This window comes from Methanolobus profundi (genome assembly GCF_900114835.1).
In the GTDB taxonomy this organism is placed as follows: domain Archaea; phylum Halobacteriota; class Methanosarcinia; order Methanosarcinales; family Methanosarcinaceae; genus Methanolobus; species Methanolobus profundi.
Genome location: NZ_FOUJ01000003.1, coordinates 230686 through 346028 on the forward strand (window position 1 = coordinate 230686; position 115343 = coordinate 346028).

Consider the following 115343-nt stretch of genomic DNA (forward strand, 5'->3'; position numbering starts at 1 on the left):
TAATGATTTCAACATGAAAAATGCTCTAAAAACAACAGGAGGCTACCTTCTTCTAGGTTCATCTAAAACGACTATCTTGGAAGGGCATATGTACAGAGACTACCAGCATTTAGTTGTTGTAGGGATTGATAATGATTTAAATGAATTGTGGAGAGAAAAATATTCAAATATAACAGCTTCAGGAACTCCCAAAGCAGTCCATATAGAAAACTCCACGTATTTAGTTGTTGGAGATAATAATGGTATTCCTATTGAAACTGAGCTAAGTGCAGGAAACGTAACTGATAAAGTAATTATTGATGAAAATCTCCTTAATGATACCATAAAAGAAAACAATGCTTTTGTAATTAATGATAAATATGTTTCCAAAACTCAGGATTATTATACTACTACTCTAAACATAGTTGACGTAGACACTAATGAAAAAATAAGTTATACTAATCATAATTACAATACTTTTGATGGACCTTATTGTATCAAAGAAGCGTACAATGGTTATACGTTAATCGAGGCAGTTGGAACTGATTTGTACTTTTTACCTGTAAATGAAAGTGGTGCAATAAACAAAAATAACATTATAACAAAATATACGGATTTGTCTCAAAAAATGGAGTATATGTTCATACAATTTAATAGTCCAATGAGGCTAAATCTAGGTGATGATGTAGGTAAGTTATTTGGAAGATATGGTATTTTACCTCAGTATTTCTATAATGAGGCGTATATCCCAACAAACACAAGTTATCGTATTATGACTGTTAAGGCTCCAATAAATATTGATATAACAACTTTGCCGAAAGAACTGAATATTCATTATATAGGGCAAGTATCTGAAGAGCACAAAAATGGAGTTCCTGAAAATACAACATTGGATAGTTTACCATCTAATTATAAAAGTAGTGATGGAAATTTTATGTATTTCGAATTAAGCACGTGGGATGATGCAGAATTCGAAGAAATTGAAACCTTCTTTTTAAAACATGGTTTCATTGAAACAAGTGTAGAAGAATCAGATTATGATGGTGTATATAATAAAATAGAACTTGTGTTTCCTGCAAATGAAAGTTACTTTAAAGGATATTATGGTAAATCATGGGATAGTGCTATATTTGCCTATCCAGATACTAGTTTAATTCCTTATTTACTTGAATTTGATGAAATATGGTATGTTGGGTTATACGAAGTAAAACTTATTGGAAAAACAGTTCCTGAAAAACCTGCTGTTTACTTATATCCTGAGCAAAATCAGAGCATATCCGTAAAACTCAATATTAACGGTGAGATTACAGAAGATATTCCTGAGTATAATTCTGGGTGGAATGTGTATGCCACCTCAGATGGCATAATATATGAGCGAGGGCAAGCGTATGATTATCTTTTTTATGAATGCACTTTAAACTCTCTGGAGTTGCCTTCTGAAGGTTGGTGTGTTTCATATGATGACCTTCCTGAATGGTTTGATGAAAACCTTATCAAACTCGGCCTCAATGATAAAGAAAAAAGGCAATTTGAAGAATATTGGTTAAACAGGCTTCCAGAAGAGGAATATTACACCATAAAGATTCTTGATGACGAATTTTTGAATACAAATATGGGTTTGGATGTCTCACCGAAACCAGACACAGTTATAAGAATAGAATTTGTCTTCAAGTCAAGTAATATTTATGTGGAATTAGAAGAACCAGAGATTACAGTACCACAAAGAAATGGTTTTGTAGTAGTAGAATGGGGAGGTATTGTTACATAAGGATGAATTATTATTCATCCTTAATGGCAACAATGAAGAAGATATTATCCAAATTTCCCCCATGCCTCTTCCTCGACCCGCCTGATGATCTCTTTCAGCGGCAGACCTACCTTATCGGCAACCTTGCGGCAGTCCTCATATTCAGCAGACATGTGTAATATCTCACCGGCTTTGTCCTGAGCGATCTTCACAGCAACAGTGAACTCCTCGCCTTTGAGCATGATTGTGACCTTATCCATCCTGCGGTCTGCAACAAAACGGTGAGCTGTTGGGATCACGCGTATTCCAAGGGTTCCGGTTTCCTTCATCATCTCCCTGGCAACACTTTCGCTGTTCTCGGCCTTTGTAATGACCTTGATGATATGACCTGACCTGCCTTTCTTCATGATGGTAGGTGTGATCGCAACATCCCTTGCTCCGGCTGCAAGCAGCTTATCGAAAAGATTTCCGAGAACCTCACCTGTTACATCGTCAACATTGGTCTCAAGCACTTCGATGCGGTCCTTTGTGAGCACATCTGCCGTTTCCATGAGAACTGTACGTAATACATTGGGATCTTCAGTGTCGGCATCCCCGGCACCATAGCCTACTGAAAGTACCCTGCCCTTAGGGAGGTTCTCCAGAGGTTTTGCAAAATATGATAACAAAGCAGCACCCGTTGGCGTGAGCAATTCCCTGTTACCCATACCGTAAGAAAGGAGACTTCCTGACCTGAGTATCTCAAGTGTCGCAGGTGCCGGTACTGCCATTGTACCGTGTGCAGCTTTTACCCTGCCACCACCAACATTGACCGGAGTACAGAATACAGAATCTGCACCTATCTCATGGATAGCTGCGCATGAGCCTATAACGTCAGCAAGGGCATCGTTCTGTCCCACCTCATGGAAATGGATCGTTTCCAGTGACTCGCCGTGGACCTTTGACTCTGCCTTTGCCATGATCTCAAAGACATCAAGTGCACTCTTCTCCACCTGAGAAGGAAGTCCGGCAGCCTTGATGATATCCACAAGTTCATGATAATGTCTGGAATGTTCCTCATGTGGTACATGGACCTTAACATCTGTGGCGGATATGCCTCTTTTATTGGCCCTGTCAACAGATACTTCCACATCAACTGCGGATTCGATGATCCCACATATCTTTTCAGCATCCGCTCCAAGATCGATAAGGCTTCCAAGTATCATATCACCGGCAGCGCCGGAGAATGGATCGAATATAAGTGATCTCATTTTATTCATTCCAGATTATTATTTTAAGTTTAAAACTTCAAATATAGGGTTTTCTGATGACGGGTCACAATTCTGCCTATTTGTGTTTCCTCGCCTCTGCAACCCTGTTGGCTATCCTTGCTGCGAATGAGCCGGCAACAAATCCCGCATCGATGTTCACCACAGAGAGTACAGAACATGATTGCAACATGGAAAGCAATGCAGCCTCACCCTTTGCACCAGCTCCATAACCTGTGGATACAGGAAGTCCTATTACAGGAACATCAACAAGGCCCGAAACAACTGTCGGGAGAGTACCTTCCCTTCCTGCTGCCACAACAATGGAATCAGGTTTCTTTTCCTTAAGTATCTGCATTTCATTGATAAGCCTGTGGAATCCGGCAACACCTACATCATAGATCGCAATAGTATCACAGCCCATCTCATGAGCTACCATCCTTGCCTCTTCTGCAGCATCTATGTCAGCGGTTCCGGCAGTGATTATAGCAACAACTCCACCTGTTCTGGGTGCAGGAGTTCCATCATGGACCACAACACCTTTTGAATGAAGGTCCCACTCAAGCTCTTCTGAGGAGAAACTTTTCTGGATAATTTCCCTGTGAGCATCATTAAGTCTTGTTATAAGCACCCTTCTGCTTGCAGCAACCTGAGCCTTTGCTATTTTCACTACATCTGCAGGATCCTTGCCCTCTGCAAGGATAGCTTCCATTATCCCTGTGCGATGCTTGCGGAAAATGTCTATTTTAGCAATGTCTGTGACTGGTACATAACCCATTGAACGGATATCGGATTCTGCAGTTTCAATATCAAGTTCATTATTTTTGAGCTGATCCAATATAGTTTTAAGATCCATTTGTTTCACTTCTGAGTTGGATTACTAATATAATTAACTGAACCTGGATATTCTGATATCCACATTCTTTCTTGCAAATGATCTTCTATTCCAATGCTTTTTCAGCGAATCTGACTCCCATCTCAAAGGCTTTAGCACGATCCTTCGAGAATTCCTCTTCTCGTTTCCTGGCTTTTTCTTCCAGGTCAAAAGCACTTGAAACGTATTTGGAGTAATCATCGAACTGATACGTATCGAATGAGCATAGTGATTCCGTATATCCGAAAAATCTCTGTAGCTGCATTTCCATGTTATTGAAAATAGAAGAATCATAACCCAGCATTTTCATCTGCTGTTCGTTAACATTCATTGTGTAGATAAAAGCAGTAGCTGTCTTTTTCTGACAATTCACAGAGTAGTTCTCATCATATACAAGATACTGGAAAAACAATCTTTCCAGAAAAGACCTCATCTCTCCAGTCACATCACCAAAGTAAATAGGGGAACCAAAAATAAGAACATCAGCTTCTTCTATCTTCTCAAGGACATTTTTCAGGTCATCCTTCATGGTACAAATGCCATCCTGGAACCCTACCCTCTTGCAAGCAAAACAGCTGATGCATCCTTTATAATCCAGATCATAAAGGTGGAAGAGTTCTGTTTCCGCACCCCTGGACTCTGCTCCTTTAAGCGCATGCTCAAGAAGATCTGCAGTGTTCCAGTTCTTTCTTGGACTTCCGTTTATTGCTATAACTTTCATGTGACCATCTCATTTCGATTTGTAATGGGATCCTTTCAGTTAACAGAGTTGTTAGCGATCCTTTTGTTTTTTAATTCACTTATTTAGGGAATGGCAGAAGAAAGGCTTACTAGAAACCCTTCTGCCGAGTAAAGCATTTTACTCATTCTTGTTTAGAATTATACCTGCTTGAACATCTCCCTTGCCATGGCAGCTCTTTGCTCAAGATCGGATCCTTCAAGTTCGTTGACTACAGAATCAAGGACATTTGGGATGTCAATATGCTGTGGGCATTTCTCAAGACACTGTCCGCATTGGACACACAGGGATGCAAACTCTTCTCCACCTGTACCAACAGCACCACCCACACGTGCAGCATACATGAATCTTACTGTGTCTGGATCACCCTCCAGGTAAAGGTTGTTGTACATCTCAAAACAAAGTGGAATATTTACACCTGCCGGACAGGGCATGCAGTACTGACAACCGGTACATTCTACCTTCATCAATTCACGGTACTTATTTTCCACTCTCTTCACAAGCTGCATTTCTTCTTTTGTGAGTGAATCCGGATGTGCTTCTCCTGCAATCCTGAGATTTTCTTCAACATGAGCTTCCTCGCTCATACCGGAAAGAACCACTGTGACTTCCGGATGGTTCCATACCCAGCGCAGAGCCCATTCTGCTGGTGTTCTCTTTATTGGTGCCTCGTCCCATATCTCTTCCACTGCCTGTGGTACAGTCTTTGTAAGACTTCCTCCGCGGAGAGGTTCCATAATGATCACTCCAAGGTCTTTTGAGGCTGCATATTCCAGACCGGCTTTACCTGCCTGGTTCTTTTCATCCAGATAGTTGTATTGTATCTGGCAGAAATCCCAGTCGTAAGCATCTACTATACGATTGAAATCCTCTGATGCTCCGTGAAAAGAAAAACCTGCATTGATTATGCGACCGTCAGCTTTTGCTTTGTCAAGGAAATCAGCTACACCTAATTTTTCAACAGTATCCCACAAATCACCAACAAGGGCGTGTATGAGGTAATAATCTATATGGTCGGTGTTCAGCTTTTCAAGTTGGGCGTTAAGATAATGATCCATATCCTCACGTTTCTCTATAAGCCATGATGGAAGTTTTGTTGCTATCTTTACTTTTTCACGGTATCCATCTGCAAGAGCACGACCAAGGAAAGGCTCGCTTGCTCCCATATGATATGGCCATGCAGTGTCAACATAGTTCACGCCCTGGTCGATCGCATCGCGTACCTGTCTGGTGGCCCTTTCTTCATCAATACTGCCATCCTCTTTTGAAGCAAGGCGCATACATCCGAATCCGAGTATAGAAAGCTCGTCTCCGTTCATTGGCATTTTTCTGTATAACATTTTAGTTCTCCTGAATATGAATTGTTTATCTATATTATGATCGACCGATCACTCACTATGCAGTGAAAAATTAATTTTTATTCGATAAGTTGAACACCTTTTCATTGATCTTACTCGCAATATCATGGATGCCACTGGAATGCGAAAAAGTACCTATACGAATTTTGTTTGTGTCTTCACCATTACTCGTAAATTCTTCTTTTGTCACAAAGATCATCCTCTCTGTCACTATATTATTGATCATTGATCATGGTCATTTTCAGACCACGATGTTCTCTATATCTACACTTTTTCTATGAGTATCGTGCCTGACATATTTTTGATATGCTCACCACCTGATACGACATTACCTAACTCGTACAGACCACCTGCAGAGCCAAAACTAGCATAGAACATCACAACATCTCCCCATGGTGCATAATATGCAAGCGTTCCGGCTTTTGCATTTGCCATAGGTGTGTTAGTTGTATCGAGCTTTTTTGGTGGATAGAATATCTTTTCATTATTGCTGAAATCTTCAACATCGATCGTTAAGGGTAATTGTTCATAGAGATCTTTTGCAGCTTTCCCATCATTAAGCTCAAAGATCGTTGTTTTTCCATTTGATTGCACACTTATCTGCATTTTTGTTTCCTCCTCTTCATGGATGATCTCATCCTGTTCTGACCGAACGCTGATGTTTCCTTGTTCCATATTATTTTGTTCAGCACATCCGATCGCTAAAAATACCAGTAAAAATACTCCCAAACAAATTAGCATCCTTTTTGTACTATCATTATGTTCCGGAGTAATTTCCATTGGTGATCCCTCAATTCGTTATATGTTCTGAACAGGCGCATCTGCATTGTTTGATATATGTTTCATCACAGTTATCTGAATTTTGGATTTCTTCTTTATTCAGTTCGTCCCTGACCTCGATCACACATGTATCATCTGCCAGCTGATTATCATCCAGTATTATTTCTCCAATGGAATCAGCACTGATGCATCCGCTGCGTGGATTCTTTACACTTGTGATCGAACCTGTGATCGTAGCATGAACATCACTGTATTCAAATGAAAGATCACAATCGATCATCTCGCAATCTTCAAGGACCAGACCTTTTGCATAACAAAGTGGCTGGGTTCCGATTATTGTACAACGGACAAGTTTGAGATCTTCAGAGTACCAGCCAAGATATTCGCCTTTTACGATACTGTCTGAAACGGTGACATTTTTGCTATGCCAGAAAGCATCTTTTGTATCCAGCCGGGAATTTCTGATCTCGACATTTTCCACATACTGAAATGAGTATTTACCCTTCAACACGAAGTTATCAAGAAGGATATCTGTGCTGTAGAAGAATGGGTATTCAGACTCAAGCTCTGAATTCTTCATGGTTAGCCTGTGTGATAACCATCCAAACTCGGGTGATACAATGTTAGAGTTTTCAATAATGATATCCCCACATTCCCGTACAGCTTTGATGCCTCCCATATGACTATCTTTTATTGTTATCTGTTCGCTGTACCATAATGCAGCACGGCATGTATCTGTCATTCGAATATTTTCGATTTGAGCGTTACTTACATGCCAGAAAGGATAACGGAGTCTGAAGTCACAATCTGAAACGTGTATGTCTGAACTTTCCTTCAAAGCAGACTCCCCATCTGCAGGACCATCAAAGGTACATTGAGAGATCGTGGCGTTCTGTATGGCATACAGAGCACGCTCTTCATCCAATATCAAGTCCTTAAATTCATTGTTTTTTTGACTCATATGTTTACCTTTTTTCCTGCCATTGATCAGAGTTATTTTTAACATCAAAGTATGTGACTGACTGAACAGTCAATTGAGGATAGTGGCACATTGTATATATCCATTGTGATTGACTGCTCACTCATCATAATTTATGAAAATAAAGAGTACTATAGTCTATTGTACTCCTCATCACTAACAGTCTCTAACCATTCATTCTGGGTGTTTTCTCCAGGTATTTCAAAAGCAATATGAGAGAACCAGCTGTCAGCCTTTGCACCGTGCCAATGCTTCACTCCTGCAGGGATATATATCACAGAACCTTCCTGCAAACTAACTGCTTCTTTTCCTTCTTCCTGGTACCAGCCTTCTCCTGCAGTGCAAATAAGCATCTGTCCGCCACCACTCTCAGCATGATGTATATGCCAGTTGTTACGACATCCTGGCTCGAAGGTTACATTTGCTAAGAACACAGGAGTTTCTCCGGGTTTTGTCAACGGGTTCAGGAAAGAATCCCCTATAAAATATTGTGCAAACATCTCATTAGGCACACCAGTTCCAAACATATTTGCCTTTTCAAATTCTTCTTTGTCCATGTATTTCATTTCTTTATCCTCACTTTGTTTTAATTATAGTAATATGTCTAATTAATTCTATCAAACAGGATCATCCACGACCATCTGCAGTCTAAAAGTTATCTTGTCAGGCTAGTTCTATCAAAATATCAAAGCTACCTTTCAGTGAGGCCATCGTGGATGGGTCACAGTCAATAACACCAAGATTTACAAATTCACCATAACAATTTTCTTCGTTGTCGAACAGAATGGTAAAATAATCTCCCTGAGTGGTGAAGTCAATATCACCGTTTTTCCATCCTGGGACCAGGTCTTCATCACCGAATGACAATGGTTCGTCCATTACACCACAAACATCAAACTCATATCTGCTGGCCTGGACTGTATAAGGTAGTCTGCTGATGAGTTCCCTGGAAGGTTCACTATCATTTAGTATTCCAGGAATTACCTTGCTTCCAAAATGCATTTTGATCTTTGTTCCATTCTTAATTTTACGAGTTGCCATATCCGAATCCTCATTTCATTACGTTTTTTGTAGTGGACGATACTTATTGTTGAAAAATTACGTTTTTATCTCGATCGAGAGAACTAAAAATAAAAATGGAAAATAGAAAAATAAGCATCTATTTTCCCGTTGTACTTATTCGTTCAGGTTCTCTTTGAAGAATGATTCCAGTTTGTCAAATGGAATATAGTCATTATCTCCGCCATCGTACAGATCGATGTGTCTTGCACCAGGGACAATTACCAGCTCTTTAGGTTCAGCTGCTCTTTCGTATGCTTCTTCAGTATAATACCTGGAGTGAGCATTCTCTCCCATGATGAACAGAATTGGTCTTGGGGAAATTGTCTCAATGTAGTTCATCAGTGGGAAATTCATGAATGACATACCGCTTGTTGCAGTAAATGATGCTCCTGCATTTGGATGGAATCCTCTTTCCATAGCATAGTATTCAAAGAATTCACTTGTAATTGGATCCATTCCTTCTGGAATTTCTGTTGCTGGTTCACGAGGGAATCCCTCAGGCACCAATGGACTTCCATTCTCGAAGTCTACCCATCTCTGCTCAGCCATCTGGGCTAAAGCTGCAGCACGCTGCTCATCGGTCAATGAATATCCGAATCCATCTCTGAACATGCTGCTTATATCATACATACTTGCAGTAGCAACTGCTTTTATACGTGGATCGACCTGGGCTGCAGTAATTGCAAATCCTCCACTACCACAAATTCCAATTACTCCGATCTTCTCCCTGTCTACAAAGTCCCTTGTGCCGATGAAATCGACTGCTGCACTGAAATCTTCAACAAACATATCAGGGGATGAGATATGTCTTGGCTCTCCACCACTGTCTCCATTATAGGATTCATCGAATGCTAAAGCAACAAAACCTCTTTGTGCCAGTTCCTGAGCATAGAGTCCTGCTCCCTGTTCCTTTACTCCACCGTAAGGTGTTCCAATAATAATTGCAGGGTATTTTTGGGACCTGTTTATGTTTTCAGGCACGTATAAGTGTCCTGAAACCTCGACTCCGAATTTATTCTTGAATCTGACTTCTTCTAAAATTACGTTCTCACTTAGTTCGAATGTAAGATCTCCAAGATCAAATCTTCCCTGTTCGTTATTTTCTACCATGTTATCTTCCTCTGAATTTTGTTCTGTATTAATGACTAAATTAGTGTATTGTTCATCTGTAACATCTCCAAACCATTCTGCAGCACCTGAATCTGGATTGGTGGTTACTCCGACATGCTCAAATGTACTATCTGCTGTTGCACCATGCCAGTGTACGACATCTGGTGCAATTTCCACAACATCACCGGCTTTCAGTGATCTTGCTGGCTCACCTTCTTCCTGATAATAACCTTCTCCACTGGTTACGAACAGAAGCTGTCCTCCCGGGTGGGAATGCCAGTCGGTCCTTGCTCCTTTTGAAAATATTACGTTATATGATGGGGAGTTGTAAGTATCGTCAGTCACAAGCATTTCGACCCATACGTCTCCTGTAAAACTGTCTTCAAGTGGACTTCCGGCAACATTATTTCCTCTTGGAAATATTGTGTCATCTTCGAGTTCACCATCAGGCTCACTAATGCATCCTGCTGCAAAAATGAAGATCAAAGAAAAACACAGCATCAGTAACCTGGTTTTATTATTGTTTGACATTTTTATCTCTCTCGTTCAATTTGTATTGTTAAGTTCCCTTTTCTGAAAGGCATTATATGCCCGGCACATCATCATGATCGAGTAATCAGTCACTAGTTTTCGTAAACTGCAGGCTGATCAGCATAGTTATGAGTGACTAATCAGTCATTGCCATATATTATATACTACTATATAAAGCTAAGCATTACAATGTTCTTATCACCCTTGCAGGCACACCAGCCACGACAGTGTTAGGTGGAACATCCTGAGTAACAACAGCCGCGGCTGCTACTACAGAGTTCTCTCCAACAGTTACTCCGGGTAAAATAGTTGCTGCAGCACCGACCCATACATTCTTTTTGATCCATATAGGAGTAGATACCAATTCCTTTCTATGGGCTGGATCCAATGGATGATTGGATGTGAGAAGATTAGCTTTTGGCCCTATCTTGGTGTCATCATCGATAGTTATACCTCCTCTGTCCATGAAGGTGCATGCGTGGTTGATAAACACATTTTTGCCGAGCTTGATATTCCGTCCGAAGTCTGTGTAGAATGGAGGAGTTACCCTGGTGGATTCGTCAACCTCTGAACCTGTCAACTCACTTATCAGACTTCTAGCTTCATCCTCATCATGATATGAAGTGTTCAATCTGGTAATCAGTTCCGCAGTACGAAGCATCACTTCCTTTAATTTCGGAAATTCAGGGTCATCTATAGAAACTGCTTCACCTGATCTGTCACGTTCAAAAATATCTCTATGCAACACTTTTTTGCTCATTGGAATTATCTCTCTGATCAATCACAAAATCTATTCCGGGATCAATTCGTTCAAACAAGTGATCGCATTCAATGTTCTTGGATATCCGATATATGGCAATAGCTGTGTTACCGTACTAAGCAGTGTTTCTTTATCGGTCCCTACATTCAGATTACCCATAATATGTCCCTTTAACTGAGGTTCACAACCGCCCAGTGACAGGATAATAGAAAACGTAAGGAGCTCTCTTATTTTTACATCGAGACCTTTTCTGGTATAGTAATCGCCAAAACAGTTTGCAGACAGATATTTCTGAATATGGATCTGGTTTTCTGGCGATACTTCATACATTTGATCGATTATTTCGCCGAATATCCCTTTCTGCACTTCCAGTCCCTTTTCAAATCGTGTTTCTGGTGAAGTTGTAGACTGGCCTTCCAGTGGCAGTTCAATTCCTCTGCTTTCCAGTATTTCATTGGTTGCGTGAATAAAGTCAACTACTTTTGCAAATCCTACATATGGAATGGATTGGTATACGATTTCCTTTACTTCGATTGGAGTTACACCAACATTGAGTGCACCTTCAAGCATTACATCATATTCACTTAAGCTCTGGCTAGCTATCAGGGAACTCAGAATTACCATCATTCTGGTCTTTTTGTCTAAATTTCCATAGCTGACCACTTCATCAAAAGCAAAATTATTGAAAACTTCCATAAGTTCCGGATCTGTTACATTCAGATCCGACATATTTTCGGAGAATAGATCTTCCAGATTCTTTTTTGCTGTTTCACTTATACTCATTATTAAACCTCACTTTCATAATTAGATCATTCAGGACAATCTTGCCACTGAAATTTTCTTCGTTTATTATGATAAAAAAGTAAGGACCTGATAAGGTCTTATTTTAAAGCTGACATGTCAATTACATATCGATAGCGAGCTTCCTTATTCACGACCTTTTCCCAAGTCTCATTGATCATTTCAGGTTCGATCATCTGAATTTCAGGATAGATCTTGTTTTCCGCACAGTAATCAACAACTTCCTGAGTTTCCGGGATCCCACCAATAAGTGATCCGTTGAAGTTCACTCTGTTGAAGATCATATTGAAGTTATTAATTGTGAGCTCTCCGCCAATTGGCTGTCCTACCTGTGTGAAATAACCGTATGGTTTTACACAATCAATGTATGATGACATGTCGTATGCGTATGGAACTGTGGAGATCATGAAATCCAGTTTTCCCCTCATTGGCTGCAGATCCTCTGCTGAGTTTACAACAATAACCTCTGTTGCTCCGAATGCAAGACAATCTTCTTTTTTGCTCTCAGTTGTTGTAAAAGCATAAACTTCAGCACCTTTGGATACAGCTAATTTGATAGCAATGTGTCCCAATCCACCAATTCCTACAACACCGACCTTATCTCCCTTTTCGATCTCAACTTTCATTAAAGGTGAATATGTGGTAATACCTGCACATAGTAATGGAGCAGCATCCTGAAGCTCAATGGAATCTGGTATCTTTATTGCAAAATGCTCGGTGACAACGATGTTCTGGGAATATCCTCCCTGGCTTATGCCAGTTGGTGATGACTCTTCAGGATAACCGTATGTCATTATAGTTGCACCGTTGTCACAATGGTGTTCTTCGCCATTGTTACAGCTTTCACACTCCATACAACTGCTGACCATGCATCCGACTCCTGCACGGTCACCGACTTTGAACTTTGTTACGTTCTTTCCAACAGCAGCGACAATACCTACAATTTCATGACCTGGTACCTGTGGATATTGTTGTGGTCCCCAGTGACCTTTGATCTGGTGGATGTCTGAATGACAAACACCACAGTATTTTATGTCGATCAGGACATCATTATCGCCTACCGGTCTTCTTTCAAATGACCATGAAGATAACTTTCCTGAATCATCTTTTCCAGCATAACCCTTTGATCGAATATTTTCTGTCATATTTTTACTCCTCTTACTTATGTTATAATTTTGAACCGTATTTTAATTCACACTTTTTCAGAAAGTGCTATATGCTTACAATTGTTATGAGTGAGCAATCAGTCACCCATGGAAACATAACGCTGTTTGAAACAACAATAATTACGAGTGACTAATCAGTCAATTGTATAGTATCATTACTAGCATATAAAGATGAGTACATCGGAGAATAATTGACTGTGAATCTTAATTACAGTTCATCTTTTTTCGTGAATGATACGAGACTTTTTATAACTCTCAGCTTATCGCTACATCCAGAAAACTTGTATTTCCTTATCAGAAATCCCACCATGGAGTAATAGATATATCCATATCAGGATCTAACAAAACAGTCTCGCCGATCATTGGAGCAATTATATTCACTTCTCTTTCATTTGCTTCATCAAGTGCCCTTTCTATTGGTTCATTCCATGCATGGTTAGCCAGTGTGAACGCTCCCCAATGCATCAGCATCATGGTCTCACCATTTACATCCAGATTGGCTTGTACTGCCTGTTCCGGAACCATGTGGATCTCAGCCCACCTCTGGTCATATTGGGCACCTTCCATCAATGTAATGTCAAAAGGTCCGTATCGATCTCCGATCTCCTCAAAGTGTGGACCGTATCCACCATCTCCGCTGGTATATACACGGGTTTTACTTCCCAGGATGACCCATCCACCCCATAGAGTGGTATCGATACTGAACAGATCCCTTCCGGAACCATGTCTGGATGGTGTCAGAGCAACGGTCAAACCCTCATACTCTGCTTCTTCCCACCAGTTAAGTTCCGTGACCCTCTCTTCAGGAATGCCCCATCGAATGAGATGAGCACCACAGCCAAGAGGTACAAAGAAATGTGATACTCTGCTGTTCAGTTTAACAATAGATTGGTAGTCCATGTGATCGTAATGGTCATGTGTGATGAGAACTGCATCAATTGTTGGCATTTCATCTATAATATGAAGCATGATATCTTCACTGTACTCATATCTGTTGATCCCAACAAATGAGACAGGTGATGCAACAGGACCTAGCATGGGATCAAGCAATAATTTTTTGTCATCAATACTAAGCAGATAAGCAGAGTGTCCCAACCATGTCAAACTGTCGTTCTTACTGTTGATCATGTCCCAGTCTATCGTAGAAACAGGGATCGGACTTGCAGGATCACGATCTGCAACCTCGGAACCAGAAGGATCATTTGCCGATAGGGTCTCTGATGGATCGATGAATGTGCTTGTAGGTATTTCATTTACAAAGTGCCCATCAACATAGTTACTTAATTGTTGATATGCCTCTTTTTGTTCTGTTGTAGGATCCCCGCCGAAAGCTGGCGCTACATTCATGAACAATATGATCCCTGCAAAAAATAGTATCAAAAGCAGGAACGAGTGTAATACGAGCTTTTTTAGTTTGATCTGTTTTAGTTTTTGAATCACAGGAACACCAATTTTTCTAAACACCTTGCTTGCATAACTCCACTATAAGATATTACAGGGAGATATCTATAAAAATACCTGTTACGATGGCAAACAAAATTGTATATGCCAGATAGATACTGAATTGTTTTTTGCCAAGGACAATTTTCACAGCACCAAGATTCGTAATTTTAGTTGCAGGTCCGGTTATCATAAATGCAGCAGCAGCACCCAGGCTCATACCATGCCTCAACCATTCCAGCAGCAAAGGGATGGTACCTCCGCCACACACGTATAAGGGTACACCAATGGTTGCTGCCAGTAGTACACCAACTCCTTGCTGGCTCCCGAAAAGACTGGCAAATGCATCAGGAGATACATAGCGTTGGAACATTGCTGAGAGCACGATACCAAGAAGAAAATACTTACCAGTTGCCCTGATATTTCGCCATATATTCTTTAACAGGCGCATTAGCATATTAGGGTCAGTATCCCTGCTTTCCGGTAGTACGAGAGTTGAAAAATTAAAGAAGCCTTTGTCCCGGAAAAATAACCTGACACAGAGGCCGGCAAGAATTCCACATATGATGGCTAAAACCAAACGTATGGAAAAAACGGTTTTCCCAAGAGCAGCGCTGTAAATGAGCAGTTGCGGATTCAGTAAAATAGAGCTCATCATGAACGCAGCAAGCCAGTCATCTCTCATTCCTTTTTCAGAGAATGAAGCTGCAATAGGAATGGTACCAAACATACAAAGAGGGGAGGCGATCCCCAGCAGACTTGCAGGGATCACTCCAAATATACCAAGACGTTTGCTCTGTATCGAGACAAACAACCTGTGGATCTTATCTTTGCCAAATACGGAAATTACTGAGCCCAGGAAAATACCAAAGACCCAGTATATAGCGATCTGGTTGAACAGAACGCTGGAATAATACCAGAGGTATATGAACTCTCTCTGAAGTATATCAAGCATCCAGATCCACCAATTCATATTCCTGGCTGCCCAGACCAAGCCCGGCACCATGATCAAGGATATGTGTAGCATTTCTTGATTCCATGCGCTCGATGAGATCCTGTCCGTCAGGAGCTGCATAGATCAGATCAACACTTGCCTGATCCAGTGCAATAGGGTCTAAAGAAGCCATTATTCCAATATCAGCCATAGTAGGCTCAGCAGGACTGGAATCACAATCACAATCTACAGATAATCTGTTCAGAACATTGATGTAGACCACATTGTCTCCGACCTCATTCATAAAGGCTCCATTAGCTTCTGCCATAGATTCTAGGAAATCATCCTGAGGAGTATTACCGAATGCTTCCCATATCTGACTAACATCGTCATAATTTCCTGCACCATGAACGCCTGTCTTTCCATTAGCTGATGCAATACCAATTGCCACATTCTTCAGAGCACCACCAAAGCCGCCCATTGCATGACCTTTGAAATGAGATAGAATCAGCCAGGAATCATAATTTTCGAAATGAGAGCCAACTATAAACTCATCAAGATGTTGTCCAGCTGGAACAGGAAGAGACATCTCACCTTCTTCATCCATAATATCTGTTGGAGCGATAGCAGCGAAACCATGATCGATCATAACCTGTTTATGCATCAATGTTTCAGCGCGGCCGCCACCATATGCGGTATTGCATTCAACAATAGTCCCATTAACTGACTGAACGAGGTCTTTGATAAGTTCAGGCTTAAGATAATTCTCTCCACCGGGCTCACCACTACTGATCTTTACTGCTACATTTCCGGTAAGATCACGGCCCATTGCTTCGTAAACGGCCATTAAGCCTTCCGGACCTATGTCAGTGGTCATGTAGACTTTAGGAATTTCAGTTACCATGTTGTCTGGGACAGCTGCCTGAGATTGCTCTGCAGAATTGTTATCTACTCCCAGTGTTTCAGGATCAGTTCCTGATATGCTGTTATCTGTGATGCATCCTGCTATCAGAGTGAACATCATGATCGAAACCAGCAATATAATAATGTGCTTTTTCATTTCCATTTCCTCTCCTTTATATCTTACTTTAAAATTGCAAACAATAATGATTATCCAGTGATGCCTCTATGTGGTCTTCGTCCTTTGTCATCCTCGAAACAGACGCAACATAAAAAAACATCTGAGTGACTGCTCACTCAGCAATTTGATTAAAAAAATATTATTTTTTGACCAGCCCACCCCATACGATCTTAAATCCATTTTCAATAGCTTCATTCTTGTCCTGTGGTCCTGAATAAAGAATATAGTCAACTATTGTCCTGCTTGACTGATAGAACATTGAAGTTATCATTTCTGATGGATAGTCTCCGAGCTCACCATTTTCCAATCCTTCCGTCACAAGATCGTGGAAGAAAACATACTCTTCCATAACTACTTCACGGGTATGACTTGTTATGTAAGGAGATGAACAGAACTGTCCGACAAAAAGGAATTTATCCTGATTCTCTGTTCCCCATTCGACCAGATTATACCACATTTTCCTTAACTTCTCTTCGTAAGTTTTCTGTGTCTGGACGTCTTTTCCCATTTTACGGCTTAATTCCCCTTTTACTTCAAAATATAGGCCATTGATGAGATCCTCTTTTGTAGGGAAATAATTGAATAAAGTGCCTGTGGCTACACCTGCCTCTTTTGAGATATGGGCAGTTGATGTGCCATGGAAGCCTCTTTCAGTGAAGAGCTTCAGGGCAGCTTCTAAAAGGGCTGTTTTCTTATCTTCAACCTGTTTTTTCATGGATGATCTCTTGGGTTGACTACTTAGTCATTTTATATTAATAAAAATGATTCGTCCTATAAATAACTTGTGTGTATTTTTCCAGTTACCACATCATGTTCAGTTCACTCGTACCTCAGTGCATCCACTGGCTTCATTTTTGATGCATTGTACGCAGGTATGATACCTGACAGTACACCTATGAACATTGCGATCCCAATTCCCAGCAGCATCAGGTCAGGAGCAACTGCCAGCCCTGTGGATGAGCGTACCATAGGAAGCCCAAGATACGGGAAGAAAGATGTCAGTACCAGACTTAGCAATATGCCGAGCACTCCTCCAACAAAGCCTACCAGCGCTGAGTTGAACAGGAAGATCATGAGAATGTCACTATTTTTGGCCCCAATGGCCTTCATAGTACCGATCTCCTTTGTCCTTTCCAATACTGATGTGAACATTGTATTTGCGATACCCACAGAACCCACAACAAGTGAAACACCTGCTATTGCTCCAAGGAATATTGTAAATGATGACATCATCTCGCTGAAGGATTCTGCCATGGATAGTGAATTCGAGACACTGAAATCACGGTCATCGTCATTCATGACATGCCTTGATATCTTGAGCTTCTCTTCGATATCATCTACGACCGTTTCAACATTATCGACACTATCGGCTTTTACTATTATACTGTCAAATACATCCGGCTCAGCATCGTCAATGATATCTACTGCCGAATCAATGGGCATGATAATAGCACTGTCACTTTCGCCTTCTGCAAGTATACCCACTACTCTGTATGATCTGCCCTCGATGGCAAGTAAACGGTTAAGACCGATCTCCTGGTCATACATTTCATTAGCTATCCTGTAACCAATGACCACAACATTATTGTCAGTGGCTTCAAGCAATCTTCCGGATTCCACTTCATAAGTCACAGTGTACTGCCACACCTGCGGATCGACCCCGGTCACAGAAAGATCTGCTGTCTCACCCATAAAGTAGACCTCCAGACCACTACCAGATATCTGGCCATAGATGTAATCGATGTTCTCCACCAGTTTTATTGCCATTATATCCTTATCTGTAAGTTCTGCATCAGAGGATGAGGTACTACTACTACCAAAGCCACCGCCTCCTCCCCCTCTAAATCCTGACATTGCCTGTGTGTAGCCAGGAGTTACTGTGATAAGGGTGAGGTCCAGATCAGCTAGCCTCTCTTCCATGTCCGCTTCCATGCTATCACTAAGTGCCATGATAGTGACAACAGATCCTACACCAATAACGATCCCTATTATGGTTAGCCAGCTTCTGATCTTACTGTGGATCAGGATATTTGTAGCAAGTTTAAAGTAGGTACTTTTCCTCATTTCTTTTGCTTCCCTACGGATGTTTAATAAAGAATATTGGATAAATGATTAATTTTATTATGACAATTGGAACCTTTTCCTAAAAGGCATTTGCTATTCAAACGGGTATTACTATATCTGCATGTTGACTGATTAGTCACTTTTAAGCTGATTAAAATTATAAATATAAATACTTATGCTAAAAACATTAAGATCCCCCTGATCATGCGAAATTACAAGGATAAAAAAATGGCAATAAATAGAAAACTATAATATGGATAAAATGATGTTGAACTCTATGGAAGGACCACTTGGTAAAATATACAGCATGCCAACAGCCATTTTGCTGATAGTGGGCATGGGGTTGAGCGCTTTCCTGTTCTACAGCCTTATGAAGGCAGCAGAGAATGGGAACGTGTTAATGGTAGTATTATTAGCAGTAGCAATATCGATCGTAGCATTCGTAATAAGCAGAGCTATAAAGTTCCAGAAAATGAAGGAATTCTGATAATACAGAATTCAATGGAGAGAATTGTTCCTTATGACCGATGTCACAGGAACATATCGGCCATTGAGTTTCTGCTCTTTCTTTTAAGATAGCGGTCGCATTGCTGGACCCTGTCATACCCGAGCATTATTCCAAGTATGAAATCCTCTTCATCCGTATAATCAGAAAGGCTTTTATCACCGATATTCTTCAGGATACTAATACATTTCTCATCCCCGAAGAACACATTTATCTTCTTCTCAGAAGCCTTCTGGACAAGATAGTTAACTTTCTTTCTCTCAAGGACATCAATGATCTCATCTTCCAGAAAAGCACTTGCAGTATGAAGGATCAGATCTCTAATACCTTTCTGGTACTCATAGATGTGATGTCTCAATATCTGCATGCTGCCATGGAGATATGTCTTTAACATTTCCTCGGTTACTTCATTCAATTGAACAGTAGCTTTGTTTTTCAGGTCGTTCATCGTTCTGTTCACCTTTTTTATCAATTGTATCCGTTCAGCAGTCAACGGTCCACTTTAGTTCAGCAGCTTCATGCCATACTCTGAAATGTCTGAAGCGTTGCTGTGTTCTTCTTGGTAGTTTCCATTCCATACTTAAAAACTCCATTTTTCAGTTCTCTTTAGCATTTATCATTTGATGATCGAAAGCTACCATGCAACACCTTCGGAGAAGAGTGTTTGGCTATAGGAAGCGACCTATGTAGCGACAATAGGAGCTATTTTGTTTATCAGGCATTTGTGTTGCATAGTAGCATACCCTATAAGGAGTAATAGCTATTTAATATTGTTGGTGTACCTAACAAATATAGAACCACATACAACACAGGTCCAATAGCAAATATCATCTAAAACTTAAACATCAAAATACCTACCAGTAAACGAAATATTAGATCAAATAGTTCAGAGTTGGAACTAAAAGCATACTATGGATAAAAGGAGAAGAAAAAGGACAGAGACAGAAATATCAACGGTCAAAATGAAGTATTTGTCTAAAATATTGAAGTACATGACCACAGCTGGCCAATATATAAATGTCAGCCAGCTAATACCCATATACGAATAAACTGGTCAGCATTACTTCATCTTTTTGACGGACTCTTCTACTTCATCGATAATACCCGGATACTCCTTGAACATTGAAAGAATATCGAGAGCTGCTACAAGATCTACAACACCTATAGCACCGATAGCCTCACCCTTCGAGGTACGGATAGGTGCAACTACAACGGATTTGCCCCTGTACACACCATCTGAGGGAACGGTTCTTATTGTGTTGTTTGTCCTGATGACCTCTTCAAGGACCGGACCTGTATAATCTCTGTCAATGATGACACCCCTTTCCATCCTGATACCCTTGCAATTAAGACTCCTTATAGTAATAGGGATCCCAAGGAGGGTGTGTATTGCTATTGCTATTGGCTCCAGGTCATCAGCTGTGGAGTCTGAGCAGATCTTCAGGCAGACTGCACCATCTAATTCATCATCGCACATCATTTTTGACTCACCTTTTCGTTTAATGGAGGAACTTTACTTGGAGGAGATCAATTAACAGACCTGGCTGCCAGAATGTATTCATGTGCAGATATTGCTGCTACTGCTCCATCGGAGACAGCCGTCACAACCTGCCACATGGAAGTTCGCCTGCAATCTCCTGCAGCGAATATACCACTGACCGAACTTTCCATCTTTTCATCGGTTACAATGAATCCCACATCTGTCTTCTCAACATCCACCATAGATGTATTCGGATCGATACCAACGTAAATGAATATACCATCTATATTCATCTCTGTGATCTCATCCGTCTTTGTATTTTTCAGGACGACCTGCTCAACAAGTTCGTCGCCCTTTATCTCCTGCACTACCGTATCCCATATGAAACTGATATTCTCTTTATCAAATGCCCTTTTCTGAAGCAGAGAACATGCCCTTAGTTCATCACGCCTGTGCACTACATAGACCTTACTGGCAATGTCCGAAAGGATCAGAGCATCCGTTACTGCAGATTCGCCACCACCTACTACGATGACCTCCAGACCACCATAGAATGGACCGTCACATGTGGCACAGTATGATACACCTTTTGTCAGCAGTTTGTCCTCACCAGGTACACCCAGACGTCTTGGATTTGCACCTGTAGCGACTATTATTGCAAGCGCTTCAAACTCACCGTCATCGGTGACCACAACTTTCCTGTCACCTTCATCCTTTACGGTCTTTACACCGGTGACCTGGATCTTAACTCCTGCATGCTCTGCATGGTCCTTGAAATTCTGCATCAGTTCCATTCCTGATATAGAGGAGAAACCAGGATAGTTCTCCACCTTGTCAGCAGTTGAGATCTGACCAGGGATAACATTCTTTTCGAGCACAAGGGTGTCAAGACCATAGCGGACCGCATAGATGGCCGCAGTAAGTCCTGCAGGACCTCCGCCTATTATGATAAGATCGTGCATGTTGATCAGTTAGCATCACAGACATTGCTTGCCTGTTCTTTGTCCGGAACTCCAACAAAGGCAACCTTATCATCAATGATCGTTGTAGGTATTGAACGGATCTTGAACTTCTTTGCAAGTTCTTTCCCTTCAGGAGTGTCCAGTTCTACTTCCTCATACTCAAAATCACACTGTTCATTTAATTCCCGCCACATTTTCTTTGCAGTTGGACAGAAATGACACCATTCAGAATGAACTAAAGTAACCTTTACCATAATTTTCCACACTCCTTTTATTGGTCAATATTCTATTAGTTAGGAGAGTAAATAAAAGTAACCTGTGAGTATGGGGGTACTTTATAAATAGTTCATCTAAATCCCCATGTATAACTTTCTTCATCAAGACCGAGATTGCAGTGATAAACACCATATTCATTGTGATGTTGATAGCTAGACTTTCATTTATGTTCTTATTTCTTGCATACCATAGAGGTTTGCTTAAATACTTAGATTTTTCTAAGTGATTTGAACCTATTCGAATAGTTTCTAGTAAGACGTGAAAAGGTATTGATCTATCCTACTATTCCAAAAGCTTCAGCTTTCAGAAAGAGCCACAAGATATAATATGCAAACAACAGTTATCATATTATTAAATAAGGAGTAAATTTATCATGGATTCTCGCAAAGTACTCATTGCAGCGTTATTGGCCATTGTTCTTTTGTCCAGTGCATTTCTCATTTACATATCGCCACTATATTCTGGACAGATTGCCCCATTATACTCCGTTCACAACTCTGATGCAAACGAGCACACAGTAACGGTTGAGGTCCTAAATTCACATAACAAGTCGATAATTGAAGAAACGTATACCTTGAACTACACGGAATACGCACGGGAAGAAAGACCATTTTTGTCAACAATGCCACTATCAAGCAACAAATTCACCTTCAACGTCACTTTGGACGGCGAAAATATGGGATCGTATCCCATAGAAGTCGAACTCCAAAATACAATGGGCGTAGTAGCTCTGTATGATGACTATCCGACAGGGAATGTAACACCAGTATCTGTTTATTGGATAAGGGAAGATTAAAAGAAACAACAACACTTTTTCGGTAAAACTTCAATTAGCTCCCGGTTTTCCTCAATCACAATAGGGGATATATGCCCAAATTCGGCCCTCGTTGGCAGGCCAACCATAGGACAAATCAGAAAGCAATAACGGTCTACAAGCTTCTGATCGAGCCATTCAAGCTCTGAGCATCGAATATCACTTCCTGTAACAGACAACTACACTTAGTGTCAAGAACACGAGTGTCATCACTGATGAGAATGAAGGTGATTTTTTGATTTCAGAATCTACGCCATTTTTTGTATCTGAAACATTAATTTCTTGTTCATTCGTCAGCGTAGAATCGTTTTCGATGTCTTCTTCAATAATTTCTTCATAGTCTGCAAAATCACTATCATAAGTAGGAACTGTTTCATAACCATAATATCCTACATGCTTTACAGCATCTTCATTTGCTATCAGACTAATATTACTTTCTGCAGTTATAATCTCATATTCCAGAATATCAATCATTGGAGTTGAAAAATTATCAGTGTATTTTTGTATTATGTTAATTGAATCTTGTGATGTTACATCTTCATAAAAAACAACAGCTAATTTTACATTCCCATCTTCCATCTTTGCATAATATGGCACGTTCAATCCGTAACTTTTGTCATACTTGTTTTCTACAGGTATTTCACCCATCCATCGAAGACCTACATCACCCGGCAAGTCCGCAGCAGTATAATCAGCAGGCATTGAAAAAATAGACGTGTATTTTGCAGCAACAGCTACACGCCTCACCTCATACTCTTTTAATGCTCCCAGTTGTTCATCATTAGGAGTTTCATAGAACTGAAGCAGTACATGTTTCCTTTCAGTTTGATTTTCCAGAGTGGCACTTGTAGTCATAACACTAATCTGTTCAGTGCCATCAAGGTTTGCACCAAACTCCATTGCTTCAGGAGTGTAAACCTCGCCGCCGTAATTTGTAAAAGTGTATTTGTCAGAATCGTTCGTTTGGTCTGCACTTGCAATGAGAGTGCATAATGCTATCACCAAGAATAATTTAACTACTAACCCTATATTTTTTTTGACCATTTATATCCCATTTTCAACTATTATACTATCCCCAGATCACCAAATTTAGATTTCTATATCGTATATAAAAAAATGTATATAGATATTTTGTAAGTGTATTTAAACTTACATTATTACCTTAGTTAGGAGAGCATGTCAAATTAATGACTGTAATATCAGGTTTTTCGCTGTTAACGATCGGACAGACCAATTGCTGTTTCAGAAACTATATCACAAATGAACAATATTTATGATGAAGGAGGAATAGATATAGCAAGATATTCTTTAGATGAATTTGTAAGGACCACAGGCCAAAAGGACCTTGGTCAGGGTAAGTTCGAACTTGAGCGCGACAGGATGCTGGAAGTGAACCTGAACGGAAGGGTTTGGATCAAAAGAGGAGGAATGGTCGCATACCTTGGAGATGTAAAATTCACAAGGGAAGGCATGCTTGAACACGGAATCGGTAAGCTCATGAAGAAAGCTGTCACCGGAGAAGGTGTATCATTAACTAAAGCAGAAGGAAATGGAAAGGTCTACCTGGCAGATGGCGGGAAGAAGATATCCATACTCCACCTGAACAATGAATCCATCTACGTTAACGGTAATGACCTTCTTGCCTTCGAGGAGAGCATCACCTGGGACATAAAGATGATGAAAAAGGTCGCCGGTATGATGGCAGGAGGACTTTTCAACGTCAAGCTGGAAGGTACCGGAATGATAGCTATTACAACACACTATGACCCACTTACACTCATGGTAACAAACGACAGACCGGTCTTCACCGACCCAAATGCAACAGTAGCATGGTCAGGAAACCTGCAACCAGACATTAAGACCGACATATCATTGAAGACCTTTGTCGGCAGGTCAAGCGGCGAAAGTGTGCAAATGGCATTCAGAGGAGAAGGTTTTGTGGTCATACAGCCATACGAAGAGATACCTTACGTCGTTCCACAGGCATGATACTTCGTGCCTCATTCTTTTTTTAAGAAATAAATAGAGATCATCCTTTCGTAATGCACTCGTACTTAACATCAGCCTTCTGGATATCAGGGACATCGCCCCAGAATCCCATGAACTCACCCTGTATCACAATAGCACCTTTGATACCTTCGACATCCTTTACAACATCAAAGGACTGCTCAACAGCTTCCCTGCCAATATCAGTACCATTGCCAAGAGCTGTAGCTGCTGCATCGGCCAGAGATACATTGTCAGAGAACACGATCGCTGCATCGGCCATCCCGAAACTTATGGAAGGGCCAACACTACCGGAAGAAGTACAGACACCTGTTATCGAATCCCGTGGGTACATTACAAAACCTATGTCCCTCAATGGGGAATTACCTGCATAGATACCCATCAGTACCGGACGGTCGTTGATGATAGCTATATCGCCACCGTTGTCAACAATAGCATAGGTTGCTCCTGCTTCTGCCATAGCTTCCACCGCAAGGGCCGAGATAGTACCTGCAACAGCACTCATAGGACCTATACCCATAGCATTTCCAGCTTCGATCATTCTTCTGACAACCTCAGGAAAATCTCCTTCGACATCATAAGGCTCCAGAGTGCTCTGGAAGAACGGATCAGAAGCGATATATGACTCAAGCTCTTTACGGTTCTCTCTTATCGCTTCCTGAGCAATGACAATATAAGAGGACTCATCCGCCTGGATCGTCACGATGGTCTCTTTCAACCTGAACTGTTCTTTCATGGATCAGTAAAAATGAAAAATGAATGTCACTTGCTGTTCTCAAGTGACAGGGCATTATGAGGACACATATCGACACATGTTCCACACTGGATACACTTTGCATCATCTACAAGCAAACTGAAATCATCATCCAGTGAGAACACCTTCGTAGGACATACGGAGATACAGGCACTGCATTCCACGCATTCATCCTCATCCCACCTGATAGGAGTATCCAGTTTTGTGACCTTTGCACCCTTGTTCATCAGTGATTTGCATATCATTTCGAACTTGTCCCTTTCCACATCTGCAACTACCTCACCATGAGAACGGTCGAAGTGTGCCTGGGAAATGTTCAGCAAAACACCAGTTTCGAGGATAGACTCTGCCATTATAGGTTTTGTGAGGATATCACTTGAGATATTGATCTTTATCTTCATTTCTATGACCTCCTGGCATATAGTTTGCTGATGTCATCACTGGTTATTATTCCGATAACATGACGGGACTTGTTGATAACAGGCATTGCAGATACAGAATCCTGATCCATCCTTCTTGCAACAACAGCTACCCTCTCATCAGCGCTGGCAGTTATGACCTTACGTGTCATAATATCCGCTACCAGATCGAACTTGTTCTTGGAAACCGCCATCGAAATATCCCACGCAGTGACAATTCCAACAATAGAACCATCCTCACCAGTAACCGGCAGATGGTTGAAATCTGTTTCCATTATCGTTTTCGCTGCATCATAGACACTGGCATCCTTATCAATAGTAACCACACTGACGGCCATTATATCAGACACAAGAGCGATACCCTCTGTCTGTTTCATCGGTTTCGCAGAAACATCCTTAGGAAGCCTTTCAGCAGGCATCGATACGAAGAAGTCACCCCTTGAGATCCAGTCCTTGAGCTCGGAAGCAATTATCCTTGACTTCTTGAAACTTGACATTGATGACGTAGGAACGTCACGTCCGTCGATATCAACATATCCACTGCGGAGTTCCTCATATGTTACCTGACGTACTGCAGCCCGGTCCCTGCTGGGAATACCATAATCCAGGATATTCGTAGTGATATCTGCATCTGTAACAGCAGTGGCCTGTGCCATCTGTTCATTAAGGATCGGTATAGGAACTCCCATTCCAATGTAGAGTGAAGTTCCATATCCTGTGAAATTAGCAGCCCTTATGTAATCAGGGCTCATGTTCTTGAGGTCACCCTGCACCATCAGAGTACCGAAGCCACCTCCTGATGAATGTTGTGTACCTGCTCCGGTAATGTATCCCTGTGTGCCACCAAGGAATATTCTGGTACCGGTACCAATGGTCATGTAATCCGGATCATTGGAAAGAGGAGAGAGCACACCTGCACCTGAGTATGTAACATTCCCATAGGAAGGCAGGAGTGAACCCATATAAGTATGAATAGTACGCTTTGTACCATTAGTTGCAGCATTGTATTTCTGATAAGCATTACGAGGATTCATCATGATAGCCTGGTTCATGTCCTCAAGGGTCAGAGTGGTATCAAGTACTTTTCTTGGATAACAGTCAGTACCATGAGATATCGCATGAAGGTTAACGGACTTTCCTCTTATTAGATCCTCTATGACATGTGCTCCACCATAATCCATTCCAAGAGTCTCTGAGACCTGGGTAGCACCTATGAAAGCATCCACAGCAGCCACACCTGTATAGGCCTCTACATCGTTCAGGAATACTTTCTGCATCTTGATAGGAGGTTCTGAATGACCGAAATTCAACCAGACACCGGACGAGCACATGGCACCGAAAGTACCGGTAGTTACCACATCGACTTCCTTTGCAGCACCCTCTGCACCCAGCTCACCAACAATGTGAACCATTTCTTCAGCGGTGACTACGTTGACACTTCCGTCCCTTATTTTACTGTTGATCTCATGAATTGATTTTTTAACCATTCGACTACCTCTAGATACAAAAAGTAATTTTTTGACACCTATATATTACTTGTGGTAATTCCCAGAATGACATTATCATTTTGTGATAATATGCACAGAAATAAATGACTGGACCAAGTCCTATGAAAGGGGTTCTTAATTAAGGTTTTCATTGGAAGTTGTCGAACTCATCAGAGACACGCACATTGAACCAGAAAGTGCTACCCTTACCACCGGCGTTGTCCTCTACATGAAGTTCCTCACCATGGCACTTCAATGCCATTCGGGATATTGCAAGTCCAAGACCTTTCCCACTTATACCGGAGTCATCTGCCCTGCTGAATCTCTCAAATATACGTGACCTGTCCTTATCAGAGATACCGGGACCATGGTCCGAGACACTGACCTTCCAGCGATCCCCATCAGGAAATATGTCCACCACTACCTCACTGCCATCTGGAGAGTATTTTATAGCATTGGACATCAGGTTGAAGAATACCTCTTCGATTATTGGGTTCATATAGGCAGGACATGGCTCAGGAGAATTCAACACCACACCTATATTGCGTCTTACAGCCCTGTCAAAAAGCCTGTCCAGTGAACTGCGGAAAACGAATCTGAGATCGATCGTCTGAAGTTCCATTTCTCTGGAACTGTTCATTCTTGCAAAAACAGAAGCTGAATGTATCGTCCTTCTCAGTTTCTCAGCAGAATCGTGGATATTACCAAGGATGTGTTTCTTTTCACTATTCTCTTCAATACTGGAAAGATAGTCCACAAATCCTTCGATCAGAGAAACAGAACCTATAAGATCATGGCTTGTGACATCCGCGAACATATCTTTGATACCATTTGAATACTCAAGCTGATCTGCATGTTCCCTGATAGCATTTTCCAATACCCTTCTCTCAGTTATATCACGACCTATGGAAAGGATCCGCTGCTTTCCGTTATAAGCGATCACCTGAGCTTTTATTTCCATGGGAAGGGTATCGCCATTATTGTTCAGAAGATCAACTTCAACAGTAACAGGTCCCTTTTCAATGATCTCAGCCATGATCTTGGGCACATCTGCCCTGAATTCAGGAGAAGTTACATCCACCATAGCTACACCTATCAGTTCATTGCTCTGATAACCCATTGTCTCGGCCATTGCCCTGTTGACCTGCAGGATAATACCATCCATATCAGAAAGACATATCAGATCACTGGCATTGTCAAAGATCGCACTTAACTTGGTCTCGGATTCACTGAGGATCTGATGGGCCTTTTTCTTCTCGGTCATATCACGACCGATAAGCACCATATAGATCTTACCTTCATTCTCCACGAATGAGAAGCTTATTTCCACCGGGAAGGAGCTACCGTTCTTTCGTACGAATTCGGAACCAACAAGAAAAGTCCCTTCATCAGCCGCTTTTCTTATTATCTCGAACATATCGAGAGTCTTCATGAAACATTCAGGATCAAAGACACTCTGTGACATCAATTCCGATTCAGAGTATCCAAGGTCCTGTATCACCCTGTCACTTACATAACTGAACTTCTTTGTGATCGTATCAAGGACCATGATATAATCATTTGACTGGTTCATGAGCTTCTTATACAGTTCCAGTGAACCGATAGTTTCCCTTAGTCCTATGCTTTCGGCAAGGATGTTGGAGACTGACTGGAGGAAATTTATATCATGATCGGAGAAATGGACCTTTTCATCCGTATGAGCACACAAAACCCCAAAAGGTTCATTATTTGTACCTATGACAACACTGGCCCCGCTCACAACACCATGCTTATGAAGGAAGTGAGGAACTTTGAAACGGGTCTCTTTTTCAATATCCTCCAGTATTACAGGTTTTCCTGAAACAGCGGTAAAGCCGGCCTGGGAAGAGGAGTTACCATCTACAATGGCAGATCCCACACACCATTCACTCAGTCCATACCCATACCTCAGAAGAAAACGATCGTCTGATATTTTCTCCATTATCATACCGAATTTCATGCCAAGGGTTTCTGCAACAAGTTTTACCGCATAGTTCATCAGTGCATCTATATCATTGCAGGAAAGAGCATGTCCCCCGAGTTTTGAAAGAGCCTTTTCCTGAAGGTTCATACTTGCCAGTTCTTTCTCGGAACTCTTCCGCTCATGTATATCAAGAACAGCGCCATGGAAATGAGTGATATTACCTACATCATCACGAACGGCATATGACCTTTCAAGCACCCATCGAGGCTCTCCTTCTGATGTCAAGAGCATATATTCATGTGAAAAATAGTTGCCATTAAATCCATCAACCATATCCATCAACGCTTCAAGGTGATCGGGATGCACTATATCAGCATAGTCAAGACCCCCGGACACGAGTTCTTCCGGAGCATAACCGAACTGCACTATATTATCAGATACATATTCCACAGACCATACATCATCACATTTCCAGAGAAAAGATACGAATGGAAGATGCGAGGCATTTGTTTTCTGATCATCGAAGATGCAGTTGTTCGAACATATCGTACTGATGGTCTCATCTTTTAGAAGGAACAAAGCACCATTAGAGGTACTGCCCTCATTATGACAGGGAATATACTCACAGGAAAGATACTTCAAAGAACCATCGTGGGCAACTATCTTAAAAGGGACGTTATTAATTTGGGTCGAGCATTGTCTTGTTCTCAGAAGATGTCGAAAAAAGGATGAAGCACTGTGACCACAGGTTGCTACCAGATCATTCAGTTCCTTACCGATGACCTCTGTCTCTTCGATCCCGGTGACATTCCGGACCATCTCATTGAAATGAATTAACCTGTCATCTTTATCCAGACTGATCAGGCCAATGTCAAGCCTTGAGAGAACGTTATGATGAACTGATGCTGATGTTTCAGGGAAAATACAGTATTTACAATTCCCTTCGTCTTGATCAACAGCCATCTTGTACCCCTGTAATTATTTCACAATTGCAATTGTAGATTATATGTCCAACATATATACATTTTGGCATAATAATTAAATGAAAAAAAGAAGTAAAAGGAATTATTCTATGTGTACAGGACGAGCTACACCCAGTTCCTTTACATCCATAACCACTTCAAGGACACCATTCAGATAGGTAGCCCTGGCAGTATCCGGATCTACACTGGAAGGTAGTTCTATATCCTCGGAATAAGAGTTCTCTTCGCTCTCCGCCTTCAGTTCAAGTACAGTTTCTGTGACGTTAAGACCGATGTCCTCCTTTTCAACATCCGGGAGTTCTACTGTGACATACACCTTATCGTCCATTTCAAAAATGTCTATCAATGTTTTCCTTGCGTCTCCCCTGAACTGTTGCTGGATCACGGACTCGAACTCATCATCGTCCTCATCATCCTGAAAGACGTTACCGAACTCTCTAATTTCGGGTTCTTCTCCTGGATGGCCGGACACGGAGAAACCATAGAAGAATGGTTGCTTCTCAAAATCATCGAGACTAAAACCAAATCTTTCCATCATATGCTCTATGATGTCTTCTATATCGCTGAAACCGCCTTCGTTAAAGATATCGTCAATGAAACCTCGTTTTTTTCTTTTATCGGCCATAGATGAACACCACTTTGATAGGTAGATGGGATCCGAACTATTTATCTTTTGGGAACTATTTCTCTCTTTTAGAACAGGGTAGTATTTGGCGATAGCAGGTGAAGAGAATATCAATCAATACTTATATTAATTGAACAGTATTCTATTTGGTGGATATGGCAAGCAATGGATCAGATCAGAGAATGCAGTCATTTATCGTCGAACACCTTCTGGGACAGGATGTCACAGTATATTGCGGAGGGATCCTCACATTCAGGGGGAATGTGAAAGCCTGTAGCGACGGAGTTCTTACACTGGAGATAACTGATGGACGTTATTCACATATATCCGTCAAAGAAATAATCACCATCCAGCCCGATAATTCCTGAGCCCGCCAGCCACAACCCTGATCATTCGCTACTTTTAGGACAGGGACCCGGCCATGACGATCGAGCTTGCGGAGAAATATGACCCTAACACTCAAACCACCACAGGACCATTGAACGGAGTGGAATAAATGAAAAAGGATTATGATGCTTTTATAATAGGGACCGGCGTTGCAGGTTCAGCTCTTGCATATAAATTGAAGAAAGCAGGGATGAGAGTAGCGATTGCCGATAAAGAGAGATTCGGTGGAACCTGTGCTTTTCATGGATGTATCCCAAAAAAGATACTTAGTAGTGTTGCCGGGATCATAGATGCCGGACACCGGATGGAAGGAAAAGGAGCAGAGTGCAGTGGTCAGATCAACTGGCCAGACCTCATAAATTTCAAGGAAGAGATCATCCATTCACTGACCGACCCGAAAGAAAAGGCATTCATTAACTCAGGAATAGATACATACCACGGCACGGTCCGCTTCCATGACCAAAATACACTGGCAATAGGAGAACAGCTCATATCTGCAGAACATATTCTCATAACCGTTGGTGCAACATCAAGGACCATTGACATAACAGGAGTTGAGCATCTTACTACAAGCGATGAGTTCCTTGACCTTGAAGAGCTTCCGGATAAGATCATATTTGCAGGTGGAGGTTACATTTCATTTGAATTTGCACATATAGCTGCAAGAGCGGGAGCAGAGGTAACAATCATCCACAGGAGCGAGAACCTGCTTAAAACATTTGACAGGGACCTTGTGAAAATGCTAGTGGATGCATCCCAAAAAGCCGGGATCAACATTGTCACGAACCAGGAATTACAGAGAATAGAAAAGAAGGATCAAGGCCTTGAAGTCACTACATTTGACATCAATGGACAGGAAGATCGGACCCATAAATGTGACATGATAGTACACGGACTTGGCAGAGTACCGGCCATACAGGACCTTGAACCGGAAAAGGGAGACGTAGATATAGAACATGGCGCGATCGCTGTCAACGAGTACCTTCAAAGCATATCCAATCCGGCAGTCTATGCAGCAGGAGATTGCATCATACCCGGACCGGCACTCACACCCACTGCCAGCCTGCAGGCGAACATAGTTGCATCCAATATACTGAAAGGGAATGAGCAGACAGCAGACTACACAAAGATAGCATCTGCCGTATTCACAATACCAACACTGGCATCTGTAGGAATGATGGAAAAGGATGCCAGCGATGAACACCAGGTCATATTCACCGATATGAGCAAATATTACTCTGCCCGGAAAATGAATGTAAAGTATTCTGCATCCAAAGTTATCATCGAAAAAGATACCAGAAAGATCGTCGGAGCACACCTTATCGGACCAGACGCAGAAAACATAATCAATCTCTATACTCTTGCCATTAACACAGGACTTACAGCAGAACAGGTTAGAGAAGCCCTGTATGCATATCCCTCAGGCAGCTATGATGTTAAATATATGCTCAAATGATAATATTCTCTCATTCTTAGCCTATTCTTCAGAGAGATCGAAGTATCTCAGACGTAGGGAGAGCACAAATACAAGATATATGATCAGTGCTGAGACTATGAAAGCACCCCTGCCCAGAAGTTCATAGATGAATCCTCCACCTATGAGTCCAAGGATACTGGCAATGCTAACGAAACTGCCGGATACACCCTGAACAAGTCCCTGATCGTCCTTTCCTGCAAGTTTTGAAAGCATGGACTGTATGGATGGCCACATGAAACCATTACCTACTGCGAACAATAAAGCAGCTACGTACGTCAGGAAAGTGCTTCCAAATGCCAGAAGTACGAAATTGCTTCCCAGTATCAGGCTCCCTGAGATTATCAGGAAAGGGTCTGAATATCTTTTTGAAACATATGAGAGCACAGGACCTTCGACCATCACAAGCAGAATGCTAAGGAACGAGAAGAAGAAACCAAGTTCTGCAATGCTCCACTGAAGATCATTGGCCGCATGTACCGGGAATGCGGTATAAAAGGTATTGAAACCAAGGAATATGAGGAAATATATGAGGAACATGTATGGTATATGTTTCAGCTCCATTACGTCCCTTAATTTCTGTTTCTGCACAGGAGCAGCATCTGTACATCCTCCAGGCATATCAGATGTCATAGAAAGTCCTTCAGGGATCTGGTCCTTTAGAGCACATCTGCGGGATTCCGGGACGTAGAATGCTATCAGGATAGTACCTACAAGAGATATCAGGATAGCTGCAAGTACAGGGAGAGCTTCCCCATATATGGTCACACTGAGGATACCTGCAAGCGCAGGCCCTACTATGAAACCGAGGTTAGTTGATACCGACATCTTACCGAAGTTCTTACTTCTGTCCTTATCTTCGGTTATATCGGCAATATACGCATTTGAAACAGACACATTACCGCCCGTCAGCCCGTCAAATCCTCTTGCAATGAACAGAAGGACCAGAGGAACAGTTATCACAAAACTCCCAAGTATGCCTGAATTCACATCTGCCAGCGCAGTGACCGGTACGAACAGAGCAATGAAGAAAATGATCCATGAAAGAAGGGTACCCGCCTGACTGAGAAAAAGTACCTTTTTCCTGCCATAGATATCAGACCAGCGTCCCAGTAATGGTGATCCGATAAGCTGGAAGACGGGATACATTGAGGACATGATACCATATATCAGCGCATTGCCACCGAACCTTGCCACAAGAAAGATGAGGAAAGGAAGGACTAAACTAAGTCCCATGGTGCCGATAAAGTTCACCAGAAGTAGAGGATATATAGAAATGTCCTTTGTTCCCTTGTCAGCCATATTCCCAATATTTTTAGGGTGCAGCTATTATATGATAGTTTTGTGACCTGAAGCAGAGATCATGAAAAGAATTAATTTTGATAAGAGCTTTATCTGTACCCATGAAAGAACTATACCTTACTGACTGTTACCTGAAAGAGTTCGATGCAACGGTTGAAAGTGTCAAGGATGACAAGTTCGTAGTACTTGACAGAACAGCATTCTATCCTAAGTCCGGCGGACAGCCACATGACACCGGCATGCTTGTGAAGGAAGATGGAACGCAGTTCCCTGTTGCCTTTACAGGCAAGTTCGATGGAAGCATCAGTCATGAGGTATCTGTTGAAGGCCTTAAAGCAGGAGACAAGGTCAAAGGGATCATAGACTGGGACAGAAGACATCTTTTCATGCAATATCACACTGCATGCCACATACTAAGCGCGATCATCCACGATGAGACGGGAGCTAAGATATCAGGCAACCAGCTTGGAGAGGATAAGACACGTGTTGATTTTAATCTTGAGGATTTTGACAGGGAACTTATCAAGTCCTATGAAGCAAAAGTGAACGAGATAATCGACCGCAAGATCCCTGTGAGCATTGACATCATGCCAAGGGATGAAGCATTCCAGATACCATCCCTTGTGAAGCTCAAGGATGCTTTCCCTCCTGAGATCGAGGACATAAGGGTCATCAGTATCCCGGATGTCGATACACAGGCATGTGGCGGTACACATATCGCAAATACAGGAGATATTCCTCATATAGAGATCATCAAAGCAGAGAACAAGGGTAAGAACAACAGAAGAGTATATTTCAAGTTCAAAGAGAATTGACCTCCGATCAGAAACTATCAGCATTCAGGGTCATGGACCTCTTGGTCATAAAGAGGAATGGCAATATGTACATCCGTACCAACGCCTTCCTCACTTTCGAGCTCTATCATCCCTGAATGAAGGTCCACTATATTCTTTGCAAGATAAAGACCAAGACCGTTTCCACCATATATCCGGGTTGCTGAACCGTCAACCTGGTAGAATCTCTCGAATATCCGGTCCATACAGTTCTGAGGAATACCTATACCATTATCGCGTATTATAGCATGAAGGTACTCGTTCTCCTCGTATACTATCAATGATACTTCTGAACCTTTTGATGAGAATTTTATTGCATTATCGAGAATATAGATAAAGAGATATTTCAGGAATTCACAGTTACCGTATACCAGATGCATGTCAGAGGAATAATCTTTCTTTATCAGGACACCTTTGTCTTCCGTTTTCATTGCAAGATTATTGACCGCATTGTCCAGGACATCCTTTAGGTGCACCGGGGAGAAAACATGGTGCTTCTCAAAATTAAGGGAATTCATGTTCAGAAGGGATTCTATAAGCCGCTCCAGACGTTCTGAGTTCGAGACAATGATCTTCAGGCATTTCTTTTGTTTCTCATCAAGATCACCAAGAAGACCTTCATAGATAACCTCGCTATACCCTTTGATGGAAATAAGAGGTGTTTTCAGTTCATGTGTGATGTTCGACACGAACTCATCCTTCATCCTGTCAAGGGACTTCAGCTCCTCATAAGCATTCCTTGTTTCATCCAGAAGGCGTATATTCTCAACGGTTATCCCTATCTGACGACCTACATTACCCAGGATCTGCAGATCGGCCTTGGAAATTACAGTCTCCTTGCCAGGGAACAATAATATGATGCCTACAAGGTCATCCCTTGATATGATTGGAATGTAAACAAGCTTTCCTATGCCTTCTTCTGAAATGAGTGGTTCAAGGCACCCATGTATATCATACATCCTGCCTGTGATCCATGTATTATGGATATCAGGTATTGTCTGCAATAGAGGGTCATCTAAAGATATCTGAGCGATACCTTCTTTCAGGCCATCAGGAATACCATTTGAAGAACAGAGCCTGAAGTTCTTTTCCTTAGGAGCGAACAGATAGATAGAACCTGATACGCAATCCACATACGATCCTATTTCTTTAAGGATATCACCCAGGAAGTCCTCCATCTCCAGAGAGCTGGCTGCTATGAGAGCAGTGGACTGAAGGATCAGAAGATCACGGTTCTTTCTCTGAAGATCCTCCTCTGCAAGTGAGATCTCAGTGATGTCCTGAGTGGTTCCCTGGAATAGCAACTGATTACCATCATTATCCCACAGCACCTCACCAAGTGAACGAAGTATGCGGATCGAGCCTGTCTTCTTGATGACACGGGTCTTTATATCGAATTTATAACCAGGAGTTGACAATGCCTTATCCACAAAAGCGTTAAAACGTACTCTGTCATCAGTGTGTATAAGATCCAGATAAGTGTTCCTTCCTATGGAGATCTCACCGGGTGTGAATCCCATTATCCGATACATCTCATCAGACCAGAAGTGTTCTTTGGTACGCAGATCCACTTCCCAGCTTCCAATATGGGATATTTCCTGTGCCCTTGCCAGCCGCCCCCTGTGCTCAAATATCGAGTCTTCGGCCTTCTTCCTGTCAAGACTATCAACGAATATATCCCCGACCACCCTCATGAGCTTAATATAGTTAGGAGGCCACACTTTCTTCTGACTGAAGGAATCAAAGCCAATGAAACCTATTAGATTACCATTGGACTGAAGTGGTATAGAAAGTGCAGACATGATACCTGCCTGTTCCAGAGATTCCTTTTCTTTACTGGCCGATGCGGGCAACTTAGATACATCAGGTATATGCACGATCTCAGGAGAGGACATCTTTTCCATCCACCAGGGAAAATCCCTGTTAGGATAGTTAGTGATGTACTCATTGTCTACCTGCTCATCATGCCATTGATAAACAGCATCCTTATGGGCCCGGTCCCTGGAAAAAATGACAAGATATCCACGGTCGGCATCTGCGAACTCTGCTATCTTCTTGAGAGAAAGACGTATCCCGTCATCTATGTTCTCTGACCTGTGACCTATAAAATAGGATGATATTTCAGCAATGATATTTTCAAACCTTAACTGGGAAAGGAGCTCAACTTCTGCATACTGACATTTCTGTGCCATTCTGGATATGGTCATGCCAAAGAGTATGAACCCGATAAAGACAAAGAACTTAACATATACATCATGCAGGAATGCTTTCTGAGAAGAAGAAAGTGACAAAGCTGATAAATTGAAGACCAGCTCCACTATATATGTGTCTATAAACCAGAATGCAAGACAAAATGATAGGGAGATCAGTAGTATTCTTATGTCTTTTCTCATATAGGACCCTGCTATGAAAAAAAAACTCCTTTGTAGCGCCCATAAATGCCCAAATTGCATTCTAACGCTATTTAAGGCTAATAAGAAGGATTTTATATATATGTTTCTATTTTATCTTGCCATACAAAGTCAAATAAGTATAAAATAACTATACAATGATAGTACACTTGTAGCAAGCACTTAAGTTTTTAAAGAGACAAGTATATGTAAAATGGTGCATTTTCAAAGTAGGTTAAAATAGCTTGAATGGGACTATGGAAGCACAGGGCAATGTGCAGGAAAAATATAATTCCATTAGTCCTTAAATCTATAAGATCAAATGCGCAATTATCCATATTGCACTTATCTGCGGAGATATATAAAATGAAAGTACTAGTTAGTGATCCATTATCAGAACAGGGATTAACAATACTTCAACAGCATTTCACAGTTGACGTCCTTACAGGACTTTCCGAAGAGGAACTCGTTGAGAAGATACCAGAATACGATGCACTTGTGATAAGAAGCGGAACACAGGTCACAAGAAAGGTCATTGAAGCTGCTGACAAGATGAAGATAGTTGGAAGAGCAGGCGTTGGTGTTGACAACGTTGATGTGGAAGCAGCCACTGAGAAAGGTATCATTGTTGTCAATGCACCTGAAGGGAATATGCTCTCCGCAGCAGAGCACACCATTGCAATGATGATGTCACTTGCAAGGAACGTACCACAGGCAAACCAGTCCCTCAAATCCAAGAAATGGGAACGTGGAAAGTTCATGGGTATCGAAGTGAATGGAAAGACCCTTGGTGTTATCGGACTCGGACGTATCGGTGCTGAGGTCACAAAGAGAGCACAGGGACTTAACATGAACATCCTTGCTTATGACCCATTTGTCTCTGATGAGAGAGCAAAGGAGATGGGCGTGAAAATGATGACAGTCCATGAGATCGTCAAAGAAGCTGATTTCATCACAGTTCACACACCACTCACCAAAGATACAAGGAACATAATCGATGCTGAAGAGTTCGCAATGATGAAAAGCAACGCAAGGATCATCAATTGTGCACGTGGAGGCATAATCAATGAGGAAGCACTTGCAGAAGCACTCAACAGCAAGAAGATAGCCGGTGCTGCTATTGATGTATTCGTCAGCGAACCACCTCTTGAAAGCCCACTACTTGATTGCGAGACACTTATTGCTACACCACACCTGGGTGCATCAACAAAGGAAGCACAGGTCAATGTGGCTGTATCCGTTGCTGAGGAAGTTGTTTCCGTACTTAATGGCGGAACTGCAAAGAACGCTATCAATATACCATCTGTTAAGCCAGAGGTAATGACCATGCTGGCACCATACATCCAGCTTGCTGAAACAATGAGCAGCGCATGTGCACAGCTTCTTGGCAAGAACTACGAGAAGATCGAGATAGCATATAACGGAGATATCTCTGAAAAGGACACAAGACCGGTTACCGTTGCAGCACTTAAAGGAATGCTCCAGGTTGCACTTGGTTCTGCTGTAAATTATGTTAATGCAGGCACAATTGCAAAGTCCAGAAAGGTCGATGTGATCGAGAGCAAGTCAGAGACCACAGAAGAGTTCAGCTCTACCATCAAAGTGGAGATCACAATGGGCACTGAGAAGACATCCATCACCGGTACTGTTGTCGGCGGCAAAGGGAAGATCATCAATATCAATGGCGAGCATGTAGATGTTGTCCCTGCAGGATACCTCATTGTTGCAAACCACATCAACAAGCCTAATGTGATAGGACCTTGCTGTCTGGTACTTGGAAAGAACAACATCAATATTTCCGGCATGCAGGTAGGAAGGGCCGAGATCGGCGGAAACACCATCATGGCACTTAATGTTGATTCAGAGGTCCCTGAGGATATCCTTAAAGAGATGAGAGCGGTCGAAGGTATCATCGATGCCAAGCTCATCAAGCTTTAAATAAGGTGACCAGACAAATATTTATAGAAATAAAGGATGGTAGCTGAAAATAATGATGCGAAAGCGAATATATCATCGATTTCCTCACAGGACGGTGGAGTTTGAACAGAAATATCGCTACCATTCCGACCTGCCTTTTTTTGTAAAGGTAATGGCGAACATGGACGGGAAGTTCGGCATGTTCGTTACCGAGTCCGTTACGCAGAGAGGACATCGTATACAGGCCAAAAGAGAGATCAGTATAGAGATCGTTACCAACGGCGTCGATTTCTCATCGCTCAACTATGATACTGTAGATTCCGTACTGGACACACTGGAAAAGGAAGGGATAATGGATTTCAGGATCCATCTGAGATATAGCTACCTTGACGGAAAATACAATCGTGTCCCATTCAGGGGCGATATATATCTTGTAAGGGCTATTGTCGAGAGCGAGCTCCTTGTACTCCAGATCAATCATATCGATGGTCCGAAAAGGACGGAGTGTGGCAGGGTTGCTGACACTATCATCGATGAGCTTCGCAGAGGTTCATAATGGATGAATTGATGCTTGTAGCTGCTACCCCTTTCAAACGTAACAACAAGAATTCACTATCCATCAAGGATTTTGAATTCGTGCTTTCCTTTGATCTAAAATGGATGGCACCTGATGTCGCATCCAAGATAAGGGACAGAGCGATAGGCTCTCAGCTCCTGAAATTCCAGGGAGCGGAACTCATACCTAATTTTGATATAAGTAACATTGAGATACCTCACGGTTTCAAGCCATCTGAATCCATATTCAAAGAGAGATCGGCCATCGAGGACATAATAGCCCTGATCGTCGCAAACTGTGGAAAGAGTGCAAGGGACACTACAGCACTTATAAATAAGAAGCAGGAACAACTCGATGACCTTGTGGATATCGAGGTCGCAGGTCTTTTGACCGCACGGGAACTGGGATGTGATATCGACCTGATATACGACCGGATCCACAATAAGGTCTTCAGTAAACAGGAGATGTCCACATAATCTTTATGTACTATTAATGTTATTCAGACACCAGTCTGATTTATCAGACCATTCATGTTCTTACTTAATGACACCATAATACGGATGTTCGAACGCACTTCCGTGCGTGAGTGAGACATACTCTTGCGGAGGAACATTAATGAGCAAGACTACAAACGCAAAGATCCAAAGAAAGACAAACCCTCGCACCCCTGTGCTCATCGCAGCACTTAAGGAAGAGGCACGTCAGAACGAAGCTGCTATCTGGAGAGATGTGGCTAAAAGGTTGGAAAAGCCTGGCAAGAACTACGCACAGGTCAACCTGAGTAAGATCAACAGATATGCAAAGGACGGAGAGACTGTCCTTATAGCAGGTAAAGTACTGGGTTCAGGACTTCTCAACAAGGCAGTAACAGTTGCTGCATACAATTTCAGCGCAACTGCAATGGAGAAGATCGCTGAGGTCGGCGGCAAATGCCTGACTATCGAAGAGATGATGAAAGAGAACCCAAAGGGCTCTGGTATCAAGATCTTGCAGTAGGTGAAGAAGATGACAATTATCGATGCAGAAGGACTCATAATGGGAAGACTTGCAAGCACAGTGGCACAGAAGTTGCTTGCTGGCGAACAGATCGACATCATCAACGCTGAGAAAGCAGTCATTTCCGGTTCAAAGGCTACAACACTTAGAGAATATGATGAAACTCTGAAGAGAGGAAAGCCAGAGTTCGGACCATATTTCCCAAAGAGACCTGACAGAATCCTTAAAAGGACCGTAAGGGGAATGCTCCCATACAAACGTGCAAGAGGAAGAGACGCAATGTCCCGCCTTAAGGTGTACGTTGGTGTCCCAATGGAATTCCAGGACAAGGAAAGTATTAAGATAGAAGAGGCAAACATGGATCGCCTGAGCTCTAACAAGTACCTCAGACTTGGTGACGTAAGCAAGAAGCTCGGTGCTAAGTTCTAAGAAGGAGGAAGATCATAATGTCCACTAAATTTATAACCTCATCAGGTAAAAAGAAGACAGCTATTGCACGTGCAACAGTAAGGAAGGGAAATGGAAAGGTGCGCATCAACAAGAAGCCACTCGAGATATATGGCCCGGAGTTTGCACAGCTCAAGATACTGGAAGCAGTTTCACTCGCAGGTGAGACAGCAGAAGGACTTGACATCGATGTGGTCGTCAGCGGCGGCGGGATCATCGGTCAGGCAAGTGCTGCCAGAACTGCAATTGCAAGAGGCATTGTAGACTGGACCAACGATACAAATCTCAGAGATACATACATGGCATACGACCGTAACCTTCTTGTCAACGACTCCAGACAGAAAGAGACAAAGAAGTTTGGCGGACCAGGTGCACGTGCTAAGTATCAGAAGTCATACAGGTAGGCAATAGGATATGTTACCAGTTCGATGTTTCAGCTGTGGGAAAGTAGTATCAAGCTGCTGGGAAGAGTACAAACAGCGTGTAAGCGAAGGAGAAGACCCTGCAACAGTCCTTGATGACCTTGGTGTCACAAGATATTGCTGCAGAAGGATGATCCTTTCACATGTCGAGCTAGTAGATACACTTGCCCCATACCAGTAAGGGTTGTAGGGTAGCCTGGACCATCCATCAGCGTTCGGGACATATAAGATGTATCTTCTATGCGAAACACGCCAGGGTCTGAGTTTAGACCTCAGCAGGCACATACCCTTTACCCAACATTACAACTAAGGAAGGAAAGTATTAGAACCACGTTCGGAGGGATTCCGAATAAAATTTATTTATCATGGTTATCATTGACCGCATTAATGGCTATTCATACTCATACAGGAACACTTTTTGGAAGCAATAGGAGTAGCTATCAACAAATGGACTATTGATATTTTCGATAATGAAATTGATCAGGTGATCTATTGACTACAGAACACTATACCAGGTATGAAAAGGCGAGAATTGTTGGTGCAAGAGCGCTGCAGATCTCAATGGGAGCCCCAGTGCTTATCGATGATCCAAGCATGAACTCATTATTTCTTGCCAAACGAGAATTTGAACTCGGAGTAATTCCGATAACAGTTAAACGAGATTTTGATAATTAGGTGATATTATGGATCCAACAGAGGAAACTACAGTTAACGAAACTAACATTGAAGAGACAACTGGAGATGCAGGTGAAGAGCCTAAAACAACATCCCTTGTCCCAATAGACGAGTACCTTGCAGCAGGTGTTCACATAGGTACACAGCAGAAGACAGAGAACATGATGAAATTCGTCTACCGTGTAAGGACAGACGGTCTCTACGTACTCGACATTCAGGCAACCGATGAGAGAATAAAGCTTGCAGCAAACTTCCTTTCACAGTATGACCCACAGAGGATCCTTGTGGTCTCTGCAAGACAGTACGGTCAATTCCCTGCAAAGATGTTCGCAAAAGCAATTGGCGCAAAGTCAATGGTAGGAAGGTTCATCCCGGGAATCCTCACAAACCCTAAGATCGAGAACTTCTACGAACCTGATGTAGTTATCGTAACCGACCCAACCGGAGATGCACAGGTCATCAAGGAAACGGTCAACATCGGTGTACCTGTTGTGGCACTCTGTGACACAAACAACATGACATCAAACGTTGACCTTGTCATCCCAACAAACAACAAGGGTAGAAAGGCACTTTCCCTCGTCTACTGGTTGCTTGCAAGGGAGATCTCAAAGTCCAACGACTCAATGTTCACATACGAACTTGAGGACTTTGAAGCTGGAGTCTGAACTGGTAGCTTGTTGAAGCATACTACATATACCAAAAACCCGTATTATTAATTGGGTGAATAGTAGTATGAGACAGACAACCGTTGCCGGTCAGTTCTATCCACTAAATACAAAGAGTCTAAACAAGGAACTCAGCAAGTGCTTTAAGGATGCGGCTGCTTCAGAGAAGCCCATCCTTGGTGCTGTTGTACCTCATGCCGGATATATATATTCAGGCGAAGTGGCAGCACATGCATTTGCACAATTACCAAAGGCAGATACATATGTCCTGTTCGGACCTAACCATACAGGTTATGGTTCACCTGTGGCATTGTCACAGGACACATGGAAAACTCCCCTGGGAGTTGTCGAAACCGATAAGGACATAGGAAAGCTCCTTGCTGGGACCATCATAGACTTCGATGAGCTTGCCCACCATTATGAACATTCCATTGAAGTGCAGGTACCTTTTTTACAGTACATGTTCGGCAGTGACTTCAAGATACTACCAATATGCATGGGACTTCAGGATGAAGAAACTGCAATAGAAGTAGGAAAGGAAGTTGCAGAAGCAGCAAAGGCCACAGGAAAGAAAGTAGTGTTCATCGCATCCAGTGACTTTACACACTATCAACCTGATGATGTTGCCAGAGAGAATGACAACTATCTTATCGAACCGATCCTTAAGATGGATATTCCTGAATTCTACAGACGAAAGGATGAGAGGAACATCTCAGCATGTGGATTCGGACCGATAGCAGCAATGCTCTCAGCCACAATGGAATTTGGTGCCAGTAGCGTATCACTGTTAAAGTATGCTACCAGTGGGGATGTGACCGGAGATATGTCAGGGGTCGTGGGATACGCGGCCATTGTCGTGGAGTAAGGCTCAATATCACGAGGGAATTAAGTGATCACATGTTCTGCACCAGGAAAGGTTTACCTCTTTGGTGAACACGCCGTAGTTTACGGAGAGAGTGCGATCTGTTGTGCCGTGGAGCTTCGTACAAAGGTCCATGTAGAGAAGAGTGAGAGCATTATAATAGAATCAACACTTGGCACCACAGGGATCGATCACGAAACACACCCTTATGTATCCTATGCCATCGAAAAGATGCAGCAGTTGGCAAATATAGAAGGTGTGCGGATCAGGATAGAATCCGAACTGCCCGTAGGTTCTGGCCTCGGCTCATCTGCAGCCGTCACCGTTGCAACCATCAAGGCACTTGACATCCTTTATGAGTGTGGCCTGTCCCTGGAGGACATAGCAGGAAAGGCACACGAGATAGAAAGAATGGTACAGGGCAATGCAAGCCCAACTGACACATATGTTAGTACCATGGGCGGTGTCGTGATGATACCGCAAAGAAAGAAACTTCCGCTCATTGAATGCCCTATTGTCATAGGGAACACTAACAGATTCTCCTCTACAAAGGAACTTGTAGGGAACGTTGCAAAGCTTCGAAGCGAATTTCCCGAGATCATCGAGCCAATATTATCAGATATCGGACAGATGTCATTACTTGCCGAAAAACTGGTCCATGAAAATGATTATGAGACCATTGGAAAGCTGATGAACGTCAACCAGGGGCTCCTTGATGCCATTGGTGTGGGAAGTGCTGAGCTCTCGACACTTGTCTATGCAGCCCGTAACAATGGTGCAATAAGTGCCAAGATCACAGGCGCAGGAGGAGGAGGGTGCATGGTAGCACTTGCAGGCAAGGATTCCACCTCAGCCATTGCAAATGCCATCGAAGATGCAGGCGGAGAAGCCATTATTACCAAGAATACGGAAGAAGGCGTACGACTGGAGTCATTGAATGGATAATAGTAATATCACCATCCTGAAAATAGGTGGCAGTGTCATTACCGATAAAAGTGCTGATGACGGTGCTGCGAGAATGGATGAGATCGAACGTATCGCTGGCGAGATCGCTGGTTTTGAAGGAAAGCTTATCATCGTACATGGAGCCGGATCATTCGGCCATCCACAGGTCAAACGTTTCGGACTTACAGGAAAGTTCGACCACGAAGGTTCAATAATAACCCACATGTCAGTAAGAAAGCTTAACACCATGGTCGTTGAAGCTCTGAATTCTGCAGGGGTCAATGCATTGCCAGTCCATCCCATGGCATGTGCAGTATCCGAGAACAGCCGCATAAAGAGCATGTTCCTTGATCAGATAGAGGAGATGCTTGCAAATGGATTTGTACCCGTATTGCATGGAGACATGGTAATGGATACTGAGATGGGAACATCGGTCCTTTCAGGCGATCAGATAGTACCATACCTGGCAATCGAGATGAAGGCTGCAAGAATTGGCATCGGAAGTGCCGAGGAAGGTGTCCTTGACAATAATGGCGAAGTGATACCAAATATCAGCAACGCCAATTTTGATAAGATAAAAGAATATCTCGGCGGTTCGGCCAACACCGATGTAACAGGCGGTATGCTGGGAAAAGTACTTGAGCTTTTAAACCTTAGTGAAGGATCGAACAGTACTTCTTATATATTCAATGCAGGTAATGCAGGAAACGTATCCGGTTTCCTGAACGGGAATAATATAGGCACCGCAATATCCGGTGCAGGGACAAGATCAATTTAAGGTATTATTATGAGCACTTCCAGGAGAAAGATAGAGCATCTAGAGCTATGCGCTGCAAGTCCGGTAGAATCAAGGAAAACAGGACCAGGTTTCAATGACGTAATGCTGGTACACAGAGCCTTGCCGGAGATGAACATGGATGACATAGACCTGTCCTCACGTTTTCTGGAAAAGGATATGAATGCACCTTTTATGATCGCATCCATAACCGGCGGACACCCCGAGACAACTGCGGTCAACGCAGCACTTGCAGAAGCTGCAGAGGAACTCGGAATAGGAATAGGTGTCGGCAGTCAAAGAGCAGCAATTGAGGACCCCTCACAAGAGGAGTCTTTCAGTGTTGTCAGGGACAAGGCACCAAATGCTTTTGTCTATGGTAATATCGGAGCTGCACAGATACGAGAATATGGCGTTGAAGGCGTTGAGAAGATCATTGAGATGATCGATGCCGATGCTATTGCAGTTCACCTTAACTTCCTCCAGGAAGCCATACAACCTGAAGGTGACAGAGATGCCTCAGGAGCACTTGAAGTTATCAGTGATATATGCTCACTGGCAGTACCGGTGATCATCAAAGAGACCGGAGCAGGCATCTCACACGAAGATGCTTTCATACTGAAAGAGGCCGGAGTATCCGCCATAGACGTAGGCGGGGTCGGAGGTACAAGCTGGTCCGGTGTAGAAGTATACCGCGCCAGAGAAAGAAAGGACAGGGAATCAGAACTACTTGGAGAGTTGTTCTGGGACTTTGGCATACCTACCGCACCAAGTATAGTAGAATGTAGTGTATCACTGCCGGTCATAGCTACCGGCGGACTGAGAACCGGACTTGACATAGCAAAATCAATTGCATTGGGAGCATCAGTTGCAAGTGCAGCACTTCCTTTTGTTGAACCTGCTATGAAAGGAAAGGACAATGTAGTAGATAGTATCCAGCACATGCTTAACGAGCTTAAGGTGGCAATGTTCCTATGCGGTTGCAAGAACATAACAGACCTGCATCTGGCACCTGCAGTTGTAAGTGGCTGGACAAGGGAGTATCTGGAACTGCGTGGTTTTAATGTCAAAGATCTTGCCATGCGTTCAACGAACAATGATCTCCTTGCAGTATAACATTCATCACTCAAAGGGAATAGTTAAATAAAATATTTTTAATAATAAGCGAGTAATATATATGACCGAAATAGGAATCATTGCAGTTGGCGGCTATAACGAAATGGGCCGTAACATGACTGCTATAAGGATCAATGATGATATCATCATCGTTGATATGGGCCTCCGTCTGGACAGAGTTCAGATACACGAGGACGTAGAGACCGATAAGATGCATTCACTTGAGCTTATCGAGATGGGAGCGATCCCTGACGATACCATCATGAAAGAGGTAAATGGTAACGTACGTGCTATCGTATGTACACACGGACACCTTGACCACATCGGTGCAATTCCAAAACTTGCACACAGGTATGCAGCTCCGATCATAGGAACACCTTATACAACAACCCTCATCAAACACCAGATCGAATCTGAGAGGAAATTCGGAGTTAAGAACAACATTGTATCCATGAAGGCAGGGGAGACAATGGAGATCACAAAGGACATCTCCATCGAGTTCGTCAACACCCAGCACAGTATAATCGACACAATATTCCTTGTGATCCACACATCAAGCGGTTCACTGGTATATGCATGTGACTTCAAGCTTGACAGGACCCCTACACTTGGAGAGGCACCTGACTTTGCAAGGCTCAAGGAACTTGGAGAGGATGGCGTTATCGCACTCATCACAGAGAGTACAAATGCAGGACGTAATGGAAAAGCTCCATCTGAAATGATAGCACACTCAATGCTCAGGGACGTACTTCTTGAGACCGAGGAATCAGACGTTGGTATGATCGTCACAACCTTTGCATCACATGTAGCTCGTGTGAACTCAATTGTCAAGTTCGCACAGGAAATGGGAAGGATCCCTGTTCTTATGGGAAGTTCCATGGAGAGATACATTGCAACAGCTCACCAGATGGGATTCATCGAGCTTCCTGAGAATGTCGAGATCTACGGGAACCGCAGAGAGATCGACAAAGCACTTGGAAGGATAATGGAAGCCGGCAAGGACAAGTACCTCCCTGTGGTCACAGGACACCAGGGAGAACCTGGCGCAGTTCTTGGCAGGATCGCAAGCGGCGAGACACCATTCAAGATCGACAAGGGTGACAGGATCATATTCTCTGCTAACATTATACCAAATCCTATGACACAGGCGAACCGCTATGCACTTGAGACAAAGTTGAAGATGCGCGGAGCAAGGATATATGACAATGTACACGTTTCAGGTCACGCATACCGTGAGGACCACTGGGAACTTCTCAGAATGCTGAAACCGGAACATGTCATACCTGCACACGGAACCATCCAGATGCACAGCGAGTACATCCAGATGGCAGAGGATGCAGGCTACATACTTGGAGATACACTTCACCTTCTCAGGAATGGCGAAGAGCTCTATATTGAAGAAGAGTAATTTTAATAGGGATGATTATGGATCTGATCGAAGAGATTAAAAAACGTTCAGTGCACGTCGACAAGGGAATAGAGGAATACCTCCCTATCGACAAACCATATGAACTTTACAAGGCAGCCAGATACCTTCCTGATGCAGGAGGGAAAAGGCTTCGTCCGGCAACCGTTATCCTCGCAGCAGAGGCAGTCGGCTCTGATCTGGAGACCGCACTCCCAGCTGCAGTAGCTGTAGAACTAGTCCACAATTTCACACTGGTCCATGACGATATCATGGACAGGGATGATATCCGTCGTGGAATGCCTGCAGTCCATGTCAAATGGGGAGAAGCAGGAGCTATACTTGCAGGAGATACACTTTATTCAAAGGCTTTCGAGATTCTCACCCGTGCACCGGGCGAGCCTGAAAGGAACCTTAAATGTATCGACATACTCTCAAAGACATGCAGGGATATCTGCGAAGGACAGTGGATGGATGTGGAGTTCGAGGACCGCACAGACGTCACAAAGGAAGAATATCTCGAGATGATCGAGAAGAAGACCGGAGTGCTCTATGCAGCTTCCATGCAGATCGGCGCTATCCTTGGTGGCGCATCTGAAGAAGTATCTGATGCATTCTACGAATGTGGAAGACTCATCGGTATCGCATTCCAGATCTATGATGATGTCATTGATATGACCACCCCTGAAGAAGTTCTTGGAAAGGTCAGAGGCAGTGACCTTATGGAAGGCAAGAAGACACTCATTGCCATCCATGCTCTGAACAAAGGCGTGGAACTCAAGATATTCGGTAAGGGAGAAGCAACAACAGAAGAGATCAATGAGGCAGTTAAGCAGCTTGAAGATGCAGGCTCCATTGATTATGTAAGGGACCTTGCACTCAGCTACATAGCAAAGGGCAAAGAACTTCTCAATGTCGTTGAAGATTCCGAATCAAAGACCATACTTATGGCAATAGCAGATTATATGATCACAAGATCATACTGATCTGTTACTACCTTTTTTATTCTTTTTATTTTACTCTTTTACAGAGCCGTGGCTATGCCCGTAAAATGAATTAAGAGAGGATTTCTAAAGGTACGCTGCATTATATGAAGAAAAATTCAAGGAGATAAACCTTTCATTATGAGTAAGCATGTGAGGGAACGATCAGAAATGTGGAGAGGATGTTAAAATGGAAAGATCGGCTCTGTAGAGATCCCACCATTAAAACTTTAGGGAAGTTTGTAAACTAATTGATCATAAGTCATGAATTACCTGGTTGATCCCGAAGGGCCCGACGAATCCGGCGTTTTCCCACAATAAAAAACAAAATAATCAGTAAATACTTGTATTTTCTTCTCAGGAGTTCTGTAGAATTCTCTGTACAAATACAATCGTCGTTGTAATTATCTTCTGTGCAGCAGCATCGAAATGTGCCGCCTTCGGCGGATGGCTACTTTGTTTTTAGATTGCAGATCGCTTTTATAGATATGAAAAAGAGCAATGTTGCTGTCACTCAGATCAACATGATCTATACAGAACCAAAAAATCAGTAAAAACTAAAAAGAAAGAAAAGAAAAAGTATTGAAAATCAGGAGTTGTCCTGCTTTTCAATTACAGCCTGTGCTGCTGCCAGCCTTGCAATAGGTACACGGAACGGGGAGCAACTTACATAGTTGAGTCCGATGTTGTATCCGAACTTAACAGAGCTTGGTTCTCCACCATGTTCTCCACATATACCGATCTTAAGATCAGGCCTTGTGGAACGTCCTTTCTCAATACCTATCCTTACAAGTTCACCAACGCCTTCCTGATCAAGGACTGCGAATGGATCATCCTCAAGTATTGAGTTCTCAACATAGAATGGAAGGAACTTACCTGCATCATCCCTGCTGAAACCAAAGGTTGTCTGTGTAAGGTCGTTAGTTCCGAATGAGAAGAACTCTGCTTCCTTTGCGATCTGGTCTGCTGTGAGAGCTGCCCTTGGAAGCTCGATCATAGTACCTACAAGATAATCGAATTTGCAATCCTTCTCGGCCATTACAGACTCTGCAACCTCTACAAGGTCTTTCTTTGTAGAGCTTAGCTCGTTCACATGAGATATCAGTGGGATCATTATCTCAGGAACTATGTCCATTCCACTTGCCTTGAGCTCACATGCTGCTTCGATTATAGCGCGCACCTGCATCTCGTAGATCTCAGGATAGGTTATACCAAGACGGCAACCACGGTGTCCGAGCATCGGATTGGTCTCCACCATGGACTCAACACGTTCCATGACCTGCTTTACAGTTTCCATCTCTTCAGCACTGCCACCTTCTGCTTCAAGTGCCCTGAGCCTGTCTGCAAGTTCCTCATGCTTTGGAAGGAACTCGTGCAGTGGAGGATCAAGAAGACGGATGGTTACAGGAAGACCTTCCATGACCTTGAAGAGACCCATGAAGTCCTCTTTCTGCATTGGAAGAAGCTTTTGAAGTGCAGCTTTCCTTACTTCAGTGTCTTCTGCAAGGATCATTTCCCTTACTGCAGGGATACGGTCCTCTCCAAAGAACATGTGCTCTGTTCTGCAAAGTCCGATCCCTTCTGCACCAAATTCTCTTGCTACCTGAGCATCATGTGGTGTGTCTGCATTTGTCCTGACACCCATTTCCCTTACTTCATCAGCCCACTCAAGAAGTGTATCAAGTTCACCGCTGACACCAGGAGTTATGAGCTCGACCTTTCCGATGATAAGATTACCTGTACTTCCATCGATGGTCACAAAGTCCCCTTCACTCACAGTTACATCTGATACTGAAAAAGTACATGCATTTATATCAATGGTAACTGAGCCACAACCTGCCACACATGGTTTACCCATGCCTCTTGCGACTACGGCTGCGTGAGAGGTCATTCCACCTCTTACAGTAAGTATTCCCTGTGCCGCATCCATACCACCAATATCCTCGGGAGAGGTCTCGGTACGGACCAGGATGACCTTTTCATCCATCTTTGCCATTTCCTCTGCATGCTCTGCAGTGAAAACGACCTTACCAACGGCTGCACCCGGAGATGCGGGAAGACCAGTGGCAACAATTTCATATTCAGCTTGAGAATCAATAGTTGGATGTAAAAGACGATCGATCTGTTCAGGAGAGACACGCGTTATAGCTGTTCGTTTATCGATAAGACCTTCCTCGACCATTTCGACAGCGATCTTCAGTGCTGCCGCAGCGGTTCGTTTACCGGTCCTTGTCTGCAGCATATATAATTTACCATCCTCTATGGTGAACTCGATATCCTGCATGTCCCTGAAGTGATCCTCCAGTTTCTTGTAGATCTTCTCGAGGGTCGCATAGGATTCAGGCAATGTCTGCTGAAGCATAGAGATCGGCTGAGGTGTCCTTATACCTGCAACGACATCTTCTCCCTGTGCGTTCATAAGATACTCACCGAAGAAGCGCTTGTCACCTGTTGCCGGGTCCCTTGTAAAGGCCACACCGGTACCTGAGGTCTCGCCCATATTACCATATACCATGGACTGGACATTCACGGCCGTACCCCATTCACCAGGAATGTTGTTAAGACGCCTGTAAGTGATAGCACGCTGATTGTTCCATGAATTGAACACAGCATCGATGGCCATCTGGAGTTGCTGGCGTGGGTCCTGAGGGAAATCCTCACCAGTACTGTTCCTGATTATACTCTTGAATTCCTCGACAATTTCCTTGAGAGCAGTTGCGTCCAGGTCAGTATCGAGAGTGACACCCAGAGCCTTCTTCTTTGCACTCAGTGCAGATTCGAACTTGTGATGCTCGATGTCAAGCACGACATCTCCGAACATAGTAAGGAATCTGCGATAGCTGTCGTAAGCGAACCTTTCATTATCTGACTTCTTTGAAAGACCGACAACGGTGTCATCATTAAGACCAAGGTTAAGGACAGTGTCCATCATACCTGGCATTGATACCCTTGCGCCGGACCTGACGGAAATAAGAAGTGGGTTACTATTGTCTCCGAACTTTTTACCAGTTACCTTTTCGAGTTTTGATATCGCATTGTTTATCTGGTCAATAACCTCTGTAGGATAATCCCCTTTTTCAAGATACAATAAACAAACTTCTGTTGTTATAGTAAATCCTGGCGGAACAGGGATTCCCAGGTTGGCCATTTCTGCAAGGTTGGCGCCTTTACCACCAAGCAGATCTTTCATACTATTTTTACCTTCAGTTTCTTCGTTCCCGAAAAAATACACGAATTTATTATCTGCCACCGAATTTCCTCCATGCATAAAAATATGATGGACAATTACTGTTAATTTAATTAATGTTAAGTCGTGCCTCAATTGTTCTTTTATCTCTTTAAGGTTGTGGTCTGTGAACCGATGACATGGTCCGAAAAAGGATAGATATGTTTTTGTACTGAAAAAAACTAATATTAAAATGCTTACGATAACTATATATAGAATTAAGGCACCATATAGTACAAAAACCTAAATATAATGAACGAAGACATATGAAAAGATTAGGTCAGATCCTGCATATTTCGAAGCAAAATGAACTTGTTGTCAGAGGCGACAGGAAAGAGTTTTCCGGTTCTATGAAAGACTTACCACGAATTAACTCTTTTGCCCTGGACAGGTCCATTAAGCCGATTGGAAAGATATCCGGCATATTTGGTCCCGTTGACCAGCCCTATTTTACTCTTAAGCCTGATAAGAGAGTTATAGCTTCTGGATTGGAAAAACTTGTTAACGAGCGGGTTTACGTTCAATGATGAAGTTAATTGATTGACTTTCGCTGTGAGCTGTGGATGACTGAGGATGAACATACCAAATATATTTTATTGAGAGATTATAAAAGGTGATATGAATGGTCGAAGTTGAAAGGGTACGATATTCAGATACTTCCGAGAGAGAAAAGATACGTGCAATGATCAAAGCACGTAAAGAGAAAGATAAGAGCGCTGAGGTCGAAAAAGCAAAGGTCCAGTGTCCTGAGTGTGGAAGCCGCAACCTTGTACAGGATTACGAGAGAGCTGAACTCGTATGTTCTGACTGTGGACTTGTGGTTGACGCAGAGTTCGTTGATGAAGGACCGGAATGGCGTGCTTTCGATCACGACCAGAGAATGAAGCGTTCCCGTGTGGGCGCACCAATGACCTACACGATACACGACAAAGGTCTGTCAACTATGATAGACTGGAGGAACCGTGACTCATACGGTAAATCCATTTCATCAAAGAACAGAGCGCAACTCTACAGGCTGAGAAAATGGCAACGTAGGATAAGAGTAAGTAACGCTACGGAAAGGAACCTTGCTTTCGCATTGTCCGAACTTGACCGTATGGCATCAGCTCTTGGTCTGCCAAGGACCGTGCGTGAGACTGCCGCAGTAGTATATAGGAAGGCAGTTGACAAGAACCTCATCCGTGGAAGAAGTATTGAAGGTGTTGCCGCAGCAGCATTGTATGCAGCATGCCGCCAGTGCAGTGTCCCAAGGACACTTGATGAGATAGGAGAAGTATCAAGGGTAAGCAGGAAAGAGATCGGAAGGACATATCGTTTCATCTCAAGAGAGCTTTCACTGAAACTTATGCCAACCTCACCAATAGACTATGTACCAAGATTCTGTTCAGGACTTAACCTTAAAGGTGAAGTTCAGTCCAGAGGTGTCGAGATCCTAAGGCAGGCTTCCGAGAAGGAACTTACCAGTGGACGTGGCCCTACAGGTGTAGCTGCAGCAGCTATCTACATCGCATCAATCCTTTGTGGCGAGCGCCGTACACAGCGTGAGGTCGCCGATGTTGCAGGTGTAACTGAAGTTACCATCCGTAACAGGTACAAAGAGCTTGCAGAAGAGCTTGACATTGAGATAATTCTCTAAGCACACACATATAAATATTAATGAACAGAGGAAGTTCGTACCACAGCTTCCTTTGTTGTATATACTTTTTTACAAATCTTTTTCAATATTCAGCATGCTCTAGTAGTGTAGACTATGTTCGAACTGCTGGAAATGCTGACAATCGGTTTTATCCTGGGATTGACAGGGGCACTTGTACCAGGACCTATGCTTTTTGTGACCATAGACACATCCCTGAAAAGAGGATGGAAAGCAGGACCCGAGATATTTGTCGGTCATGCCATAATAGAATTCATGGTATGCGTATTGATAATCTATGGTATTACAGCAGTCAGTGACAGCACGGTTATGGCGATATCAATACTGGGCGGAGCCACCCTTGTGATATTTGGCCTCATGACCATGAAAAGCGCAAAAGGTGCAGCAGACTCAATGCATGAACACAACAAAAGCACCTCTAAACCTGTACTTTCAGGAATCCTTACTTCAGCATCAAATCCTTATTTCTGGATATGGTGGCTGGCAGCCGGGAGTGCACTTGTGTTGCGTGGACTGGAGATCGGTCTGATCGCAGCAGTGATGTTCATGGCAGGACACTGGCTTGCAGACCTGGGATATTTTACTGTTGTGTCTGCATCGTTCAGTAAAGGAAAGAAGCTCATGTCCCCAAAGGTTTATGAAAGGGTACTGCTCTTTTGTGGTCTGTTCCTTGTCCTGTTCGGGTCATGGTTTATCGTAGGTATGTAGACATGAATAGAAATTGCATCAAAGTCCTGAAGAAAAAAGGTGAGCCAATACGCAGATCACTACTGGAAATGGACCTGCTGGACAATTCCGCACGCATTATATCAGAAGGTGATCACCTCCTGCTTCCACTTACACGAAAGCCTGAAGAGGTAGAACTAAAGGAACTTCCCGGTGACTTTGAGCTTGGCGAACATGAGTTCGAGGAACAGAAAGGACAACTGAAACTTGATGATCTCCTGGAAGTCGTACCACATTTTGAGATCGTCGGAGATATAGCACTTATCGAAGATGATGTAGCCGAACCTGAGAAAGTGGCCGATGCCATCATGACGGTAAAAAAGAACGTAAAAACGGTCCTTGCAGCCATGAGTCCTGTAGAAGGAGAATTCAGGACACGCAGATTCAGGACTGTTGCAGGAGAGGACAGGACATCGACGATCCACAGAGAATATGGATCCCGATTCTATATTGATCTTGAAAGAGCCTATTTCACGCCTCGTCTTGCAACAGAAAGAGCAAGGATCCTGACGCAGATAGAAGAAGGCCAGACCGTTGTGGATATGTTCGCAGGTGTTGGTCCATACAGCATAATGATAGCAAGGAAAAGTCCTGAGATCCAGGTCATTGCAATTGATAAGAACCCGGATGCTGTTGAATTCCTCCACCGTAATGTCGAGCTAAATTCCACAAGCAATGTGGAAGCCATAGAAGGCGATGCCAATATTGAGGCTGAGAGATTTGCCTCGGTGGCTGATCATGTGATAATGAACTTACCACATAATGCGAACGAGTTCCTTGATGCAGCCGTGAAGCTCTGCGCTCCGAATGCGATCATCCACTATTATGATATTACACCGGAAGACGACCTTTTCGAAAGTTCCCTGAAGCTCATCGATGAAGCTGCAGAAAGAGCAGGGAGAACTACTGAGCTTGTAGAGACAAGAGTAGTTCGTTCATATGCTCCGCACCAGTTCAATGTCTGCATTGAAATGAGAGTTCTTTGAACTGGAAATTCCATACTGATAAAAAATAATCTGTGGAAATACTCCGGTAAATTTTCTTTTTAGAACTCCTGTATTAGTTACATAAATGCAATAATCTAAGGAATGATCTTCTGTACACATCATAGAAACAAAGATGAAAGTGAACAAAGTTTGTGTCACTCGCATCAATGGGATCTCTACGGTGCCCAAAATATTAAGATCATTAAAAATATTTGTGCTGTTCTTTGTTCTTTCATGTATAATATATATGGACACTATTCATGATCAACAGACAGGAGGCTCAAACCCCACAGTTCATGCTATTCCCGAGAACAAAAACAATTAACACTGCTATAATTAGCAACAAATTAAAAATAACTTTATGAATTTAGCTTTTTTATTTGAATAATCTACTGTCATATTGTTTCAGATATAATATATTCTTATGAAGAGCTTGTTAGTCACTTCTAAAAAATCAATAGGTTAAGACGTATATTAGCAAATAGATATATAGCACCACAGATGATAGAATAATTGTAATTATATATAATGTGGAATTGATCCAATGCTATTACTAAAGAGCAACAGTTGATTAGTTGATATTACATAAAAATATTGACTTGATCTTGAGCTAATGAACCGCCATAGGAAAGAGCAATAATGAATGAAAACGGATGCGAACCGGCAGATGATAAAATAAGCAGCGATCCTGCCGGATACAGGACATTATTTGAAAACAATCATGCAGCTATGCTATTGATAGACCCGCTCAGCCAGGATATCGTGGATGCAAATAATGCCGCCTGTAACTTTTATGGATGGAGCCGTGAAGAGATCACCTGCAGAAGAATATCTGACATAAGCACTCTGCCTGAGCAGGATATAATAGCTAATATCGAAAAAGCAAATAATGTTTGTCAGAGCCACTTTTTCTCCGAACATCAGCTTGCAGATGGTTCGAAGCGCAATGTTGAGGTCCATAGCATTCCCTTAATTGTTGAAGAAAAAGAACTTTTCTGTTGCACCATCACTGAGCGAAAAAATGCAGAAAGCAAATTACGCGAGAACGAGGAAATACTGAGACTGTTCATTGAGCATGCGCCGGTATCATTAGCGATGTTAGATAGGGATATGCGACATGTTGCCACCAGCCGTCACTGGATGAATGCCTTTTCCCTTGGTGACATGGACATAACAGGAATGAGCCATTATGAACTAATACCTCTGACTGACAACGAATATTATAAAGCAATTCATCAACGTGCCCTGAAAGGAGAGATCATTCGCAAAGAAGAAGATTGCATAAAGTTACCGGATGGGACACTACACTGGAGCCGCTGGGAAGTAAGACCATGGAAAACTGCCGATGGCACCATTGGCGGAATAATTATTTTCACGGAAGATATCACGGAAAGAAAGAATGCTGAAGAAAAACTGAAATATTCGATGTCACTTCTCAACGCATCCCTGGAATCAACTGCAGAAGGTATCCTAATTGTGGACAGGGAACAAAAGATCACCAAATGGAACAGTAAATTTGCCGAAATGTGGCAAATTACGGAAGAAATACTTTCTTCGCACGAGGATTCCAATGCAGTAAACAGCATTCTATCTCAGCTATCTAATCCTGATGAGTTTGTAGCTAGAGTAAAGCAAATATATGCAAGGCAAGAGGAAGCCAGTTTTGATAATATCGAGTTTGCAGACGGACGTATCTTTGAACGTTACTCTCTGCCTCAAAAAGTCGGCGAGGATATAGTTGGTCGCGTATGGTCTTTCCGTGACATCACCGAACATAAAAATGCTGAGAACAAGCTCCGGGAAAGCGAAGCACTTCTCCGTGAAGTCGGAAAGATAGCAAAGATCGGAGGATGGGAACTAGAGGTGGAATCAAGCAAGGCTTCATGGACACCCGAAGTTGCAAGGCTCCATGAAACAGATGTAGTAGATGACCTTGAAAGCGGACTAGATCGTTTCCCTCCGGGCTCAAGGGAAATCCTTGAAAAAGCAGTTAATGATGCTATTGAAAAAAGAGAACCATATGACCTGGAACTTGAATTTGTCTCTGAAAAAGGCACCCATAAATGGATCAGAACGATAGGGCATCCGCTAATAAAGAATGATAAAGTTGTAAAGTTATACGGCACGTTGCAGGACATAACAGAGCAGAAAAAGTCAGAAGAAACTCTGCGTGAGAAGACAGAAGAACTTGAGGCTTATTTCACATCCAGTCTGGACCTTCTATGCATTGCCAACACCAAAGGGGAGTTCATCCGCCTCAATCCTGTGTGGGAAAAGGTACTTGGATATTCTATTGATGAGCTTGAAGGACATGCTTTCCTGGACTTCGTACATCCTGAAGACCTGGGAGCTACTACAGCTATTATCACTGAACTGGCAAATCAAAGGCAAATCGTTAATTTTCAGAATCGCTATCGTGCCAACGATGGTTCTTACCGCTGGATAGAATGGAATTCCATGCCAAGAGGAGAGATGATATATGCGGCAGCCAGGGATATCACCGAACGTAAGCTGACAGAGGAAAAACTTCAGGAATATGCAGATCAACTGAAAACAAAAAATATTGAGCTCGATAAAGCCCTGATAAGAGCGGAAGGAGCCACAAAAGCAAAAAGCGAGTTCCTTGCCAATATGTCCCATGAGATACGCACGCCGATGAACGGTGTGATAGGAATGACGAACCTGCTTCTTACCACATGGCTGAGTGAAGAGCAGAAACAATATGCAGATACTATTAAGAAAAGCGGAGAATCTTTGCTTGGACTCATCAATGACATACTTGATATTTCTAAGATAGAGGCAGGTAAGCTGGATATGGAGGAACTGGATATCGATCTGAAAGATATCCTGAAGGAACTGGAATTCCTGTTGTCTGTAAAAGCCCACGATAAAGGACTGAAACTTACTTGCACGACGGAAACGGATGTACCTGCATATATCAAAACGGATCCCTTCCGGCTGAAACAAATACTGCTAAATCTTGGATCAAATGCTGTAAAGTTCACCGATAAAGGTGAAGTGGTAATCCATGTAAGCCTTGTATCTGAAATAGATCCAAATGTTACATTGCGTTTCTCGGTAAAGGATACTGGCATTGGGATCCCTGATGACAAGATAGATTTGCTCTTTAACAAGTTCACTCAGGCTGACGCTTCAACAACACGGAATTACGGAGGCACAGGACTTGGGCTTGCAATATCCAGGCAACTTGTGGATATGATGGGGGGAGAGATAGGTGTTGATAGTCAGGAAGGAAAAGGATCGGAATTCTGGTTCACTATCAGCGTTGAAAAGCACTTTAAAAACACAGGCTCAAACGCAACAGAACAAAAAATATACGATGTCACTGATCAGGAAGGCATTAAAAGATACAATACCGATCTTAGAATTCTAGTGGTTGAGGATAATATTGTTAATCAAAATGTGGCAAAAAGCATCTTGAGAAAATTGGGTATTAGTGCAGACATTGCAAATAACGGTGTTGAAGCATTAAAGACTCTTGAAGAGAACACATATGCTCTTGTTTTGATGGATGTACAAATGCCCGAAATGGACGGATTTGAAACTACCCGACAGATCCGTAACCTGCAGTCAGCAGTTCTTGATCATCATGTTCCTATCATTGCTATGACGGCGTATGCAATGAAAGGAGACAAAGAACGTTGCTATGAAGCAGGAATGGACGACTATATATCAAAACCAATTGAATTCCAGCCACTTATCAGAGTGCTAAATAAATGGTCAACGGTGCTAGAAGAAGTACCCATAAATGATGTGCCTTCAGAAAACAAGGATAGACAGCAGGAGCTACCAATATTCGATAGCCAGTCCTTTATGGAAAGAATGATGGATGATATGGATATTGCCAGGAAGATAATTGATATTTTCCTGAAAAGCACACCAAACCTGATAGATGATCTAAAGGATGCTATTGATAAAGGAGATATAAGTAGCATAAACAGTAATGCACATTCACTGAAGAGTTCTTGCGCAAACCTCAGTGGAATTATTTTGAGTAACTTAGCCGGAGAGATCGAGGTAGCAACCATGTCGGAAAAAATCGGGACTATCCGGAAGATCATACCAGAAATAGAAAAGGAGTTTGAATTACTGGCAATTGAATTAAAGAAATTCAAAATAGAGCAACGATAGTTGATCAGGTCGCTTCTTTTTGATAGAGCTTATTGCAAATAAGCGAAATCATTAAATCATTATATAGAGTTATAGTGTCGTTCACATTTGCCTCTGTGGCTTAGCGGTATAGCGGCTGATTCGTAATCAGCAGGCCGAGGGTTCGAATCTCTCCAGGGGCTTGAAATCACGGGGTTAAAAGCCCTGTGTACTTTATATTCTAAAAGAAAAGCTAATTATTATAATCAAATTAATTTATTTTTTAGTATTGGGTTGTAATCACCCGATGGTTAAAAATCAAGACTAAGAGGGCTTATAGTATAGATAAATTATATGAATGCTCTGGCAAACACTATCAATTTTATTTCAGCGCAATACATTGCAAAGATATTACCATCAATTTTATGAAGAAGTGCACAGGTACAATTCCTACCCAAGGCTCTTTAATCTAACACAAAATCATCTTCACCAATTAATTATTATTAAATCGATATTATTTTATAGAATGTGACCGATCGTGTGCTATATGTCTAAATCATCTGCAAAAACAAAAAAATCTAGGGAGAATTCAATTGTCGCCCTTATTCTTATGCTACTTTTATTAGTCCTTTCAATAAGCATCCCTGCGCTTTTCGGTGCTCCTTTCCTTATTGGTTTGGAATTAGGTTCAACTGCATTATTTATGTTTGTTATTTTGCATCTCCTCGTACTAGGATTTAAAATATTAGTACAGAAAAACATAATTGATTTTTCCTGCCAATATAATGAAGGAATAGTTAACGGAATTGAGCTCTATTTTGTTTCTATGATTTTTGTAGGAATTATAGTCTCTTATTTAATTCCAGAGACGTATTATTTTTCCAATCAAAATTTAAATAATATATATATATTTCTGAAACAGAACTCAGTTATATTCGTAATTATAGGAGTTTTACTAGGTTTCATTAGTCGTGTTGAGAATATACTAATAAAGTAGCATGGAACATAATGAATACCGGAATTGATTTGCTTTTAGGTATAATTCAAACTGGTATCATATTTGAATTTAGAAAATATGGTATTGAATACACTCCAAATGATTAAACAAGAAAATCATAATCAGAACTGGGAGTTGAAAAATATCCTTAGATAAATTGAGGAATACTTCAAAAAAGGAGAAATGGAAATTAGCAGGAACTTCCATCTTTCAGATATTCAAGTATAGAAGGCAGCTTAACACTCAGCACTTCCAAATCAGAGCCAAAGAGAGTGAAATTCTCCCATTTGTTCATTTTCTTGTTGAACTTGGAGAACTGGAGCCATTTCACAGTTGAACCATCATCTTTCTTCTTTTCTGAGATTGTAACTGCTGTGTTTGCCAGGTGTATCTTTTCACCTATCTGTCTAATTCCATATTCATTATATTCATCTGACATTCTTTAAAACCTCAATTAGAAATTGAAATATAAATACAAGAACCTTGATAATTTCACTAAAAAGAGGGCGCATTAGTAAAATGAAAACAGTACTGTTTTTGCGCAGAGATAAATCTAGTACCAAATTCAACCTGTTTTTAGTGAGGAAATGATGTTCCTCACTAGCTCCCCGCAGTGTTCGTCACATCATTTTTAGAGGGGGAGTTTGATATTTGACGGACAGAATTACTTTGTAAATCTGCCCTTTTAAAAAGGTTGGTGCGTCAATGCGCCCTTTGGTTGCATTCACGCAGGGTATTTGGTTACTTGCAAAATACACTACAGTTTGCAGGACTTGCAGTCCTGCGCAGACTTCCACTCTCGGGGAGCAGAGTTTGCCGGCTCCCCTTCGTTCCAGTCTTGCTTTTGTTACAGGATTTTAGGTGATGGGCTATTTAGGAATATGCTGCGCATACTGTAGGATTCATCGAACTCTTCCTTACTGAATTTAATTATTTGATAAACCTCTCTTAGAAAGGATAATAAAATCAATAAATTATTATGAGAGTATGTCTTTTTGATACTATGTTTTCTGATGAGATTCAAAAATTAAAGGATGTTTTATTGAATCATAACGACCACTATGAACAATTTCAAAAAAGCCTTCGTGAATCTCAACCAATTGCATTTTTCATTACTGCATCCTTGGTGATAGCTACTTTTTTAGGAAAAGAATCAACTGGACAACAATATACACTGATTGCAAGCATTGCATTTTTTTTCGCATACTTGGGGTTGCATGCATACAACATTACAAAAGATTATCCATTCTTCTATTGGTCAGTTTCTTTGGTAGTAGTAGGTATTATCTTACTGTATGCTTCATTTACAAATGTCTATTCAATTATTATTTCAAGTGACGATTATTTTAAGAAAACGCTTGCAGCTAGTATTTTTACTTCAGCACTGTATGTAATGACATGGTCTAATCTCAAAAACTGTGAGGATAAAAAATCAAAAAAATATAAAGCTAGCGAACACTTTTTATGGACATCAGTTTTGCTAATTCTAATTGCATTTCCATTATCATATATATGTAAGATGAATGATTATTTCTTATTATTTCATACTTTTCTGATTTTAATTTCCCTTTTGCTAGGATTTGCAGGTTTCTATATCGCGATTTTTCTTGATAAAAATCTAATAATGGCTAAAAACCATGATCGAAGCCGACTTTAAGAATTATTATTCCGTTTTTTGAGTAAGATTTATTACTAAGATTTTGTAGCGTTATTTACACCTCATGGGAACGCTATACAAGGCCAGAGGGGCAACCCCCTCTGGCCTCGCTACCACTCAGGTGCCGCCTCACAGACTCGTTAGCTAAGATAAGGGATTGCTTCTATAGGTGAGAATAATCCATCTTCGTTAACTATAAAAGAATAACAAACAATTAATTATCAACAAGAGCTTCAAGCTCTTTCTTATAATAATCTATATCTTTAATTAATAGGCTTCTTAAATTCTTGACCTCATTTAAGGATACAAGAAACGAGTCTTCATCACATAACTGATCTAAAAAACTAGATATTTCCTTACTGCTTTCATTTCTTGCAAGATATAAATATGTTTCAAGTTCATAGATATTATGCTTTTTGTCGTTAGTAGAAAATGAATCATCTATGAGAATATGTTCTCCACTTACATCATTTTCACTAAATGATGTAACACGAAGCAAAGGATAGTAAAGTTTTTGCAGTCTTTTTTCGATAAATGACCTTTTTTCTGATTTTGTAGTTTGGTTAAGGATGCCGTATGTAAAGAATACATAAATTGCAGTTACTACAACAAGAATCAAAGTAAAAGAAGAATTTAACAAACCTAATGTATACTGATTAATTGTGACTGTTTTTGCAATATATATTGCTAAAATATAAGCGAGAACTAAAAAACCTAATAATAATAAGAATCCCACCATACCTAGGGAATAAATGTAAAAAGAATTTTTTAATAATCTGCGAATATCAATCATATATCATGATTTTTTCAAATTGTATAATTAGTTTTCTCTGTCAATTAATGTATTTGACAACATCTACCTTCATTTCATTTGAAAATAAATAGTAAAGATATTTTTGAAAAATTGCCTGTTAAATCATATTGAGTGTCACCCGTGGCACACACGCCTTAATCGTGTACCTAAGGGAACAGGTGAAAAAAGCCATGGGAGCCGCGAAGCGGCGTAAACGCTGGGTAGGTTTAATTTTTTAATAGAAATACTGTTTTGTAAAAAAGATAGCTAGGGATTATTGGGAGAAAAAAAACACTGTTTTTACAGTACCACAAATAAGCAATACTCCAGTGGAAATAATAGGTGATTTTAAGTATTATATAAATATATTACACTGTAATATGTACCGCAATTTTGTGAAGTATCTTGTCAAAAATCCCTTAATCGCGAACATATTTTTTTTAGCGAATCTACTGTTAATAGTTTGTTTAATATGGTTTATGTTTACTGAAAATCGATATTTATCTATAATTTACATTTTAGTTGGTATGACTTTTATCTTGCTTCTTTGGAAATATCGAGACAAAAAATATTATCGTATGTTTCTCAGTGATAGAATCTCATTTTATATCCTATTTATTGGCATCATCTTTCTATTTAGTATGTTTATTTTTGCCACTTTTGGGCATAATACTACTAATGAAGATAGTGCAAGATATGTGATAAGTGCTTTACTTCAAGGAGAAGCAGCCACTTTAGCCATTGTTTTATCATTGACACTGATTGCAATACAACAAATATCTTCTTCCTACTCTATTCGATTAATGGAAGTTTTTAAGAAATCTCCTGACTTTTGGATACTCTCTGTATTTTACATCGTTAGTATTTTTTATCAAACTTGGGTTCTTAAACAAATACAACCTTCTAGTGAACTAAGTTTAGTTTCAATTATTTTTCCTAATATGGAATCACGGATTGTATTTTCAATTTCTTTAGGGATAGTTTCTTTCAGCTTATTGTTGCCTTATACATGGAATACTATTGAATTGTTGAAACCATCAACTCCAATTAAAATACTGCTTGACAAAATAAGTTCAAATGATTTTCCTTCATCTACTGGAATTAATCCTTTCACAAGAAATTTAAAATCACTTGCACCATTTTTACCTATTTATGATATAATAATTGCTTCAATTAAAAATAATGACTATGCTACAGCTTCATTTGGAATAAGCCAGCTTCAACTAAAAGTTGAAGAAATGTATTTTGATTTATTTGAAAAAAATCATATATTATATTCAGATAACTTCCATTTTCTACTTTCATACTATGAACAAATAGAGAAGATTGGAATAATTGCAATAAATAATAATGAAAACGATGTCATTTTTGATTCAATTGAATCACTAACAACCACATATATTAGTTTTGTAGAAAAAGGATTTGCTATCTCTCATTTTAATCCAATGAAACAGATTATGAAAATTGGAGTTGCATGCTCAAACAAAAATTTAGAATATGAGGTAATCCATTCAGTAGAATCTTTAGAAAAAATATTATCAACTTTAGCTGGTTCAAAAAGCAACAATTCGATGAAAGAAATTACTATTACTGTTGCTGCAATACAAATAATTTATGAATCTTGCTTAGCCAATGGACAGTTTGCTCCATGTAGAAAAGTAGGTGACATTCTTAATAGCCACCTAAACTACAACTATGATTACATGTATATTTGAAAAAAATTCTACATCCTAATTATTCACAATCTCCAAATTAACTAATAACTCTGCTATACCTCATTGTGTTGTGATTAGATCTAACTACAATACCGCGAGAAATACCAAGTTCTTTGAACTCTTTTGATAATTGCTTTGCCTGCCTGTATGTATCGACAACAACAGGTTCAAGAGTAGATTTATGACGAGGCTTAACAGGTTTTAGATTCTTTTTACGCTCTTTGTATGGTCGGATTACTCCAGAATCTACAAAGACCTGACCGAATATCTTTTTAAAGCCTATGTTGAAGGCTGAATAGAAATAAATTAGAGGCTCTTTTGTATTTTCCCATAAGCGTTTAGTTTTGAAGAACACCTTTGTGCAGTGTTCTCTGGCTGTGTCGAGGATGCCTTCAGATTTCCAGTAATTGATATAACGCCAGAGGGAACGTTCAGGTGTCTCTGTTTGTTCCTGCAAGCAACTGCCATAACATCATGATACTATAGCATATTTTGCACAGACAACATCGTGAATTAAAGGCAATAGCAGCCATGAATTCACATACAATACATGAATAAAATTATATTTTGTATAAAATAGATGAAGAGAGTAGTAAGAAAAATAGACATCATGCGCCATCAAACAATAAGTAGATATATTATAAAAAAAGAACATTAAATTAGTTATCGTATTTCAGTGGGATGAATACGATTCAGTCTACATACAGACACCAAATGTTCAATAATTGAACAAATTGCAGATAATTGCAAACACACATACGTGTGACTGAAGCAGGGATAAAAGAAGCTTGCAATTCACACCGATCCAGTGTCCTGGAAAGGTCACAACCTTGATATCCGCACATTATCGAACAAGCATACGGAAAGCAGGAAAAACATGGATAAAGATGGGGAAGGACGGACAGGCAGTAACCTGAAAAAAGCAGAAAATGAATTGCTAATGGAAGAGAGCAGATTAAAAAGCCTTGTAGAGATCCTTCAAACCAGACATAGTTCAATTCCTGAAGCACTTGATTTTGCACTTGAAAAAGCAATAGACTTCACTGGAAGTAAAGTAGGTTACATATTCCACTACAACGAAAAAACAAAGCAATTCACAATCAACTCATGGTCCAAAAAAGCAACAGAATATTGTAATATCTCTGTTGCAGAATCAGTTTACGACCTTGAGAATACAGGCGTCTGGGGAGAGCCTGTAAGGCAACGCAAAGCCATAATAGTAAATGATTTTAAAACCCGGGACCCCTTACTTAAAGGATATCCAGAGGGACACGTAGAACTTGAGCGTTTTTTAAGCATACCGATCATCAGGAAAGAAAAGATCGTTGCTGTAGTAGGGGTTGGCAATAAAGGATCAGATTATAACGAAAGCGATGCATTGCAGCTGACCCTTCTGATGGATTCTGTATGGAACGCTATTGGACTGATCGGCTCAGAAGAAGCTCTAAGAGAGAGTGAAAAGAAATACCGTGGTCTTTTTGAGAACAGTATGAGCGGCGTAGTGATAACTGAAATGCTCACGGATGAAAATGGATACCCTACGGACTATGTGTTTCTGGAAGTAAATGATGAATTTGAAGCTCTTACAGGGTTCAAAGAAGAAGATGTAATAGGAAAGCGTGTAACTGAAGTTTATCCCGGCATTGAAAAAAGAGAGAACACTATTCTTGACCTGCACCGGAATGTAGCACTTTCCGGGACCCCGTCAGTGTTGAAATATATTCAGAGGATCTAGGGAGATACTACAATATCAATGTATACAGGATCGATACGAATATCGTTGCCGCCGTATTCCGGGATATAACAGAGCGTATCGAAATGGAAAAAAAGCTCAGGGAAAGCGAGATACGGTTTAGGGAACTGGTGGAGAATGCTGAAGATGTATTATACCTTATTGAATACATACCGGAAAAGAAAATTGTATACATCAGCCCTTCTATTGTTGATATTTCAGGCTACTCTGCTGAAGAATTCTATAAAGATCCAGAGCTAACATCTAAGATCATACATCCTGATGACCGAAAACTAGCCCGGAAGATCATGGGAAGAAAAGATGAACGAACTACTATCTCCTATCGCATAATAAAGAAAAATGGAGAGATAACCTGGATAGAGCAGAGGAATCTACATTTTTACAATGAAAGAGGTGAGCTGGCAACGATTGAGGGAGTTGCCAGAAATATCACCGATTTCAAGGTCATGGAGCAAGACCTCAAGGAAAGCCAGGAAAAATATCAGATGCTCTCAGACCTGACATTCGAAGGGATCACTATCCATGATAATGGGATCATCCTTGAGGTCAATGAAGCTGTATGCCGTATGACAGGATACACAAAAGAGGATCTTCTGGGAAAGGATATTCTTGAGGTACTGGCACACCCTGATGATATTGATCACATTCGTGAACAGATGAAAAAAGAAACTGCAAAACCCTATGAGATCCGGGTCATCAGGAAGGATGGAACAGTATTTCCTGCAGAGATCGAATCTCACACCTTTACATATAAAGGTGGGAAGGTACGGGTAGCTGCAGCAAGAGATATAACGCAGCGTAAAAAAGCTGAAGAAAAATTACGTGAGAATGAAGCCCACCTGGAAGAGGTTGGAAGGATTGCTAAAATTGGTGGGTGGGAACTAGATCTGGCATCAGGTGAGGCCATACTAACTGAGGAGATCCATAATATCACTGATGATCATGGAAAGGTCGATCTTCAGAAAGGCTTAGACCGCTATACATCCGGATCTAGAAAAATACTCGAACAAGCAATTGATAACACGGTCAGGAAACATGAACCTTTTGACCATGAACTGGAACTTATATCAGCAAAAGGCATCAAAAAGTGGGTCAGAGCAATTGGAAACCCGATAATTCAAGATAATAAGGTCACAAAGATAACAGGTACACTTCAGGACATAACACAGCACAAAAAAGCTGAAGAAAAGCTTCAGAAGAATGAAGCTCTCCTGACTGAGGTCAGCAGGCTCGGCCAGATCGGTGGATGGGAACTTGATGTTGGCACCAATAAGGTCACATGGACAGATGAAGTTGCAAGGATCCAGGGAAAAGAAGATATCTCAGACCCGTCAGAAAGCCTGAAGCTTTTCCTCCCGGAATCAAAAGAGATGTTGCAAAATGCTCTCAAAGATGCTGTGGAAAAAGCTGAACCTTATGAACTTGAGCTGGAAATGATCACAGCAAAGGGAGAACATAAATGGGTCAAGGGAATTGGAAAACCTTTAATTGAAGATCATAAGGTTGTAAAATTAACAGGCACATTGCAGGATATCACTGAACTTAAGAATGCTGAAGAAAAACTGCGGGAAAGTGAAAGTCGTGTCAGACGTAAGTTGAATGCCATTGTCGATCCAGAAGGAGATATCGGAGAACTGGAACTTGGCGACATTATTGACAAAGATGCACTGGAACCCCTTATGCATAATTTTTACCGGTTGACCAGCATCCCTGTTGGCATACTTGACCTTAAAGGTAATGTTCTGATCGCTACTGGCTGGCAGGACATATGTATGAACTTCCATCGGAAGAATACTGATAGCTGTAAACACTGCGTTGAAAGTGATCTGGAATTGAGCCGCGATGTAGCACATGGCACATACAAGGCTTACAAATGCAAGAACAATATGTGGGACATGGTGACACCCATAGTAGTAGGTGGCATACATATGGGTAACCTCTATCTAGGTCAGTTCTTCCTGGAAGACGAGGAGATACCATACGATACTTTCAGGACCCAGGCAAAAGAATATGGGTTCAATGAAAAGGAATATCTGGAAGCACTTGAGAAAGCGCCACGCTGGAGTCAGGAAACTGTCAAAGAGACTATGGAATTCTATATGCGCCTGACCGATATTATGACATCACAGAGCTATAGTAATATCAAACTTGCAAGGACGCTTAAGGAAAGGGATGAACTGTTAACCTCCCTACATGAAAGTGAGGCAAAGCTGAAGATGTTCATAGAGCATGCACCGGCTTCTCTGGCGATGTTCGACAGGGATATGAGATACATATCTGCAAGCCTCCGTTGGATTGATGATTTTTCCCTGGATGTTCAGGACATTATTGGCCGATCACATTACGAAATATTCCCGGAGGTAGGTGATGAATGGAGATCGGTACATAAGCGGGCTATGAAAGGGGAGGTTGTTCGTAGTGAAGAAGACCGTTTCGAACGCATGGACGGAACCATACAGTGGTTGCGCTGGGAAGTACGACCATGGAAAATGGCCAATGGCACCATTGGTGGTATCTTAATTTTCTCAGAAGATATCACAGAGCGTAAACTATCACAAGACAAACTTCGTGAGAGCGAGTTACTTCTTACCAAAGTGGGAGAGATCGCAAAGATAGGCGGATGGGAACTTGATACAATATCCGGCGAGATCACATGGACATCAGAAGTTGCAAGGATCCATGAACTGGACTCAGAAGAACCTGAAGAATTGGAGATAGGACTTGAACATTATCTTCCGGGCTCAAGGAAAATTGCTGAAAAGGTACTCAATGAGGCTATAGAAAAGGCCGAACCCTATGATGTTGAACTGGAATTCATAACATCCAGAGGCAATCATAAATGGGTAAGAACAAGTGGTATCCCGAAGGTCATTGACGGAAAGGTCGTGAAAATAACAGGCATACTGCAGGACATCACAGAGCGCAAGGCAATGGAACAGGAACTTGCAGAGAGCAGGGGAAAATACCAGATGCTTGCCGATGCCACAGTTGAAGGCATAATATTCCACGAGAACGGCGTGATCCTCGATGCAAATGAAGCAGTGACCCGCGCTACAGGATACACGAAAGAGGAGATACTTGGAAAGAACATACTAAAAATGGTCATCCACCCTGATGACCAGAAAATTGTTCTCCGGCAGATGCAAAATGAGCGTGCAAAACCCTATGAGGTCCGATGTATCAGAAAAGATGGATCTGTATTTCCTATAGAGATCGAGTCATATAACATAACATATAGAGGAAGGAAGATCCGTGTTGCAGCGATAAGGGATATCACAGAGCGTAAAGAAGCTGAAAAGGAACTAAAGGAAAGTGAAGAAAGATTCAAGGTCCTGCATAATGCTTCCTTTGGTGGTATCCTCATTCATGACAACACACAGATCATTGATTGTAATTACGGCCTGTCCGAGATAACCGGCTATTCATATGAAGAAATTATCGGAATGGAAGGTTCTTCGCTAATTGCAGAGGCTTATCGGGACATTGTAACTGAAAATATCCAAAATGGTTACGAAGAGCCATATGAAGTGATGGGACTCCGCAAAGACGGTAGCGAGTATTACCTACAGCTACATGCAAAGAGCATTCCCTATAAAGGAAAAAAGGTAAGGGTCGCGGAGTTCAGGGATATCACGGAGCAAAAGAGATCGGAAGAAAAACTGTTCGAGAACGAGGAAAAGCTGAGATTGTTCATTGAACACGCACCGGCAGCTTTGACAATGCTGGACCATGATATGCGACATATAGCTGTGAGTCAGCGATGGCTTGACGACTTCTCCCTTGACATGAGCATCATAGGAATGAACCATTATGAGGCAATGCCATATGTAAAAGAAGAATGGAAAGATCTGCACCGCCGGGCCCTTGAAGGAGAAGTGTTCAGCAGTGATGAAGACTACCTGATGAAAGATGATGGCAGTGTACAATGGCTTCGCTGGGAACTCCGCCCATGGAAAACGGTCGATGGTGGTATTGGTGGCCTTATAATCTTTGCAGAGGATATCACGAAACAGAAAGAAGCCCAGGAAAAACTACAGAAAAGTGAAGCCCTCCTCAATAAAATGGGAAATCTCGCGAAGATAGGAGGATGGGAACTTGACCTGGTATCCGGGAAACCTACATGGACAACTGAAGTTGCAAAGATACATGAATTGGATGAGACCGAAACAGCAAATGTTGAGATGGGACTATCATATTATCCTTCGGGATCAAGGGAGATAATTGAAAAAGCTATAAATGATGCCATTGAAAAAGCCAAGCCGTATGAACTTGAGCTGGAATTCATTACGGCCAAAGGGAATCACAGGTGGGTCAGTACAAGCGGTTATCCAATAATCGTAGATGGAAAGGTTGTAAAAATAACAGGCACACTACAGGACATTACAGAGAAAAAGAATGTAGAGAAAGCCCTTCTTGAAAAGACAGAGGAGCTTGAGCGGTATTTCACATCAAGTCTGGACCTTCTGTGTATCACCAGTGCCGATGGCAAATTCATTCGTCTTAATCCTGAATGGGAGAATGTGCTCGGATATCCGATAAGCGAACTGGAAGGCCAGTATTTTATGGATCATGTTCATCCGGACGATAAAGGAGCTACATTCGAGAAACTCACGGACATGTCCAAAAAAAGGACCATCAGAAACTATGTAAATAGATATCGTACAAAAGATGGATCATACAGATGGATCGAATGGCGTTCTGTACCTATAGGGGATCTTATCTACGCTGTGGCCAGGGATATTACTGTACGAAAAGCAGCAGAAGAAAAACTGCGCGATTATGCTTATGAACTGGAAATAAAGAATAAGGAGCTTGATATAGCCCTTAACAGAGCAGAAGAGGCCACAAGAGCAAAAAGCGACTTCCTGGCAAATATGTCCCATGAGATACGCACTCCAATGAACGGTGTGATCGGAATGACCGAACTCCTCCTGACAACAGGATTGACGGATGAGCAGGAACGCTATGCAGGCACTATCAGAAACAGTAGTTATTCATTGCTGGAAATTATCAACGACATACTTGATATTTCCAAGATAGAGGCAGGAAAGCTGGAACTTGATGAGATCGACATTGACCTGAATGATGTTCTGGACGATCTGTCATCCTTACTGTCTGTTAAGGCGTACGATAAGGATCTGGAACTTATATGTGCAGCTGACCCGGATGTTCCTGTAAATATCAGGGCCGATCCGATACGCCTGAAGCAGATCCTTATCAACCTTTCAGGGAACGCTATAAAGTTCACCAGGGAAGGAGAGGTCACAATAAACGTCAGGATGGAGTCAGAGACCGACAAAAAAGTGACATTGCTTTTTTCGGTCAAAGATACAGGCATTGGAATACCCGAAAGTAAAAAGGATATTCTTTTCCAGAAATTCAATCAGGTAGACACTTCAACAACACGCCATTACGGAGGTACAGGACTTGGGCTGGCAATTTCCAAACAGCTTGTAGACCTGATGAATGGTGAGATCGGTTTTACCAGTGAAGAGGGAAAAGGATCGGAGTTCTGGTTCAGAGCTAGCTTTGAAAAACATTCCAGAGGGAAAAGCATAGACAAACACCATGCTAACCTGGAAGGCATACGTGTACTTGTAGTGGATGATAATGCAACGAACCGCGAGGTCATTGTTAGAATGCTCAGGTCATGGAAAATGATAGTTGAAGAAAAAGCAGATGGTTCATCTGCTATTCAGAGACTTTTCAAGGCACATGAAGATGGCAATCCTTTCCAGATAGCTCTGCTGGATATGCAAATGCCGGGAATGGATGGAATGTTGCTGGGACGTATCATAAGATCGGACCAGGATCTTAGAGGTATAGAACTGGTACTGTTGAGCTCTGCAGAGCATATGCCTGACAACTGGAAACAGAACAAAGCTAACTTTAAGGCATGCCTTGCTAAGCCGATCAAGAATTCAGAACTATTGGCAGAACTAACCGCCATCGTATCCGGTGATGATAAAAATAACATAAAGGAAAGCATTGGGACTGCTTCAGTGTCCAGTGATCTGCATGGGAACAAAGCAAGAGTACTGCTTGTAGAGGACAACATTGTCAACCAGCATGTTGCACAGGGCATGCTACAGAAAATAGGGATAGTGGCAGATGTTGTGAACAACGGCCTGGAAGCAATAGATGCCCTTGAAACAATAGACTATGATATTGTACTGATGGACATACAGATGCCCGAGATGGATGGCCTGGAAGCATGCCGCCACATACGCAACAGGCAATCATCGGTGCATGATCATGCCATACCAATAATTGCGATGACGGCACATGCAATGAAAGGAGACATGGAAAAATGTCTGGAAGCGGGCATGAGCGACTACATATCAAAACCAATATCCATTAACACACTTTCTGAAAAGCTGGTCAAATGGCTGAAACCTTCCGAAATGAAAGAACATCACCCAGACAATGAGCCGGACGAAAATGATAAACACCTCATATTTGACAAGCAGTACTTTATGGGTAATATTATGCATGACACCAATATGGCCAGAAAGGTCATTGAGATCTTTAATAAAAATACACCTGATCAAATAGAGGAACTTAAAAAAGCTATTATCAGAAAGGACAAAGAAGAGATCATCAAACATTCACACTCCCTTAAAGGATCATCTGCAAGCGTTGGAGGAATGGCACTAAGCAACATCGCCGCGGAAATAGAGAACGGGGCCATGACAGATGATATGGATAGCATCCAGGATATGGTGGAGAAACTGAATACTCATTATGAATTATTAACAGAAGAACTTGCCAGGATATGATCGACAGAAAGGCGATAATTAACGATCCTTAAGTTCGTCTTAAGCTATCGGGTTCTATTATACCTACTGTTCATTCCCTTGATACGAAAGTAAATGGCAGTTGTCACCTACACAAAAAGCAGAGCATATGCCACTATCATCGGACATAATGAATGATTTTATATAATAATACTAATAATAATATTTGCAAGCATATTTTATTAGAAGCAGATCAACCTCTGATAAAGCAGATCGTTCATGACACCCTACTTGAAAGAGGAAAATCAGTATCTGTTGGAAATATGGATATTGGGATAGGAAATAATAGAAGTGGTCAATACACCCTGAAAAGGGTTACCAGAGCATTCTTAGCCTGTTGACCATCTAACATGGCGGGAGTAAAATGAATAGCAATGTTATCATGGAAACAGATGATCCCCTGCAGAACAGCAGGGAAGGGTACAGATCATTGTTCGATAATAATCATACTGTTATGTTACTTTTTGATCCCGTCAAAGCAAACATACTTGATGCTAACAGTGCAGCCTGCAACTTTTATGGCTGGCCTCTGGACGAGATGACAAAGAAGAGAATATTTGAAATCAATACAATGTCCGAAGCTGAACTGATGAGTGAGATACAATATGCCGATCAGGAACTAAAGAATCACTTCTTTTTCAAACACCGACTTTCAACGGGAGAAGAACGCGATGTTGAGGTATATACGATCCCTGTGGTCGTAAAAGACCGGAAATTACTCTGTTCTATTGTTAATGATATAACAGACCGCAAAAGAATGGAAGAAGATCTGATCAGAAGCCAGATAAAATACCGTCTGCTTGCTGATACTACTTTTGAAGGGATAATAATACATAACAACGGCATTGCCCTTGAGATCAATAAAGCAGTTAGCAGAGTGACCGGATATGATCCGGAAGAGATACTTGGCAAGAATATCCTCACACTGGCCATCTATCCGGAGGACCTGCCCAGTGTACTGCAACATATGAAAAGTGGCGATCTCAAACCCTATGAAGTAAGGGCGATCAAGAAAGATGGGACTATCTTCCCTATAGAAATAGAAGCCCACGATGTCATTCATGAAGGAACTGAGGTTCGTGTAGCGGCAGTACGTGATATCACCGAGCGTAAACTTGCAGAAGAAAAGCTTGAGAAGGAAAGATCATTGCTCAAAGGTCTTCTTGACTCCATACCTGATATGATCTTCTTCAAAGACATGCAAGGGATCTATCTTGGATGTAACCCCGGATTTTCGGAGTTTGCAGGGAAGAGCAGAGAAGACATAATCGGACATACTGCTTATGAGATATTCACCAGAGAGAATGCAGACCTTTTCTCAAAGAATGATGAAAAGATGATCAAAGAAGGTAGGATCAGACATGATGAGATCTGGTATACCAATACTGACGGGACAAAGACCTTCCTGAACATACTTAAAGCACCACTTAAGAATTCCACAGGTGAGACCATCGGCCTGGTAGGTGTTGGAAGAGACATTACAGCCAACTGGCATACAGAACAGACCATAAAGGAGCTAAATGATCTGAACCAGTCCACTCTTGACTCACTGGACGCAAGTGTCTGCGTCCTGGATGAAGAGGGTACTATCATCAAAGTAAACCGTTCATGGATGATCTTTGCCAGAGATAACACGAATATATTCGAGAAATTCAGAGAAGATACTAACTACATCGAAGCACTGAAAAATGAAGGAACTGACATCACTGATATTCCAGCTAGATTTGCCACTGGCATTGAGGATGTGATGAAGGGTAAACAGGATATCTTTGAAATGGAATTCAGATGCCCTTATTCAAAGAAAGAACAATGGTTTGTAAGCAAGGTACATCCATTCGAAGGTACGGAGTCCTTACCAAGAAGGGTCGTGATCTCCAGAATAGATATAACAGAGCTCAAGATAGCAGAAAGAAAAATGCAGGAATACACGGATGAGCTGAAACTGAAGAATCAGGAACTGGATGTAGCTCTTGTTCAGGCAGAAGAGGCCACACGGGCAAAGAGTGAGTTCCTTGCGAACATGTCACATGAGATCAGAACACCGATGAATGGTGTGATCGGCATGACTAACCTGCTGATGGATACTGAACTCGACGAAGAACAAATACATTACGTTGATACCGTTCAGAAAAGCGGTGAAGCGTTACTTGAGCTTATCAATGACATACTGGACATCTCAAAGATCGAGGCAGGGAAACTGGAACTTGATATACAGGACATAGATATTCATGAGCTTCTAGAGGAGCTGGCATCGTTATTGTCTGTAAAAGCGCATAATAAAGGACTGGAACTCATATGTACAGCAGAACCGGACGTTCCTGCTAACATTGTTGCTGATCCTGCTAAATTGAAGCAGATACTTACAAACCTCGGAGGAAATGCGATAAAATTCACACATGAAGGAGAGGTTGCTATACGGGCAAGCATCATCTCCGAAACAGATAAAGATACAACCCTTCATTTCTCAATAAAGGACACAGGAATTGGAATACCTGACAAAAAGAAAGATCTGCTTTTCAATAAGTTCAGTCAGGTGGATACTTCAACGACAAGGAACTATGGAGGAACAGGACTTGGGCTTGCTATTTCAAAAGAACTTGTTGAGATGATGGGAGGGGAGATAGGATTTGAGAGTAAAAAAGGCGAAGGTTCTGATTTCTGGTTCGATGTTACATTTGAAAAGCATGAAGAAGAAAGAGGCAGGGACAAGCTATGCCCTACCATAGAAGGAAAACATGCTCTTGTAGTAGATGATAATGCTACGAACAGGGAAGTCCTTGTCAAATTATTAAGATCATGGAATATGACCGTCGATGAGGCAGAGGATGGCCCACTTGCACTTCAGGCATTATACCTGGCACATGAAAGAGGCGAACCATTCCAGATAGCACTTCTTGATATGCAGATGCCAGGCATGGATGGAGATTCACTTGCAAGGGTCATAAGGACCGATAAAGCACTGAAGAACACCACACTTTTCATGTTGAGCTCTCTTGGAAAAGAACCTGAGCCAGGATCAGCAGCCAACTTTGAGGCCTATGTCACAAAACCGGTCAGACCATCAGAGCTTTGCAGTAAACTGTACAGAATATTCAGTAAAGATGCTGATAGGCCCGGAGTGCGGTCATTTGCCAGTATAACAGAAAGAAATACACTTAAAAATAGCAATGCAAGACTCCTTCTGGTAGAGGATAATGTAGTGAATCAACATGTCGCACAGGGAATGTTGCAGAAGCTTGGACTTAATGCAGATATTGCAAATAACGGCGTTGAAGCCCTTAAAGCACTTGAGGACACAAAATACGATATTGTACTTATGGATGTGCAAATGCCGGAGATGGATGGGTTAGAGGCCAGCCGGCATATCAGAGATGAAAGTTCAGCGGTACTTGACCACAGCATACCCATCATTGCCATGACAGCACATGCTATGAAAGGTGACAGGGAGAAATGTATGGAGGCGGGTATGAATGAATACATATCAAAGCCCATCAAACTCCAGAAGCTTATAGAGGTACTGGGCCAGTGGATACAACCGACACATGAGCAGGAAGAACAGGACGCTACAAAGGAAAATAACGGACCCACGATATTTGACAGTGATCTGCTAATGGAAAATGTGATGGGGGATCTGATGCTTGCCAGACGTATCATATCCATATTTATGAAGAATGCACCCCGTCAACTGGAAGCACTGAAGAGCGCTATGCAAAAAGAAGAGGCAGAGGCAATTGCCAACTCAGCACACACTGTGAAAGGTGCATGTGCAAGTGTTGGCGGAATGGCGATGACAGATCTTGTTGCCAGAATAGAAGCTGCATCTAAAGCTGAAGAACTTGAAGATATACATGGGATGATGCCAGAACTTGACAGGCACTATGATATGCTTGTGGAAGATCTGAAAAAATTATAAAGAATCATTTTTATCAGACATACGCCTTAAAAAAATGTGGACAGGTATCAGTCCACCATTTCCTCATTCTCCTGTGCCCATGCAGGTTGGTCGATAGCAAGGAATTCAAGATCAACATCCCCTGTATTCTCCGTGTGCTGTCTGGAGTTAGCAGGCACAAGGACCAGTTTGCCTTCACTGAGTTCGAATGGTACGTCTTCTATGTAGAGTATCCCTTCTCCTGCAAGGACATAATGAGCCTCAGGATTCTTCATCAAATGACTTTCGAGAGAGGCACCAGGTTTGAGAATCACATGGGCAATACTGTAATCAATACCCAGGTCCCTGTCGACCATTTCAGGATGAAGGACATTTCCAAGGGATATTGTATCGAACCGTGTGAAATATTCTATATTCTCAAGGGAATTGGTATAGACATGATCATCCACATAGAATCCCGAACCTACAAGGTATGTCTGATCATCTATTGATGCTTTCATAATGTAGGTATATTTCAGGAAAGGTGCATCCTCTCCAGGTCTTGTCCATTGATAATCCACCCATCCTCCACCTGCTTCACTCAAAGCGGTCTCTATAAAGATACTGCCTATGGCTTTGTCATTAACATCCACAAGACCGGACATATCTTTACCTTCACCGCTTACATCAGGAGGATAGACCACACGCAACCCATCGGTCTGCCAAACAAATATATAAGAATCGTCATTGAACCATTCGCTTCCATTCTTCCTGAACTCATCAAATGCAAATTCCCCTTCAGTATCGATCAGTTCAACAGCATCGCTCACAAGGGACATTGTTGCCTCCTTTTGAGAGGATAGGCCAGGCACATCTTCCAGAACCGAGGTATTCTGTTCATCACTCTGTCCAACAACATCTATCCCATTGACATCCTGATCATCCGACTGGACACAACCGGCAATATTCAATAAAAGGAATGTGAGTAAAAATATGCATACTATTTTTTTAGAACTCTTCATCATTAACACCTGAGAATAACATGAACTGAAATACATGATGTTCCAGCCCACTTCATACCAATAATATAATAATTTTGCAATATTAATCAGTTATACTATATCAATATTATTAGCAACTAATACAGCATATCCAACCAGGCTAAGTGATCCAGAACGGAGCTACTGGAATCTCTATAGACTCTTTAGTTCTACTGAAAATATGCAACATAGATATAAGAATAACATTAAATTATCATTACACATGGAAATGCACAAAGGACGTGAAAAGGAGTACGTGCACTGCAACAGTGAGCATTACACACGTATCAGGGCATATTCTGACAGATGGATACAGATCAGGAAATGTGACCGCCGCACAGGCGAAGATGTTTTCATGTATTTCTCGATCGATGAGATGGCGTTCATAGAAAGAACCATGTCCACATTCCTTAAAGAAGTACCAGACAGCAAAAATAGATATTGAGAGCCACAAAGATGGCATCTCAAAACAGTATTTATTTAATTTAGAGATCCTCAGTCGACCCTTTCAAACTTGGATGCAGGTGCACCACAGACAGGGCACTTGTCCTCAGGCTTACCTTCGTGGGTATGACCACAGACAGGGCATACGTAATAATCTACCTCTTCATTGCTTCCAAGCTCATCCAGTGCCTTTTCAAAAAGACTGGCATGCACTTTTTCTACTTCATTTGCAACTTCGAAGCTCCAGAGTGCTTTGTTGTCACCTTCTGCTTTTGCCTCTTCGATGAATTTAGGATACATCTGTTCGAATTCGTAGGTTTCACCATTGACGGCTTCTTTCAGATTCTCCAGAGTCGTTCCTACACCGCCCATACGCTGAAGATGGTTGTGTGCATGAATTGTTTCAGCAGCTGCAGCAGCCCTGAATAATTTAGCTACCTGTGGATAGCCTTCTGCATCTGCCTTCTTTGCAAATGCCAGATATGTCCTGTTCGCCATTGACTCGCCGGTAAATGCTGCTTTAAGGTTATCTTTTGAACTCATAGATATATCTCCTTTATCTGATTTTCAATTCTACATACGAGTTCCTGAATATATCACGTTAACGCCTGATAGTAAAAGAAAGAGGATGGTAAAGCATAAAGGATAGATCAATAACAGAACGTAGCTCCACTGTGCCCTGATGCACAGTTAATTAATTAGAATTATGTAAAATTTGAAATAATTTTAAATTATTTTTTGAATCAGTGATAAATAATATGAGAGTATTAACAGAACATAAGAAATAGACCTACAACAACTTGTACTAAGAACAAATAACCATATCAAATACAAGAGGGCATTAAATTGAACCAAAAAGCATTAAGATGGATAACAGGATGGATACTACTTGCAGCAATTGTCCTCATTTTGATCCCATTGACACTCCATATAGCTCTGGGCTATCTGGGCATAATGGCAATCGCATTCATTTTCTGGATAGCGATGATTATAGATTGTCTGCAAAGACCAGATGAGGGATTTCCTCTTGAAGGACAATATGAAAAACTGATATGGTCGATGGTCCTGATCTTCCTGAATATCATAGGTGCATTGTTGTATTTTAGCCTTGTATTCCTGAATACACCACACAAGGATCAGGTATGAGACAGTAAGGTCCATACCCATCCTAAAAATAAGATCATGCGGGTCTTTTGACCCTTACAGTTCTTTCAGATATTCCACAATATCATCAAGATCCCCATCTGACATCTGCCACCTTGGCATTGCAAGATCAAGTTCTTCACCAGAAGGTTCAACTCCCTCGCTTATTGCGACCTTGATGCTCTCATCTGTGAACACCTCATGTTCTTCGCCATCTTCCATCTCATGTTCTTCAGATGTCAAAGAATCATAAGTGATGTCAGGCGGTACTACATAGGACATCATGATCGGTACACCACCCTTTCCGTCCACACCATGGCAGTTGACACAACTTCCACCATGAACATAGAGCCAGTTCGGTCCATAAGTAAAGCCGATCCTCTCTCCGCTTTCATTGTAACCGGTATAATAGATGGTCTCACCGTTGGAATCAAACTCTGTTTTCAGGTCAACTCCATAAGGATAGACATAGTCCCCTCCCATCATACCATCATCAGTATAGTAGCCTGAACCCATCATGCCACCCTGACCATAATACCCCTGGCCCATCATACCTCCAGCCTCATAGCCTGGCATATATGTATAATCTGCTCGCTGCGCATTCATCATGCTAATGACCACAATGAGAAGGATTATTATCACTGATCCGACCAATGCAAAGAAATAACGTTCACCTTTCTCCATTTACAGACCCCATATGAAATTGGGTGGAAGAAGTATATGATCCTTTGGTAAAGGAAACAATAGAAAAGGTCATTTGTGGGGGCGTATTGTTGCTAAGCCCAAGTTTCTCACATCCTATGTGTTCAAGCAGGATGGGCAGGTCGGCATTCGAAGCGGTTGCCTTGAAAGACCGACCTGCCTCGGTGAGACCACCCCCACGTCTGATGCTCTTATCTAAAGAGATACTAAAATATAAGATCTTTGATTAATTCCTTGTCATTAATTTTTAGAAATGATATCAAATGGCACTATGAATACAATTTTAGAAACATATCATCGATCATACATATTTAATATATAAATAGATTTTATATGCATCCGATACATATATACAAGTGGAGTAGGAAAAATGAATAACAAAGCCATAATCAGCACCAAAAAAGTAGGGCTCATGATATTCCTCTACATTTTAATGGTCGTTGCAGTTGTAGCTATTGCCGGTCTTGTCAGTTTATGATAAGTCACCGACATATCAAATGTCATTTCTTTAGCCGTCGACCCCCTAAATTTTCTAATAGCTTTAGCTTTGTCTTTTTGCCAGTTACTTAATAATAAAGTCCTGTTCAGGTATCTTTATATAGATTTAGTGATAGATGTTTTTATGGAAAACGGGGGAGTACCAATCATTAAGTACTCATTATAAAAATAAAGGGGAAAAGATAATGGCCACATCGCCAATAATGGGTAGTGTATACACTATGATAGATGACATTATAGCTTTTCTTCCGACACTGGTAGCTGTTGTATTACTGTTAATAGTCGGAAAGATAGCTGGTAAAGCTTTAGGAAAGATAGGATCGAAGATCCTCGATAAGATAGGGCTCGATGACCTTATAGACAGGACCACCATCGGGAAGATGATAGAAAGAACGAACATAACGACTGTGGAATTCTTTGATGCCACGATCAGATGGTTCGTCTACTTTGTCTTTGCAGTTATAATCATAGATCTTCTCAATGTGCAGATAGTCGCGGACTTCATCACCCAGATAATACTTTACATACCACTAATTCTCTCCGCCATAGTAGTGCTTATTATAGGACTTCTTGTAGTTGATTTCCTTGCAAACCTTGTAAAGAACGTGCTGGTCGCATCAGGAGTTGATGACAGCATAGCAAAGACAAGTCTTGGTAGTGCAATGAGCGAAACAGGAATGACAGGTTCCGGACTAGTCTCTCTTATTGTACAGGTCTTTGGATATCTGCTTTTCATCATGGCAGCATTGAACATACTCAATCTGGACATGATAGCCGGGGTCATAGAATCCATCCTGGGTTATCTTCCCAACCTGTTCGCAGGAATACTCATACTGTTGATAGGACTGTTATCCATCGATGTCTTCGCAGATTACATTGGCAGTTTGCTCCAGAACATGAACGTTGAAGGAACGAACATCTGGATCCCGGCACTCAGAGGATTCCTGGCATTTGTTGTCATCCTTCTGGCACTGGATGCAATGCTCATCAATACAAGCATATTCTACATTTTTGTAGGACCGCTTGCATGGGGTGTTGCAGTTGTTGTTGCATTCAAGTGGGGTATTAAGGACGCACTTGTAGAATATGCAAAGGCTAAGAAATAGAACACAAATATCACAGGTATTGCAGATCCAAACTGCACTACTGTCCTGAGAAAAGAACATATAAAATGCTGGCTCTTTCCGGCCAGCATCTCTTTTAATTCATCCATTCTGAACAAAGATCTTTTATTGTCCTGGCTCAATCCAGAACTATCATTTTTACCGACGATGAGTAACATGTTATCAGAAAAAGTTGCAAACATACCACCTTTTTACGTAATGGAAGTACTTGAGAGAGCACAACAGCTTGAAGAGCAGGGAAAGAGTATCATCCATCTGGAGATCGGTGAACCTGATTTTCCCACTGCAGAACACATCTGTAATGCCGCAAAAGATGCTATGTGTACAGGCAACACCAAATACACACACAGCCAGGGACTTATCGAACTCAGGCAGGCCATTGCAAAAAATTACAAGGACAGGTTCGATGTGGATATCAGTCCAGAGCAGATAATAGTCACATCAGGCACAAGTCCTGCAATGCTCTTGCTTTTCCTTGCACTCATCGACCCGGAAGATGAGATAATCATGTCAAACCCTCACTATGCATGTTACCCTAATTTTGTGACCACTGTTGGAGGAGTTCCTGATTTTATATATACCAACGAGGAAAACGGGTTCATGTTACAACCTGAAGAGGTTGCCGCGCATATCAACCCAAAGACAAAGGCCATACTGATCAACTCCCCATCAAACCCAACAGGCCAGGTATTACCTGACGCAACATTGAGAATGCTTGCGAAAGTTGCCGGAGATATTCCCATAATATCCGATGAGATCTACCAGGGACTTGTCTATGAAGGTGAGGACCACACTATATTAGAATACACTGATAATGCATTCGTACTCAACGGATTCTCGAAGCTTTACGCCATGACAGGATGGAGGCTCGGCTATCTTATTGCACCAAAAGAGCATATCAGGACACTCCAGAAGATACAGCAGAACCTGTTCATCTCGACCAATACCTTTGTGCAGTATGCAGGTATCGCTGCCCTTGAAGGTCCGCAGGAACAAACAGAAGAAATGGTCGATACATATAATAAAAGACGTCTTTACCTGATAAAGAGACTAAGAGATATCGGCTTTGATATAAAGGTCGAACCAAAGGGTGCATATTACGTGCTCGCAGATGCCCGCAAATTTGGTGACGATTCACTGAAGATGAGCAGAGATATCCTGGAAGATATAGGCGTTGCTATTACACCGGGCATTGATTTTGGACAGGGAGCAGAAGGACATCTCAGATTTTCATATGCCAACAGCCTTGAGAATATAATGGAAGGAATGGACAGACTGGAAAAGTACCTGAGTGACAGGCAGATATGAGAACACACCTGGCGCCAAAAATCTACTTTTTTTTATAGAACCTACATTTTGTAGTCAAAATAGGTAAACTTAAAATAGTACCTGTAGTATACAAAATTATGGTTGGTTCAGGATATATAAATGAATTGATCATATCCAAAAAAAGGTAGTTTCTTACTATGACAACTGAGAGAACTGAAGATTATCTGAAGGTCATCGAAAAGATAATCGAAAGAAAGGGCTATGCACAGGTTAAAGACGTATCAAGAGAGCTTGAGCTCAGTTCACCCAGTGTAACAGGCATGTTCAAGAAGCTCACCAAGATGGGATTCATCAACTATGAGAAATATGGTGGTGTGACCCTCACCCCTGAAGGCGAGAAGATCGCTAAGTGTACAATGGAGAAACACGGCGTTATCAGGGATTTCTTACTTATTCTTGGTCTTGAGGATGAGATCGCAGATCATGATGCATGCAAGATAGAGCATGTACTTGCACCTGAGACCTTTGAGGTGCTCACAAAGTTCGTGGAATTCATGAACATGAAGGAAGAATGGCCATACTGGCTTGACCACTTCAACCACTACTGTGAGACCGGAGAATACATCAACTGTATACCTAATGCAAAGGAGAACTGTCCTGTGCATGGGAAAAAGAAAGCTCAGGCTTAGATATAATATCCAGAAACAGGATAGAGCATATCTCTGTAATAGAAGATATCTACCAGTTAATACACATGTATAACTGGAAGTATATAGAACTTTTATCTTTGCATACTGAAACAAATTAGGGTATGCGAAATTACTAAATACAAAAAACAGAGTAGTGCTATCATTAAAAAGGACAGGGAATGACTTGGTCGATATTCAGGAAACCACACTTGATACGCTTGAACCTGGCGAGAAGGCCAGGATCACAAAGGTAAGAGTAAAAGGTGCTGCAAGAAGGAAGCTCTTTGACATGGGAATGGTGGCAGGAGCAGACATAGAACTTGTAAGGAATGCACCACTTGGCGACCCGATGGATTACAGGATAAAAGGTTACCACCTCTCTATCCGAAAAGAAGAAGCAAGTCAGATATTCATTAACAAACTTTAAGCCGGTATCTCTTCCGAATCTTTTAGATACGACGGCACATATTATATTACTATAACTATTCTCTGAGGATCACCCCATGGAAAAAAGGGAGATAAAGATAGCACTTACAGGAAATCCCAACGTAGGTAAGACCACACTTTTCAATGCACTTACCGGTTCAAGGCAACATGTTGGGAACTGGCCAGGTGTCACCGTTGAGAAAAAGAGCGGCAGGATATCATATAAAGAGTATGATATCGAGGTAATAGACCTGCCTGGAACATACAGTCTCACTGCATACTCAATGGATGAGATAGTTGCCAGGGATTTTATTATTGAGGAAAAGCCGGATCTTGTTATTCAGGTAGTAGATGCATCCAATCTTGAAAGGAACCTCTACCTTACCACACAGCTCATGGAGCTTGGATCACAAATGCTCATTGTGCTCAATATGTGTGACATCGCAGAAGAGAGAGGGGACCGCATATACATCGACAAGATGCAGGAGCTTCTTGCAACCCCGGTGATAACCACTGTTGCAACACAGAAAAAAGGTATCTGCGATCTTCTGGACAAGGTTATCGAACAAAAACAGATCGAGCAGCACCATGGACATGAGATCGGTTATGGTAATGAGATAGAGGAAAAGATCCTTGAGATCGAGAAGGTACTCAGCGAAGATGAGACACGCGATAAGAGATATCCACTAAGGTGGGTCAGTATACGCCTTCTCGAAGGTGACAGCAATGTCAGGCAAAAGATCTCGGACAGCCCTGTGTATGAAAGAGCAATGGCCATCATTGATTCTATTGACCAGGAAGAGTATGAAGCTGAGATCGCTGATAAGCGATATCTTGCCATCAATACAGTATTCCCGCAGATGTGTACCCGGGCCAATGACACACTGACAAAGTCAGACATGATCGACAGGGTATTAACTAACAAATATCTTGGGATCCCGATATTCCTTGCACTCATGTGGGGTGCATTCGAGCTTACATTCGCTTTTGCAACACCTTTCATGGATATGATAGACATTGCAGCCACATGGTTTGCAGATTACGTATCCTCCAGCCTTCATCCTGACTGGCTGGCATCCCTTGTAGGTGATGGAATAATAGGTGGCGTCGGAGCTGTACTTGTATTCGTACCCAACATATTCATCCTGTTCTTTCTGTTATCACTACTGGAAGGCAGTGGATATCTTGCCAGAGCTGCGTTCATCATGGACAAGCTCATGTATAAGATAGGAATGCACGGCAAGTCATTCATCCCCATGTTGATGGGGTTCGGATGTAACGTTCCTGCTATCATGGCAGCCAGGAGTATAGAGGATGATAAGGACAGACTTATTACTATACTTATAGTACCCTTCGTATCCTGTGGAGCCAGACTACCAATATATGTACTGTTCGCAGGTACTTTCTTTGGAAGACAGGCCGGAACGGTCATATTTGCAATGTATATACTGGGCATACTTATCGCAATAATATCTGCAAAGCTGCTCAGGGGAACTGTGGTCAAAGGAAAGCCGGCACCATTCATTATGGAACTGCCGCCATACCGTGTTCCGACATTCAAGACGAGTGTCATCCACATGTGGGACAATGGGTTCATGTACATAAAGAAAGCAGGCTCCATCATCCTTGTAGGTGTTGTCGTTATCTGGATAATGGCATCATTCCCATGGGGAGTTGAATACGGAAGCGAGGCCAGCTATGTAGGAAGCCTTGGTCATGCGGTAGAGCCACTGCTCAAACCACTCGGTTTTGACTGGAAGATATCAGTCGCCCTCATATTCGGACTGGTAGCCAAAGAGATCGTTGTGGCATCAATGGGAGTACTTTATGGAGCGGGCGACAATTCCGAGGCACTCAGCGAGAGGTTGCTTGCAGACCCGGGCATCACTGCACTTAGTTCACTTAGTCTCATGGCATTTAGTTTACTATACATGCCCTGTGTGGCAACTGTCGGAGTCATCAAAAAAGAGACAGGTTCATGGAAATGGACCATGTTCGCTATCATATACGGAGTTCTTGTTGCATGGATAACAGCATTCATCATCTATCAGGGAGGTCGGTTACTTGGTTATTAAAGGCGATTCGGTCAATGAGATGCCAGATACGCGCATACCGATGATATTCTCCATCATCACAGGAACACTTTACATCTTTTTGGGACTGCTTCAGCTATCATCCGGCATAGGCAGGATATTACTTGGACCTGATGTACAGATACCACTGACAAATATATTGTTCATACCTGCAGATATTATAGGAGCATTTGTCCTGTTACTTATAGGAACGGTGTTCATCTATGGTGTCATGGAAATGCGTAACGGGATATACGAAGGTGTTTCCTATGCGTATGTAGGCATCCTGATAGCACTCATCTTTGCATCCATATACATACTGGTGAGTACCGGGAACATGCTTGAGGCATATCTCCTCAAGAACGAGGACTTCGTAGACTGGACACTCCTTAGTGATATGAGGCCCGGGATATACCTTGCTGCACTTCCATTAATTGCATTCATTAAATGGAAGGATATGTTCGACCCTACACCGGAAACAGGGGTGTTAAAATTATAAAGGAAACATTGAACCTGCTTTTCATAGAGAACTGCACGATCCAGGAAGCTGGAGATAAACTTGGAGTGGACCAGAGAAGTATCAGGGACAGGTTGCTGATGCTGGAACATATGGGATACATAAAAGAGGTCTGCAACAACTCCAAACCAAAGTCATCTGCATGTTGTTCATGTAGTGCGGCATCTTCCTGTTCATCTGAAGGCGGGGATACAAAGGGAAAGGCATACCAACTTACAGAAAAAGGTGAGAAAATATGCCGCAGTTGAATTTTTTGCTATCAAAAGACACATTCCTTTAAAAAATAGACATAGATCCTCCATGAGGACCATATAATATACTTTTTTTAAGATACTTTCACGGCAGCTCATCAATAAAAGGGAATAGCCAGCGGTACTGTGATATTACAGAGGTTTCGGGATGTACTTCAATCAGTTTAAATAATGACAATAAGAGAGAACAAAATACCGCAACATATATTTTGAAGTTCGGACACAGATACTACGTTATTAAAATTTAAAAGGATTAAGGGATTCACATGAAACTTGGAGTTGCAATAGACATAGGTACCAGTGGTATCAGAGCACAGAAGATAGACCTTGATACCGGAGATATCCAGAAGACGGTGATCACTCTCCGTAACCCTCTTCCGGGAGCAAATGTTATGGACCACCTGGATTTCGCGATCACATACGGTCTTAATCTTGCACAGGGTCTGCATGTCAATGCGGTAAAGCACGTCATTGAGACATTGGGTGTAAAACCTGAGGAACTGGAAAGGATGTCAATTTGTGGAAACCCCATCCAGCTCTCGATCTTCCAGGGAATACCAATAGATGATCTGGCATATGCAGGTGAGAGGAAGAAAGAAAAACTGAATATCAAGGAATCTGACAGAAGTGCCAGGATCATTGAATGTTCTGAGATCAAAGGACTGGAAGTATATCCAAACGCAAAACTTGTAGTTCCTCCAGCCATCAGACACGAGGTTGGTGCTGATGCACTTGCACTTATCATTAAGTCAGGTTTCCTGGACACAGAAGAAACAGCCATAGCAACCGACTATGGAACAAACGCAGAAATGGCGCTCATCCACAAGGGAACTATCTATACAGGTTCCGCTGCAGCAGGTCCTGCACTTGAAGGTCAGCAGATCAAATACGGTAACCTTGCATCACCATTTGTAATATCCGATGTCGAGTTCGAGGGCAAGAACATACGCAACTACGTACTTGACGCAGATATGAACACTGTCAAGGCACAGTTGGTCAACCCGGACAACGGAGATGTAATTGAAGAAGATTCAATTAAGGCAAAGGGAATTACCGGTACCGGAGTTATCGCTATTATCGAGGCTGGTATGAAGACAGGTGTCATTCAGCTCCCTAAGATCAATACCCCTGACCACATACTCTATCTGCAGGACAAGATCAAGTTCTTTGAGAGTGATGTTGATGCAGCAGGTCTTGCGATCGGTGCTATACGTGCAGGTCACCTTGCGCTCTGTAATGCAGCAGGCATAGAGGTCGCTGATGTAAAGAAGGCATACATGTCCGGTGCCGCAGGTACCTATATGGATGCTGTCAAGGCACACCAGGTCGGTATGGTCCCATACAATGTTGAAGAGGTCATACAGATAGGTAACACATCACTTATTGTAGCAAGGGAGATCCTTCTTTCAGAGGACAGGCTCTGGGAACTCCAGGAAATTGCCGGAAAGATCGTCAGCAACCATGTAATGTTTGCAACTGACCCTGCATTCAAGGAAGCATATATCCAGGAGATATCATACTGGGGAGAAGGAATGCCTTTCAAGATGCTGAAGAAGTTCCTTAAGAAGAAGGGACTGCCACAGATAGACCTTCCTGAGGGCGAGGTCAAAGTAAATAAGGTAGTTGAGAAAGATATCCCTGTACTTGGTCCTGAAGGACTTCAGGTAATTGAGCAGGTGGGTACATACCTTACAATGAAGGTTACCTGCCCCGAGTGTCCAAAATGTATCAAGGTCTGTCCAAATGATGCAATTACCATCGATGAAGAAGGTGTTGTTATGATCAGTTCCGATCTTTGTGATGGTGCAAACTGTAAGAGATGCATTAATGCATGTCCAAAAGACACATTCAAGTGGGAAAACCTTGTAGTCATGGAAGAGGCAGCATAAGCCTCTTTTCAGCTTTTTTAGAAGGAATTAAAAATGAAAATACTTGTAGTTGGTGGATTTTTAGGTAGTGGAAAAACGTCCACCATTATAAGATTGGGCAAGGAATTCAGCGAAGCGGGGCAGAAAGTTGCTGTTATTGTCAATGAGATAGGAGAGGTAGGTCTTGATGGCGATGTCATTTCAAAGTATGGACTTGACATGACCGAACTTACAAGCGGATGTATTTGCTGTTCTCTTAAGGTCAATATGAAGACGACCCTGACACTCCTCAACAAAGACTACAACCCGGATATCATATTAATAGAACCAACCGGAATAGCCTTCCCGCAAATAATCAAGAATGAAGTTGACCTGATGGACCTCAAGGACACCACGGTCCAGCCTCTTGTTACATTAATAGATGGTAGCAGATTCAAGCAGCTGATGAAGGAAGCAAAGAATTTCGCAATGCGTCAGATCATCGATGCTGAGATATTATGTATCAATAAGATAGATCTGATAGATGAGATCCGCATACCTATCCTTGAGACCTCTGTACAGCAATTGAACCCTAAGGCAAAGGTACTGTTGCTTACTACGGCCAAGGAAGATGAACACTGGTACGAATTTGTGAATCTTGCAATGGGTGATGTCCCCAGTCAGCATGGAAGACATGAATTAAGGACCACAAGCCCTGAGACACAAGTGATCGATGAGGCAACAGGCAAACCTGTGGAAGCAACCCTTGATTCAATAGAAGCTTCAGGTATAGCCAGTTATGCTACTGAATATCTGCTGGATGGCAGGATAGCTGCCGATAGCGCCCAGACAGTTGCAGAGGATATCATGAAAGATATAAAGGCAAAGGTCATGGAGCTAAGCCCGGAGTTCGTGGGCCACATCAAGTTGTTCATTGAGTCTGACTCGAACACTGTGAAGACGAACCTTACTGCATTCGACCAGGATATCACAATGGAAGTCATCGATACTGTGACTGGAGATACGCCCCGACTCAAAGTACTCTCCGCAGTTTCAAGCATTGACCATGATAAGCTTGTGAATATAGTAAATGAGACCATTTCAGGGACCCTGACAGGGCGGAACATCAGTTTCAAGCACAGTGAGCCACATGCCCATGCTCACCCTAAACCTATAGACCTAATCAATAACAATTGATTAGAATGCAGGCATTTAGCTACAATGCCTGTAGATTCTTTTTTTTGGATATTTTACAACTTTATCGAGAATGACTTTTTGTAGCTATATAAACTAGCGATCATTGCCGGTTAGAAAATAGTAGTCTTTTCATTGGCAAATTTTCTGATATATAAGTATAACGTATAAACACTTGTATACACTAATTTTAAGATATTTGGACGAGATCCAAATGTAGACTTCGAAATAAACCGTTACTTAAACCGAACGGTTAACAATTACACAAGAAGATGATTTTTTAGCCAAATAGAATGGTAGATCCAAAGAAGATACTGGAACATATTTATTTTTTTAACAGGCTTTCAAAATTAACCACATGTAGAAAATAAAATATAAATCCATATATTAAAACAGAGACAACAAGCAAACTTTAGTTAATGAGAGAAAAATCGGAAAAATCACCGGTCATATTTAAAGTTAACTGATACAGTCAAAAGTAATATACATGAATACATAAAGAACAATAAACAGTTAAGGACATACTTTGTAAATATAATCAGAGTATGGCCCCCATATACCCCAGTAAAAAAGAAACCAGCCGGAACTGTATAAAAATATCCGACTTTTTTGTATCAGAATTTAATTATAAAATACCGAAACCGCTAGGTTTATATATCTGCTTAGAATAGGTGTTTATGTGGAAAAGATGAAGTTAGCACTTGACTAAAGATCATTAGCAAATGGTTGTGGAGACTTTTGCTATATCGATAATTGTCATAAGCCAACTGATGTCCATCTGCTGCTTAACGTGCTTCGTTCGAAGTCATGTAAAGTCGCAGGAAGTCAATCTAGATCTAAGGAGGTAGAATTAGATGGATATAGACCCAAGTAAAATATTAGTTAGGTATAATGTTGCTAAAGAAAAAGCACAGACACCTGAAGAGATGGCAGCTGAGCTGTACCCAACCGCAGAGCCAGCAAGAACAATTTGCGCTGCAATCTTTGATGGAGAAGAAGACGACGTAATCGAAGGTCTCGAGAAGGCAATCGAGGGCGGAGCAGATCCAGTAGCACTCATTGATGATGTGCTTATGGTCGGAATGAAGATCACCACTGACTTATATGACCAGGGCGTAATCTTCCTGCCAAACGTTATGATGTCAGCAGATGCAATGCTCGAGGGTATCGAGTACTGTAAGGAACAGGGCGGAGCAGCACCAAAGCCAAAAGGCAAGGTTGTCTGCCACGTAGCAGAAGGTGACGTACACGACATCGGTAAGTCAATTGTAGCAGCACTCCTCAGAGCAGCTGGTTACGAAGTAGTTGACCTTGGCCGTGATGTACCAGTAGATGAAGTTATCGCAGCTGTAAAGAAGGAAAGCCCAATGATGCTTACCGGAACAGCACTGATGACAACAACAATGTATGCATTCAAGGAAGTCAATGACAGACTCCTCGAGTCTGGAATCAAAATACCATTCCAGTGTGGTGGCGGAGCAGTAAACCAGGACTTCGTTACACAGTACGAACTCGGTGTATATGGTGAAGAAGCAGCAGACGCACCAAAGATGGCAGACTCAATTGTAGCAGGAAAGGGTCTTGCACAGCTTAAGGAACAGTTCCACAAACACTAAAGAGGTGACAGAAATGGTAAAAAGATACACATCATTGGCATACAAAGCTGCTGACGACATGATCTTCGGTAAGTCAGTATACCCAGTAAAGGCAGAACTCGGATTAGAGGTCGGTGCAGGATACGTAACAGCAGAAGTTAACTACGCACCAAGGCCAGAAGCAGGTGTCTCCAAGGAGAAGCTCGTTTCAGAATACCGCAGACTCACAACCGATATCATGGCAAGAGCAGTCCAGATCGGTTTCCCAGCAGTATCACTCGAGACAGAACACGTAGAGCAGATGACCAACAACCCAGACTGGGGAGGAGAGATCGCTCACGTACAGAAGACAATCCTTGAAGAATACCACGAAGAATACGGCATCAAATGTGGTCTCAGACACACACCTGGTGACATCCGTGAGAACCGTGACCTCCTTGCACTTATCGGTGACAAGTATGACGTCCTTATGGAGTCATTCGAAGCTGTAGCAGACGCAGGAGCAGACTTCCTGTCCATCGAAACAATGGGCGGTAAGGAAGTACTTGACTACGCAATCCTCAGGAACGACATTCCTGGTCTCGTTTACTCAATTGGCTGCCTCGGTTCAATTGACATGACCATGATCTGGGAAGACATCAGGAAGATCGCAGACAAGAAGGGCAGAATTGCAGCTGGTGACACTGACTGTTCACAGGCAAACACCGCTATGTTCATAGCAGGTGGTCTCCTTGACAAGAACCTTGCACACACCATCGCAATCATCGCAAGAGCAATTTCCGCACCAAGAACACTCGCTGGATATGAAGCAGGTGCTCAGGGTCCAGGAAAGGACTGTGGATACGAGAACACAATCGTAAAAGCAATCACCGGATGCCCAATCGCTCAGGAAGGAAAGACCTCAACCTGTGCACACGCTGATGTAATGGGTAACCTTGTCATGCAGTGCTGTGACCTCTGGTCAAACGAGTCTGTAGAATACCACGGTGAATTCGGTGGTACCTCTGTACAGTGCTGGTCCGAGTCCCTTAACTACGATGCAGCAATGCTTAACGTAGCAACCGAGACAGGAAACGCAAAGATGCTTCGTGACATCCTCGTACTCTCTGACAAGTACAGAGACCCACAGGGATATGTACTCGCATACGACAACGCATACAAGGTAGCAGAGTCAATCGCAAAGGACGGAGACGACCTTTACCTCCGTGCAAAGAATGCAGCAATTGCATGCTGTGACATCCTGAACGACGCAGACAGCAAGAAGCTTGTCATGTCCAAGTTCGAGATCAACGCACTCAACGATGCAAAGGCAGCACTCGACGCAATGACCGACGAGTCCGAAACCTTCATGAGCGAAAGCGTAGAGAAGTACAAGGCAGAAGTCGCTGTATTCAGACCAGACGACAACTACAAGTTCTAAGTTTAGAAACGAAACAAGTTCTTTCAGAACTTGTTCCTTTTCTCTTTTTTAATTACATTGTTTTTAAATACCATACTGTAGAGTATGCATTTTTTCTGGCTTTGATCCATTAAGCTAAGCTGAATAAAAAAAGATGATGCGTGATCACATCATGAACTTCTTAGGGAAACCAATTCCAGTTATTTGGATCACTGTTTCAAGAGGATCATGTTTCCAGTCCTCTGGTGAAAAGGTCTTTTGGGTCATCCTGACCTCAACGTTGTCTTTGCTCACACCGCATTCACCCATATAATCTATAACAAATTCTTTCCCATGCATACTTGCATATTCAACTGCTTCACGATATCCATCAAAAGTATTCCTCCCCATTGGAGAAAATACAAGATATCCCTCGCTGGGATCTGCAACTGTGATCGGCCTTACAATTATCTCTACTCTTTTAATGCCCTTACCAAAAAGAGCACCTGCAGCATTTCCAACTTCTGCATGTTCAGGAATGATGATATCAGCATCAATAATAGCACCCATAATATCCTTATATGCAGAAACAGGCCCTCCAAGAAGAACAACAGGAATATCTACTTTGAATCTGGAATCAAACTGTCCTTCAACTATTTTTTTGATCCCTTTCCGGTCAATTCCTGGCAGCACAAATGACATCAGATCAAAGGCCATATTCCTGGCTACAATATCCTTTACCTTATGACAAAGTTCATAGCTGGTCATCTTACTAAGCCGTCCAAGCTTCTCAGCGCCTACTTTTGATGCCTCGCAATCCCATTGGTCATATTCCCCGAGAACATGCAGAGCATCAGTTGGTGTAAAACCAATAGCTTGCACGAGTCTTTTCTGAATTAACGAATCAATGATTATCGTAGAAGGATATCTTTTGGACAATATAGAGATCTCATCAAGACTCATCGGCTCATAACCGATCACACTCAGAACCTCGGTTTCTGAATCATCCAGACCAACTGGTTTAAAACCGGAACGCATGAAGAATTTAGTTGGTTGTACATTCCTGTCGAGAACACTCCTCAGAGGTATAGGGCTTTTCTTTAGTTTATTTAGAAAAGAAGGATATTTTGAAGAAGCAAGGCAAAGTGGAACAACTCTCCTTGGACCAACATATACGTTTGAAGACCGTGTCCAGACATGACTGTCGCCACCCATGGCAGATGTTTCCATCCTTGTTGCGCGGACTCTGGTCTTCCAGCCACCTACCACTGCACCTGTATCTGATAATTCAGGAATACCATCACGGATCACCGAGACATCAGTACTTGTACCACCAACATCGACCACCGCACAAGTATCCATCCCCGAAAGGAAAGAAGCGCCAACTAGACTGGCTGCAGGACCCGAGAATATAGTTTCAACAGGCTTATCCAGCGCATCCTTCAAACCAACAACAGTACCATCACATTTAAGCATCAATAATCTTGCATCGATATTCTTTCTTTTGATCTCATCCATAACAGAGCGGATGAACTTATGGGATATAGGGATCAGTTGAGCATTCAAAGCTGCAGTAACAGCTCTTTCATATGCACCAAGATCCTGGGAAAGTTCATGCCCGCAAACAACCGGCATTCCTGTCATCTCATGTATAAGTTCAGTAATAGCAAGTTCATGCTCAGGATTTCGAATACTGAAAAATGAAGAAACTGCAAAAGCAGCAACATCATCCTTTATCTTTTCAACAAAGTTCTTCACAAGTTCCATATCAGGTTTTTCAAGTTCGTCACCATTGAAATCATGCCCACCGGATGTAGAAAGAACATGCTTTGCTGGAAAATCGCCCTTAACAGGATGTTCACCCATAAGGATCAGAGCTACCGGACACCCGGTACCCTCAAGAACAGTATTTGTTGCAAGTGTTGTTGAAACCGATACAAGATTTATCTTTTCAAGATCATCCGTATCGAGTCCCTCTATTGCATTCCTTATACCACCTACCAGATCAGGATATGTTGTGAGTGCCTTACTTGAACTCACCACAGAACCATCTGAATCTTTCACAAGAATAGCATCTGTATACGTACCGCCGGCATCAATTCCCAGACTATAATGCATAATATACCTCCTATTTTACAATGCAAAATGAACAAAGTAAATTTGAAAAAACGAATGAATGCTGCGAATTAGCTTCGCTAAATAAAATATGGAGTCTGGCAATATTTAAAATTTATGTTAACAGTGAGAACTGACGACAAAGAATAGAAACAAAACAAATTTAATTTGAACTAAGATGGAATCAAAAAAAGAATGTGACATAACCATAGCTAGCTATGGCATGTCTGTGTGAAAGATTTATGCGTAGTACTCGTCTCTTGCTTCGACCATTGCCTTAAGGTTTGCAACTGGGGTGTCAGGTGCAATTCCACAGCCTGGTGCAAGGACATCGATTCCGTCGTCGAGAGCCTTTGTTGCTGCTTCCTTAACAGCTGCTTCGTCTGCTGCAAGAAGTACGAAAGGACTGGATACGTTACCGCAGATGGTTACCTTACCAGCTACCTTTGCCTTTGCGCCCTTGAGGTCCTTTACTTTCTCTTCGATACTGATAGATTCGAAGTGGCAGTCTGCCATCATTTCAAGGATCGGGGATACGTCACCACAAACGTGGAGGATCATTGGGCCCTTTACACCATCAGCGAACTTCTGGAGGCATGGCTTGAGCATCTTGTCGAAGGTGTCAGGAGCCATGAGGTCAGGGGATGATACTGGGTCTGGTACACTGATTACGTCTACTCCTGCATCGAAGAGTGCGTTTGCGTACTCGATACATGCATCACATGCGAAGTCGAGGATTGTGTTGAAGTCTTCTGGCTTCTTGATTGACCATTTCATGAACTTCTTTACACTTGCAAGGTCGGATGCGAGGGTTACAGGACCTTCCATACCTGCGATGATAGGTACGTCGTCTCCTACTTTCTCTCTGATGATCTTCATGCATTCCATTACAGCAGGGATCCTGCCGATGCTAAGGAGATCCTCTGGCATAGCAAGGTCGTCAACGCCCTTTGGATATGGGTGGTCGGTGACTGATGGCTGTCTGTTCTTTGTACCCATGTTGACTTCACAGCCCATTGCTTCTGCAAGTACTGTGAGACAGTATGGAGCTCTTACACCCTCAAGACCACATACTTCGTATGATGCGACTGCAAGGTCTGCCATCATCTGTGGGTTGCTGTGTGCCTCTGGCCATGATGCACCAGTCTGGTCCATAAGCTCAACAATAGCGGACTGTGTTACTGTACAAACAGGTACTTTGTCGACTTCTTCACCTTTTAATGCTTTGAGTAATCTTTCTTTCATGTTCATAATGAATCCTTCTCTGTTGAGTAGATTTTAGTCACCTTGATTTGCGTAACATCAGATATAAAACTATTGGATTAAAGCAGAGTGATGCAGAAAATGAAAGAAAATCACAATTAATAACCATTAACAAATATGCAAAACACTATAAATGATCTCACATAGAACATAAATATAAATAAAAGTACAAATGAACAGGAACAAAAATATAGAGTTAACTGGTATTTTTATGCCAGTTACTTCTTTTCATCACTCCATATAGCAATTATCTTGTCAATTGCGATATGTGTATACATATCATTGTCCTTAATGGTCAGGACCCCGTCAGCACATGCTTCCACAACCCCGTAGAACCTGTCAGGTCCACCACAGTAGATATCGATCTTCTTTTGCAGATAGTGTTCAACTATAAAAGATTGCATTCTTAGCCTCCCGGTTCAAGATCAAAGACCTTTTCCCAATATTAAATCTGTGCTATATTTATATTAAGATTATCTATCCGATGAGCCTTAGAGATAAAAGCAGATCAACTCCAGAATCTCTTGTTCTTGGCATAGTTCCTTTCAGCGACCAGAATATCACGATAGAAAGCTTCCTCATCATGTCGCATCTTCTGTATCACACGGGTTGCCATCTCAGGACCAACTCCCCTGCTTGCAAGCGCTACCACTGCCATTTTCCCATGGGTCATCACAATATTCGCATTCCTATAGACCCTGCGGATACGTTTGATCTCCTCCTTTGCAGTGATCTTATCCTGTTTCCTCACAAGCTTTATCTCCTCCTCTTCCCATGGCTTCAAAGCAGCCACAAGACCGGAATCACATACCGGACAGATTATCTCGTCAGGAACGTTCTTAACTTTCCTTCTTGACGTCCATTTCTTGCAATGCACACAAAAGAGGATCACATTATCATTCATGATACGTTCCTTAAGTGCCATAACGATCGACCTGTCAGCCTTCTCCGGAGCCACAAGATCACGCTTCATGGAAAAACCGGACCTGCCTATGGGCGTAGATCCACTAACAACAACACGGATCTCACCTGCGGCTATCCTTGAAAGAATATCTGTTACCCTCCTGACATCCAGCATATCGTGGAAGATCTCCCTGATGACCTCATCATACATGGCAGTATCACGATATATCTCAAGGAGTTTCTTCATGCTTATCCTGTCATAATCAAGATCCTTGCTCAGAGCACCGAACTTCCTGGCAACATGTACCATCTTCCACTTCATAAGTGAAGTGTTCTTCAATGTCATCTCGATGATAGGTTCAATATGTTCCGGCTGAATATCCTGCAACAGGGTTTCGATCTCCTTCGCCTTTATCCTTCGTGGAAGGGTCATGCGGATCCTGTATGGATCGATCTCCTGTGCAACACTGCTCCCATACCTTGCAGCAAGTAGCGACGTAAGGACCTTCCCCAGAGTCTCATTTGCATTGTGTCCAACGCATGTGTTTATCAGAACGGCATCCCCATCATTCTCTATAACGAACATATGCTGGTCAGGAAGCGGATGCCCACCTTCCACATGTTCCCTAAGAATAGAAAGCAGATCCAAAAGACTCTCATGGTCGATCGGATAAATGGAACATATCTCTTTTGCGATATGATCATCATCTTTTTCCTCATGGATCATACCTGCGATCAGTGAACGGATGTTCGCAACTTCCTGAGCAACCTCGAATGGAACAGGGATCTCCTCGCCGACCCAGCTTGGGATCTCACCCATCCCCCTTACAGGTTCCACTTTTATCCTGTTGCGATCGCCCACCATCTCAATGACCCTCCACATATCACCCTTGGTAATGAACACAGCACCCGGTGTTGCAAAATTGATGACGAAAGCCTCGTCCAGAACACCAACGGTCCTTCCGGTGACTATATCGAATATCTCATACTTCTTCTCATCCGGGATCATGGAAAGATTATCGTAATAATATTGCCAGCTCTTCCTTCTGCGACTGATATTATCGGAACCTTCTTCCTGCCAGACCATTCTGTAATCCTTGATCTGATCGATGACCTTCCTGAGAACCTCGATCCGGAGGTTCCTGAACGGATAGGCACGTTTGAGGATACTGTATATCTTCTCTATCCCAATATCCCCGAAATCAAGCACTATCCCCGCAAGTTGATTGGCAACAACATCAAGAGAGTTCATATGAGGAGAAATGGATTCAACCTTGCCTGCCATGGCCAGTTTACATATCGCCATGCTCTCTGCCACATCATCGGCATCCATGGCAATGATAGTCCCCCTTGACACCTCATGTATCCGATGTCCTGCACGTCCAACACGCTGCAATAATCTTGAGACCTGCCTGGGGGAACCGTACTGTACCACATGGTCCACATTACCTATATCGATACCAAGCTCCATGGAGGACGTACATATCAGACCTCTGAGATCACCATTCTTGAAAGATTCCTCTGCTTCTATACGGGAATCGACCGAAAGGGAACCATGGTGAACTCCAACAGGAAGTTCCAGCATATTGAATCCGGCAGCAAGCGCTTCTGCACTTTGTCTTGTGTTCACGAAAACTAGCGTGGAAACATTATCCATTACAATATCCCTGACGCATCGGATGTGTGCTGCAAAATTGATATCACATGCCAGTTTTTTTGAAATGGTCATGTCCTCATCTGTGACCTGTGGACAGACAACACTGAAATCAAGAAGTTTCAGCAGAGAAACCGACACTATGGAAACATCCCTCTCTGCACCTGCAAGGAACTTTGCCACCACTTCAGGATTTCCCACCGTGGCTGAAAGACCAATCCTCTGGAACTCACCAGATAGTTCTACAAGTCTTTCAAGACCAACAGTGAGCTGAGTTCCCCTCTTTGAGGAGGCCATCTCGTGGATCTCATCAACTACCACATGTGTCACATAGCTCAGGTTCTTACGCAAACGTGAACCGGTGAACATAGCCTGTAATGTCTCAGGTGTCGTTATCAGGAAATCAGGCGGTTTGCGTGATTGTTTCTGTCTTTCATACTGGGAAGTATCACCGTGTCTCACCTGCACAGTGATGCCGAGTTCCTTTCCCCACCACTGGATACGGGATAGCATATCACGATTCAGCGCCCTTAACGGAGTGATGTAGAGAGCGGAGATACCAACTCTCTGCTCCGTGGTCTTTGCAAGGATAGCATGAAATATCGGAAGGACCGCAGATTCGGTCTTACCGGAACCAGTTGGAGCGATTAGGAATGTGTGGTCACCTTTCATGATATATGGGAAGACCTTTTCCTGAGGTTCCGTTGGAGCATTGAAGCCCTGCTTCTCAAGAGCATCCTGGATCGCCGGGTTGAATGAATCGAACACGTTTCCAAAACTCATTTTTTAGCTCCCTTTCGTTTTCTTCTGGGACGTACTTTACTCTCTTCCAGTTTCCTTATGTTCTTGAGCTTACCAAGCTGGGTCCCATCCAGCAGATAGGCCTGAGCATTATCAATATCAACACCTTTTGATGAGAACAGGGGACCAAGAAGGTCATCGTGCATGGATTCGTTGAAGGCAACGCCACCACAAAGCTCATTGAAAGATGGAACGACGATAAGTTCCGGGTCGTTCCAGTTATCATTATCCTCACCCAGTTCGAGACTTGTAAAATGGCCCTGAAGTACTGAAAGGTTCAGACGTGTCCTGATCCAGCTCTGCTCCACAGTTGCATATCCCAATGAATCAGTAAGACGGATAGTAGGGTGATTATGTGCAGTTATAATGTAATCAGCAGCCAGCAGTTTTGGATCTGGCCATGTGTGTCCGTGGAAATATCCCACATCCTCAATAACAGAACCACGCACAGGATGAACATTTATGTCCTTCCCTTCCGGTAGCAGATATTCTATACCGCCGTCATGGTTGCCAGGAAAGATATCCACTATTGCATGGTCTGAGAGCTCAGAAAGGAAATACGGGATCTCATCCCTTTCCTGCCAGGATATCTGTGGTACATTATGTTTCACATCCCCGAGCAGGATCACTCTGTCAGGTGAGACCTTTTCGATGTAAGCAAGTACTCTCTCAAGACCAAATTTCATACGGCTTGGAATGGAGAATCCACTTCTGTAGAGATCCCACTCTATACCCAGATGCACATCCGCGATCACAAGTGCCTTCGTCTCGTTGCTTACCACGAGTGCAGGTTCATCAATTATGGGATCGATCTCTATTGTCATTGTCACGGAGAGTTAGCTATTGTCATGATGCTTATCTTTAGCCTCATTCCTGTCCATACGGTCTATCTTCTCGGAAAGCTCAAGAACGACATGTTTCAGTTCAGTAATATCACTTTCTAGATCCAATACCTTGTTGAAAAGTGGACTTCTGTTATCCTTTATGGCCTGTTCCTGTGAAAAGCGCTGTTTGCTTGGGAACACATAGACATAGGTCAGCCACATGCCTATGAATGCTGCAATGAACAATGCTGCCAGGAAGAAGAGATAATGGGGAAAGAGCGTCCTCATGAAACTGTCACCTGAACTGTAATACTGCAATCTGGTAATCATCAGGAAGTTCAGCAGGGAGAATAAGAACATGGTCTCTCCTACAATTATCAGCAACCCACCTACCTTTGTGGACATTTTCCGTTGCTTTGGAACGATCCTGTCGATAATGGAACTCATCAAGGAAATATTGGACCCATGTGATATTTATATTTGTAGTGTTGTGAGGACATTCAAAAATTCGTTATTTTTGCAAAACGACATCACCTGAAAGAGTAGGTCCGGCATTCATGTTCTCTATTTTAACAGGAGCAATAAGGCTGTTCATCATAAATTTGACAAGGGACATGAAAGGCTCTTGTAATTATAAGCCAAGCATCTTTGATCGAGTTTACCCCCATTAAAACAGGACATATGAGCTTTAAAATTAAAAATAGGCCATAATAAGCACTTATTCTATTGATTTTAGATTCAAATCAGCATATAAACTGATATTTCAGATAATGTAAGTTATTTTTTAAAATAAAAAGTTAATATCAATTTTATTTAGTTCTAAAGTAGTTATATCCAATTATTATTTTAAAAAATGGCTCTGAACTATTTATTTTGAGCAAAACAGATTTATTCTCAGTATTTAGTTATATACATCTTTCAGAGTTGTCTGAATTGGCTTAAAGCTGGTGAAAATAACGTCTATAATAAATAGCGCTGCTGTGAAAAAAGCAATTCGATATAGCGTGGTTCAGAACATCCTGAAACACTATCAATGCCCTGATACTTGTGGAGCACATTGTTGTAGTAAAGGACAGATACACATGTTCGAGGATGAGGTCGAGGTCCTGACCATACAAGATGCGGAAAAAGCCAGAAACATTACAAATGAAGGTTTATCTGCAGGCCTTTACCTGATGAATGCACCTTGTTCTTTCCTCAATATGACCGGCAGATGCGAAGTGTACGATAGAAGGCCTACTGTTTGTGGTATGTATCCCTTTAAAGTAAATACATCCGGCAATTCTGTTGGACTGCAGCCCTGCCCAATTGGTTTTTTGATAATCCAGGATTTTGCTGAGTGGATCGTTACATCCTTTTCAAGATCAGATGTATCAGATGAAGAAAAGGCCAGGATAAAAGAAGAATGGAAAAAAAATGTCGATGCATATGCAGCAGAACTTGTTGACTTCCATTCCAAACAGACACTTAACGAGATGCAGATACCTTTTGATGAACTGGAGATGCTTTCAATGTTCCTGTCTTCAGGTTCGAACGTATCTACTTTGAAAAGAGAGACACACTGACCCTGAACTTTTAATTTTATTATAGATCAAAGATCTCCTGTAGAATTTTATCTCGTCAACTGTAAACTCTGCTATATTGAGATATGAGATCCCAATAGAATAAAGTATGAGCTACTTAGTGTAAATACAGATGCTGATATGACTTTTGTACGCCTTTGTTCGCCTCAACCCGAAAATATGAGAATCTATTTATAGAGAAAAAATAGAATATAGAGTGGTCTGGGGTGGCATAATAAGTATTAATTGAGCTTAGACAGTTCACTTTGAATTTCGATTTTTAAAATATGCTCAATTAACAAAATGGAGGAGTGGAACAAAATGAGTGGAAAGATATCATCCCTGATAAGTGCATCTGGGAAATGGTCGCTGATGAACTATCAGCCTGACAGCTTAGCCAGAACTTACACTCAAAAGTACGACATTTTTCTAATGACCCTTAAGTCTCCAATTGCCACAATGGTCAACCAATATAGATTCAAACGATATAAGGAGAAAACAATATGAATGAAGATAGCAAGAACCCGACAACTGGATCGATAGCTCGCGGTGGCACATCAAGCCGGGACTGGTGGCCGGATCAGTTGAACCTTAACATTCTGCATCAGCATTCTTCCAAGTCCGATCCGATGGGTGAAGAGTTCAATTACGCTGAGGAATTCAAAAAGCTCGATCTACAGGCCGTGAAGAAAGACCTCTATGATCTGATGACAAACTCACAGGACTGGTGGCCAGCAGACTACGGCCATTACGGAGGACTCCTGATCCGAATGGCATGGCACAGCGCAGGTACTTACCGTATGGGTGATGGCCGTGGTGGAGGAGGTTCCGGGAACCAGCGCTTTGCACCTCTTAATAGCTGGCCTGATAATGTGAATCTCGACAAGGCACGCCGTTTGCTCTGGCCGGTCAAGCAAAAGTATGGCAAGAAGATATCCTGGGCCGACCTCATGATACTGGCCGGTAACTGTGCTTTAGAATCTATGGGATTCAAGACATTTGGTTTTGGTGGCGGACGTGAGGATATATGGGAACCTGAAGAAGACGTTTACTGGGGCTCGGAAGAGGAATGGCTGGCTACCAGTGATATGCCAAAGAGCCGTTACAGTGGTGAACGTGACCTGGAGAATCCTCTGGCAGCCGTGCAAATGGGACTTATCTATGTGAATCCTGAAGGTCCGGACGGAAACCCTGATCCGGTAGCCTCCGGCAAGGATGTTAGAGAAACCTTCGGACGTATGGCTATGAACGATGAAGAGACCGTGGCACTTGTAGCCGGCGGACACACGTTCGGTAAATGCCATGGAGCAGGAGATGCTGCACTGGTAGGTCCTGAGCCTGAAGCTGCTCCGATCGAAGAGCAAGGTCTGGGCTGGAAGTGCAGCCATGGTATTGGCAAAGCCGGTGATACGATATCAAGCGGTATTGAAGGAGCATGGAAGCCAAACCCTACGAAATGGGACATGGGCTATCTGAAGGTTCTGTTAAAATACGATTATGAGCTGGTCAAAAGTCCGGCAGGTGCGAACCAGTGGCTGGCTATGGATGTAGAAGAAGAGGATATGATCGTCGATGCTCACGACCCTTCCAAAATGCACCGACCTATGATGACCACTGCGGACCTGTCGTTGAAGTTCGATCCGATCTACAAGCCAATTGCACAACATTACCTGGAAAATCCTGATGAATTTGCGGATGCTTTCGCACGTGCATGGTTCAAGCTGACCCACCGTGATATGGGACCACGCTCCCGCTATCTCGGCCCGGAGGTCCCAAAAGAGGAGCTTATCTGGCAGGATCCGGTTCCTGAAGTGGACCATGAGCTGATCGATGCAAAGGATATTGCAGACCTCAAGAGCAAGATACTTGGCCTGGGATTGTCCGTCTCACAACTTGTTTCTACTGCATGGGCATCAGCATCCACTTTCCGTGGTTCCGACAAACGTGGAGGTGCTAACGGAGCACGCATTCGTCTTGCACCACAAAAGGACTGGGAGGTTAACCAGCCTGAACAACTTGCAACTGTGCTTGGGAAACTTGAAGGTATCCAGAAAGAGTTCAACAGCGCCCAGTCTGGCGGGAAGAAGGTCTCCCTTGCCGACCTGATAGTCCTTGGTGGATGTGCAGGTGTCGAGCAAGCGGCAAAGAATGCCGGATATGATGTGACAGTTCCATTCTCACCAGGACGCATGGATGCATCTGCTGAGCAGACCGATGTTGTGTCATTCGGTGTACTTGAACCAAAGGCAGATGGATTCCGTAACTACCTGAAGGCAAAATACGCTGTATCGGCAGAGAAACTGCTTCTGGACCGGGCACAACTCCTGACACTGACAGCTCCTGAGATGACGGTGCTCATGGGTGGTATGCGTGTCCTGAATACTAATGTCGGACAGTCTCAGCATGGCGTTCTCACAAAGAACCCGGAGGCACTCACCAATGACTTCTTCGTGAACCTGCTGGACATGAGAACTGAATGGAAAGCAAGTTCTGACGATGCCTTCGAAGGCTATGACCGTGCAAGCGGAGAACTCAAGTGGACAGGTACCCGTGTTGACCTGATCTTCGGTTCGAACTCACAGCTCAGAGCCATAGCCGAGGTCTACGCATGCGAGGACTCCCAGGAGAAGTTCCTGAACGACTTCGTCGCTGCATGGAACAAGGTAATGAACCTTGACCGCTTCGACCTGGCCTGAATAGATCGTGGCATAAAAGCTTCGTGGGGTTCTGTAGTATGATCAGACTCCCACGGAGTTTATTACTATATTTGAGTATGGCGTTTCAATAGGGTGTGGGACGCCGTCTTTTTCTTAGTGTGATTTTCAGGAAGCAGTCGGTAATGTGAAGAAAAATGCGAAGGTTGATACGCCTTTTACGCTTAATGCACATAATAAAGAACGGTTGGATAAATGGGAGAAACTTGTTGCAAATGGTTGATTTTGGTGGCATTTAAGAGTGTCTTTTTGTCGGTTTCTATGGAAGTTCAGAAGACAAACACAAAAAACAAAACGATAGACTTCAGAGACAATAAAAATAATATATGAAAGCAATGACGATGGTATTTCTGTTGTTCACTACTATCTCTATCAAAGGGTTTCAGTTTTGCAAATTATCTACAATAACATGGTCCTTAATTTCACCAAGAAACTTGCTTTCCGAATCGATTTGGCTGTAAATTATTAGATTTTCCATTGCTCTGGTTATTGCCACATAGAAAAGTCTTCTTTCCTCTTCCTCTGTATCTTTTTTTCTTCCTTTGGTAGCAAGCTCGAAAATATCAGGATTTTCTTTTTTACAGGGAAAACCATATAGTCCATCTACAACGTTGAGCAAAAACACAACTCTTGCTTGCAAGCCTTTACTTGCATGAACAGACATAAAACGAATTTTATTCCATGATCGTTTTTCAAAGGAAATAGGCACGTTACAGACAACAGCATAATCACGTAGCTTGTTTTTCAATATGGGACTATTGGCTATCCTTGAAAGAATTATGATATCCTGTGGATTATATCCTTTTTGCAAGTAACTGTTTATGGTACTTATACAATGCTGAGCAACTTGTGTATAGTAGTTATTCACGAATCTGGTATTGTGAATTGAAATGTATACTCTTATAGGCTCCAGAGTATTATTGTGGGCTAATGCATTCTTTTCAATCTGAACATCTCCATTGTGCTTGATTATTTCTGCCCCGGTGTCCACTATTGATTTGCAGCTTCTGTAGTTCACAGTAAGATGTGTAATAGTAGGATGATCAAAGTATTGATCGAACCGTACAAAAAAATCTAGGTTCGAACCGGAGAAGCCCATTATACTCTGCCAGTCATCACCTACACAAAACAGTTTGCAACCAGTATTTTTATCCATCAATGATTTAATGAGTTCATATCTTTGCTGACTGATATCTTGATATTCATCAACAAGAATATGGTCAAAATAATTCTTATATAGTTCTTCTTTTTGCTTGAGATTTCTGACTGCAAGGTTTATCATATCAGAGAAATCAATTTTGTTTTCAGACCGCAGTCTGTTCTCATAACTAGAGTAAATGATAAGAGCTATATTAGCAAATTCGATTTGTTTCAAAGACCAGGATTCATTTTTAATTCTTTGTTCTATTGCTTCTGGAGTTAAATTGTATGTTTTAGATATATTTATGAAGTTACCAATATTCTTAGGAAGGTCTCTTACAGAAACTACACATTCTTTCCATACTCGATTCACAAGTTTTTCATATGTAACTTGTGTAAACTCAAAATCTTTTCCAGGATTTTTTTTCTTTAATGCAATTAACATCCTGTCTTTCAAAATTTCAATGAAGTTATTTTGTTTAAAGTCTTTATGGGTGGTTTCTACAAGTAAATATTTGTCTTGCTCTGCAAATTTCTTCTTTTTTTGTTCCATACTATTTTTGTAGACTTCAGTAGGATTCTTTCCTTTAAACCATTCAGGAACCGTTCCATACTTATCTAGAGCCCAATGTTCAATATATATATCATAATCCGGAAAGAAAAAATCAGGTTGTGGAACGTGAGTGTCACCGTCTTCTTTCTTATACAGCATCCATTCTGCAGGACTTTCATAAAGAACTTTTACTCTTCTTCCATTCAAATCATGGGTTACAAAAAAGTTGAGTATCTCTCTTTCAGCTTCACTTTTAACTTTGGTACCATCTAAGGCAGTATAAGTTAAATTTCGCATATACTCATAGTACGTCTCTTTATCCTCGAAATCAGTTTTTGACTTGCGTATTTCACTGTCTCCATACGCTTTCATGTAGTTAATGATATCATTTTGAAACTTGTTATCATTTATTTTTTCATTATACACTGAAAGAACAAGTCGTTTTTGTTCAGTCTCATCAGCAATCTGAAGAGAATCTATATCTGAATTCCTGTTTGCTTCCTTCAAAATCTCTAAACCTAGTGAGTGAAATGTTTTAATCTTGACATCAAAACCAAATCTTGAGTCAAGCCTCTCATGCACTTCCTTGGCAGCTTTATTCTGAAAAGCAAGAACAAGAATCCTTTTTGAGTTTATAGTATCTGGTTTACGTTCAATTAGGTATGCTGCCCTTGTAATCAAAACTTCTGTTTTTCCTGATCCGGCTCCCGCAACGACTAAGTTATGGGTATCATCTGTAACAACTGCAACTTTTTGAGATGTGTCTAGTGGGAAAGGTGATTTCTTGAACAAGTAGTCATACTCTAATATTCTTTTTTCAACAAAAGCAGTATTGTCATATGTTTGAAAATTATTTTTCAGTTCTGTGACTATGTAAATTGATTTACTAATGAAATTGGTAAAGTCATTTGAGAATAGTGCTTTATTTTTGTTAATAAATTGGAGTTCTTCCAGACATAGATTGCATTTCTCGATAGTTGAGAATCTTTTATGGTAAGTAAAATAAGTGTCATTTATATTATTGTAGATATCAGCTAGTTCTGTGATTAGAGCTTTATTCTCTTTTTCAACTTCATGAATTAAAGTTTCTTTCAATTTCAATAAGTCATTCTTTTTTTGTTTTGCCCTTTTAACTAAAAATATACCGATAATTAAAGGGATTAATATGATACCTACAAGTATCAGATGATTCTGCTGTTTAATCTCTGATATTAAAGATTTGAGATGCTTTGTTTTTTTGTATGACATTATACTTTCCAAAAAAAGATTATTAGAAGTAGTAACTTATAACTTTCAAACGATGTAACTATTTTCCCATATTTCTCACTAAATGTATACTCTTCAACCATTAAACAACATTAAAAAACTTGACAGCAAAATCACAGAATTTTATTATTACATCTTTATCCAATTCAAATTCTTTTCTATTACCTAAATAGTTCCTCGAATTTGGATTGATTTCTTTGCCTTCTTTTAGTTCTTTGTACGTAATACATTTAATATGCTTTTTAGATACAAGTATGAAATAACAGTTCTCATAAGGATAATCTTCACCGCCTATATCTTTAAATGTAAGCGTTTCATCTTTTCTAAACTTCACTTCAATAAAATAAACATCACCTGTTTTTGGGCTTTGAATAACAAAATCCGGCATTTTTCTGATGTTGTCCGCAACATCACCACGCACACCCTTTAGAAGATTCATGACTCCTGGTATTGTGTTTTCCATTCCATATCTAAAAACAGAGTATTTTAATTGTAAAAATAATTCTTCAATTAATGTTTCGGCAATTCGTCCTTTAATCATACTTTCAACAAAATTAGCATTTTTACTTGAAAGTCCATTGGAATTATTTTTTGATGAGGTTGTTTCTGCTTCAACTTTTTTTATTTGGAAAACTTCTGTTGAATCGGAGTTACTTTTTTGGTGTATTCTGCATAAAGAACGATTATATTTTTTCATTGAAAATTTATATTCGGCAGCAGTAATCTTTTCTTTACAATTTGAACAGAAATAATCCATAATATCAACGCCAAAAGTTATAAAGTGCGTAAATATTTTAAAAGTTTCCACCTGATTTTTACTACAAGTAAAATTCAAGCTATATACATCCGAAATTTTTGAACATATAAACATCAGGATACGTATTACCCATATCTATTCTAAAAGGGTGAATTCAACCCTGACAACACATCCCATAATAACCTTAAAGAATAACCTTCGCATTAACTCTGCTTATATTAACGAGGCTTTCAAATGGAACATTGTCATTCACATGGAGAGAAACTCCAGAATCCTATAAAACAGGCAAAGATAACAGAGAATATGAGCGTTGACGAGCTCGTGTGTGCCATCGATGGCTGTGCATTTGGTGCAGGCAAACTGGCAGATGCAGTTGACATCTACACCGAGATGCTTGCGAATGGTTCTACCAGCTTTTTCGGACTTGCAGGTGCAATGGTGCCGGCAGGAATGCGTCAGATAGTCACCGACCTGATCTATGACGGTTACATCGATGTACTTGTCACAACCGGAGCCAACATGGTTCACGAGATAGTAGAATCAATGGGACTGCATCACTACAAAGGATGTGCAGATTGTGATGACATCGAACTGAAACACGATGAGATAAACAGGATATACGATGTCTATCTTCCTGAACCTTACTTTGTTGACTTCGAGGAGAAGCTCAAGGCAATACTCTCCGATGTAGGTACAGAGACCATCTCCATCAGGGAATTCATGACACACCTTGGGAACAACATCGATGACAAGGACTCCATCCTCAGAGCAGCAGCAGATATGAACGTACCTGTCTACTGTCCTGCGATACAGGATTCCATGATAGGACTTCAGGCATGGCTCTACAAGCAGAACAATGCACTCAACGTCGATGCATTCTCAGACATGAAAGAGATCATCGATATCTGCTACGAGGCAAAGGACCCGGGAGCAGTACTTATCGGCGGCGGTGTCCCGAAGAACTACATATTCCAGTCCATGCTTATCACACACCAGGAATTCGAGTACGCGATCCAGCTTACAATGGACACCCCGGAAACAGGCGGACTCAGCGGTGCAACACTTGATGAAGCACGTTCATGGGGTAAGGTCAGCGAAACAGCACGCTCTGTGACAGTCCACTCTGATGCCACCATCACACTTCCAATAATGGTCGCAGCAGCAAGGAGCAGACTTGCCAACAAGTAAATGGGTCTTGATATCGCAAATATAGACAAGGAGAATTCACATGGAAAGGAAGACAGGACTCATACTCGCACTTGATGTTACAGACAGAGAAGAAGCTGTAAAAATATCCGAAAAGGTTGCAGGATACGTGGATGCCATCAAGATCGGCTATCCATTGGTACTTTCAACAGGAATGGATATGATAAGCAAGCTCTCAGAATATGCACCTATAATTGCAGATTTCAAGGTAGCTGACATACCTAACACCAACCGCCTTATCTGTGAACAGGTCTTCAAAGCAGGTGCTGATGCTGTTATCGTCCAGGGATTCACCGGACACGACAGTCTTGAAGCAGCTGTGAAACTGGCAAAGGAGCAGAACAAGGACATCTACGTAGTTACAGAGATGAGCCACCCCGGTGCTCTTGATTTCATGCAGGATGTCGGAGAAGGTATCGCAAAGATGGCAGCCGATGCAAAAGCATCAGGTGTCGTTGCACCAGCAACACGTCCTGAAAGGGTCACAGAGATCAGGAAGATAATAGGTAGCGAACTCTCCATAATATCACCTGGTGTCGGTGCACAGGGAGGCACTGCCTCAGACGTGATCAAAGCCGGAGCTGACTGGGTAATTGTCGGAAGAAGTATCTACCAGTCCGAAGATCCAGCAATGGCTGCAAAAAAGCTGGTCGATGAGATGAAGGAATTCATCTGAACTTATCGACACATTATTCAAAATATTAAATTGAGATATAACCTGTGTGCCAATGATGAGAGAACACATCTGATACGTGATGAACCCTATGAGTTCTGAGGCACACAGATATCTGCTAATTTTACCAAGCTATCTCGTTTAACGCATCAGTTCAATATTTGTTTTAAGTATCTGTGAGAATACTTCGTTCTTCTTGAAATCAGACCTTGCTTCCTCAAGACTTCTCTTAAGGTCAGCAACATTGGATTCAAGACTCTGTATGTAGATGGTCTGCTGCTCAAGTTTATTATTAAGCTTCTTTATATCAAGGTCCTGACGATGGATAGTGACATGATTGCCAATTTCCTTGTTCGTCTTCTCGACCATCTCATCAAGTTCTTTTCTCTTCGCTTCCATCTCAGCAAGAGCATTTTCCATCTCAGCTTCGAACTTTGAATTTTCCTCACGCTTTTGACCCAGCTTCTCGGTCTCAGCCCTGATCTCAGCTTTCCTTGCTTCAAGAGCTTTCATATCCTCATGGAAAGCATGCTCCTTTTCCTCGTGAGCCTTGATGTTCTCTTCATGCTTCAACTTGAGTTGTTCACGCTCGGTCTTGAAGTTGGCCTTCATATCCTCAAAGGTCTTCTCGTAGGCTTTTATCTTCTCTTCGTGATCCAGCTTGAGTTTCTCACGTTCAGCCTTGAATTCAATCTTCATATCCTCAAAGGCCTTTACCTTATCCTGGAATGAAAGCTCTTTGTCCTCATGGGACTTCAGACGTTCCTCATAAGTAGCCACTGATCTTTCAAGTTCTGTGGCCTTGTTACTTATCTCAGATAGTTCGGTCTGGATATGACCTTTCATCTTTTCAATAGAAGAGCGTTTTTCAGTAAGAAGTGACTCGTCATCCTCTAACTGGGTCCTGAGTGTTTCAATATCTGCCTTTTTGCGATTAAGCTCTTTTAGCTCAGCATAGAAGCTTTCCTTCAGCACTTCAACAGCTGCGGGACATGTAGCTTCTGCAAGCTCCAGAGATATCTCCTCACCGGAGGCAAGCTTCTCTTCCAGTGACCTGCACTGCTCATCAAGCTCAGCCTTCTTTTTAGAATATTCTTCCAGTTCGGCATCATAGGTGGACCTGAGAGATGTCAGTTCCTCCATTTTAGAACTATATTCAGAGAATTCCTTTTCATGGTCACGACGGGAACTCTCGAATTCCTTCACTTTGGATTCGAATTCAGAACGCCTTTTTTCGAACTCAGCGATCTCGTTCTCAAGACCTTCCTTCTTTTCCTTTGGTATGGCCCTGTCTGCTTTTTCCATTGCAGACTTCAGTATCGAACATTTCTTGTTGAGAGCCTTTTCCTGATCAGAGAACTTGCTTCGCAGATCATCAAGTTCTTTCTGCTTTGCCTCATATTCACTGATCTCAAGCTCATAGCGCTTCCTTATCTCAACAAGCTGAGCTTCTTTCTGAATGAATCCATCAAAATCAAAACCAGTAACAACATTAGCATGGTTTCCAGATGATCGCTGATCCACCTGCACAGGTACTGCTCCCGGAACATAGTTCACCGGAGCCACAGGAGTGGTATCATTACCTGCTTCCTTTTCCATCTCTTCTTTTACAATTGGTTTTCGATAAATATTGGGAGTGAAAACCTTCGCTGTCTTCTCAGCCTTTTTACTTTCATCTGATAAATTCAATGAATTCATATTATCAGCTCCTCATCCTGTTTTCCGGCAACCAGTTGTTTCCAGAATTCGGGTGGCATATTCTTTGCAAGCTCGAGTGCACCTTCGGATATGCCATAAACAGAGTCGATATCAGAGCGAACTTTCCCTCCACCGAGCTCTTTTAGTTCATTCTCGATAAAAGTACCAATATTGGTCAGACCACTGGTACCTCCAAAAATATGAATATTGTTCCTCAGTGACTCACGCATATCCGGATCAACATCGGAGAGGATCCTTGTAATACCAGAAACAATATCAGTAATAACAAATTCGCATGCGATCTCCAACTCATCAGCAATGGATCCCTGAACATTACCATCTTCAAGGGGGACCTCGACAGTACAATTGTCTGAAACTGGACCAAGATGCCCATACTTTTCCTTCCATTCTCTGGCAACTTCTTCCGTCACCTGTGATGCTGGCCATCTTTCCTTGATAAGTTTAACGATCTCACGGTCAATATCCTTTCCTGCACAGGGAATACTAAGATGATCAGTATCCTGTGGGACTTCACTATTGATGATACAGATATCGGTTTTGTCTAAACCCATGTCCACAATGATCGAACCACCAAGAAGACCTTTCTTGTATGCTGCACAAAAGATCTCATCTACAAGCATTGCACCTGAGAATAGCTCCCTTGACAGTTCCATAACCTTCTTTTTGTATTCCTTATCAGAATCAGAAGGCACACCAACTATGGCATATACATTTCTATTCAGGTCAATGCCATTTTCAGCAAGGAGAGCCTCAAGGAATTTTCTTAAAGCCATTACATCCTCTTCGCTTTTAAGACCGCCAGCCAGAGGTTCCCTTATATCGCCATCTTTCAGGTCCAGAGCTTCTCTACCTAAAAGAACCGTTCCTTCAGAACCACCATCTGATCTTGAAAGAGCTACAACACTTCGCTCAGAGAATCTCTTCCCGTCGCTTGTGCAAACTGATGTTTTGAACATTCCTGCATCTATTCCAATATACAGGTGTTCTTCATTGCTGATCTTATCATCCATGTCATCAACTACTATATTATTAAGACCCACATGGAGTTACAACAAAATACATGGGATCCGTTTTTCTTGAATAATGAATGTTCTATTAAATCAGTATTTATATATTATGAACATGGGATCGCACCTTATGGCGATAAATATAGTGAAATAAATTAAAAAGCCATCAAAAAACAGTAGCAATTGAGCCAATATAGTGACATTGACCCATGGACAAGAAATCGAATTATATTTGCGAGCCTAGATAAAAGTATCTTTATGTTTTTTATAAAGAACATGTATGATCCCATCTGCAAGACCCAGCTGAGGAACATGCATCGAATTGATATCTCCCCATTTCATAACTGAGGAATATATCTTAGAAGCAGGCACTATCACATCAGCCCGATCCGGACGAAGGCCCAGTTTTGTTATACGTTGCTCCAGAGTAAAGCTCTTAAGATATCTGTTGAGATACTTAAGATCCCCACGTCTGATAAGGGTCCCATCCTTCCTTCCAGACATACGGAAAAGCTTATTGATATTTCCGCCACTACCGATCGCATAGTCAGGATCGTGCTTTTCAGTAACTGTCTTCACCCACTTTTTCATCTCATTCCAGTCTTCTTTTGTCACGATACCTTCAAGGATCCTTATTGTCCCTATATTGAAAGACCTGTAAGCAAAGACCTCACTGCCCTTGAAAAGTATAAGTTCAGTACTGCCACCTCCCACATCGATATGAAGATACGTAGAACTACTATGGCCTATAATTTTTTCAATGCGATTGGAATAGATGATCTTCGCCTCTTTCCTTCCACTTATAACATTGAGACGAATACCACTCTTTTTCTTTATCTGTGATATTATCTCAGCGCTGTTATCAGCCTCCCTCATAGCAGAGGTCGCACATGCCATATAATCGACCGGCCCATAAGCATCCATCAGATGCTTGAAAGCTATCATGGTACTTACAAGACGTGAAACCTTGTCCTTAGAGATGCTATTGTGGACAAAAGCATCCTCTCCAAGTCGAATAGGCATTCGTATAAGTGAAACTTTCTCATAGATCGGCTCTATACCTTCAGTATCAACTCTGGAAAGGAGCAAACGCACTGCATTGGAACCAACATCTATGGCCGCGAACTTCAATTGATCACCTCATTCTTTAATTGTTCTTCAAGGAAGGTGTAAGTATCCTCCTGAGCACGGTATACCCTGTCGCCACCTCTCCTGTACTTATTATCCTGAACATCGTTGATGATCCTTGCCTTGGTATTGTCCATGAACTGGAATTCCATATACATCTTCAGCTCTTCCTGAAGTGCCTTATCATAGATCGGCGTGGCCACCTCCACACGTCTGTCAAGGTTCCTTACCATCCAGTCAGCAGATGAAATGAAATATCTTTCATCCCCATCGTTGCAGAAAATGAATATACGTGAGTGCTCAAGATATTTATCAACAATACTGATGACCTCGATATTCTCACTAAGGCCTTTCACACCCGGAACAAGAGAGCATATGCCCCTGACTATCATCCTCACCATGACCCCTGCTTTACTGGCCTCATACAGTTTATTGATCATCTCACTGTCCACGAGACTATTGATCTTCACATGGATATACGCAGATTTTCCGGCTCTGGCATTCTTTATCTCATTATCAATGTACTTC

98 protein-coding genes and 1 tRNA gene (2 of these 99 only partly in view) are annotated in these 115343 nt (G+C 41.9%); 51 read left to right on the plus strand and 48 right to left on the minus strand.

The features are described 5' to 3' along the window. On the plus strand, window positions 1–1747 hold the 3' portion of the coding sequence (locus tag BM008_RS08560; RefSeq protein WP_143072321.1) for a hypothetical protein. Its footprint begins 590 nt before the window's first position; only the last 1747 of its 2337 coding nucleotides appear in the window; its start codon lies off the left edge, out of view; the stop codon is at window positions 1745–1747. A 44-nt stretch (window positions 1748–1791) separates the two neighbouring features. Here the strand turns inward: BM008_RS08560 and larC are convergent, their stop codons facing one another. The 17 genes from larC to BM008_RS08645 all read right to left on the minus strand — a co-directional run bounded on the left by larC (window position 1792) and on the right by BM008_RS08645 (window position 18652). Continuing rightward, entirely contained in the window at window positions 1792–2976 is a 1185-nt protein-coding gene (gene larC, locus BM008_RS08565) for a nickel pincer cofactor biosynthesis protein LarC (RefSeq protein ID WP_091936075.1), read from the minus strand. A gap of 76 nt (window positions 2977–3052) precedes the next feature. Beyond that, on the minus strand, window positions 3053–3829 hold the full coding sequence (gene larB, locus BM008_RS08570) for a nickel pincer cofactor biosynthesis protein LarB (RefSeq protein ID WP_091936077.1): 777 nt from the start codon (window positions 3827–3829) through the stop codon (window positions 3053–3055). Window positions 3830–3914: 85 nt separating this feature from the next. Next, on the minus strand, window positions 3915–4568 hold the full coding sequence (locus BM008_RS08575; RefSeq protein WP_091936079.1) for a flavodoxin family protein: 654 nt from the start codon (window positions 4566–4568) through the stop codon (window positions 3915–3917). 158 nt (window positions 4569–4726) lie between these two features. Next, entirely contained in the window at window positions 4727–5926 is a 1200-nt protein-coding gene (locus tag BM008_RS08580; RefSeq protein WP_091936081.1) for an aldo/keto reductase, read from the minus strand. A 282-nt stretch (window positions 5927–6208) separates the two neighbouring features. After that, window positions 6209–6619 carry a cyclophilin-like fold protein gene (locus tag BM008_RS08585; RefSeq protein WP_245747977.1) on the minus strand — a complete coding sequence of 137 codons (411 nt, stop codon included), beginning with the start codon at window positions 6617–6619 and terminating at the stop codon, window positions 6209–6211. 115 nt (window positions 6620–6734) lie between these two features. Next, window positions 6735–7685, minus strand: coding sequence for a DUF3737 family protein (locus tag BM008_RS08590; RefSeq protein WP_218146700.1), 951 nt, complete (start codon window positions 7683–7685; stop codon window positions 6735–6737). A gap of 149 nt (window positions 7686–7834) precedes the next feature. Further along, window positions 7835–8269, minus strand: a complete 435-nt coding sequence (locus tag BM008_RS08595; protein ID WP_091936086.1) for a cupin domain-containing protein — start codon at window positions 8267–8269, stop codon at window positions 7835–7837. A 97-nt stretch (window positions 8270–8366) separates the two neighbouring features. Further along, window positions 8367–8744 carry a cyclophilin-like fold protein gene (locus BM008_RS08600; RefSeq protein WP_143072322.1) on the minus strand — a complete coding sequence of 126 codons (378 nt, stop codon included), beginning with the start codon at window positions 8742–8744 and terminating at the stop codon, window positions 8367–8369. A 135-nt stretch (window positions 8745–8879) separates the two neighbouring features. After that, window positions 8880–10406, minus strand: coding sequence for a cupin domain-containing protein (locus tag BM008_RS08605; protein WP_091936088.1), 1527 nt, complete (start codon window positions 10404–10406; stop codon window positions 8880–8882). A gap of 184 nt (window positions 10407–10590) precedes the next feature. Further along, window positions 10591–11166 (minus strand): sugar O-acetyltransferase, encoded by a 576-nt coding sequence (locus BM008_RS08610; protein ID WP_091936090.1) that lies wholly within the window; start codon window positions 11164–11166, stop codon window positions 10591–10593. Between the two features lie 30 nt (window positions 11167–11196). Further along, window positions 11197–11949 carry a carboxymuconolactone decarboxylase family protein gene (locus tag BM008_RS08615; RefSeq protein WP_091936091.1) on the minus strand — a complete coding sequence of 251 codons (753 nt, stop codon included), beginning with the start codon at window positions 11947–11949 and terminating at the stop codon, window positions 11197–11199. 98 nt (window positions 11950–12047) lie between these two features. Next, window positions 12048–13112, minus strand: a complete 1065-nt coding sequence (locus BM008_RS08620; RefSeq protein WP_177188028.1) for an NAD(P)-dependent alcohol dehydrogenase — start codon at window positions 13110–13112, stop codon at window positions 12048–12050. 315 nt (window positions 13113–13427) lie between these two features. Next, window positions 13428–14573, minus strand: coding sequence for an MBL fold metallo-hydrolase (locus BM008_RS08625; protein WP_245747978.1), 1146 nt, complete (start codon window positions 14571–14573; stop codon window positions 13428–13430). 52 nt (window positions 14574–14625) lie between these two features. After that, on the minus strand, window positions 14626–15528 hold the full coding sequence (locus BM008_RS08630) for a permease (protein ID WP_091936094.1): 903 nt from the start codon (window positions 15526–15528) through the stop codon (window positions 14626–14628). After that, window positions 15521–16573 (minus strand): DUF362 domain-containing protein, encoded by a 1053-nt coding sequence (locus BM008_RS08635; protein WP_245747979.1) that lies wholly within the window; start codon window positions 16571–16573, stop codon window positions 15521–15523. Before BM008_RS08635 ends, BM008_RS08630 begins: the two co-directional genes overlap by 8 nt. 154 nt (window positions 16574–16727) lie before the next feature. After that, a complete protein-coding gene (locus tag BM008_RS08640; protein WP_091936095.1) occupies window positions 16728–17303 on the minus strand; it encodes a TetR/AcrR family transcriptional regulator in 576 nt (191 codons plus the stop codon). A 104-nt stretch (window positions 17304–17407) separates the two neighbouring features. After that, window positions 17408–18652 (minus strand): ABC transporter permease, encoded by a 1245-nt coding sequence (locus BM008_RS08645; protein ID WP_091936097.1) that lies wholly within the window; start codon window positions 18650–18652, stop codon window positions 17408–17410. Window positions 18653–18905: 253 nt separating this feature from the next. Here BM008_RS08645 and BM008_RS08650 point away from each other — a divergent pair, with 253 nt between their 5' ends. Further along, window positions 18906–19139 (plus strand): hypothetical protein, encoded by a 234-nt coding sequence (locus BM008_RS08650; protein WP_143072323.1) that lies wholly within the window; start codon window positions 18906–18908, stop codon window positions 19137–19139. 43 nt (window positions 19140–19182) lie between these two features. Here the strand turns inward: BM008_RS08650 and BM008_RS08655 are convergent, their stop codons facing one another. From BM008_RS08655 to BM008_RS08670, 4 genes are all read right to left on the minus strand, one after another. After that, entirely contained in the window at window positions 19183–19605 is a 423-nt protein-coding gene (locus tag BM008_RS08655) for a DUF2023 family protein (RefSeq protein WP_245747980.1), read from the minus strand. 612 nt (window positions 19606–20217) lie between these two features. After that, the gene (locus BM008_RS08660) at window positions 20218–20637 is read right to left on the minus strand and encodes a DUF2111 domain-containing protein (RefSeq protein ID WP_091936100.1); all 420 of its coding nucleotides are present in this window, start codon (window positions 20635–20637) and stop codon (window positions 20218–20220) included. Between the two features lie 47 nt (window positions 20638–20684). After that, window positions 20685–21599, minus strand: a complete 915-nt coding sequence (trxB, locus tag BM008_RS08665; RefSeq protein ID WP_091936102.1) for a thioredoxin-disulfide reductase — start codon at window positions 21597–21599, stop codon at window positions 20685–20687. Window positions 21600–21604: 5 nt separating this feature from the next. Beyond that, on the minus strand, window positions 21605–21853 hold the full coding sequence (locus BM008_RS08670; RefSeq protein ID WP_091936103.1) for a glutaredoxin family protein: 249 nt from the start codon (window positions 21851–21853) through the stop codon (window positions 21605–21607). Between the two features lie 395 nt (window positions 21854–22248). Between BM008_RS08670 and BM008_RS08675 the strand changes: the two genes are divergently transcribed. Further along, the gene (locus BM008_RS08675) at window positions 22249–22671 is read left to right on the plus strand and encodes a hypothetical protein (RefSeq protein WP_091936105.1); all 423 of its coding nucleotides are present in this window, start codon (window positions 22249–22251) and stop codon (window positions 22669–22671) included. 177 nt (window positions 22672–22848) lie between these two features. Here BM008_RS08675 and BM008_RS08680 read toward each other — a convergent pair whose 3' ends face one another. Next, on the minus strand, window positions 22849–23733 hold the full coding sequence (locus BM008_RS08680; protein ID WP_091936107.1) for a hypothetical protein: 885 nt from the start codon (window positions 23731–23733) through the stop codon (window positions 22849–22851). A 249-nt stretch (window positions 23734–23982) separates the two neighbouring features. On the opposite strand from BM008_RS08680, the gene BM008_RS08685 reads away from it, so the two are divergent. Then, on the plus strand, window positions 23983–24678 hold the full coding sequence (locus BM008_RS08685; protein ID WP_091936340.1) for an AIM24 family protein: 696 nt from the start codon (window positions 23983–23985) through the stop codon (window positions 24676–24678). Between the two features lie 40 nt (window positions 24679–24718). Here the strand turns inward: BM008_RS08685 and BM008_RS08690 are convergent, their stop codons facing one another. From BM008_RS08690 to BM008_RS08710, 5 genes are all read right to left on the minus strand, one after another. Then, window positions 24719–25432, minus strand: a complete 714-nt coding sequence (locus BM008_RS08690) for a UPF0280 family protein (RefSeq protein WP_091936108.1) — start codon at window positions 25430–25432, stop codon at window positions 24719–24721. A gap of 26 nt (window positions 25433–25458) precedes the next feature. Next, window positions 25459–25851: a 4Fe-4S binding protein gene (locus BM008_RS08695; RefSeq protein ID WP_091936110.1), complete on the minus strand. Its 393-nt coding sequence runs from the start codon at window positions 25849–25851 to the stop codon at window positions 25459–25461. Window positions 25852–25853: 2 nt separating this feature from the next. Beyond that, window positions 25854–27356, minus strand: a complete 1503-nt coding sequence (locus BM008_RS08700; protein WP_091936112.1) for a homocysteine biosynthesis protein — start codon at window positions 27354–27356, stop codon at window positions 25854–25856. Window positions 27357–27504: 148 nt separating this feature from the next. After that, entirely contained in the window at window positions 27505–30261 is a 2757-nt protein-coding gene (locus BM008_RS08705; protein ID WP_091936113.1) for a PAS domain S-box protein, read from the minus strand. A 102-nt stretch (window positions 30262–30363) separates the two neighbouring features. Further along, a complete protein-coding gene (locus BM008_RS08710) occupies window positions 30364–30906 on the minus strand; it encodes an Hsp20/alpha crystallin family protein (protein WP_091936115.1) in 543 nt (180 codons plus the stop codon). A 155-nt stretch (window positions 30907–31061) separates the two neighbouring features. Between BM008_RS08710 and BM008_RS08715 the strand changes: the two genes are divergently transcribed. Beyond that, window positions 31062–31274, plus strand: a complete 213-nt coding sequence (locus BM008_RS08715; protein ID WP_245747981.1) for an MM0924 family protein — start codon at window positions 31062–31064, stop codon at window positions 31272–31274. 128 nt (window positions 31275–31402) lie between these two features. Continuing rightward, on the plus strand, window positions 31403–32749 hold the full coding sequence (locus BM008_RS08720) for a dihydrolipoyl dehydrogenase family protein (protein WP_091936117.1): 1347 nt from the start codon (window positions 31403–31405) through the stop codon (window positions 32747–32749). A 21-nt stretch (window positions 32750–32770) separates the two neighbouring features. Here the strand turns inward: BM008_RS08720 and BM008_RS08725 are convergent, their stop codons facing one another. Next, a complete protein-coding gene (locus tag BM008_RS08725; protein WP_091936118.1) occupies window positions 32771–34069 on the minus strand; it encodes an MFS transporter in 1299 nt (432 codons plus the stop codon). Window positions 34070–34170: 101 nt separating this feature from the next. On the opposite strand from BM008_RS08725, the gene alaXM reads away from it, so the two are divergent. Then, complete coding sequence (gene alaXM / locus BM008_RS08730; protein ID WP_091936120.1) at window positions 34171–34884, plus strand: alanyl-tRNA editing protein AlaXM; 714 nt, start codon at window positions 34171–34173, stop codon at window positions 34882–34884. A 17-nt stretch (window positions 34885–34901) separates the two neighbouring features. On the opposite strand, the gene BM008_RS08735 is transcribed toward alaXM, so the two are convergent. Next, window positions 34902–37295: a sensor histidine kinase gene (locus BM008_RS08735; protein WP_177188029.1), complete on the minus strand. Its 2394-nt coding sequence runs from the start codon at window positions 37293–37295 to the stop codon at window positions 34902–34904. 363 nt (window positions 37296–37658) lie between these two features. Between BM008_RS08735 and serA the strand changes: the two genes are divergently transcribed. The 15 genes from serA to BM008_RS08810 all read left to right on the plus strand — a co-directional run bounded on the left by serA (window position 37659) and on the right by BM008_RS08810 (window position 49059). Beyond that, window positions 37659–39230, plus strand: coding sequence for a phosphoglycerate dehydrogenase (gene serA / locus BM008_RS08740; RefSeq protein ID WP_091936124.1), 1572 nt, complete (start codon window positions 37659–37661; stop codon window positions 39228–39230). A gap of 52 nt (window positions 39231–39282) precedes the next feature. Further along, on the plus strand, window positions 39283–39765 hold the full coding sequence (locus BM008_RS08745; protein WP_091936125.1) for a hypothetical protein: 483 nt from the start codon (window positions 39283–39285) through the stop codon (window positions 39763–39765). Then, window positions 39765–40241 carry a DUF2240 family protein gene (locus tag BM008_RS08750; RefSeq protein ID WP_091936126.1) on the plus strand — a complete coding sequence of 159 codons (477 nt, stop codon included), beginning with the start codon at window positions 39765–39767 and terminating at the stop codon, window positions 40239–40241. The genes BM008_RS08745 and BM008_RS08750 overlap by 1 nt, the downstream gene beginning before the upstream one ends. Window positions 40242–40380: 139 nt before the next feature. Then, the gene (locus BM008_RS08755) at window positions 40381–40761 is read left to right on the plus strand and encodes a 50S ribosomal protein L18e (RefSeq protein ID WP_091936127.1); all 381 of its coding nucleotides are present in this window, start codon (window positions 40381–40383) and stop codon (window positions 40759–40761) included. Window positions 40762–40770: 9 nt separating this feature from the next. Then, window positions 40771–41190: a 50S ribosomal protein L13 gene (locus BM008_RS08760; RefSeq protein WP_091936344.1), complete on the plus strand. Its 420-nt coding sequence runs from the start codon at window positions 40771–40773 to the stop codon at window positions 41188–41190. 17 nt (window positions 41191–41207) lie between these two features. Then, the gene (locus BM008_RS08765) at window positions 41208–41612 is read left to right on the plus strand and encodes a 30S ribosomal protein S9 (RefSeq protein ID WP_091936128.1); all 405 of its coding nucleotides are present in this window, start codon (window positions 41208–41210) and stop codon (window positions 41610–41612) included. Window positions 41613–41622: 10 nt separating this feature from the next. Continuing rightward, window positions 41623–41811: a DNA-directed RNA polymerase subunit N gene (locus tag BM008_RS08770; protein ID WP_091936129.1), complete on the plus strand. Its 189-nt coding sequence runs from the start codon at window positions 41623–41625 to the stop codon at window positions 41809–41811. A gap of 311 nt (window positions 41812–42122) precedes the next feature. Beyond that, window positions 42123–42305 (plus strand): DNA-directed RNA polymerase subunit K, encoded by a 183-nt coding sequence (locus BM008_RS08775; RefSeq protein ID WP_091936131.1) that lies wholly within the window; start codon window positions 42123–42125, stop codon window positions 42303–42305. 8 nt (window positions 42306–42313) lie between these two features. Continuing rightward, window positions 42314–42970, plus strand: a complete 657-nt coding sequence (rpsB, locus tag BM008_RS08780; protein ID WP_091936133.1) for a 30S ribosomal protein S2 — start codon at window positions 42314–42316, stop codon at window positions 42968–42970. A gap of 67 nt (window positions 42971–43037) precedes the next feature. Further along, on the plus strand, window positions 43038–43835 hold the full coding sequence (locus BM008_RS08785; RefSeq protein ID WP_091936134.1) for an MEMO1 family protein: 798 nt from the start codon (window positions 43038–43040) through the stop codon (window positions 43833–43835). 24 nt (window positions 43836–43859) lie between these two features. Further along, window positions 43860–44777 (plus strand): mevalonate kinase, encoded by a 918-nt coding sequence (locus BM008_RS08790; protein WP_091936136.1) that lies wholly within the window; start codon window positions 43860–43862, stop codon window positions 44775–44777. Next, the gene (locus BM008_RS08795; protein WP_091936138.1) at window positions 44770–45555 is read left to right on the plus strand and encodes an isopentenyl phosphate kinase; all 786 of its coding nucleotides are present in this window, start codon (window positions 44770–44772) and stop codon (window positions 45553–45555) included. The genes BM008_RS08790 and BM008_RS08795 overlap by 8 nt, the downstream gene beginning before the upstream one ends. Before the next feature lie 3 nt (window positions 45556–45558). Further along, the gene (gene fni, locus BM008_RS08800) at window positions 45559–46668 is read left to right on the plus strand and encodes a type 2 isopentenyl-diphosphate Delta-isomerase (RefSeq protein ID WP_091936139.1); all 1110 of its coding nucleotides are present in this window, start codon (window positions 45559–45561) and stop codon (window positions 46666–46668) included. A gap of 61 nt (window positions 46669–46729) precedes the next feature. After that, a complete protein-coding gene (locus BM008_RS08805) occupies window positions 46730–48076 on the plus strand; it encodes an RNase J family beta-CASP ribonuclease (RefSeq protein WP_091936141.1) in 1347 nt (448 codons plus the stop codon). A gap of 17 nt (window positions 48077–48093) precedes the next feature. Beyond that, window positions 48094–49059, plus strand: coding sequence for a polyprenyl synthetase family protein (locus BM008_RS08810; RefSeq protein ID WP_091936143.1), 966 nt, complete (start codon window positions 48094–48096; stop codon window positions 49057–49059). A 586-nt stretch (window positions 49060–49645) separates the two neighbouring features. Here BM008_RS08810 and ppdK read toward each other — a convergent pair. Beyond that, a complete protein-coding gene (ppdK, locus tag BM008_RS08815) occupies window positions 49646–52306 on the minus strand; it encodes a pyruvate, phosphate dikinase (RefSeq protein ID WP_177188030.1) in 2661 nt (886 codons plus the stop codon). 242 nt (window positions 52307–52548) lie between these two features. Between ppdK and BM008_RS08820 the strand changes: the two genes are divergently transcribed. From BM008_RS08820 to BM008_RS08850, 7 genes are all read left to right on the plus strand, one after another. Then, complete coding sequence (locus BM008_RS08820) at window positions 52549–52809, plus strand: H/ACA ribonucleoprotein complex subunit GAR1 (RefSeq protein ID WP_091936146.1); 261 nt, start codon at window positions 52549–52551, stop codon at window positions 52807–52809. Window positions 52810–52904: 95 nt separating this feature from the next. Next, window positions 52905–53918, plus strand: a complete 1014-nt coding sequence (locus BM008_RS08825) for a transcription initiation factor IIB (protein ID WP_023846028.1) — start codon at window positions 52905–52907, stop codon at window positions 53916–53918. Between the two features lie 114 nt (window positions 53919–54032). Beyond that, window positions 54033–54644, plus strand: coding sequence for a LysE family transporter (locus tag BM008_RS08830; protein ID WP_091936148.1), 612 nt, complete (start codon window positions 54033–54035; stop codon window positions 54642–54644). Between the two features lie 2 nt (window positions 54645–54646). Further along, entirely contained in the window at window positions 54647–55648 is a 1002-nt protein-coding gene (locus BM008_RS08835) for a class I SAM-dependent methyltransferase (protein WP_091936149.1), read from the plus strand. A gap of 639 nt (window positions 55649–56287) precedes the next feature. After that, the gene (locus tag BM008_RS08840; protein WP_091936151.1) at window positions 56288–59800 is read left to right on the plus strand and encodes a PAS domain S-box protein; all 3513 of its coding nucleotides are present in this window, start codon (window positions 56288–56290) and stop codon (window positions 59798–59800) included. Between the two features lie 89 nt (window positions 59801–59889). Continuing rightward, window positions 59890–59961, plus strand: a tRNA-Thr gene (locus BM008_RS08845). A gap of 344 nt (window positions 59962–60305) precedes the next feature. Then, window positions 60306–60755, plus strand: coding sequence for a hypothetical protein (locus BM008_RS08850; RefSeq protein ID WP_143072324.1), 450 nt, complete (start codon window positions 60306–60308; stop codon window positions 60753–60755). A 190-nt stretch (window positions 60756–60945) separates the two neighbouring features. Here the strand turns inward: BM008_RS08850 and BM008_RS08855 are convergent, their stop codons facing one another. Further along, complete coding sequence (locus BM008_RS08855) at window positions 60946–61194, minus strand: hypothetical protein (RefSeq protein WP_091936154.1); 249 nt, start codon at window positions 61192–61194, stop codon at window positions 60946–60948. Window positions 61195–61758: 564 nt separating this feature from the next. Between BM008_RS08855 and BM008_RS08860 the strand changes: the two genes are divergently transcribed. Further along, window positions 61759–62412 (plus strand): hypothetical protein, encoded by a 654-nt coding sequence (locus tag BM008_RS08860; protein ID WP_143072325.1) that lies wholly within the window; start codon window positions 61759–61761, stop codon window positions 62410–62412. A 214-nt stretch (window positions 62413–62626) separates the two neighbouring features. Here BM008_RS08860 and BM008_RS08865 read toward each other — a convergent pair whose 3' ends face one another. Continuing rightward, window positions 62627–63205: a hypothetical protein gene (locus BM008_RS08865; RefSeq protein WP_091936157.1), complete on the minus strand. Its 579-nt coding sequence runs from the start codon at window positions 63203–63205 to the stop codon at window positions 62627–62629. Window positions 63206–63732: 527 nt separating this feature from the next. On the opposite strand from BM008_RS08865, the gene BM008_RS08870 reads away from it, so the two are divergent. After that, window positions 63733–64920, plus strand: a complete 1188-nt coding sequence (locus tag BM008_RS08870) for a hypothetical protein (protein WP_143072326.1) — start codon at window positions 63733–63735, stop codon at window positions 64918–64920. 37 nt (window positions 64921–64957) lie between these two features. Here BM008_RS08870 and BM008_RS08875 read toward each other — a convergent pair whose 3' ends face one another. Then, window positions 64958–65377, minus strand: coding sequence for a hypothetical protein (locus BM008_RS08875; RefSeq protein WP_091936161.1), 420 nt, complete (start codon window positions 65375–65377; stop codon window positions 64958–64960). Window positions 65378–65797: 420 nt separating this feature from the next. On the opposite strand from BM008_RS08875, the gene BM008_RS08880 reads away from it, so the two are divergent. From BM008_RS08880 to BM008_RS08895, 3 genes are all read left to right on the plus strand, one after another. Beyond that, entirely contained in the window at window positions 65798–66655 is an 858-nt protein-coding gene (locus BM008_RS08880) for a GAF domain-containing protein (RefSeq protein ID WP_091936162.1), read from the plus strand. Between the two features lie 83 nt (window positions 66656–66738). Next, complete coding sequence (locus BM008_RS08885) at window positions 66739–73452, plus strand: PAS domain S-box protein (RefSeq protein ID WP_091936164.1); 6714 nt, start codon at window positions 66739–66741, stop codon at window positions 73450–73452. Window positions 73453–73834: 382 nt separating this feature from the next. Then, the gene (locus tag BM008_RS08895; protein WP_091936168.1) at window positions 73835–77383 is read left to right on the plus strand and encodes a PAS domain-containing hybrid sensor histidine kinase/response regulator; all 3549 of its coding nucleotides are present in this window, start codon (window positions 73835–73837) and stop codon (window positions 77381–77383) included. A 47-nt stretch (window positions 77384–77430) separates the two neighbouring features. Here BM008_RS08895 and BM008_RS08900 read toward each other — a convergent pair whose 3' ends face one another. Beyond that, on the minus strand, window positions 77431–78312 hold the full coding sequence (locus BM008_RS08900; protein ID WP_177188031.1) for a cache domain-containing protein: 882 nt from the start codon (window positions 78310–78312) through the stop codon (window positions 77431–77433). 292 nt (window positions 78313–78604) lie between these two features. Between BM008_RS08900 and BM008_RS08905 the strand changes: the two genes are divergently transcribed. Beyond that, window positions 78605–78826 (plus strand): hypothetical protein, encoded by a 222-nt coding sequence (locus BM008_RS08905; RefSeq protein WP_091936172.1) that lies wholly within the window; start codon window positions 78605–78607, stop codon window positions 78824–78826. Window positions 78827–78876: 50 nt separating this feature from the next. On the opposite strand, the gene BM008_RS08910 is transcribed toward BM008_RS08905, so the two are convergent. Then, window positions 78877–79368 carry a rubrerythrin family protein gene (locus tag BM008_RS08910; protein ID WP_091936173.1) on the minus strand — a complete coding sequence of 164 codons (492 nt, stop codon included), beginning with the start codon at window positions 79366–79368 and terminating at the stop codon, window positions 78877–78879. Window positions 79369–79671: 303 nt separating this feature from the next. Here BM008_RS08910 and BM008_RS15105 point away from each other — a divergent pair, with 303 nt between their 5' ends. Next, window positions 79672–79971, plus strand: a complete 300-nt coding sequence (locus BM008_RS15105) for a PLDc N-terminal domain-containing protein (RefSeq protein WP_245747982.1) — start codon at window positions 79672–79674, stop codon at window positions 79969–79971. Window positions 79972–80025: 54 nt separating this feature from the next. Here BM008_RS15105 and BM008_RS08920 read toward each other — a convergent pair whose 3' ends face one another. Beyond that, window positions 80026–80652 (minus strand): c-type cytochrome, encoded by a 627-nt coding sequence (locus BM008_RS08920; protein WP_245747983.1) that lies wholly within the window; start codon window positions 80650–80652, stop codon window positions 80026–80028. A gap of 701 nt (window positions 80653–81353) precedes the next feature. On the opposite strand from BM008_RS08920, the gene BM008_RS08925 reads away from it, so the two are divergent. The 11 genes from BM008_RS08925 to mtaB all read left to right on the plus strand — a co-directional run bounded on the left by BM008_RS08925 (window position 81354) and on the right by mtaB (window position 93572). After that, the gene (locus BM008_RS08925) at window positions 81354–82274 is read left to right on the plus strand and encodes a mechanosensitive ion channel family protein (RefSeq protein WP_091936174.1); all 921 of its coding nucleotides are present in this window, start codon (window positions 81354–81356) and stop codon (window positions 82272–82274) included. A gap of 174 nt (window positions 82275–82448) precedes the next feature. Beyond that, complete coding sequence (locus BM008_RS08930; protein WP_091936176.1) at window positions 82449–83600, plus strand: pyridoxal phosphate-dependent aminotransferase; 1152 nt, start codon at window positions 82449–82451, stop codon at window positions 83598–83600. Window positions 83601–83758: 158 nt separating this feature from the next. After that, a complete protein-coding gene (locus tag BM008_RS08935; protein WP_091936178.1) occupies window positions 83759–84250 on the plus strand; it encodes a metal-dependent transcriptional regulator in 492 nt (163 codons plus the stop codon). Between the two features lie 184 nt (window positions 84251–84434). After that, the gene (locus tag BM008_RS08940) at window positions 84435–84677 is read left to right on the plus strand and encodes a FeoA family protein (protein WP_245747984.1); all 243 of its coding nucleotides are present in this window, start codon (window positions 84435–84437) and stop codon (window positions 84675–84677) included. Between the two features lie 76 nt (window positions 84678–84753). Further along, window positions 84754–86751 (plus strand): ferrous iron transport protein B, encoded by a 1998-nt coding sequence (gene feoB, locus BM008_RS08945; protein WP_091936180.1) that lies wholly within the window; start codon window positions 84754–84756, stop codon window positions 86749–86751. Further along, window positions 86741–87247, plus strand: a complete 507-nt coding sequence (locus tag BM008_RS08950) for a hypothetical protein (RefSeq protein WP_091936181.1) — start codon at window positions 86741–86743, stop codon at window positions 87245–87247. The genes feoB and BM008_RS08950 overlap by 11 nt, the downstream gene beginning before the upstream one ends. A gap of 8 nt (window positions 87248–87255) precedes the next feature. After that, a complete protein-coding gene (locus BM008_RS08955; RefSeq protein ID WP_091936182.1) occupies window positions 87256–87513 on the plus strand; it encodes a hypothetical protein in 258 nt (85 codons plus the stop codon). Window positions 87514–87782: 269 nt separating this feature from the next. Then, window positions 87783–89405: a methylamine methyltransferase corrinoid protein reductive activase gene (locus tag BM008_RS08960; RefSeq protein WP_091936184.1), complete on the plus strand. Its 1623-nt coding sequence runs from the start codon at window positions 87783–87785 to the stop codon at window positions 89403–89405. Window positions 89406–89438: 33 nt separating this feature from the next. Further along, on the plus strand, window positions 89439–90560 hold the full coding sequence (locus tag BM008_RS08965; RefSeq protein WP_091936186.1) for a GTP-binding protein: 1122 nt from the start codon (window positions 89439–89441) through the stop codon (window positions 90558–90560). A gap of 851 nt (window positions 90561–91411) precedes the next feature. Beyond that, window positions 91412–92173, plus strand: a complete 762-nt coding sequence (mtaC, locus tag BM008_RS08970; RefSeq protein ID WP_091936187.1) for a methanol--corrinoid protein MtaC — start codon at window positions 91412–91414, stop codon at window positions 92171–92173. Window positions 92174–92186: 13 nt separating this feature from the next. Further along, the gene (gene mtaB, locus BM008_RS08975) at window positions 92187–93572 is read left to right on the plus strand and encodes a methanol--corrinoid protein co-methyltransferase MtaB (RefSeq protein WP_091936189.1); all 1386 of its coding nucleotides are present in this window, start codon (window positions 92187–92189) and stop codon (window positions 93570–93572) included. A 144-nt stretch (window positions 93573–93716) separates the two neighbouring features. Here mtaB and BM008_RS08980 read toward each other — a convergent pair whose 3' ends face one another. The 6 genes from BM008_RS08980 to BM008_RS09005 form a co-directional block, all read right to left on the minus strand. Beyond that, window positions 93717–95648 (minus strand): hydantoinase/oxoprolinase N-terminal domain-containing protein, encoded by a 1932-nt coding sequence (locus tag BM008_RS08980; RefSeq protein ID WP_091936191.1) that lies wholly within the window; start codon window positions 95646–95648, stop codon window positions 93717–93719. A gap of 237 nt (window positions 95649–95885) precedes the next feature. After that, complete coding sequence (gene mtaA, locus BM008_RS08985) at window positions 95886–96896, minus strand: methylcobamide:CoM methyltransferase MtaA (protein ID WP_091936192.1); 1011 nt, start codon at window positions 96894–96896, stop codon at window positions 95886–95888. Window positions 96897–97126: 230 nt separating this feature from the next. After that, window positions 97127–97312, minus strand: coding sequence for an MM0924 family protein (locus tag BM008_RS08990; RefSeq protein ID WP_091936194.1), 186 nt, complete (start codon window positions 97310–97312; stop codon window positions 97127–97129). Window positions 97313–97416: 104 nt separating this feature from the next. Then, window positions 97417–100248 (minus strand): DEAD/DEAH box helicase, encoded by a 2832-nt coding sequence (locus BM008_RS08995; RefSeq protein ID WP_091936196.1) that lies wholly within the window; start codon window positions 100246–100248, stop codon window positions 97417–97419. Next, window positions 100245–101090, minus strand: coding sequence for a metallophosphoesterase (locus BM008_RS09000; RefSeq protein ID WP_091936198.1), 846 nt, complete (start codon window positions 101088–101090; stop codon window positions 100245–100247). The genes BM008_RS08995 and BM008_RS09000 overlap by 4 nt, the downstream gene beginning before the upstream one ends. Window positions 101091–101102: 12 nt before the next feature. Further along, window positions 101103–101537 carry a stage II sporulation protein M gene (locus BM008_RS09005; protein WP_245747985.1) on the minus strand — a complete coding sequence of 145 codons (435 nt, stop codon included), beginning with the start codon at window positions 101535–101537 and terminating at the stop codon, window positions 101103–101105. A gap of 500 nt (window positions 101538–102037) precedes the next feature. Here BM008_RS09005 and BM008_RS09010 point away from each other — a divergent pair, with 500 nt between their 5' ends. Next, window positions 102038–102655, plus strand: a complete 618-nt coding sequence (locus BM008_RS09010) for a YkgJ family cysteine cluster protein (protein WP_245747986.1) — start codon at window positions 102038–102040, stop codon at window positions 102653–102655. 500 nt (window positions 102656–103155) lie between these two features. After that, window positions 103156–105348 (plus strand): catalase/peroxidase HPI, encoded by a 2193-nt coding sequence (gene katG, locus BM008_RS09020; RefSeq protein ID WP_091936203.1) that lies wholly within the window; start codon window positions 103156–103158, stop codon window positions 105346–105348. A 400-nt stretch (window positions 105349–105748) separates the two neighbouring features. Here katG and BM008_RS09025 read toward each other — a convergent pair whose 3' ends face one another. Together BM008_RS09025 and BM008_RS09030 are read right to left on the minus strand one after the other, a co-directional pair. Next, window positions 105749–108307 carry a UvrD-helicase domain-containing protein gene (locus BM008_RS09025; RefSeq protein WP_091936205.1) on the minus strand — a complete coding sequence of 853 codons (2559 nt, stop codon included), beginning with the start codon at window positions 108305–108307 and terminating at the stop codon, window positions 105749–105751. 100 nt (window positions 108308–108407) lie between these two features. Next, window positions 108408–109133, minus strand: a complete 726-nt coding sequence (locus BM008_RS09030; RefSeq protein WP_245747987.1) for a hypothetical protein — start codon at window positions 109131–109133, stop codon at window positions 108408–108410. Window positions 109134–109316: 183 nt separating this feature from the next. Here BM008_RS09030 and BM008_RS09035 point away from each other — a divergent pair, with 183 nt between their 5' ends. Together BM008_RS09035 and pyrF are read left to right on the plus strand one after the other, a co-directional pair. Continuing rightward, window positions 109317–110270, plus strand: a complete 954-nt coding sequence (locus tag BM008_RS09035; protein ID WP_091936207.1) for a deoxyhypusine synthase — start codon at window positions 109317–109319, stop codon at window positions 110268–110270. Window positions 110271–110310: 40 nt separating this feature from the next. Next, complete coding sequence (gene pyrF / locus BM008_RS09040) at window positions 110311–110964, plus strand: orotidine-5'-phosphate decarboxylase (protein WP_091936208.1); 654 nt, start codon at window positions 110311–110313, stop codon at window positions 110962–110964. A gap of 138 nt (window positions 110965–111102) precedes the next feature. On the opposite strand, the gene BM008_RS09045 is transcribed toward pyrF, so the two are convergent. The 4 genes from BM008_RS09045 to ppk1 form a co-directional block, all read right to left on the minus strand. Continuing rightward, window positions 111103–112659: a hypothetical protein gene (locus BM008_RS09045; protein ID WP_091936210.1), complete on the minus strand. Its 1557-nt coding sequence runs from the start codon at window positions 112657–112659 to the stop codon at window positions 111103–111105. Further along, entirely contained in the window at window positions 112656–113720 is a 1065-nt protein-coding gene (locus BM008_RS09050; RefSeq protein WP_143072327.1) for a rod shape-determining protein, read from the minus strand. The genes BM008_RS09045 and BM008_RS09050 overlap by 4 nt, the downstream gene beginning before the upstream one ends. A 207-nt stretch (window positions 113721–113927) precedes the next feature. Then, window positions 113928–114818, minus strand: coding sequence for a Ppx/GppA phosphatase family protein (locus BM008_RS09055; protein ID WP_091936214.1), 891 nt, complete (start codon window positions 114816–114818; stop codon window positions 113928–113930). Next, window positions 114815–115343, minus strand: partial view of a polyphosphate kinase 1 gene (ppk1, locus tag BM008_RS09060; protein WP_342707569.1) — the end only. The gene runs 1640 nt beyond the window's last position; only the last 529 of its 2169 coding nucleotides appear in the window; its start codon lies beyond the right edge, outside the window; the stop codon is at window positions 114815–114817. Before ppk1 ends, BM008_RS09055 begins: the two co-directional genes overlap by 4 nt.

What these genes read in the sequence shown, in the direction of transcription:
- larC (WP_091936075.1), bottom strand. Translation starts at nt 2,976, where the DNA reads ATGAGATCACTTATATTCGATCCATTCTCCGGCGCTGCCGGTGATATG.
- larB (WP_091936077.1), bottom strand. Translation starts at nt 3,829, where the DNA reads ATGGATCTTAAAACTATATTGGATCAGCTCAAAAATAATGAACTTGAT.
- BM008_RS08575 (WP_091936079.1), bottom strand. Translation starts at nt 4,568, where the DNA reads ATGAAAGTTATAGCAATAAACGGAAGTCCAAGAAAGAACTGGAACACT.
- BM008_RS08580 (WP_091936081.1), bottom strand. Translation starts at nt 5,926, where the DNA reads ATGTTATACAGAAAAATGCCAATGAACGGAGACGAGCTTTCTATACTC.
- BM008_RS08585 (WP_245747977.1), bottom strand. Translation starts at nt 6,619, where the DNA reads ATGGAACAAGGAAACATCAGCGTTCGGTCAGAACAGGATGAGATCATC.
- BM008_RS08590 (WP_218146700.1), bottom strand. Translation starts at nt 7,685, where the DNA reads ATGAGTCAAAAAAACAATGAATTTAAGGACTTGATATTGGATGAAGAG.
- BM008_RS08595 (WP_091936086.1), bottom strand. Translation starts at nt 8,269, where the DNA reads ATGAAATACATGGACAAAGAAGAATTTGAAAAGGCAAATATGTTTGGA.
- BM008_RS08600 (WP_143072322.1), bottom strand. Translation starts at nt 8,744, where the DNA reads ATGGCAACTCGTAAAATTAAGAATGGAACAAAGATCAAAATGCATTTT.
- BM008_RS08605 (WP_091936088.1), bottom strand. Translation starts at nt 10,406, where the DNA reads ATGTCAAACAATAATAAAACCAGGTTACTGATGCTGTGTTTTTCTTTG.
- BM008_RS08610 (WP_091936090.1), bottom strand. Translation starts at nt 11,166, where the DNA reads ATGAGCAAAAAAGTGTTGCATAGAGATATTTTTGAACGTGACAGATCA.
- BM008_RS08615 (WP_091936091.1), bottom strand. Translation starts at nt 11,949, where the DNA reads ATGAGTATAAGTGAAACAGCAAAAAAGAATCTGGAAGATCTATTCTCC.
- BM008_RS08620 (WP_177188028.1), bottom strand. Translation starts at nt 13,112, where the DNA reads ATGACAGAAAATATTCGATCAAAGGGTTATGCTGGAAAAGATGATTCA.
- BM008_RS08630 (WP_091936094.1), bottom strand. Translation starts at nt 15,528, where the DNA reads ATGCTTGATATACTTCAGAGAGAGTTCATATACCTCTGGTATTATTCC.
- BM008_RS08635 (WP_245747979.1), bottom strand. Translation starts at nt 16,573, where the DNA reads ATGGAAATGAAAAAGCACATTATTATATTGCTGGTTTCGATCATGATG.
- BM008_RS08640 (WP_091936095.1), bottom strand. Translation starts at nt 17,303, where the DNA reads ATGAAAAAACAGGTTGAAGATAAGAAAACAGCCCTTTTAGAAGCTGCC.
- BM008_RS08645 (WP_091936097.1), bottom strand. Translation starts at nt 18,652, where the DNA reads ATGAGGAAAAGTACCTACTTTAAACTTGCTACAAATATCCTGATCCAC.
- BM008_RS08650 (WP_143072323.1), top strand. Translation starts at nt 18,906, where the DNA reads ATGGATAAAATGATGTTGAACTCTATGGAAGGACCACTTGGTAAAATA.
- BM008_RS08655 (WP_245747980.1), bottom strand. Translation starts at nt 19,605, where the DNA reads ATGAACGACCTGAAAAACAAAGCTACTGTTCAATTGAATGAAGTAACC.
- BM008_RS08660 (WP_091936100.1), bottom strand. Translation starts at nt 20,637, where the DNA reads ATGATGTGCGATGATGAATTAGATGGTGCAGTCTGCCTGAAGATCTGC.
- trxB (WP_091936102.1), bottom strand. Translation starts at nt 21,599, where the DNA reads ATGCACGATCTTATCATAATAGGCGGAGGTCCTGCAGGACTTACTGCG.
- BM008_RS08670 (WP_091936103.1), bottom strand. Translation starts at nt 21,853, where the DNA reads ATGGTAAAGGTTACTTTAGTTCATTCTGAATGGTGTCATTTCTGTCCA.
- BM008_RS08675 (WP_091936105.1), top strand. Translation starts at nt 22,249, where the DNA reads ATGGATTCTCGCAAAGTACTCATTGCAGCGTTATTGGCCATTGTTCTT.
- BM008_RS08680 (WP_091936107.1), bottom strand. Translation starts at nt 23,733, where the DNA reads ATGGTCAAAAAAAATATAGGGTTAGTAGTTAAATTATTCTTGGTGATA.
- BM008_RS08690 (WP_091936108.1), bottom strand. Translation starts at nt 25,432, where the DNA reads ATGAAAGAACAGTTCAGGTTGAAAGAGACCATCGTGACGATCCAGGCG.
- BM008_RS08695 (WP_091936110.1), bottom strand. Translation starts at nt 25,851, where the DNA reads ATGAAGATAAAGATCAATATCTCAAGTGATATCCTCACAAAACCTATA.
- BM008_RS08700 (WP_091936112.1), bottom strand. Translation starts at nt 27,356, where the DNA reads ATGGTTAAAAAATCAATTCATGAGATCAACAGTAAAATAAGGGACGGA.
- BM008_RS08705 (WP_091936113.1), bottom strand. Translation starts at nt 30,261, where the DNA reads ATGGCTGTTGATCAAGACGAAGGGAATTGTAAATACTGTATTTTCCCT.
- BM008_RS08710 (WP_091936115.1), bottom strand. Translation starts at nt 30,906, where the DNA reads ATGGCCGATAAAAGAAAAAAACGAGGTTTCATTGACGATATCTTTAAC.
- BM008_RS08715 (WP_245747981.1), top strand. Translation starts at nt 31,062, where the DNA reads ATGGCAAGCAATGGATCAGATCAGAGAATGCAGTCATTTATCGTCGAA.
- BM008_RS08720 (WP_091936117.1), top strand. Translation starts at nt 31,403, where the DNA reads ATGAAAAAGGATTATGATGCTTTTATAATAGGGACCGGCGTTGCAGGT.
- BM008_RS08725 (WP_091936118.1), bottom strand. Translation starts at nt 34,069, where the DNA reads ATGGCTGACAAGGGAACAAAGGACATTTCTATATATCCTCTACTTCTG.
- alaXM (WP_091936120.1), top strand. Translation starts at nt 34,171, where the DNA reads ATGAAAGAACTATACCTTACTGACTGTTACCTGAAAGAGTTCGATGCA.
- BM008_RS08735 (WP_177188029.1), bottom strand. Translation starts at nt 37,295, where the DNA reads ATGAGAAAAGACATAAGAATACTACTGATCTCCCTATCATTTTGTCTT.
- serA (WP_091936124.1), top strand. Translation starts at nt 37,659, where the DNA reads ATGAAAGTACTAGTTAGTGATCCATTATCAGAACAGGGATTAACAATA.
- BM008_RS08745 (WP_091936125.1), top strand. Translation starts at nt 39,283, where the DNA reads ATGATGCGAAAGCGAATATATCATCGATTTCCTCACAGGACGGTGGAG.
- BM008_RS08750 (WP_091936126.1), top strand. Translation starts at nt 39,765, where the DNA reads ATGGATGAATTGATGCTTGTAGCTGCTACCCCTTTCAAACGTAACAAC.
- BM008_RS08755 (WP_091936127.1), top strand. Translation starts at nt 40,381, where the DNA reads ATGAGCAAGACTACAAACGCAAAGATCCAAAGAAAGACAAACCCTCGC.
- BM008_RS08760 (WP_091936344.1), top strand. Translation starts at nt 40,771, where the DNA reads ATGACAATTATCGATGCAGAAGGACTCATAATGGGAAGACTTGCAAGC.
- BM008_RS08765 (WP_091936128.1), top strand. Translation starts at nt 41,208, where the DNA reads ATGTCCACTAAATTTATAACCTCATCAGGTAAAAAGAAGACAGCTATT.
- BM008_RS08770 (WP_091936129.1), top strand. Translation starts at nt 41,623, where the DNA reads ATGTTACCAGTTCGATGTTTCAGCTGTGGGAAAGTAGTATCAAGCTGC.
- rpsB (WP_091936133.1), top strand. Translation starts at nt 42,314, where the DNA reads ATGGATCCAACAGAGGAAACTACAGTTAACGAAACTAACATTGAAGAG.
- BM008_RS08785 (WP_091936134.1), top strand. Translation starts at nt 43,038, where the DNA reads ATGAGACAGACAACCGTTGCCGGTCAGTTCTATCCACTAAATACAAAG.
- BM008_RS08795 (WP_091936138.1), top strand. Translation starts at nt 44,770, where the DNA reads ATGGATAATAGTAATATCACCATCCTGAAAATAGGTGGCAGTGTCATT.
- BM008_RS08805 (WP_091936141.1), top strand. Translation starts at nt 46,730, where the DNA reads ATGACCGAAATAGGAATCATTGCAGTTGGCGGCTATAACGAAATGGGC.
- BM008_RS08810 (WP_091936143.1), top strand. Translation starts at nt 48,094, where the DNA reads ATGGATCTGATCGAAGAGATTAAAAAACGTTCAGTGCACGTCGACAAG.
- BM008_RS08820 (WP_091936146.1), top strand. Translation starts at nt 52,549, where the DNA reads ATGAAAAGATTAGGTCAGATCCTGCATATTTCGAAGCAAAATGAACTT.
- BM008_RS08825 (WP_023846028.1), top strand. Translation starts at nt 52,905, where the DNA reads ATGGTCGAAGTTGAAAGGGTACGATATTCAGATACTTCCGAGAGAGAA.
- BM008_RS08830 (WP_091936148.1), top strand. Translation starts at nt 54,033, where the DNA reads ATGTTCGAACTGCTGGAAATGCTGACAATCGGTTTTATCCTGGGATTG.
- BM008_RS08835 (WP_091936149.1), top strand. Translation starts at nt 54,647, where the DNA reads ATGAATAGAAATTGCATCAAAGTCCTGAAGAAAAAAGGTGAGCCAATA.
- BM008_RS08840 (WP_091936151.1), top strand. Translation starts at nt 56,288, where the DNA reads ATGAATGAAAACGGATGCGAACCGGCAGATGATAAAATAAGCAGCGAT.
- BM008_RS08850 (WP_143072324.1), top strand. Translation starts at nt 60,306, where the DNA reads ATGTCTAAATCATCTGCAAAAACAAAAAAATCTAGGGAGAATTCAATT.
- BM008_RS08855 (WP_091936154.1), bottom strand. Translation starts at nt 61,194, where the DNA reads ATGTCAGATGAATATAATGAATATGGAATTAGACAGATAGGTGAAAAG.
- BM008_RS08860 (WP_143072325.1), top strand. Translation starts at nt 61,759, where the DNA reads ATGTTTTCTGATGAGATTCAAAAATTAAAGGATGTTTTATTGAATCAT.
- BM008_RS08865 (WP_091936157.1), bottom strand. Translation starts at nt 63,205, where the DNA reads ATGATTGATATTCGCAGATTATTAAAAAATTCTTTTTACATTTATTCC.
- BM008_RS08870 (WP_143072326.1), top strand. Translation starts at nt 63,733, where the DNA reads ATGACTTTTATCTTGCTTCTTTGGAAATATCGAGACAAAAAATATTAT.
- BM008_RS08880 (WP_091936162.1), top strand. Translation starts at nt 65,798, where the DNA reads ATGGATAAAGATGGGGAAGGACGGACAGGCAGTAACCTGAAAAAAGCA.
- BM008_RS08885 (WP_091936164.1), top strand. Translation starts at nt 66,739, where the DNA reads ATGGAAAAAAAGCTCAGGGAAAGCGAGATACGGTTTAGGGAACTGGTG.
- BM008_RS08895 (WP_091936168.1), top strand. Translation starts at nt 73,835, where the DNA reads ATGAATAGCAATGTTATCATGGAAACAGATGATCCCCTGCAGAACAGC.
- BM008_RS08905 (WP_091936172.1), top strand. Translation starts at nt 78,605, where the DNA reads ATGGAAATGCACAAAGGACGTGAAAAGGAGTACGTGCACTGCAACAGT.
- BM008_RS08910 (WP_091936173.1), bottom strand. Translation starts at nt 79,368, where the DNA reads ATGAGTTCAAAAGATAACCTTAAAGCAGCATTTACCGGCGAGTCAATG.
- BM008_RS08920 (WP_245747983.1), bottom strand. Translation starts at nt 80,652, where the DNA reads ATGGAGAAAGGTGAACGTTATTTCTTTGCATTGGTCGGATCAGTGATA.
- BM008_RS08925 (WP_091936174.1), top strand. Translation starts at nt 81,354, where the DNA reads ATGGCCACATCGCCAATAATGGGTAGTGTATACACTATGATAGATGAC.
- BM008_RS08930 (WP_091936176.1), top strand. Translation starts at nt 82,449, where the DNA reads ATGTTATCAGAAAAAGTTGCAAACATACCACCTTTTTACGTAATGGAA.
- BM008_RS08935 (WP_091936178.1), top strand. Translation starts at nt 83,759, where the DNA reads ATGACAACTGAGAGAACTGAAGATTATCTGAAGGTCATCGAAAAGATA.
- feoB (WP_091936180.1), top strand. Translation starts at nt 84,754, where the DNA reads ATGGAAAAAAGGGAGATAAAGATAGCACTTACAGGAAATCCCAACGTA.
- BM008_RS08960 (WP_091936184.1), top strand. Translation starts at nt 87,783, where the DNA reads ATGAAACTTGGAGTTGCAATAGACATAGGTACCAGTGGTATCAGAGCA.
- BM008_RS08965 (WP_091936186.1), top strand. Translation starts at nt 89,439, where the DNA reads ATGAAAATACTTGTAGTTGGTGGATTTTTAGGTAGTGGAAAAACGTCC.
- mtaC (WP_091936187.1), top strand. Translation starts at nt 91,412, where the DNA reads ATGGATATAGACCCAAGTAAAATATTAGTTAGGTATAATGTTGCTAAA.
- mtaB (WP_091936189.1), top strand. Translation starts at nt 92,187, where the DNA reads ATGGTAAAAAGATACACATCATTGGCATACAAAGCTGCTGACGACATG.
- BM008_RS08980 (WP_091936191.1), bottom strand. Translation starts at nt 95,648, where the DNA reads ATGCATTATAGTCTGGGAATTGATGCCGGCGGTACGTATACAGATGCT.
- mtaA (WP_091936192.1), bottom strand. Translation starts at nt 96,896, where the DNA reads ATGAACATGAAAGAAAGATTACTCAAAGCATTAAAAGGTGAAGAAGTC.
- BM008_RS08990 (WP_091936194.1), bottom strand. Translation starts at nt 97,312, where the DNA reads ATGCAATCTTTTATAGTTGAACACTATCTGCAAAAGAAGATCGATATC.
- BM008_RS08995 (WP_091936196.1), bottom strand. Translation starts at nt 100,248, where the DNA reads ATGAGTTTTGGAAACGTGTTCGATTCATTCAACCCGGCGATCCAGGAT.
- BM008_RS09000 (WP_091936198.1), bottom strand. Translation starts at nt 101,090, where the DNA reads ATGACAATAGAGATCGATCCCATAATTGATGAACCTGCACTCGTGGTA.
- BM008_RS09005 (WP_245747985.1), bottom strand. Translation starts at nt 101,537, where the DNA reads ATGAGTTCCATTATCGACAGGATCGTTCCAAAGCAACGGAAAATGTCC.
- katG (WP_091936203.1), top strand. Translation starts at nt 103,156, where the DNA reads ATGAATGAAGATAGCAAGAACCCGACAACTGGATCGATAGCTCGCGGT.
- BM008_RS09025 (WP_091936205.1), bottom strand. Translation starts at nt 108,307, where the DNA reads ATGTCATACAAAAAAACAAAGCATCTCAAATCTTTAATATCAGAGATT.
- BM008_RS09035 (WP_091936207.1), top strand. Translation starts at nt 109,317, where the DNA reads ATGGAACATTGTCATTCACATGGAGAGAAACTCCAGAATCCTATAAAA.
- pyrF (WP_091936208.1), top strand. Translation starts at nt 110,311, where the DNA reads ATGGAAAGGAAGACAGGACTCATACTCGCACTTGATGTTACAGACAGA.
- BM008_RS09045 (WP_091936210.1), bottom strand. Translation starts at nt 112,659, where the DNA reads ATGAATTCATTGAATTTATCAGATGAAAGTAAAAAGGCTGAGAAGACA.